The organism is Roseivirga spongicola (assembly GCF_001592965.1).
In the GTDB taxonomy this organism is placed as follows: domain Bacteria; phylum Bacteroidota; class Bacteroidia; order Cytophagales; family Cyclobacteriaceae; genus Roseivirga; species Roseivirga spongicola.
Genome location: NZ_LRPC01000001.1, coordinates 230,686 through 346,028, shown reverse-complemented (window position 1 = coordinate 346,028; position 115,343 = coordinate 230,686). Strand labels below are relative to the sequence as shown.

The 115,343-nt window shown below is 40.3% G+C and carries 102 protein-coding genes and 1 riboswitch (2 of these 103 only partly in view); of the genes, 58 read left to right on the top strand and 44 right to left on the bottom strand.

What is annotated here, in order from left to right; genetic code table 11:
• The 3 genes in view from AWW68_RS01530 to AWW68_RS01520 are tightly spaced (at most 4 nt apart) and all read right to left on the bottom strand, a layout consistent with a single transcriptional unit that may run on beyond the window.
• Positions 1-61: the start of a M48 family metalloprotease gene (locus AWW68_RS01530; protein ID WP_068215851.1), read on the bottom strand. 527 nt of this gene lie to the left of the window's left edge; the window shows 61 of its 588 coding nt (coding positions 1-61); the start codon lies at positions 59-61; the stop codon falls past the left edge of the window.
• A gap of 4 nt (positions 62-65) precedes the next feature.
• The gene (locus AWW68_RS01525) at positions 66-500 is read right to left on the bottom strand and encodes a DUF4345 domain-containing protein (protein WP_068215845.1); all 435 of its coding nucleotides are present in this window, start codon (positions 498-500) and stop codon (positions 66-68) included.
• The gene (locus AWW68_RS01520) at positions 497-1,951 is read right to left on the bottom strand and encodes an SDR family oxidoreductase (RefSeq protein ID WP_068218392.1); all 1,455 of its coding nucleotides are present in this window, start codon (positions 1,949-1,951) and stop codon (positions 497-499) included. The genes AWW68_RS01525 and AWW68_RS01520 overlap by 4 nt, the downstream gene beginning before the upstream one ends.
• Before the next feature lie 97 nt (positions 1,952-2,048).
• On the opposite strand from AWW68_RS01520, the gene AWW68_RS01515 reads away from it, so the two are divergent.
• Together AWW68_RS01515 and AWW68_RS01510 are read left to right on the top strand one after the other, a co-directional pair.
• The gene (locus tag AWW68_RS01515; protein ID WP_068215843.1) at positions 2,049-2,951 is read left to right on the top strand and encodes a mechanosensitive ion channel family protein; all 903 of its coding nucleotides are present in this window, start codon (positions 2,049-2,051) and stop codon (positions 2,949-2,951) included.
• Between the two features lie 54 nt (positions 2,952-3,005).
• Positions 3,006-3,368 (top strand): hypothetical protein, encoded by a 363-nt coding sequence (locus AWW68_RS01510; RefSeq protein WP_157717478.1) that lies wholly within the window; start codon positions 3,006-3,008, stop codon positions 3,366-3,368.
• 65 nt (positions 3,369-3,433) lie between these two features.
• Here AWW68_RS01510 and AWW68_RS19740 read toward each other — a convergent pair whose 3' ends face one another.
• Entirely contained in the window at positions 3,434-3,589 is a 156-nt protein-coding gene (locus tag AWW68_RS19740) for a DUF1328 family protein (RefSeq protein ID WP_262501391.1), read from the bottom strand.
• Positions 3,590-3,828: 239 nt separating this feature from the next.
• On the opposite strand from AWW68_RS19740, the gene AWW68_RS01500 reads away from it, so the two are divergent.
• From AWW68_RS01500 to AWW68_RS01490, 3 genes are all read left to right on the top strand, one after another.
• A complete protein-coding gene (locus tag AWW68_RS01500) occupies positions 3,829-4,692 on the top strand; it encodes a universal stress protein (protein WP_068215837.1) in 864 nt (287 codons plus the stop codon).
• A gap of 218 nt (positions 4,693-4,910) precedes the next feature.
• Positions 4,911-6,596 carry an ATP-binding protein gene (locus AWW68_RS01495; RefSeq protein WP_185101174.1) on the top strand — a complete coding sequence of 562 codons (1,686 nt, stop codon included), beginning with the start codon at positions 4,911-4,913 and terminating at the stop codon, positions 6,594-6,596.
• 6 nt (positions 6,597-6,602) lie between these two features.
• The gene (locus AWW68_RS01490; protein ID WP_185101172.1) at positions 6,603-7,022 is read left to right on the top strand and encodes a response regulator; all 420 of its coding nucleotides are present in this window, start codon (positions 6,603-6,605) and stop codon (positions 7,020-7,022) included.
• A gap of 1 nt (position 7,023) precedes the next feature.
• On the opposite strand, the gene AWW68_RS01485 is transcribed toward AWW68_RS01490, so the two are convergent.
• From AWW68_RS01485 to accD, 8 genes are all read right to left on the bottom strand, one after another.
• Positions 7,024-7,878, bottom strand: a complete 855-nt coding sequence (locus AWW68_RS01485; RefSeq protein ID WP_068215831.1) for an aldose 1-epimerase — start codon at positions 7,876-7,878, stop codon at positions 7,024-7,026.
• A gap of 50 nt (positions 7,879-7,928) precedes the next feature.
• A complete protein-coding gene (locus AWW68_RS01480) occupies positions 7,929-8,702 on the bottom strand; it encodes an HAD-IIA family hydrolase (protein ID WP_068215829.1) in 774 nt (257 codons plus the stop codon).
• Between the two features lie 5 nt (positions 8,703-8,707).
• Positions 8,708-9,658: a Gfo/Idh/MocA family protein gene (locus AWW68_RS01475; protein WP_068215826.1), complete on the bottom strand. Its 951-nt coding sequence runs from the start codon at positions 9,656-9,658 to the stop codon at positions 8,708-8,710.
• 167 nt (positions 9,659-9,825) lie between these two features.
• The gene (locus AWW68_RS01470; RefSeq protein ID WP_068215823.1) at positions 9,826-10,704 is read right to left on the bottom strand and encodes a sugar phosphate isomerase/epimerase family protein; all 879 of its coding nucleotides are present in this window, start codon (positions 10,702-10,704) and stop codon (positions 9,826-9,828) included.
• 665 nt (positions 10,705-11,369) lie between these two features.
• Positions 11,370-12,674, bottom strand: coding sequence for an NADH:ubiquinone reductase (Na(+)-transporting) subunit F (gene nqrF, locus AWW68_RS01465; RefSeq protein WP_068215821.1), 1,305 nt, complete (start codon positions 12,672-12,674; stop codon positions 11,370-11,372).
• 124 nt (positions 12,675-12,798) lie between these two features.
• Positions 12,799-14,076: a homoserine dehydrogenase gene (locus tag AWW68_RS01460; RefSeq protein WP_084375535.1), complete on the bottom strand. Its 1,278-nt coding sequence runs from the start codon at positions 14,074-14,076 to the stop codon at positions 12,799-12,801.
• Positions 14,073-15,143, bottom strand: a complete 1,071-nt coding sequence (locus AWW68_RS01455) for a homoserine O-acetyltransferase family protein (RefSeq protein WP_084375534.1) — start codon at positions 15,141-15,143, stop codon at positions 14,073-14,075. Before AWW68_RS01455 ends, AWW68_RS01460 begins: the two co-directional genes overlap by 4 nt.
• 148 nt (positions 15,144-15,291) lie before the next feature.
• Positions 15,292-15,416, bottom strand: a riboswitch (SAM riboswitch).
• Positions 15,417-15,597: 181 nt separating this feature from the next.
• The gene (gene accD, locus AWW68_RS01450) at positions 15,598-16,440 is read right to left on the bottom strand and encodes an acetyl-CoA carboxylase, carboxyltransferase subunit beta (RefSeq protein WP_068215820.1); all 843 of its coding nucleotides are present in this window, start codon (positions 16,438-16,440) and stop codon (positions 15,598-15,600) included.
• A gap of 189 nt (positions 16,441-16,629) precedes the next feature.
• Between accD and AWW68_RS01445 the strand changes: the two genes are divergently transcribed.
• The 3 genes from AWW68_RS01445 (at position 16,630) to AWW68_RS01435 (ending at position 19,546) form a co-directional block, all read left to right on the top strand.
• On the top strand, positions 16,630-17,217 hold the full coding sequence (locus tag AWW68_RS01445) for a TetR/AcrR family transcriptional regulator (RefSeq protein WP_068215818.1): 588 nt from the start codon (positions 16,630-16,632) through the stop codon (positions 17,215-17,217).
• Positions 17,218-17,220: 3 nt separating this feature from the next.
• Positions 17,221-18,294, top strand: coding sequence for a 3-oxoacyl-ACP synthase III family protein (locus AWW68_RS01440; RefSeq protein ID WP_068215816.1), 1,074 nt, complete (start codon positions 17,221-17,223; stop codon positions 18,292-18,294).
• Between the two features lie 67 nt (positions 18,295-18,361).
• Complete coding sequence (locus AWW68_RS01435) at positions 18,362-19,546, top strand: 6-bladed beta-propeller (RefSeq protein ID WP_157717477.1); 1,185 nt, start codon at positions 18,362-18,364, stop codon at positions 19,544-19,546.
• 25 nt (positions 19,547-19,571) lie between these two features.
• On the opposite strand, the gene AWW68_RS01430 is transcribed toward AWW68_RS01435, so the two are convergent.
• Positions 19,572-19,823, bottom strand: a complete 252-nt coding sequence (locus AWW68_RS01430; protein WP_084375533.1) for a DUF4834 family protein — start codon at positions 19,821-19,823, stop codon at positions 19,572-19,574.
• A gap of 7 nt (positions 19,824-19,830) precedes the next feature.
• Complete coding sequence (carB, locus tag AWW68_RS01425) at positions 19,831-22,644, bottom strand: carbamoyl-phosphate synthase large subunit (RefSeq protein WP_068215809.1); 2,814 nt, start codon at positions 22,642-22,644, stop codon at positions 19,831-19,833.
• Positions 22,645-22,838: 194 nt separating this feature from the next.
• Between carB and AWW68_RS01420 the strand changes: the two genes are divergently transcribed.
• The 9 genes from AWW68_RS01420 (at position 22,839) to AWW68_RS01380 (ending at position 36,544) form a co-directional block, all read left to right on the top strand.
• Entirely contained in the window at positions 22,839-23,258 is a 420-nt protein-coding gene (locus AWW68_RS01420) for a hypothetical protein (RefSeq protein WP_068215807.1), read from the top strand.
• Positions 23,259-23,496: 238 nt separating this feature from the next.
• Positions 23,497-23,970 carry a hypothetical protein gene (locus tag AWW68_RS01415; RefSeq protein WP_068215805.1) on the top strand — a complete coding sequence of 158 codons (474 nt, stop codon included), beginning with the start codon at positions 23,497-23,499 and terminating at the stop codon, positions 23,968-23,970.
• Positions 23,971-24,137: 167 nt separating this feature from the next.
• Positions 24,138-24,722: a hypothetical protein gene (locus tag AWW68_RS01410; protein WP_068215802.1), complete on the top strand. Its 585-nt coding sequence runs from the start codon at positions 24,138-24,140 to the stop codon at positions 24,720-24,722.
• 207 nt (positions 24,723-24,929) lie between these two features.
• Entirely contained in the window at positions 24,930-25,421 is a 492-nt protein-coding gene (locus AWW68_RS01405; RefSeq protein ID WP_068215800.1) for a hypothetical protein, read from the top strand.
• Between the two features lie 66 nt (positions 25,422-25,487).
• Entirely contained in the window at positions 25,488-30,125 is a 4,638-nt protein-coding gene (locus tag AWW68_RS01400; protein ID WP_157717476.1) for a PAS domain S-box protein, read from the top strand.
• 77 nt (positions 30,126-30,202) lie between these two features.
• Positions 30,203-34,819, top strand: a complete 4,617-nt coding sequence (locus AWW68_RS01395; protein ID WP_068215796.1) for a PAS domain S-box protein — start codon at positions 30,203-30,205, stop codon at positions 34,817-34,819.
• A gap of 2 nt (positions 34,820-34,821) precedes the next feature.
• Positions 34,822-35,481 carry a response regulator gene (locus AWW68_RS01390; protein WP_068215794.1) on the top strand — a complete coding sequence of 220 codons (660 nt, stop codon included), beginning with the start codon at positions 34,822-34,824 and terminating at the stop codon, positions 35,479-35,481.
• A 90-nt stretch (positions 35,482-35,571) separates the two neighbouring features.
• A complete protein-coding gene (locus tag AWW68_RS01385) occupies positions 35,572-35,925 on the top strand; it encodes a hypothetical protein (RefSeq protein WP_068215793.1) in 354 nt (117 codons plus the stop codon).
• 163 nt (positions 35,926-36,088) lie between these two features.
• Positions 36,089-36,544, top strand: coding sequence for a hypothetical protein (locus AWW68_RS01380; protein ID WP_157717475.1), 456 nt, complete (start codon positions 36,089-36,091; stop codon positions 36,542-36,544).
• A gap of 15 nt (positions 36,545-36,559) precedes the next feature.
• Here the strand turns inward: AWW68_RS01380 and lpdA are convergent, their stop codons facing one another.
• The 3 genes from lpdA to AWW68_RS01365 are packed head-to-tail and all read right to left on the bottom strand — an operon-like array spanning position 36,560 to position 42,304.
• Entirely contained in the window at positions 36,560-37,960 is a 1,401-nt protein-coding gene (gene lpdA / locus AWW68_RS01375) for a dihydrolipoyl dehydrogenase (protein ID WP_068215789.1), read from the bottom strand.
• A gap of 36 nt (positions 37,961-37,996) precedes the next feature.
• Positions 37,997-39,547: a 2-oxoglutarate dehydrogenase complex dihydrolipoyllysine-residue succinyltransferase gene (gene odhB / locus AWW68_RS01370; protein ID WP_068215787.1), complete on the bottom strand. Its 1,551-nt coding sequence runs from the start codon at positions 39,545-39,547 to the stop codon at positions 37,997-37,999.
• Positions 39,548-39,559: 12 nt separating this feature from the next.
• Positions 39,560-42,304 carry a 2-oxoglutarate dehydrogenase E1 component gene (locus AWW68_RS01365; protein ID WP_068215785.1) on the bottom strand — a complete coding sequence of 915 codons (2,745 nt, stop codon included), beginning with the start codon at positions 42,302-42,304 and terminating at the stop codon, positions 39,560-39,562.
• 254 nt (positions 42,305-42,558) lie between these two features.
• Between AWW68_RS01365 and AWW68_RS01360 the strand changes: the two genes are divergently transcribed.
• From AWW68_RS01360 to AWW68_RS01325, 8 genes are all read left to right on the top strand, one after another.
• The gene (locus tag AWW68_RS01360) at positions 42,559-43,119 is read left to right on the top strand and encodes a 30S ribosomal protein S16 (RefSeq protein WP_068215783.1); all 561 of its coding nucleotides are present in this window, start codon (positions 42,559-42,561) and stop codon (positions 43,117-43,119) included.
• 8 nt (positions 43,120-43,127) lie between these two features.
• A complete protein-coding gene (gene rimM, locus AWW68_RS01355) occupies positions 43,128-43,670 on the top strand; it encodes a ribosome maturation factor RimM (RefSeq protein WP_068215781.1) in 543 nt (180 codons plus the stop codon).
• Entirely contained in the window at positions 43,660-44,337 is a 678-nt protein-coding gene (gene trmD / locus AWW68_RS01350) for a tRNA (guanosine(37)-N1)-methyltransferase TrmD (protein ID WP_068215779.1), read from the top strand. The genes rimM and trmD overlap by 11 nt, the downstream gene beginning before the upstream one ends.
• A gap of 85 nt (positions 44,338-44,422) precedes the next feature.
• On the top strand, positions 44,423-44,782 hold the full coding sequence (gene rplS, locus AWW68_RS01345) for a 50S ribosomal protein L19 (protein ID WP_068218386.1): 360 nt from the start codon (positions 44,423-44,425) through the stop codon (positions 44,780-44,782).
• Positions 44,783-44,901: 119 nt separating this feature from the next.
• On the top strand, positions 44,902-45,675 hold the full coding sequence (gene dapF / locus AWW68_RS01340) for a diaminopimelate epimerase (protein WP_068215777.1): 774 nt from the start codon (positions 44,902-44,904) through the stop codon (positions 45,673-45,675).
• Positions 45,676-45,739: 64 nt separating this feature from the next.
• Positions 45,740-49,090, top strand: a complete 3,351-nt coding sequence (gene secA, locus AWW68_RS01335; protein ID WP_068215775.1) for a preprotein translocase subunit SecA — start codon at positions 45,740-45,742, stop codon at positions 49,088-49,090.
• A complete protein-coding gene (locus AWW68_RS01330; RefSeq protein ID WP_068215773.1) occupies positions 49,083-49,610 on the top strand; it encodes a hypothetical protein in 528 nt (175 codons plus the stop codon). The genes secA and AWW68_RS01330 overlap by 8 nt, the downstream gene beginning before the upstream one ends.
• Positions 49,603-50,808, top strand: coding sequence for a M20 metallopeptidase family protein (locus AWW68_RS01325; protein WP_068215771.1), 1,206 nt, complete (start codon positions 49,603-49,605; stop codon positions 50,806-50,808). The genes AWW68_RS01330 and AWW68_RS01325 overlap by 8 nt, the downstream gene beginning before the upstream one ends.
• Here AWW68_RS01325 and AWW68_RS01320 read toward each other — a convergent pair.
• The gene (locus AWW68_RS01320; RefSeq protein ID WP_068215769.1) at positions 50,782-51,792 is read right to left on the bottom strand and encodes a hypothetical protein; all 1,011 of its coding nucleotides are present in this window, start codon (positions 51,790-51,792) and stop codon (positions 50,782-50,784) included. The two genes, AWW68_RS01325 and AWW68_RS01320, sit on opposite strands and share 27 nt — an antisense overlap.
• Before the next feature lie 317 nt (positions 51,793-52,109).
• Here AWW68_RS01320 and AWW68_RS01315 point away from each other — a divergent pair, with 317 nt between their 5' ends.
• Genes AWW68_RS01315 through AWW68_RS01300 form a run of 4 tightly spaced genes read left to right on the top strand, consistent with a single transcriptional unit; the run spans position 52,110 to position 55,156 of the window.
• A complete protein-coding gene (locus tag AWW68_RS01315; RefSeq protein ID WP_089082268.1) occupies positions 52,110-53,648 on the top strand; it encodes a Na/Pi symporter in 1,539 nt (512 codons plus the stop codon).
• A 39-nt stretch (positions 53,649-53,687) separates the two neighbouring features.
• Positions 53,688-54,050, top strand: a complete 363-nt coding sequence (locus AWW68_RS01310; protein ID WP_068215767.1) for a phage holin family protein — start codon at positions 53,688-53,690, stop codon at positions 54,048-54,050.
• Positions 54,040-54,414, top strand: a complete 375-nt coding sequence (locus AWW68_RS01305; RefSeq protein WP_068215765.1) for a hypothetical protein — start codon at positions 54,040-54,042, stop codon at positions 54,412-54,414. The genes AWW68_RS01310 and AWW68_RS01305 overlap by 11 nt, the downstream gene beginning before the upstream one ends.
• Positions 54,392-55,156 (top strand): phosphoglycerol geranylgeranyltransferase, encoded by a 765-nt coding sequence (locus AWW68_RS01300; protein WP_068215764.1) that lies wholly within the window; start codon positions 54,392-54,394, stop codon positions 55,154-55,156. Before AWW68_RS01305 ends, AWW68_RS01300 begins: the two co-directional genes overlap by 23 nt.
• On the opposite strand, the gene AWW68_RS01295 is transcribed toward AWW68_RS01300, so the two are convergent.
• From AWW68_RS01295 to panC, 7 genes are all read right to left on the bottom strand, one after another.
• On the bottom strand, positions 55,142-56,065 hold the full coding sequence (locus AWW68_RS01295; RefSeq protein ID WP_068215761.1) for a helix-turn-helix domain-containing protein: 924 nt from the start codon (positions 56,063-56,065) through the stop codon (positions 55,142-55,144). The genes AWW68_RS01300 and AWW68_RS01295 overlap by 15 nt on opposite strands.
• Before the next feature lie 130 nt (positions 56,066-56,195).
• A complete protein-coding gene (locus tag AWW68_RS01290) occupies positions 56,196-57,335 on the bottom strand; it encodes an acyl-CoA dehydrogenase (protein WP_068215760.1) in 1,140 nt (379 codons plus the stop codon).
• A gap of 60 nt (positions 57,336-57,395) precedes the next feature.
• Complete coding sequence (locus AWW68_RS01285) at positions 57,396-58,082, bottom strand: zinc metallopeptidase (RefSeq protein WP_068215758.1); 687 nt, start codon at positions 58,080-58,082, stop codon at positions 57,396-57,398.
• Between the two features lies 1 nt (position 58,083).
• Positions 58,084-58,563, bottom strand: coding sequence for a D-glycero-beta-D-manno-heptose 1-phosphate adenylyltransferase (gene rfaE2 / locus AWW68_RS01280; RefSeq protein ID WP_068215756.1), 480 nt, complete (start codon positions 58,561-58,563; stop codon positions 58,084-58,086).
• A complete protein-coding gene (locus tag AWW68_RS01275) occupies positions 58,529-59,551 on the bottom strand; it encodes a lysylphosphatidylglycerol synthase transmembrane domain-containing protein (RefSeq protein WP_068215754.1) in 1,023 nt (340 codons plus the stop codon). Before AWW68_RS01275 ends, rfaE2 begins: the two co-directional genes overlap by 35 nt.
• Before the next feature lie 5 nt (positions 59,552-59,556).
• Positions 59,557-59,904, bottom strand: coding sequence for an aspartate 1-decarboxylase (gene panD / locus AWW68_RS01270; RefSeq protein WP_068215749.1), 348 nt, complete (start codon positions 59,902-59,904; stop codon positions 59,557-59,559).
• Between the two features lie 27 nt (positions 59,905-59,931).
• Entirely contained in the window at positions 59,932-60,777 is an 846-nt protein-coding gene (gene panC, locus AWW68_RS01265) for a pantoate--beta-alanine ligase (protein WP_068215748.1), read from the bottom strand.
• 136 nt (positions 60,778-60,913) lie between these two features.
• Here panC and AWW68_RS01260 point away from each other — a divergent pair, with 136 nt between their 5' ends.
• From AWW68_RS01260 to glmS, 3 genes are read left to right on the top strand one after another with little or no spacing between them, the layout of a single operon-like run.
• A complete protein-coding gene (locus tag AWW68_RS01260; RefSeq protein WP_068215747.1) occupies positions 60,914-61,729 on the top strand; it encodes a glycogen/starch synthase in 816 nt (271 codons plus the stop codon).
• A 22-nt stretch (positions 61,730-61,751) separates the two neighbouring features.
• Entirely contained in the window at positions 61,752-63,017 is a 1,266-nt protein-coding gene (locus tag AWW68_RS01255; RefSeq protein WP_185101170.1) for a DUF4270 family protein, read from the top strand.
• A gap of 39 nt (positions 63,018-63,056) precedes the next feature.
• Positions 63,057-64,892, top strand: a complete 1,836-nt coding sequence (gene glmS / locus AWW68_RS01250; protein WP_068215745.1) for a glutamine--fructose-6-phosphate transaminase (isomerizing) — start codon at positions 63,057-63,059, stop codon at positions 64,890-64,892.
• Here the strand turns inward: glmS and AWW68_RS01245 are convergent, their stop codons facing one another.
• Positions 64,893-65,549, bottom strand: coding sequence for a 3-hydroxyacyl-CoA dehydrogenase family protein (locus AWW68_RS01245; protein ID WP_068215744.1), 657 nt, complete (start codon positions 65,547-65,549; stop codon positions 64,893-64,895).
• A gap of 49 nt (positions 65,550-65,598) precedes the next feature.
• Between AWW68_RS01245 and AWW68_RS01240 the strand changes: the two genes are divergently transcribed.
• The 3 genes from AWW68_RS01240 to AWW68_RS01230 are packed head-to-tail and all read left to right on the top strand — an operon-like array spanning position 65,599 to position 67,757.
• Positions 65,599-65,982, top strand: coding sequence for a RidA family protein (locus AWW68_RS01240; RefSeq protein WP_068215743.1), 384 nt, complete (start codon positions 65,599-65,601; stop codon positions 65,980-65,982).
• Positions 65,983-66,041: 59 nt separating this feature from the next.
• Entirely contained in the window at positions 66,042-67,550 is a 1,509-nt protein-coding gene (gene gltX / locus AWW68_RS01235; protein WP_068215742.1) for a glutamate--tRNA ligase, read from the top strand.
• Positions 67,551-67,553: 3 nt separating this feature from the next.
• Entirely contained in the window at positions 67,554-67,757 is a 204-nt protein-coding gene (locus AWW68_RS01230) for a hypothetical protein (RefSeq protein ID WP_068215741.1), read from the top strand.
• Positions 67,758-67,760: 3 nt separating this feature from the next.
• On the opposite strand, the gene AWW68_RS01225 is transcribed toward AWW68_RS01230, so the two are convergent.
• A complete protein-coding gene (locus AWW68_RS01225) occupies positions 67,761-67,946 on the bottom strand; it encodes a hypothetical protein (protein WP_068215739.1) in 186 nt (61 codons plus the stop codon).
• Positions 67,943-68,524 carry a methyltransferase family protein gene (locus AWW68_RS01220; protein WP_068215737.1) on the bottom strand — a complete coding sequence of 194 codons (582 nt, stop codon included), beginning with the start codon at positions 68,522-68,524 and terminating at the stop codon, positions 67,943-67,945. The genes AWW68_RS01225 and AWW68_RS01220 overlap by 4 nt, the downstream gene beginning before the upstream one ends.
• A 374-nt stretch (positions 68,525-68,898) precedes the next feature.
• Here AWW68_RS01220 and AWW68_RS01215 point away from each other — a divergent pair, with 374 nt between their 5' ends.
• The 9 genes from AWW68_RS01215 to AWW68_RS01175 all read left to right on the top strand — a co-directional run bounded on the left by AWW68_RS01215 (position 68,899) and on the right by AWW68_RS01175 (position 77,586).
• Positions 68,899-69,843: a helix-turn-helix transcriptional regulator gene (locus tag AWW68_RS01215; protein ID WP_068215735.1), complete on the top strand. Its 945-nt coding sequence runs from the start codon at positions 68,899-68,901 to the stop codon at positions 69,841-69,843.
• Positions 69,844-70,031: 188 nt separating this feature from the next.
• Positions 70,032-70,643 (top strand): GyrI-like domain-containing protein, encoded by a 612-nt coding sequence (locus AWW68_RS01210; protein ID WP_068215733.1) that lies wholly within the window; start codon positions 70,032-70,034, stop codon positions 70,641-70,643.
• Entirely contained in the window at positions 70,640-71,176 is a 537-nt protein-coding gene (locus tag AWW68_RS01205; RefSeq protein WP_068215730.1) for a dihydrofolate reductase family protein, read from the top strand. Before AWW68_RS01210 ends, AWW68_RS01205 begins: the two co-directional genes overlap by 4 nt.
• A 241-nt stretch (positions 71,177-71,417) precedes the next feature.
• Positions 71,418-72,761 (top strand): MGH1-like glycoside hydrolase domain-containing protein, encoded by a 1,344-nt coding sequence (locus tag AWW68_RS01200; RefSeq protein ID WP_068215729.1) that lies wholly within the window; start codon positions 71,418-71,420, stop codon positions 72,759-72,761.
• A complete protein-coding gene (locus tag AWW68_RS01195; protein ID WP_068215728.1) occupies positions 72,761-74,320 on the top strand; it encodes a sodium:solute symporter in 1,560 nt (519 codons plus the stop codon). Before AWW68_RS01200 ends, AWW68_RS01195 begins: the two co-directional genes overlap by 1 nt.
• A complete protein-coding gene (locus tag AWW68_RS01190) occupies positions 74,320-75,429 on the top strand; it encodes a glycerate kinase (protein WP_068215726.1) in 1,110 nt (369 codons plus the stop codon). Before AWW68_RS01195 ends, AWW68_RS01190 begins: the two co-directional genes overlap by 1 nt.
• Positions 75,430-75,463: 34 nt before the next feature.
• Positions 75,464-76,678 (top strand): NAD(P)-dependent oxidoreductase, encoded by a 1,215-nt coding sequence (locus AWW68_RS01185; protein ID WP_068215724.1) that lies wholly within the window; start codon positions 75,464-75,466, stop codon positions 76,676-76,678.
• On the top strand, positions 76,668-77,327 hold the full coding sequence (gene deoC, locus AWW68_RS01180) for a deoxyribose-phosphate aldolase (RefSeq protein ID WP_068215723.1): 660 nt from the start codon (positions 76,668-76,670) through the stop codon (positions 77,325-77,327). Before AWW68_RS01185 ends, deoC begins: the two co-directional genes overlap by 11 nt.
• Positions 77,311-77,586, top strand: coding sequence for an acylphosphatase (locus tag AWW68_RS01175; RefSeq protein WP_068215720.1), 276 nt, complete (start codon positions 77,311-77,313; stop codon positions 77,584-77,586). The genes deoC and AWW68_RS01175 overlap by 17 nt, the downstream gene beginning before the upstream one ends.
• Here AWW68_RS01175 and AWW68_RS01170 read toward each other — a convergent pair.
• Positions 77,583-78,197 (bottom strand): hypothetical protein, encoded by a 615-nt coding sequence (locus AWW68_RS01170; protein WP_221405959.1) that lies wholly within the window; start codon positions 78,195-78,197, stop codon positions 77,583-77,585. The genes AWW68_RS01175 and AWW68_RS01170 overlap by 4 nt on opposite strands.
• On the bottom strand, positions 78,151-80,712 hold the full coding sequence (locus AWW68_RS01165) for a M14 family metallopeptidase (protein ID WP_068215716.1): 2,562 nt from the start codon (positions 80,710-80,712) through the stop codon (positions 78,151-78,153). The genes AWW68_RS01170 and AWW68_RS01165 overlap by 47 nt, the downstream gene beginning before the upstream one ends.
• Positions 80,713-81,096: 384 nt before the next feature.
• Between AWW68_RS01165 and AWW68_RS01160 the strand changes: the two genes are divergently transcribed.
• From AWW68_RS01160 to AWW68_RS01130, 7 genes are all read left to right on the top strand, one after another.
• The gene (locus AWW68_RS01160; RefSeq protein WP_068215714.1) at positions 81,097-83,643 is read left to right on the top strand and encodes a TonB-dependent receptor; all 2,547 of its coding nucleotides are present in this window, start codon (positions 81,097-81,099) and stop codon (positions 83,641-83,643) included.
• Positions 83,644-83,663: 20 nt separating this feature from the next.
• The gene (locus AWW68_RS01155; protein ID WP_157717472.1) at positions 83,664-84,827 is read left to right on the top strand and encodes a hypothetical protein; all 1,164 of its coding nucleotides are present in this window, start codon (positions 83,664-83,666) and stop codon (positions 84,825-84,827) included.
• A 131-nt stretch (positions 84,828-84,958) separates the two neighbouring features.
• Entirely contained in the window at positions 84,959-85,741 is a 783-nt protein-coding gene (locus AWW68_RS01150) for an alpha/beta fold hydrolase (protein WP_068215711.1), read from the top strand.
• A 16-nt stretch (positions 85,742-85,757) separates the two neighbouring features.
• Positions 85,758-86,840: an efflux RND transporter periplasmic adaptor subunit gene (locus tag AWW68_RS01145; protein WP_068215708.1), complete on the top strand. Its 1,083-nt coding sequence runs from the start codon at positions 85,758-85,760 to the stop codon at positions 86,838-86,840.
• A 1-nt stretch (position 86,841) separates the two neighbouring features.
• Positions 86,842-89,913 (top strand): efflux RND transporter permease subunit, encoded by a 3,072-nt coding sequence (locus tag AWW68_RS01140; protein WP_068215701.1) that lies wholly within the window; start codon positions 86,842-86,844, stop codon positions 89,911-89,913.
• A gap of 2 nt (positions 89,914-89,915) precedes the next feature.
• On the top strand, positions 89,916-91,220 hold the full coding sequence (locus AWW68_RS01135) for a TolC family protein (RefSeq protein WP_068215699.1): 1,305 nt from the start codon (positions 89,916-89,918) through the stop codon (positions 91,218-91,220).
• 90 nt (positions 91,221-91,310) lie between these two features.
• Positions 91,311-92,822 (top strand): MltF family protein, encoded by a 1,512-nt coding sequence (locus AWW68_RS01130; RefSeq protein WP_084375529.1) that lies wholly within the window; start codon positions 91,311-91,313, stop codon positions 92,820-92,822.
• Here AWW68_RS01130 and crtD read toward each other — a convergent pair.
• From crtD to AWW68_RS01105, 5 genes are all read right to left on the bottom strand, one after another.
• A complete protein-coding gene (gene crtD / locus AWW68_RS01125) occupies positions 92,811-94,274 on the bottom strand; it encodes a 1-hydroxycarotenoid 3,4-desaturase CrtD (RefSeq protein ID WP_068215697.1) in 1,464 nt (487 codons plus the stop codon). The two genes, AWW68_RS01130 and crtD, sit on opposite strands and share 12 nt — an antisense overlap.
• 276 nt (positions 94,275-94,550) lie before the next feature.
• Positions 94,551-95,804 (bottom strand): NAD(P)/FAD-dependent oxidoreductase, encoded by a 1,254-nt coding sequence (locus tag AWW68_RS01120; RefSeq protein WP_068215695.1) that lies wholly within the window; start codon positions 95,802-95,804, stop codon positions 94,551-94,553.
• The gene (locus tag AWW68_RS01115; protein ID WP_068215693.1) at positions 95,805-96,806 is read right to left on the bottom strand and encodes a 4-hydroxyproline epimerase; all 1,002 of its coding nucleotides are present in this window, start codon (positions 96,804-96,806) and stop codon (positions 95,805-95,807) included. It abuts the gene before it with no gap.
• A gap of 41 nt (positions 96,807-96,847) precedes the next feature.
• Positions 96,848-98,416, bottom strand: coding sequence for an aldehyde dehydrogenase (NADP(+)) (locus AWW68_RS01110; protein WP_068215691.1), 1,569 nt, complete (start codon positions 98,414-98,416; stop codon positions 96,848-96,850).
• A gap of 1 nt (position 98,417) precedes the next feature.
• Entirely contained in the window at positions 98,418-99,332 is a 915-nt protein-coding gene (locus AWW68_RS01105; protein ID WP_068215689.1) for a dihydrodipicolinate synthase family protein, read from the bottom strand.
• Between the two features lie 124 nt (positions 99,333-99,456).
• On the opposite strand from AWW68_RS01105, the gene AWW68_RS01100 reads away from it, so the two are divergent.
• Positions 99,457-100,317: an AraC family transcriptional regulator gene (locus tag AWW68_RS01100; RefSeq protein WP_068215687.1), complete on the top strand. Its 861-nt coding sequence runs from the start codon at positions 99,457-99,459 to the stop codon at positions 100,315-100,317.
• Here the strand turns inward: AWW68_RS01100 and AWW68_RS01095 are convergent.
• From AWW68_RS01095 to AWW68_RS01070, 6 genes are all read right to left on the bottom strand, one after another.
• Entirely contained in the window at positions 100,304-101,626 is a 1,323-nt protein-coding gene (locus tag AWW68_RS01095) for an FAD-dependent oxidoreductase (protein ID WP_068215685.1), read from the bottom strand. The genes AWW68_RS01100 and AWW68_RS01095 overlap by 14 nt on opposite strands.
• A 130-nt stretch (positions 101,627-101,756) precedes the next feature.
• Positions 101,757-103,043 carry a kynureninase gene (gene kynU, locus AWW68_RS01090; protein ID WP_068215683.1) on the bottom strand — a complete coding sequence of 429 codons (1,287 nt, stop codon included), beginning with the start codon at positions 103,041-103,043 and terminating at the stop codon, positions 101,757-101,759.
• Complete coding sequence (locus AWW68_RS01085) at positions 103,040-103,537, bottom strand: methylated-DNA--[protein]-cysteine S-methyltransferase (RefSeq protein WP_068215682.1); 498 nt, start codon at positions 103,535-103,537, stop codon at positions 103,040-103,042. Before AWW68_RS01085 ends, kynU begins: the two co-directional genes overlap by 4 nt.
• Complete coding sequence (locus tag AWW68_RS01080) at positions 103,534-104,553, bottom strand: amidohydrolase family protein (RefSeq protein ID WP_068215680.1); 1,020 nt, start codon at positions 104,551-104,553, stop codon at positions 103,534-103,536. Before AWW68_RS01080 ends, AWW68_RS01085 begins: the two co-directional genes overlap by 4 nt.
• Positions 104,554-104,578: 25 nt before the next feature.
• The gene (locus tag AWW68_RS01075; RefSeq protein WP_068215678.1) at positions 104,579-104,944 is read right to left on the bottom strand and encodes a four helix bundle protein; all 366 of its coding nucleotides are present in this window, start codon (positions 104,942-104,944) and stop codon (positions 104,579-104,581) included.
• Positions 104,945-105,023: 79 nt separating this feature from the next.
• The gene (locus AWW68_RS01070) at positions 105,024-105,554 is read right to left on the bottom strand and encodes a 3-hydroxyanthranilate 3,4-dioxygenase (RefSeq protein WP_068215676.1); all 531 of its coding nucleotides are present in this window, start codon (positions 105,552-105,554) and stop codon (positions 105,024-105,026) included.
• Between the two features lie 91 nt (positions 105,555-105,645).
• Between AWW68_RS01070 and AWW68_RS01065 the strand changes: the two genes are divergently transcribed.
• Positions 105,646-106,434, top strand: coding sequence for an SDR family oxidoreductase (locus tag AWW68_RS01065; protein WP_068215674.1), 789 nt, complete (start codon positions 105,646-105,648; stop codon positions 106,432-106,434).
• A 1-nt stretch (position 106,435) separates the two neighbouring features.
• Positions 106,436-107,878, top strand: coding sequence for an aldehyde dehydrogenase (locus AWW68_RS01060; protein ID WP_068215672.1), 1,443 nt, complete (start codon positions 106,436-106,438; stop codon positions 107,876-107,878).
• A 306-nt stretch (positions 107,879-108,184) separates the two neighbouring features.
• On the opposite strand, the gene AWW68_RS01055 is transcribed toward AWW68_RS01060, so the two are convergent.
• A complete protein-coding gene (locus AWW68_RS01055) occupies positions 108,185-108,961 on the bottom strand; it encodes a sterol desaturase family protein (protein ID WP_068215670.1) in 777 nt (258 codons plus the stop codon).
• 74 nt (positions 108,962-109,035) lie between these two features.
• Between AWW68_RS01055 and trxA the strand changes: the two genes are divergently transcribed.
• A complete protein-coding gene (gene trxA / locus AWW68_RS01050; RefSeq protein WP_068215668.1) occupies positions 109,036-109,332 on the top strand; it encodes a thioredoxin in 297 nt (98 codons plus the stop codon).
• On the opposite strand, the gene AWW68_RS01045 is transcribed toward trxA, so the two are convergent.
• Together AWW68_RS01045 and dxs are read right to left on the bottom strand one after the other, a co-directional pair.
• Positions 109,333-110,109, bottom strand: a complete 777-nt coding sequence (locus AWW68_RS01045; protein WP_068215665.1) for an alpha/beta fold hydrolase — start codon at positions 110,107-110,109, stop codon at positions 109,333-109,335.
• Positions 110,096-112,030, bottom strand: a complete 1,935-nt coding sequence (gene dxs / locus AWW68_RS01040; RefSeq protein WP_068215663.1) for a 1-deoxy-D-xylulose-5-phosphate synthase — start codon at positions 112,028-112,030, stop codon at positions 110,096-110,098. Before dxs ends, AWW68_RS01045 begins: the two co-directional genes overlap by 14 nt.
• A 146-nt stretch (positions 112,031-112,176) precedes the next feature.
• On the opposite strand from dxs, the gene AWW68_RS01035 reads away from it, so the two are divergent.
• From AWW68_RS01035 to AWW68_RS01025, 3 genes are all read left to right on the top strand, one after another.
• Positions 112,177-112,941, top strand: coding sequence for a segregation and condensation protein A (locus tag AWW68_RS01035; RefSeq protein WP_068215658.1), 765 nt, complete (start codon positions 112,177-112,179; stop codon positions 112,939-112,941).
• The gene (locus AWW68_RS01030) at positions 112,934-113,965 is read left to right on the top strand and encodes a lysylphosphatidylglycerol synthase transmembrane domain-containing protein (RefSeq protein ID WP_068215656.1); all 1,032 of its coding nucleotides are present in this window, start codon (positions 112,934-112,936) and stop codon (positions 113,963-113,965) included. The genes AWW68_RS01035 and AWW68_RS01030 overlap by 8 nt, the downstream gene beginning before the upstream one ends.
• Positions 113,966-114,374: 409 nt before the next feature.
• Positions 114,375-115,343: the start of a prolyl oligopeptidase family serine peptidase gene (locus AWW68_RS01025; RefSeq protein WP_157717471.1), read on the top strand. It continues 2,577 nt past the right edge of the window; the window shows 969 of its 3,546 coding nt (coding positions 1-969); its start codon is at positions 114,375-114,377; its stop codon lies off the right edge, out of view.

Sequence of the window (115,343 nt, the reverse complement as noted above, 5' to 3'; positions counted from 1 at the left end):
CCTGAAAATAAATTTCATCAGGAATGGTTTTCCTATACCCGTAAGTTTCAATCTGTTTCATTGAATTATGCTTGAGACTGAACTTCAATTTTGCTTGTTCCTGCTTGTTCTGGAGTTTTTAATAAGGCTCTAATCAGCAAGAAGCTAATAACGAACAAGATGGTCTCTACCACGGTCCATCTAATGACAAAAGCGGAAGCTACACCTTCAGCAAAAAAGCTGTAAACTCTACCTATTAAGAAACCAATGGTATATAAGCTAATAAAGCCTAATGCTGTTTTTTGCATTCTGAAACCGGCATAGAATAGAAAGCCAGCAAAGGCTAAGTTTAGACCACCATAATATGAACGAATGGAATTAAATGTACTGTCTGAGACAGGCTGCAGACTCAAATATTGCATTACCTCTCCGGGAGCGAAAAACGCACCCATGGCTACAGCCAAGAATATTGAGCTGACTAATAGTATAAATCCTGTGATAAGTATTCTTAAGAAATTCATTGTATTACTGTTTTAAGTTGAACATTTGTTTCTCGGGTAATGCCTCTGATCATTCCTTTAAAAACAAAGCCATGAAACGGCAATACCGCAAACCAGTACAACCTACCCCATAAACCCTTAGGCCTAAATGTGGCGGTTTGATGCAGTACTTGGTTTTTGTCAATTTTAAACTCCAACCAGGCATCTCCTGGGAGTTTCATTTCTGCAAAAAGCAGAAGTCTCTTTTTTGATTTGTCGGCAACAATTACTCTCCAAAAGTCTAATGAGTCGCCAGAGTTAATTTCTGAAGGGTGAGTTCTTCCCCTTCTTAGCCCTACACCACCGGCTACTTTATCCATGTAGCCTCTAATTTTCCACATCCAGTTGCCATAGTACCAACCACGCTCTCCACCAATAGACCATATATTATTTAATACATGTTCTTCATTTGTAATCTTGGCTTGCTTGTGGTCTTTGAAACAGCCGAAGTCTGGAACTTCTACCAAATCTTCGAAATGCTTGGTAATAGTTTCACTAGACATGGCGTCTTTCCAGCTAGAGATTAGCTGGTTTTGTTTTATTCTAGAAAAGGCTCTTTTAACGGCATCGGTGTAACTGATTAGCTCTATTTTCAGGTGCTCAATTAACCTATTGTCTCTAGCTATAACCTCCGTTTTCATACTGTCTACTAGGTTAGTAGCTAAGTTGTACGATGTTGAGGTAACAAAATATAGCCAGTAAGAACTAAGTCTAGGAGTTAATACCGGAACAGAAATAATCCACCGCTTTAGCCCACGAGCTTCTGCAAATTTCATAAGCATGTCTTTGTAAGACATGGTGTCTGGCCCTGCAATGTCGAATGTTTCATTATAGGTGAATTCATCGAATAATGACTGACTCAACACCTCAAGAATATTCTTAACCGCTATTGGTTGAGATTTAGTCTTTAGCCATTTGGGTGCTATCATTACAGGGAGCTTTTCTACCAAGTCTCTGATGATTTCGAAAGAACCGCTGCCAGAACCTACAATGATTCCTGCTCTAATGCTGGTAAAATTGTAATTGCCTTTTTTTAATTCGTTCTCTGTGTTGAGTCTACTTTTTAAGTGAGGGGAAAGCTCTTTGTCATTGGCAATGCCACCGAGGTAGATGACATGCTGCAAATTTCTTTTTTCACTTATTTTGGTGAAGTTCTGAGCCATTTGCTCTTCTTTTCTGGCAAAGTCTCCACCAGACATAGACATGGCGTGCATTAAGTAGTAGGCAGCATCTACATCTTCTGGAATTCTCTCGAGTGTTTCCTCCTTCAGAAAGTCTACCTCAATAATAGATACTCGCTCATGATCACTTAAAGCATGATTGAATCTAGAGGCATCTCTAACGCAGCATATCACCTCCAAATCTCTATCTACCAGAAGATAGAGGAGTCGCTTTCCTATGTATCCGTTTGCACCTGTTAATAAGACTTTCACCACTTTTTAAACAATGTTGAGTAGTGATAATGTTTATATAAATGTGAATTCGTTATTCCCCTTTTGTTAGAACTAAACATACTAGAAGAGAAATTCTATGGATTTTAATGTTTCAAAAGCTTTCGAAATAGTTGAAGAAAAGCTTCAGGGTTGGTTAGAAACCCTTACAGAAATGCTACCCAATTTTGTTGTAGCACTTATTGTGTTAGTCATCTTTTACTTCCTGAGTAAATTAGTAAGAGTAGGTACTAAAAAGTTGATGGGTAGGTTTATTGAGCAACCAGCCATAATTGGGCTCATTTCTACCATCATGTCCATTTTTATTATCGGCTCAGGTTTAGTAATAGCACTTAATCTGCTCCATTTAAGTAAAGCAGTAACTTCCATTTTGGCGGGTGCTGGTATAGCAGGTTTGGCTATTGGTTTTGCCTTTCAAGACATATCGGCCAATTTTATTTCAGGTATTATCATGGCGTTCAAAAAGCCGTTGAATATTGGAGATATCATTGAAACAAACGGCTACACGGGTTTTGTAAGAGATATTCAACTCAGGGCAACCGTATTAGAAACCTTTCAAGGTCTCCATATTATTATTCCAAATAGGCTGGTGTTCCAAAACCCTATCACCAACTTCACTAAAACCTATAAAAGAAGAGTAGATCTAAACGTAGGGGTTTCTTATGCCGAAGACTTAGAGGAGGTGAAGAAAATTACAGAAGATGCACTCAAGAGCTTAGATATGCTCACCGAAGATGACATAAAACTAGTTTTCGAAGAGTTTGGAGACTCATCGATAAATTATAGAATCATGTTCTGGATTAATTATTCACCAACGCAGCCTCAGTTTTTAGAGGCCAGAAGTGAAGCCATTATGGCAATAGACAAAGCGTATAAAGAACATGGTATCACTATACCTTTCCCAATCAGAACGCTAGATTTTGGTATCAAAGGAGGAGAGAGATTGGAAGGGCATATTAAGACGCTCAAAGAACAGTCTTAAAGTTTTGGTATGGCCTTTGAATTATTTGGCGCAACGAACAAAACATTTAAGATCATGAAAAAAGCAAACATAACATTAATCGCAGTTTTACTATCCATCATATTCGTTTCATGCAACAATACTAATCAGTCTGATTGGGAGCAGGAAAGAATGGAACTTACCGATAGAATCGACAATACCATCGATGACATTGATGATGAGCTTACAGAAATAAATAACGACTTAAAAGATGCATCTGAAGATGTAGCGGAGTCTTTAGAGGAAGAAAAGGAAGAGCTTTTGGATCAAAAATCGGCTTTGGAAGAGGCTAGAGATAATGTAGCTGATGCCACTGAAGAAGCTTGGGAAGACACAAAAGACTGGGCAGAAGAGACTTATAACGATGTTGAAGACTTTTTAAGCGGTAGAAATGGGTAGATAAAACCTAATGCAAACAAAAAAGCCGGAGCAAATGCCCCGGCTTTTTTTGTGCCTTGTGATTACTAGTAACCTACTAGCTGCATCACAATGGATATAATAAATAACACCACAAATATGAAGAATAGAAATCTCGCAATATTTGAAGATACGGATGCCACTCCTCTAAAGCCGAAAAGTGCGGCTATAACGGCTATAATAAAGAATATAATTGCCCACATTAACATAATTTCAAGAGTTTTAGTTGAACATAATTGTGCGCTTTGCACGCTAACTAATCTTCAAATCTGTATCCAATCTGTAGATTCTATTCAGGGTTCAAGGGAGGCCTATTTGGTTTGTTTCGACTTGTCAAATTGAGAAATTCAATGTCACAATTAGAAAAAAATGAACGGACTAAAGAGGTGTACTTGATGCATATCATAAAATATGCTGATATGTGTCACAAAAAAAGTTTGGAATGGAATTTACATTAGATACCATAAACAAGGAGGATATTATGAAAAAGCTAATTGTACCTATAGATTTCTCAGATTGCTCAAAAAATGCCCTCGCCAACGCCATAAAAATTGCCGAGAGAATGAAGCTAGATTTGGTCTTGTATCATTCGGTAATGGTTCCTGTAGGTTTTGCCGAAGGAGCACCCGTTGGTGGCGCAGACTACAGCTTTCAGGAACTGGAGAAACAGTCTAGAGCTAGTTTAAACGAGGTGGTGACCGAATTTCCATTGTTAGAAAAGATAACCTATGAAACTGCCATTCAATATGGTCCGCTACATGAAGGAATCAATGAAATGAATGAAGATGGAAGTGTAGCCATGGTAGTTATGGGCACTCACGGAGCATCTGGTTTTGCCAAAGCATTAATTGGTAGCAACGCATATTATGTAATGAAGAATGTTGCCTGCCCGGTGATTGCTCTTCCAGAAGATGCCGATATCACTAAAATGACTCATATAGGAATTGCAGGAGATTTTCTCTCTGTACCTAATCCAGATCTTATACATACCGTAACAGAGCTTGCGCGAGCTTTTTATGCTCAGCTCCATGTAATACATATAGATACTGGCGATGTTGAAGTAAAAGGACAAATAGATGTGGCCAGAAGAATGGAAAAATACCTCAAGAACAACAACCATACATTCCATTTCAGAAAGTTTGATGATGTAGAAGAAGGGCTAGAAGAAACAGCGCAAGAGCTAAATATTGATCTACTGGCTATGATTGCCAAGCATCATGGCTTTTTCGATAGGCTTAGAAACGCTAGTCATACTAAAAAGATGGTTCTAGATATTCCAATGCCGCTTATGGTATTGCACGAGTAAAGGAAATCTTAAATAGACATTCTTAAGAAAGAGCGGTAGAATTGTTTTCTGCTGCTCTTTTTTTGTAAATATTCATTATGCTAATTCTTGACTGGCCTAACTATCTGATTAACGGACAAAAGACTTTGGGTTTTGTTGACTATTTTCATGAAGTAAGACTGAAAAGTCGTGCACCTCAACTAAACAGATTTTTACTTTTTTAAGTAAACATGGCCGCCATGACAAAGAAAACATTGGATAGGGCAGCCAAGATAAACCTATTGGTTTCTCTTGTCCTTGTGCTGCTGCTCGCCATTATTCTCGAAACGCTAATTAGAGAAAGGCGAACCGATGCTGCTGTCATAAACCTTTCAGGTAGGCAAAGAATGTTGAGTCAAAAAATTGCAAAAGGCATCTACACTACCTCATTAGGCCTTACTTCTATCCAAGAAATTAAGAATGATGCTGAAACATGGACGCTCGTTCATGATGGCTTAATCTATGGAAATGATTCTCTAGGATTGCCAAGTCTAACAGATCAAGATCTATTGTCTCTTTTTAAGCAAGTAGAGCCATTTAAGAAGGGACTATTAAGAGTGGTTGCCCAGATAAATGAAACCACTCAAATTACCCCATCTATGCTAAATGAGGTAGAGAGAAACGAGCAGGCATTTCTTTCGTTGATGGACGAAATTGTTTTTCAGGCCGAAGAAAATTACAACCGCTCCATTTTTAACCTGAGACTTTGGACCTTGGTTCTGTCTATACTTGTAATCGTTTCTTTAGTAGTGCTCTACTTCAATCTGGTTAAACCCATCATAAGAGAGTTGAGCAGAGCTGAAGGTAGCCTGATGAGGAGCAGGCAATCTTTAGAGTTTTTTGTGAAACACACCCCAGCGGCTGTAGCCATGTTCGACTTGAAGATGGATTACTTGTTCGCCAGCGACCGGTGGTATGTAGACTATGGTTTAGAGGGCAGAAGTATAATCGGAAAAAATCATTACGATATTTTTCCTGAGATCAATGAAATTCCTGAGTGGAAGGAGATTCATCAGAGAATTTTGAAGGGAGAAACCTATAAAACAGATAGAGATAGGTTTGATAGAGCTGATGGAAAAGTAGATTGGCTCAAATATGAGTTGCTACCGTGGAGAGATGATAATGGTGAGATAGGCGGGATGATCATGTTCACCGAGGTAATTACCCAACAGGTAGAAATGCAGTTAGAACTTGAGCGAAAAGCACGTGAGCTTGAAAAAACAAATGAAGAGCTAAAGCACTTTATATACATTGCTTCGCACGATCTTCAAGAACCTTTGCGCACTACTTTGAGTTATTCGGACCTTTTGCTAAATGAAGAGTTTAACTCAGATGAGCAGGTAAAACAGCAGAGTCTAAGGTTTATAGGAGAGAGCGTTGGGCGGATGAGTACCCTCGTGAAGGGGTTGCTAGATTATTCCCTCATCGGTTCGGATAATAATTTTGAACAGGTAGACTGTCAGTTACTCGCTAAGGAAGTTTTTAATGCATTAGAACAAAAAGATAGAATTGATGTTTCTATTGAAGTTGAAAATTTACCAGTTGTATCGGGTTCAAAACTAGAACTGACACAACTTTTTCACAATTTAATTGTCAATTCTATTAAATTTGTAAGACCTAATGTTCCATGTCTAATACAAATATCGGCTGAGCGCACCAACGGGTACTGGATTTTTACGTTTAGCGATAATGGTATTGGTATAGAAGAACAATACTTCAAGCAAATATTTAAGGTTTTTCAGAGATTACACTCAAAGGATCGAGTGGAAGGTTCAGGGATTGGTTTGGCTCTCTCAAAGAAAATCGTTGAACATCATGGAGGTGAGATTTGGGTAGAATCTGAGTTAAACAAAGGGACAACCTTTTATTTTACATTAGTAGGCTAATTGAAAATGAGAAAGATTCTTAAGCGTGTTTTGTTGATTGATGACAACGAAGCAGATAATTTCATCCACAAGATTTTTATTCAGAAACATGGCGGTGTTGAAGAAACTGTTGCTGTAACTAGTGGTCAAAAGGCACTAGACTACCTCAGTTCTAATCAAACAGGTAGTTATCCAAGGCCTGAACTTATTTTTCTAGATATTAACATGCCTAGAATGAATGGCTGGGAGTTTTTGGAAGAATATAAGAAGCTAGATGATGAACAAAAAGGTGGCGTAGTAGTAGTAATGCTCACCACTTCTTTGAATCCCGATGACAAAAAGATGGCTGACGGAGATGGCAATGTAACGGAGTTTATGAACAAGCCTTTGAACATTGAAAAGTTTCAATCAGTACTAGAAAAGTATTTTCCAGATAGGCTTGATTAAGCTAAAATAGCTTGAGCCCCATTTTTAAAGACCAAGACTGTTCTGCGGCAATTTTTTTTATGCCTTGCTGAGTGTTGAAAGCATCTATTCCACAGCTCATAGGTTCTATTGCCATGGCCCGCTCATCGGGCTTATACACTTGAACAAAAGGAAAGTTGTGGTCTTGCCAAATCTCTAAAGTACCTAACTGAGGGTAGTTAAGGAATACACTGTTTCTATCTTCTATTTTTTCCAACCTATAGCAGCTATCTAGCTCTTTTGCGAACACCGATGTAAAGTCTTGAAAGTCTCTATTGTGACTTTCTGCTCCTGTAGGAATAAGGTTTTCGTTGACCTCAATTAGGCTTGTTTTGGGCATTTTTAGCCTACATGGCTCATTAGTTAATTCCAGATCGAAGTAGGGGTGCCAGCCAAAACCACAGGGCATTGTTTGGCTTCCTGTGTTTTGTATATCAACCTGAATTTCTAACTCATTCTTCTTGAGTATATAGTTTACCTCGAAAGTAAATGGGAAGGGGTAGGCTTCCAGTGTGCCATCATATTCGTGCCTGAAACGAATAGAATTATCGAGTTTTTCAACTAAGTCGAAGGCCACATTGTAAATGAAACCATGGAGCGCATTGGGTTTTCCAGGGTCGTTCTCATCAAAATGAAAACTCATACCTTCATAGTTGTATTTGCCTGAGGCCAACCGATTGGGAAAAGGAAACAATAAAGAACTTTCAAATAGATTGAAGTCTCTATTATTGATGAGCGTTACCTCTTCACGCGCTTTAAAGCAAGTCCATTTAGTGATAGAAGCCCCGTTTTGGGGATTTATAATAAGTTTGCTTCCTTCAAAGCTGAGTTGTTCCATGGTGTTTGTAGGTGCTTATTCTGTCAATGATTAACTGTTTCTTGGAGCTTTTACCACCAAGGTAACGGTATGGTCAAGTCTGCAATAGAATCTATGACTAAATCGGGCTTGAACGGATAATCATTGAGGTCTTCTCGCTTAGACATTCCCGAAAGGGTAAGTATAGTGTGGTAACCAACTTGAACACCGCCTTGTATATCGGTAGCCAAAGTATCTCCAATAACAGTCACTTCTTCAGTAGCCAGACCAATGTGCTTTCTAGCCTGGCGCATCATAACGGGGCTAGGTTTGCCAACAGAGAATGCCTGCTTACCTGTTGCAGCTTCAATCATAGCTACTATTCCAGCAATCCCTAAGTTGTTCCAGCCTGGCTTGCGAGGCGATGGATCTAGGTTAGTAGCAATTAATTTTGCTCCGTCTAGTATAAAGTCGATGGCTTTGCGCACCATTTCTAAGGTAAAATTGATGCCTTCACCAACCACAACGAAGTCTGGGTCGTTTTGCACTAGGGTGAACCCGTGTTCATGTAAACTAGAAATAAGGCCTCCTTCTCCCAAAACATAAGCTGTTCCTTCTGGAAATTGCTGACCCATAAAATGTGCAGTGGCCATGGCCGATGTATACACGTTTTCAGGTTCTACATAAATGCCCATTTTTGCCAGTTTTCTAACAGCATCTAGTGGAGTACGCTGGCTATTGTTGGTCATAAAAGTGAACGGTATATTCTCCTTTTGAAGCGTTTTGATAAACTTATCAGCACCCGGAATCATCTTGTTTTCAACATAAATGACACCGTCTTGATCTATTAGAAAACCTTTGGGCATGTGAACTAAAAAACGGTTGATAAAATCTTTTCAACGAGTTTAGCGCTTTGCAAACTCTCTTCTAAGGTAAAAAGGTTTGACTCTTTTTCCCCATTATTAATACATTCTCTAGCTGCGACAATTTCATGGACATAACCTGTGCTTTCAAATGGTATGGCAACCTTTTCTACCTCTTCTCCTTTTACAACCTCAAATTCCTGACACTTCCAGAAAAGAGGCATACGAATGAAGCCATCTTCGCCATAAATACAGGCTTCCTTGTTTGTGGTTACTGTAATGCTCGCAAATAATTGCGCCATCTGCCCCTCTGAATAGTTTAACTGTAGCTGTGTGCTTTGGTCTACTCCTGTTTCACTTATTTGGGCATCGGCTGTAAAAGAGCTCGGGTTCCAACCAAATAAATCTGCTGCTATGGTTAATGGATAAACACCAACATCAAAAAGGGCTCCTCCAGCTAAATCTGGATTTAAAAGCCTTCCATCTTTAGTTAATTTATCAATAGACCTAAAACCAAAACTAGCGGTCATGTATTTGATAGGACCTATTTCGCCCGACTTCGCCCTTTTAATGGCTTCTCTATAGGCAGGCAAAAAACGCATCCACATGGCTTCCATCAAAAACATTCCAGTTTCTTGAGCTACTTGAGTCATCTGCTCTATCTCTTGGCTAGAAACTCCCATCGGCTTTTCACAAACCACATGTTTGCCTGCCCTAAGTGCTGATATGGTGTTTTCGCAATGGAAGTTGTTAGTTGTGCTGATGTAGACAATGTCTATGTTTTCATCTGCCAATAGTTTATCGTAAGAGTCGAAAACTTTTACTGAGGGAAACTCTTTGGCCAGTTCATGAGCATTAGATCTAGATGCAAATGCATATGGAGTTTCTCCTTCTACCGTTTCTAAGCTTGCTAAAAATTTTCGTGCTATTCTTCCGAATCCTATAAATCCCCAGTTCATACTCTAAGTTCACCAAATATGTTGAGAAGCATAAGGGGAAAAGAGATAATTGAAGTTAAGAAGGTGTTTTTTTAATCTAGTATTAAGAGAGAATTGCTTTCTGGCTTTAGAGGGGGTATAAAATGTCACTCTTTAGAATCTATGAGTGACATGTTGTAATGCTATCTTTATACAGAAAGCTTTTTCATATACTCAGCATCGTCTTGTACACTCTTGAGAGGAGTGGTGCCGTCATATCTTTCTTGTTCAACAATAAGGTATTCCATGCCAGCCTCTTTAACAGCAGGGGCTATAGATGCATAGTCAATTATTCCAGTGCCTAGTGTACAAGTTGCTTCTCTTTCTTCCGTATTGGCCATGCGGTCTTTAACATGTCCTAATTTATATCTTCCAGGCTGTTTCTTACACCAAGCTACAGGGTCTTCACCAGCTGTAACCACCCAATACATGTCCATTTCAAAATCAACCAAGTTAGGGTCGGTTTCATTCATGAATATATCTTGAGGGTAGATGTCTTCTAGTTTGGTAAAGCTATAAGCGTGGTTGTGATAGGCGAAACGAATTCCATTGCTTTTGCAGATTTCTCCTTTGGCATTGAAGTCAGCCGCAGCTTGTCTGTAACCATCAAGGGTTTCCTGACTTCTCCATGGACAGATGAGGTATTTCATTCCAATTTCCGCTGCTTCTGCCGCTTTGCGTTCAAAATCTTTGTCAATATCGCAATGGCTGGCAACCACGTTCATGCCAAGCTCATCTATGTAAGCTTTAAACTCTTTATTAGTCATTCCCCAGAACATACCGTCAGGGCCTTCATAACTTTCAATTTGCTTATAGCCGTATGAAGCAACTTTAGCCAGTACACCTTTAGGGTCTTTTGGAAAATCGTCTCGCAAAGAGTAAAGTTGAAGACCAAATGGTTTAGTAACTACGCTGTCAGTTGAAGCTACTTCAGTTTTGTTGCCCGATGAACAGGCATAAGGAGCAATGGCTAAGCCAGCTGCAAAGCCTCCGGCCGTTTTAAGAAAATTTCTGCGTTTCAATGTCATAGTATTAAGGTTGAATGCTGAATATACAGAATCTTAGGTTTTGATCTAATGAATATATGCCTGAGTGTAGCTTCAAACTACACTCACTAATAATCTCTGCAAATTATTGGTTTGGCCGATCCCTCCGCTTCGGTCGGGATGAAAAAGAGTAAATAGCTTTTACGGGTGCATAAGATCCTTCGTACACTCAGGATGGCTAAGAGATAAAGCATTTTTCAAATGTCTCAGAATTACCTGTTCAGAAGTTCAAGCTCGGAGAAAGGTCTCTTTTATCGATTCCTGCACTGCTCATATCGGTGACCTCACGATTGATCTAAGTCAGGTTATGGTGGAGATACCATGACTGGCTAATTAATGTTTGGCGAATCACGGCATCGGACGTGAGTGTTTTCCATCCTGAGCGAAGTCGAAAGATCTACAAATTACTAGTTTGGCCGATCCCTCCGCTTCGGTCGGGATGGAAAAGAGGGGGGTTGACTTTTCTTGATATATAAGATCCTTCGCACACTCAGGATGACTAAGTGATAAAGTTGAGCCAATTAGTTTAGTAAGCCACGCTGAGGCTCCGAGAGATCAGAGAGTGCATTTTATCCACCCAGAAAATGAGTTCAACAAAAAAGCCATCCGTTTTCACAGATGGCTTTCAATATTATTGTTGAGATTGATTATCCTCCGAAGTCGTCAAAAGAGACGTTTTCGTCTGGCACACCCCAATCTTCGCACATCTTAATAACCGCTGCGTTCATCATTGGAGGTCCACAGAAATAGAATTCAATTTCTTCTGGCTCTTTATGCTTGCTTAGGTATTGATCGATCACCGCTTGGTGAACGAAGCCTAAGAAACCATCGCCTTCTTTATCGTTAATATCTTTCTTCTCCACCCAGTTGTCTTCAGGTTGTGGCTCAGAAAGCACTAGGAAGAACTGGAAGTTTGGAAACTCTCTTTCGATCTTTCTGAAATCTTCTAGATAGAACAATTCTCTTTTAGATCTACCACCGTACCAGTAAGTTACTTTTCTACCCGTTTTCAACGTGTGGAAAAGGTGGAACAGGTGAGATCTCATTGGAGCCATACCAGCACCACCACCAACATAAAGCATTTCTGCGTCAGTTGGCTTAATAAAGAATTCACCGTAAGGTCCTGAGATAGTTACTTTATCTCCTGGTTTTCTAGTAAATACGTAAGAAGAACAGATTCCTGGATTAACATCCATCCACTTGTTGTTCGCTCTATCCCATGGTGGAGTAGCAATACGAATATTCAACATGATGATGTTTCCTTCTGCAGGGTGGTTGGCCATTGAGTAAGCACGGAAGATTTCTTCCTTGTTTACCATTTTCAAATCCCAAAGGCCGAATTTATCCCAGTCACCTTTAAACTTGTCTGGACCAGCCGGATCTTCCGGATGTGGCTCAATGTTCATGTCTTTGAAATCGCAAACTACAGGTGGTACGTCTACCTGAATGTAACCTCCAGCTTCGAATTCAAGGTGCTCTCCTTCAGGGAGTTTTACCACAAATTCTTTAATGAAAGATGCCACGTTGTAGTTAGATACTACTTCGCATTCCCACTTCTTAATACCGAAGATTTCTTCAGGAATTTCGATGCGCATGTCTTGCTTCACCTTAACCTGACAAGAAAGTCTTACACCTTCTTTTTGCTCAGAGCGGCTTAAGTGGCCTACCTCGGTAGGTAACACATCTCCTCCTCCTTCTTTCACTGTACATTTACACATGGCACATGTACCTCCTCCTCCACAAGCTGATGGAAGGAAAATTTTCTGTCCTGATAGCGTGCCTAATAGGGTTGAACCTGCCGAAGTAACTACCGGGTTTTTCTCATCACCATTGATGATGATTTTAACATCGCCCGACTGAACTAGCTTTGATTGTGCATAAAGCAAAATGAAAACCAAAAGCAGTATTACAACCGAGAAAGCAACTATTGAAGTAATAATGATAGATGACATCTACTAATAGATTTTAAATCAACATTTTGTATTTGACCCTTGGGTCGTTAGGGCTACAAATATATTGACTTAAAGATTAAATCAGTAAGAGAACTCGAAAAAAGATACCAATGGTAAAATGGGGCTAAATGGTTATTCTTTCCCTGATTTTTTGGCCCTTCTTAAGTTCGGAGATTTCTTCTTTTAAGTCGCTCACACAGAGGTTGCCCAAGCCCTTTTGACAGCCTTCGGGTGTTAGAACTATGTTGATATTCTGATTGTTTCGCCATTCTGCTTTTTGCAGCTTACCTATGCAAATGTTACCTATAATATAGCAATGGTCGAAACTGAAGTACTTTTCTTGAATGCTTTCAAAATCACTTAAGTCTACTTGCTCTGGAGAGTTATAGCTCACATATACCTGAATTGGCGATTGATTGCTAAAGGGCAGTTTGCCCAGATTGTAATGTTTCTTGTATTCGTATTTGTAGTCATAACTCAGTGCAGAGATGTCAGATAAAACCGCAGCTCCCGTAGGTAAGCTCCCAGCTCCTTTGCCAATAAATAATTGTTCGTCACAGAACTCTCCGTTAATAGTTACTGCATTGAATTCATTTTGAATGTTAGCTAATGTCTGGTCTGGCTGTACGAACTGTGGAATAACAAAGCCAAAAACTTTTTCCCCAATTCTCTTAGCTTGAGCCACCAGTTTAATGGTGTGTCCGTTAGCTCTGGCGTATTCCAGGTCTGCTGTTTTTAGTCTATCTATTCCAAGGTTGGTAATGTGGCTAGGGGGAACATGTATGCCGAAGGCATGTGTTAATAAGATACTCAACTTGAATTTTGGGTCGAAGCCTTGAACGTCTAAGGTTGGGTCGGTTTCGGCAAACCCAAGTTCTTGGGCTTCTTTTAACACTTTTGGATAGTCTAGTCGCTCCTCAAAAATCTTGGTCAGAATATAGTTGGTTGAGCCATTGAAGATTCCTTTAATTTCATTGAGAGGTTCATGACCGAAATACTCTTCAAGAGTCCTGATTATTGGTATGCTTCCGCAAACCGCACCTTCATAAAGAACCGCTTTGCCAGTTTGTTGCTGAAGTTCAACTAAGTATTCAAGGTTTTCGGCAACCATCTTCTTATTTGCAGTGACAACAGACTTACCCGCTTTTAATGCAGCAACAACAATAGATAGTGCTGCATCTGCATCATCTATGAGCTCAACAACAATATCTATAGCCTCATCATTAATTATTTCTTCTTTGCTCGTTGTAAATAGTTGGCTGGGTAGCTTTCTCTTTTTATCTGCATTTTTAATACAGATTTTACTGATTTCACCTGCGAAATTCCTGGAGTTGTTAAGTGTTTCGTAAAGCCCTTGGCCTACGCAGCCGAACCCGAATAATCCGATATTGATGTTTTTCATTTTCGATCGTTTAAGAAGTTTTTAAGAATTGTTGAAATGGTGTTGGCTTCAATTAAAAAGCCATCATGTCCATAGTTAGAGTCTATAAATGTGAGCTGACTTTGTTTTATACCATGTGCTAAAACTTGTTGGTCGTTTTTGGTAAAGAGTAGATCTGAATTGATGCCTATGACCAGTGTGTTGGCTTTTACTCTTTTTAGCGCTTCTTGTAAACCGCCTCTTTTTCTGCCTACATCTTGGGTGTCCATACATTTAGAAAGGCTATAGTATGAATGTGCGTTGAAGCGTTTTTGCAACTTTAATCCTTGATAGCGCTGATAGCTATCTGCATTGAACCCATCGATTTTTTCATTGCCTTCTTTTTGGCTGAAGTTGAAAATAGCATCTGTTCTATAAGAAATCATAGCCATTGCTCTGGCGGCTTCTAGCCCTTTCCAGCCACCTTTCGGTGAGCTGGAGAAGAAGCTAGGATCTGCTTCAATAGCCATTCGCTGAGCTGTTCGAATGCCGATACCCCATGGCGAACTTTTAGCTCCTGAGGCTACTAAACAGATGTTTTTAAAGATTTCTGGTTGTTCTATGGCCCATTCCAACACTTGCTGCCCCCCCATGGAGCCCCCTATGCCCAAATGAATTTTAGAAATACCCAAGTGTGCTCTCAGTAACTCATGCGCTTTAACCATGTCGCGAACTGTGAGGAGTGGGAAACTTCTTAGGTATCTTTCTCCAGTGTTCGGATTGAAGTCTTTTGGGCCTGTGCTTCCATAGCAAGAGCCAATGATATTAGCGCATATGATGAAATGCTCTTTTGGGTTTATCAGGTCATTTTCACCTACCAAACCTGGCCACCACTCTAGTGGATTGGCATTAGCGGTAAGGGCATGACAGACCCAAACTACATTAGAAGCATTTTTATTGAGCTTTCCGAATGTGTGATAAGCAATCACGGGGTCGGTTAGGAAACTGCCGTTTTCTAGGCTGAAATCTCCCTTAATTGAATAATACTGTATAGGAGCTTGAGCTGAATCTATCGATTCATTCAAGCCAAGATGGCTTTTTGTTAACATGTGCTAGTGGTTTAAATGTGAAAAGAAGTGGGCGGAAATTATGCCCTACACATTCGGCTAGATATGTAATAAAATAGCAGTGCTAGTTGGGTTTGATTTACCCAACCCGATAAGGGTCTTGCAATTGGAATTTGAAGCATGTTTAACCAATTTATATTCTCCCGAGAGCCAACTTGACACTCATTTGGGATCAGGATTTAGCACCTTTGCCGATGTGTCGGCATGGTTGCTAGCGCTTCATAGAGCCTGTCTCTCCACGCTTCTTTATAAATCGATTCGTTCCGAAATCCCGATAACTATCGGGAGGGATTGAATGACTTGATGTTACAAACGTAGTAGCCGTTTGCGAGTTTTCAAAAGGGATATTGAAATTATTTCAAGTTGACTGAATGGATAATAAAAAAAGGGTGTCCTTTTGAGACACCCTTTTCAAATTCTTGTAAAGAGATTGATATTAGTCTTTCAACATATTGAGCAACGTAGTGAGTTGCTTTTTCAAATCTCTTCGGTCTACAATAAAATCTAAGAAACCGTGATCCAATACAAACTCAGCACTTTGGAAGCCTTTCGGTAAATCTTTTCCTACTGTATCTCTGATTACTCTTGGGCCAGCAAAACCGATTAATGAACCAGGCTCGGCAATGTTGAAATCACCTAACATGGCATAAGAGGCAGTTACTCCACCTGTAGTTGGGTCGGTTAAAAGCGAGATATATGGAACTTTTGCTTCAGACAATAAGGCCAGCTTGGCAGAAGTTTTGGCCATCTGCATAAGTGAATAACCTGCCTCCATCATTCTCGCACCTCCAGATTTGGAGATCATTAAAAACGGGGTTTTGGTCTTTAATGCATAGTCAATACCTCTAGCAATTTTTTCACCTACTACAGAGCCCATAGAGCCTCCAATAAAAGCAAAGTCCATACATGAGATAACAATATCTACACCGTTCATTTTGCCATAGGCAGTACGAACCGCGTCCTTCAATTTCGTTTTCTCTTGGGTGGCAGCTATTCTTTTTGGGTAAGGCTTGCTATCGTTGAAATTCAATGGGTCTGCTGAGCTCATGTCAGCATCTAACTCAGTGAATTTATTCTGATCAAATAGGATTTCAAAATATTCTCTAGAGCCAATTCTTACGTGAAAACCATCTTCAGGACTCACATAGGCATTATTCTTTAGCTCTCTGGTATGGATTATAGTTCCACCCGGGGTTTTGAACCACAGGCCATCAGGCGCGTCTTTCTTCTCTTCAGTAGGTGTGGTAATTCCCTTTACTTTTCTTTGAAACCAAGACATATAAACTGGTTTAAGTGAGTTTCTTTCTCAAGCGAGTTGGCAAAAATACATCAAAACTCTTCAGCCACCAAAGAGAAGTGCCCTCTAGAAGTTTTTTAACGCCAAGTACTAAAGTAAATGACCTAATCCTTTGATTTCTTCTAATTTACTCTTTTCCTTTGCTCGGAATGAACGTTCATTCCGTATAGAATGATAGAGAGTCAAGCCACAGATAAAAGAAAGCTAATATTGGAAACTACGCTGAATCTGATTACAGATTATGGTTTCCATGCTACTCCTATTTCATTAATTGCTCAGCATGCGGGGGTTGGTGCCGGCACTATTTACCGGTACTTCGATAATAAGGAGCACTTAATCAATGAGCTTTTTACCGCTATTAAAAAGCGTGTAATTAAGGCCATGTTGCAAGATTATAGAGAAGAAGGGTCTTATAAAGAGCGGTTTAAGCACTTATGGAGAAACCTCATTCAATATTGTATTGCTAACCCTAAAGAGTTTCAGTTTGTAGAACAGTATAGGTATGCTCCGTTTGTTAGCAATATGACCCGGGAAGAGACTTTTATAATTCTCGGGCCTATCATGCAGTTCTTTATTGAGTCTAAAAGGGCGAAGGCAATGAAAGACCTGCCTTTGTACACCATTATTGCACTACTCTATGGGCCAATTGTTTCTTTGGCCAAACTGCATTTAGATCATAATCAACAATTGACTGAAGAACGCATCGATCAGGCTTCTGAGGCCTGCTGGGATGCAGTTTCATATAAATCAGAAAGCTAGGATATGCCAAACGTAATTATCAATGGAGTGGGAAGTTGTATTCCCGAACAGGTAGTTAAGAATGAAGATTTTCTCAATCATGAGTTCTATCAAGAGAATGGTGAACCATTTCCATACGAGAATGATGTAATCATTAAAAAGTTTGAGAAAATCACAGGTATACGAGAGAGGCGGTACGCTAAGCCAGATCAGCTTTGCTCAGATTTAGCTTCCATAGCGGCTAAGAATGCTCTAGCCAATAGTACTGTAGATAAAGAAGACTTAGACTATATTATAGTAGCGCAAAATTTTGGTGACATCGATGATCAATCCAATAGGATAGACATAATGCCGAGCCTTGCGGCAAAAGTAAAACATCAGCTAGGAATTGAAAATCCAAAAACCTCCTGCTATGATATTGTCTTTGGGTGCCCTGGTTGGGTTCAAGGAGCTATTCAGGCCAGTCAAATGATACGTTGTGGCGATGCTAAAGCCGTTATGGTAATTGGCGCAGAAACTCTGAGTAAAATTGTAGATAAGCACGATCGAGACTCCATGATTTTTTCTGATGGCGCAGGAGCTGCCATTTTTCAGGCCACCGAAAACCCTACTGGTGGATTTCTGAGCCAAGCTTCGAGAACAGATGCTTCTGCCGAGTTGGCTTATTTAGCTATGGGACCTTCATTTAAGCCAGATCTAGCAGGCAATGGGAATAAGTTCATCAAAATGAAGGGGCGTAAAATCTATGAATATGCCTTGGTAAATGTAGCTGAAGCTATTAAAACGGCCATTGAAAAGGCTAATCTAGATTTAGACGATATTGATAAAGTGCTCATTCATCAGGCTAACGAGAAAATGGATGAAGCCATTTTGCTGAAGCTGTATAAGCTTTATGGCTACGAGCCAGATGTAAAACAGCTAATGCCTATGACTATTGGTAAACTTGGTAATAGCTCTGTAGCCACCATACCAACCATGTTGGATCTAATATTGAGAGGTGAACTTGAGGGGCATGAAATCAAATCTGGAGACCACGTTGTATTTGCTTCGGTTGGTGCTGGTATGCATATCAATGCTATGGTATACCAAGTGCCATAAAAAAAAGATTAATCGAGTGTAAAAATTTTTTAGGGTAAAAAGAAAGGGTGTATCTTCAGAAATGCACATGAAATACCACCCTCTAGCCTTACTGTTTATTTTAATTCTCTCCTGCTCTTCAGAAAAAGAGAATAGTACTTCAGATCAGTCGGCAATATTGCCCCAAGTCATTGATGTTGCTAATGCTGAAGTTTTTGATGGTTACTTTACGGATTTAATTGAGGATGTATATTTTTTGAAGTTAGACACCCAAGACGATGCCTTATTTCAAAGTGTCACCAACCTCTTCATCACTGATGAGTTGGTGATAGTGTTTGACGAGCAGGGGCAAAGTGTGATTATTTTTGATGATGAGGGTGCATTCCAGACTAAAATATATTCACCTGGAGATGGCCCTGGTCAATACCAGTATCTTTGGAAAGTGGCTTATGACGATGTTAAAGGCGAGGTAATCTTATCAGCAGCAGGGAAGATCTTATGGTTCAATACTCAGGGGCAATTTATCAAAGAAAAGAGAGTTGAATTCAGTTTTATCAAAGACATGGCTAGTCTTACAGGCGGAAGACTTGCATTTCATCTAGGAATGAATTCAAGCTATTCGTTTAAGGGGCAGTTGGTTGTAATGGATAGTACCTTCACTGATACTAAGGTTTTCTTCCCTCTGCCTGAAGAGGCCAAATCTCGTAATATAATCAACTTTTATAGCCATTTCAGTAACTCAAAGCAACCTCTATCAGTGAATGTGTTTTCGCATGACATTTCAAGAGTTGATGAAGACACTGTTTACACAGAATATAGGGTGAATTTTGGTGATGATGCATTGCCAGAAGATTTTATCGAGACTTATGTAGATGACCCAAACCTTAATGCTCAAGCTGTCAGAGATATAAAAGAACAAAAAGGGTACTTGGCAATTCAAGGAGGTGCTGTTCAAGAAAGTGGTAATCATTTACTCTTTCTTTACTCTAAAGGGAAAGAATACTTTTATGCATTGTTTGATAAGAATAATGGGAATACTTTGAGCATACCTTATCAATTGAAAGTGCGTAATCGAGAGAGTGGCTATGTGTACTTTCCTGCTACTTATAATGACTATTTTGTTGCTGGAACTGGAGCTACTTTGTTATCTCAAGTGTATTCTAATTTTAAAAACATTGACGAAGCTCCCATCTTAGAAGAGGTACAAGACGAGGTTCCTTTTATATGGTTTATTAAGTTCAAAAGTGATGTAATAAAAAAGCCGATCAATTGATCGGCTTCTATGTTTTTGATTTTAATTAATCTACTTCTTCGTAATCTACGTAGTCTCCACCCTTAAAATTGTCTGAAGACTTTTTGCCTTTCTTCTTACCTGGTGCATAGTCGATCTTAACGTTGCCATCCTTAGGTTGACGTTGCTGTTCGTAGCGCCCTTGTTGGTTGAAGCTCCGTTGTTGCTGCGCTTGACCAAAAAGGTTCACCGTAAAGAATCGAAGAACACTTCTAAGAATCCAAAAGACAAGGAATATGAAGAATAAAAACTTTAACAAACCGCTATTATCTACTTAAATACTGATTACGTTTAGAATAAATGTCTAGGAAGTAGTCGTCCATCAAATCATCTATGAAGTAAATGGCTTCTCCCGTAGATTTCATTTCAGGGCCTAACTCCTTATTTACATTCGGGAATTTGTGGAATGAGAATACAGGTTCCTTAATGGCGTAACCTTTTTTAACCGGCTTAAAGTCGAAATCCTTAAGCTTTTTCTCTCCCAACATAACCTTAGTAGCAAAGTTTACATAAGGCTCCTGATAGGCTTTACCTATGAAAGGAACGGTTCTAGAAGCTCTAGGGTTCGCCTCAATGATATAAACTTTATCGTCTTTTATGGCGAACTGAATATTTATCAGTCCAACGGTTTTTAAAGCCAGCGCAATTTTCTTGGTATGAGCTTCAATCTGTTGAATAACGAAGTCGCCTAAGCTATAAGGAGGTAATACGGCATAAGAATCGCCCGAGTGAATACCTGCAGGCTCAATGTGCTCCATAATGCCTATGATGTACACATCTTCTCCATCGCAAATAGCATCTGCTTCAGCTTCAATGGCGCCATCTAAGAAGTGATCTAACAATACTCTGTTACCAGGAATGTCTCTTAAGATATTTACCACATGCTCTTCTAGCTCTTGCTCGTTGATTACAATCTTCATGCTCTGACCACCCAATACATAGGAAGGTCTAACTAGAAGAGGGAAGCCTAGTTCTTTAGATAACTCCAATGCTTCATCAGCATCTTCAATTACTCCGAATTTCGGGTAAGGGATATTGTTTTCAGCAAGTAGTGTGGAGAATCTACCTCTATCTTCTGCAAGGTCTAGCGCCTCAAAGCTAGTACCGATGATTTTGATGCCATATTTATCTAGTTTTTCAGCTAGTTTAAGTGCTGTTTGACCACCCAACTGAACAATTACACCTTCTGGCTTTTCATGAAGGATGATGTCGTAAATATGCTCCCAGAATACTGGTTCGAAATAAAGCTTATCGGCAGTATCGAAGTCCGTAGAAACCGTTTCAGGGTTACAGTTGATCATGATGGTTTCATAACCACACTCTTTAGCAGCATACAAACCGTGTACACAACAGTAGTCGAACTCAATTCCTTGGCCAATTCGGTTAGGTCCTGATCCAAGTACAATGATTTTCTTGTTGTCAGAAGCTTCTGACTCGTTTTCTTGGTCGAAAGTTGAGTAGTAGTAAGGGGTTTGCGCTTCAAATTCTGCGGCACAAGTGTCTACTAGTTTGTAAACTCTCTTGATACCTAAATCATGGCGCTTCTTAAATACTTCGCTTTCCCAACACTTTAATAAGTGAGCAATTTGTCTATCGGCATAACCTTTCTCTTTGGCTATTCTTAAGAGTCTTTCAGGAAGGGTATCTAAGTTGTATTGTTCAATTTCAGATTCAAGCTCAATAAGCTCTTCAATTTGCTGAAGGAACCACTTATCGATTTTAGTCTTCTTCTGAATAGTTTTGAATGGAATGCCCAATTTGAAGGCATCGTAAATATGGAAGAGTCTGTTCCAGCTTGGGTTCTCGAGGCTATCTAAAATAGCCGCTTGGTCAGTAAGCTCTTTTCCATCGGCTCCTAGTCCGTTTCTTTTTATCTCAAGAGATTGGCAAGCCTTCTGTAGTGCCTCTTGGAAGTTTCTACCAATACCCATGGCCTCGCCAACAGACTTCATTTGTAAGCCTAGTTTTCTGTTAGAACCTTTGAATTTATCGAAGTTCCAACGAGGTATTTTTACAATCACATAGTCTAATGCAGGCTCAAAGAAAGCAGAAGTAGTTTTAGTGATTTGGTTTTTAAGTTCGTCTAGGTTGTAACCAATGGCCAGCTTAGCTGCAATTTTAGCAATTGGATAACCGGTTGCTTTTGATGCTAAAGCTGAAGAACGAGAAACCCTTGGGTTGATCTCAATACCAATAATGTCGTCAGTTTCAGGGTTTACAGAGAACTGAACATTACAACCACCTGCAAATTGACCGATGGCATTCATCATTGTGATGGCCATGTCTCTCATTTTCTGATAGACAGTGTCTGGTAGAGTCATGGCAGGCGCAACGGTAATAGAATCACCTGTGTGAACCCCCATAGGGTCAAAGTTCTCAATAGAACAAATAATGATTACGTTACCAATATTGTCTCTGAGTAGCTCTAGCTCATATTCTTTCCAACCCAAAATACTTTGTTCTACAAGTACTTCGTGAATTGGAGAGGCATCTAAACCTCTTTTTAGTGCTTCGTTGAATTCTTCTTGATTATCTACAAAACCACCTCCGTAGCCCCCAAGGGTGAAGGAAGGTCTAATAACCAATGGGAACCCAATTTCTTGAGCAATTTCTTTTCCTTTTAGAAATGAAGTAGCGGTTTCTCCTTTACAGACACCTACTCCAATTTCAATCATTTTGTGCCTGAATTTCTCACGATCTTCAGTGGTTTCAATGGCGTTAATGTCAACGCCAATGATTCTCACATTGTATTTATCCCAAATTCCTGCTTTGTCGCAGTCTATGGCAAGGTTCAAGGCTGTTTGACCACCCATGGTAGGAAGTACAGCATCAATCTGATGCTTTTCCAAAATCTCAATGATCGACCTTTTAGTTAATGGCTTCAGATAAACGTTATCAGCCATAACCGGGTCGGTCATGATGGTAGCAGGGTTAGAATTGATGAGGGTAACTTCAATGCCCTCTTCTCTTAATGATCTGGCTGCTTGAGAACCAGAATAATCAAACTCACAGGCTTGTCCGATAATGATTGGCCCACTTCCGATAATTAGGATGGACTTGATGCTATTGTCTTTCGGCATTTTTCAGGTAAGGAACGACTTTTTGACTTAGGTACAAATTGGCACAAAGTTAGGCCATAATGCTTACAATCAAAACCGCATTGGGATTATTGGAGAATCTTTCATTTTTTGGCAAAAGATGGGGGCTTTCTGAGCGGGTCATCAGTGAAAAAGTACTATTTTCATAGCTCTTTAATTTCAAAACTAATAATTGCATGAAGACTAGAATGACATTGAAAACTGTATTTGCCTTTTTGTTGATTTCAGCTTTTGTGGTGAGTTGTGCAGCAAGTGGTACAACAACTAACTCCTCTGCCAAGGCCGAAGCAAAGCAAAAAGTATATGACCCAGCTGGCGTTTGGGAATACTCTGTAGATACTCCTGATGGAGGCAGTAGCGGAACACTAAGAATTATGGGTAGCCCTGGAGCCTATAGCGCAACTTTAGAAACCGATCAGTTTGGTACTTTAGATGTAAATGGAGTGACGGTTCAGGGAACTAACATGACGGGTTCTATTGAAGTAATGGGAACTGTAGCTGAACTTGAGTGCCAGTTTGATGGCGATGCTATGAGCGGTGCAGTTTACCTAGGTCAAGATGCCTTCCCAATGACAGGAAAAAGAGTAAGTAAATAAGAATAGTTAAGTATTATAAACTCAAGATAGGGGCTGTAGATCTGTTAAGATCTGTGGCCTTTTTTTATTCTTTTCTGAAAGCAAGACCCATTAAGCGGAGAAGCTTAAAGGCTCCTAGGAAAAATACCTATTCAGTCTAGGAGACTTGCCGAATATGCCCAATCAGGCAATAGTCGGATATGTAGCAGTCGTGGTCATACGACATTTGTGATGTATTCATTTACAAAACAACAAAACCATGAAAAAGCTATTTATCATCGCCCTCTTTTTGGTATCGGCACAAGCAGCCTTTAGTCAATACTATTATAAAAGAAGTTATGACAACCATAGAAATAAGGCTGCAACATTTCAGGTAGTTCCAACTGTTGCCAACTATGACGGAATGAAGTTTGGCTTCGGAATAGGTATGAATTTCAAGCAGGTGCTTTCCCTGAATTATTTTCACACAAGAGATTACGGAGTGAATGAGGAGCAGCCGCATTTAGATAATAGGTTTGCTGGTCTTCATTTGAGCTTGGCTCAGCCTGTAGCCGAAAGTATTGAGCTAGCGGCAGGAGCCAGAAAAGCAACACTCAATGGAGAGCTCCAGAAAACCATTTTTACAGGTGAAGTAAGATTTAAGTTTAGCGATAGCTGGCGTTTAGCATTTGAGTACGGAGGTAACAAAGAAAGAAATATGGCCAGCGCAAGGTTGATGTTCAACCTTTATTGACCGAAGATATCCACCTCTCGGTGGAAAGTTGGTTTTGTTGTGAGGCGAGCTGTGGTGGCTTGCCTCTTCTTTTTGTAAGCAATTTACCTAGTCTTTTTATTCAGGCAATTCACCAATAAATGTGAGCTTACTTCCAATCAACTTTGCATTAACAAAACCACAAAACCATGAAAAAGCTTATTGCATTAATAGTGCTTGCTGCGAGCTTTTACAGTTGCTCCGACCTTTATGATATTAAAGAAACTGTTTATCTCATAAAAGAAGGTAAGCACGAGAGTTCAATAGAAAATAGTGCAAATCCAAAAGGCTTAAGGACACTCAAATCTGAGACATTAAATCTAACTGTTCGTTTTGATGAGTCCGTCAGGTATAATCTGGGAAACAAAAACCAACAAGACATTAATAAGCTTTTCGGTTTTGCCGATTGTAACAGTCTCCACCATGAGAATAGTGCACGTTTTGGATGGAATTATAATCCAGAAACAGATCAGGTAGACATATTCACTTATGTGTATCAGAAGAAAAAGAGATTATATCAGCAGATTGGGTCGATGGAAATTGGAACGGCTGTAGATATGAGTATTTCGCTTGAAGACCATCAGTACCGATTTTTATTCGAAGACCAAAGCGTGGTGGTAGAAAGAGGTGCTGCTTGCGATACAGGGGTTTATTATTTGTTATATCCATATTTTGGAGGTGATGAAGTGGCTCCACAAGATATTCGCCTGTATATCACAGAACATTTGAATTAGATCAGACTAATTATACACATAGCATTCGTGTTATGAATTGAAAGGACTACAGTCGTGTAGTCCTTTCATATTTTAACTCTCTGTTAATTAGGTGATTTACCCACTGCACTTCGGTAATTCTCTGGTTTTTTCGAGTCAGGTGTTTCTCCATCAAAATCACAGGGGCTAATCGTAAACTTTGTGATGTAAACAACAAAAACCAACACCATGAAAACTCTACTTATCACCTTAATTCTAGCGGTCTTCTCAGTGTTTTGTAATCAATTACAGGCACAAAGCTTTAAAGGATATTATAAGTCTAGATCTTATAAAGCTTCTAAGATCAATAATGGTCCAGCTTTAGAAATAGGAGGCCAAACCAATAGGTCTATCAGAGGGTGGAAAACAGGTTGGAATGTAGATGTTGCGTGGTCTAATAAGTTCAGAGTAGGTTACTTCAGAACAGCCGGAAGAACCCAGTCTGAGCAAGCTCAAAGCTCTGAACAAGGGGTAGAGTTTAGTTTTATGTTCAATTCTAACGGCAAAGTAGCATTTGGCCCCCAAATGAGGTTTACAGTTACCGACAAGCGCTTTGTGTCTTTAATACCTATGGTTCAATCTAGGGTATCTATCTCGTCTAAATTGGCGATTAAGGGTGGTGTAGGAATGAGCGATCGATATCCCATTTTCGATATGGGAATGGTAGTGCGACTAAAATAGCTTAGCTTTGCAAATCAATATGTTAGCTTTATTTAGTATAAAGCCGACCCCTTTTTCTTCAATACTGTGAGGTACTCTGTTAGGCTGTTATTTATTCTTTCCCTTTTTGGTAATCTACTCTTTGCTCAAAATGATCCACATCAGATGTGGAGGGAACGTCCCATCAATCAAAATGTCATCAAAAACTGGGAGTTTTCAAACCCACTCGGTAGGGCTACAGTTTGGGACATAGATCAAGATAAGTTTGGCTTTATCTGGTTAGCTACAAGTGAGGGAGTTATCAGGTTCGATGGAAGGCGTTCAACCGTTTTCAACTTAAACAATACTTCTGTTTTTGAAAGTCAAGACTTTGCGCAAGTAGAAGTGGCTCAAGATGGAAAGGTTTGGGTCTGTGGTAGGGATGGGCTCTATTATTACGATGGTGAGAAGTTCAATGAATGGGTTTCTGACGATGTAGAGATTTCATTGGCGTGGAAAATAATTACTAGACAAGACGGTAGTTTAATAGCGTTGGCCAATGGTCAGGCTTTAGAAATTGATGAGACTGGTGTAAAGAAAGCCCCGTTTGGAATTGAAAATGCATACCAATTAAAAAGAGGATTTGACGATAGGATCTGGGTAATGTTAAATACTGGTAAGGTAAAGTATGTGAAAGACAAACAGCTTTATGACTTACCAGAGGTTAATGAATATACCGGTGAAGTAGCCATTAGAATGGTGGTAGATGATGCAGAAGGTAATCTTTACATCTCTCTAGACGATGAAAGGCTACTTTACTATAATCATGAAGAGTTCATTGAAATCAATTCGGAAAAAGCATTTGATATTGGTTTGGTGCGAAATCTATTCCCAGACTCTCATGGGTTTGTATGGGCATCTTCTGTAAATGGTACCTACAGGTTCAGTAAAGACAAGGTAGAAAGTCTTACCACTCACGATGGTTTATCAGACAACGGTGTTCGAACCTTGTTTGAAGATAGAAATGGAGATATATGGATTGGTACCTATCGCGGCCTCAATTATATTCCCAAATCACCAGTAGGCTTGGTACAGCTTAATGAAGGAGGAGTAACAACACCGGTAGAAACAAAGGCTGTTATTGAGGCTTCGGATGGCAATATCTGGGTAGCAACTGGAGGTAAGGGGCTTTATTTGTATCAAAAGGGTGAACTGGTGAAGCCAAAAGCTTCATTTAGAATGCCATCCAATATTTTCACCATTAATGAACAAAGTAATGGTGATTTACTCATTGGCGGAGAAAATGGGCTAATTAAGGTTAGATACCAAAATGGAGTACTGGAGTTCCTTCAGAAGATTGTGAGCTCAAATGTTCGTTTTGCATACGCTACTGGAGACGATGTAGTATGGATAAATGAGATAGGAGGCCTTGCAAAGACCAGGACACTACTCTATAGAGATAATGAGCTGGTGGAGGTGCCTGAGTTGAATGGGAAGAATGTAAGGTGGATAAATGAGTTTCAGCCAGATAATTTTATAATAGGCACTCTAAATGGTCTTTTCAGGTATTATAGAGGTGAAGTTACTGAGGTGGGAGGTAGCTATGGCTTTTCCACAGAGGCCTTTACAAGTTACTTCAATGGAGAAGAGAATCTTTGGGCAGTTACGGAAGGGAAGGGCTTAATTAGATATGAAAAGAGTTCGGGTCAGCTAACAACCCATAACTCTAAAAATGGCTTTTCTATCAGTTCCCCAACTGCCATAATGATGGACGCTAATAGTGGCGTTTGGTTTTCTAGCCTAAGTGGACTATACAGAGTCGCTTTGTCAGAGCTAAAGAGAAATATTATTGAGCAAGACTCCCTGAAAAGTGTAGAATATTATCCAGCTAACGTTACTGTGAGTCCTGCTGGACACCCTATTAATTGGAAAGCAAAAAATGGTGTTATCTACTACAGCAGCCCTAATGGGTTGGTAGTTGTAAATGAGAACTATAGAGCGCCTAGAACTCGGAATTATCAGGTTCAATCAATTACTGTGGATGGAGAAGAATATCATCCAGAAGAAATAGTTGAGATACCTCCTTACAGTAATAAAATCAGTATAAGGTTCTCTACCATAGACTTTCAAGAAAGAGGAGATCTATCTTTTGAATATAAATTAGAGGGGTTTGATAAAGGTTGGTATAATATTAAGGGAGTCAGGGACATCTACTATACTAACCTCCCCGCAGGGAATTATAGCTTTAGATTAAGAGAGGTGAATTCAGATGGTTATTACGAAGAAGCAAACCAAGCATTTACAATTATAAAGGCTAAATATTGGTATAGAACCAACTTGGCTATTATCCTCTACATTGTTTTAATTATTTTATTGTTTGTTCTGGCCTATAGAGCCAGAACGAGGTCTATTCGAGAACACAACAGCAGACTGCAAGAGCAGGTGATTAGTAGAACTACCAGGCTAGAGGAGGTGCTTTTTAGCTTGGAAGAAAAGGTAGAAGAAAGAACGTCAAGCCTCTTGAGGGCAAATGAACAGCTCAATTTAGCTATGGATGCAGGAAAGCATGCATCTTACGTTTGGAGCTTGAATAAAAAAGGTGAGCGAGTTGCTGAATACTCAGATAGGTACTTTAAGCTGCTCGGATATGAACCACAGTCTTTTCAAACCACTTGGGATAACTTCATTGAGATCATTCATCCAGATGACAAAGAATATGTAGTAAATACTATTGAAGAAATGTTAGACAGTCAACGTTCCATAGACCCTATCACAACCTTCGAAGTAGAATACAGGGCTCGAAGAAAAGATGGAGCTTATATTTGGATGTCGTCTAATGGGAAACTCTTAGAGTCTAGAATTACGGGTTTAGTTACTGATATTTCCGATAGAAAAGAGGCAGAGTTAGAGCAGAAATCTAGCCATGAAATGTTCCAGAAGCTCTTTGAGCAAAGCACAAGTGCCCACTTACTGGTTGATTCTAATGGGGCCATTGTAATGCAGAATGCTAAAGCCGAAAGCGTATTCGGATACCAAGGAGAAGAGTGGAAAAGCGTAAGGGTTGAAGACTTAATTCCTCATAATTATCGTGGTCATCATGTTGGTTTAAGGGAGGGCTATCATAAAGCTGAGTTTTCGGCACCAATTACCATAGAGAGAGACTTGGAAGGCCTTACAAAAGCTGGAGAAGTTATTCCGCTTCAAATTGGAGTAAGTCCCATCAACTTGCAAGACAAAAAGTATACGCTGGTTTTAGTGATCGATATGTCTGAAAGAGTGAAGATGGAAAACGCGCTCAAGAGTAGTAAGCAAGAACTACAAAGACAGCGAGATAGGTATATGACCATTTTCCAGAATATAAGTGATGCGCTATTTATTCTGGATGTAGATGATAATGGAGAGTTCAAGTTTGTCGAATTCAACAAGGCTCAAGAGGCAATAATCAACCTGTCTACAGAACAGGTGGCTAATAAATCTGTTTCCGAGGTCTTTCCAGATTTTGCCGAATATTTAGAATGGAGGTATAGCACTTGTAGAGATAGTTTGCAGACAATTACCTACAGAGAACAACTCAGTCTAAAAACAGGGAAAAGAGATTTTGATACCAGTTTAGTCCCTATAATTGAAAATGGTAAGGTAGTGAGAATTATAGGGATCGCTCACGAAATAACAGGTCAGTTAGCTCAAGATAAATTGATAAAGGATAAAGAAGAGAAGTTAAGGTATGCTCTTCAGGCATCTCAAGATGCAATCTTTGATTGGAACATGACCAATGGCATTATGGAGTTTAGCGATGCGTTATTCCGAATGCTTGAGTATGATAGATCTGAGATTGATGAGAACTTAGAAAGTTTAATGAAAATTGCTCACTCAGGAGACATTGATAACATACATAAGGCTGATCTTCTGAGAATTATCAATAAGTTAGAGGTTGGAGAACAGTTTGCCAGTAGCTTTAGAATGAAAAAGAAGTCTGGCGAGTGGCTATGGGTTCTCCTTAAAGGTAAGGTAGTAGAGAGAGATGCTCAAGGTAGGGCACAGCGCTTTGTTGGGATAATTACCGACATTACCGGAGAAAGAGAGAAGACTAAGGAAAAGTTAGAGACAGTTTTACTTACCGAAGATAATGAGCGAAGTAGGATTTCAAGAGAAATCCACGATGGGTTACAACAAACCCTTACTATTACTGCGCTTAACATGGAGTTTGCAAAGAAGGAGGTAGAGAAACTTTCCGAGAAAGGGAAAGAGAAATTCAATACCGCTTGGGAGTATTTGCAAAAATCAATAGCCGAAAGTAGAACAGTGGCACACTCCCTCATGCCTAAGGCAATTGTAGATTTTGGCTTGGTTAGCGCTTGTAAAAGTCTAATCATGCAGTATGATAATAGTATTGAAGAAACGGCATTTAGGTTTGATGAAAACTTAGCCGATGAAAGAATAGCCGATAAGAATGTAGAAGTAACGCTTTACAGAATTCTTCAGGAGTCTATAAATAATATTATTAAGTATGCTAGAGCCTCTGAAGTAAATGTTCAACTGAAAATGTTCGAAGATATTATCTTAATGACTATTGAAGATAATGGTGTAGGCTTTGATGTTGAGGCTGTAAAGGCTAAAGGAAACGGTTATGGTTTAAGAAGTATGCAGAATAGAATTGATGCTATTTCAGCTCATTTAGAAATTGATAGTGCCCCTGGCAAAGGCACAGTAGTTATAGTGGAAATATTGAAAGAGGCTTTAGAATAATTAATTATTGCATCTAGCAAAAAGGCTAGACCCAAGAGCTTACATGGATTATGAGGTTTATTGTTAAATTTTGTTGTTTGTTACTATGTGCAGCAAGTTTATCTGCTCAAGATAGTCCTAAGTATGATGTTTGGCATCAACGCCCACTTGTTCAGAATGATTTAGCCTATTGGCATCAGAAAAGCCCCTTAGGCAGGTCTGAGATTACAGATATAGCGCAAGATTCTACTGGCTACATTTGGATGACATCTGCAGAAGGCGTGCTTCGATTTGACGGCTATGATGTTGAAGTTTATGACAGAAGTAAGGTTGAGGTATTTAATAGAGACGAATTTCAGCAGGCTGTTTTAAGTCCAGACGATATTTTATGGTTGTCTACCAATGAAAACCTATACTATTATAAAAATCGTAAATTTTCTGTTTGGAAAGATGCTAATAAGCAGCTCAAGAATGATATTGATAGGCTAGAATTTGACCCTGAAGGAAATCTTTGGGCCTTAGCCAGAGGCTTTCTATATAGAGTTGGCGGTGATAGTGCCGTAAAAGATCCGCTCGGGCTTGGTGAAATCAAAAGTCTAATTAAATGTCAACAAAACTTACTGTGGGTGGTAACCAAAGAAGAGGAGGTATTCACCGTAGATGGTGCGCAATCTAAGAAATCATTCCCCTTTCTGAACGAACTTTTTCCAGATGATATTCAACACGCTGTCGGAAATATAGATAGGTCTATCTATGTAGCCTTAGAAAATGGGAGTCTCTACAGAGTAAAAGATGGAGTCAAAACCAAGATAGATTGGAGCGATCAACAAGAAGCTGGGGTTAGAGGCGATATTATTCACTCACTCAAAGCTGACTCTCAAGGCTTTATTTGGGTTCTAGCGCATGAGAATTTATACAGAGTCAACGGCACAAAAGTAGAGATTGTGAATTACTCACTTGCTAGTAATGACTTTCATGTTAATGCGGTTTTCGAAGATAAGCATGGAGATTTCTGGATAGGTACATATAGTGGGGCAGCTTTTCTATATCAATCAGCTGTTGGGTTTATAGACTATTATAACGAAGGTGAAGTAGCACTTACCACATCTGTTTATGAAGATAGAGAAGGTAATGTTTGGGTTGGGTCGGTCAATAGGGGACTTTTTTCTATTAAAAATGGTGTTTTATCCCCTATACCGAGTGATGACAATCTGCCAGTGTCTATTAAGTCAATTGCTCAATTAAATAATGGGAATTTGCTTTTAGGGGGGCAGTCGGGGCTTTTTGAGGTGCGATATAATAGTGTCAATACATCCTTGGTTCGTCAGATAGATGATAGGCCTACACGTGCGCTGTTTACAGATAAAAGTGAAACGCTTTGGGTTAATCGTCAGGCCACTGATGGGCGATATGAAACTGTAGCTATCAAAAACGGTATTACGAACAAGAAAAAGGAACTAGACGACAAGAGGATTTTCTTCTTTTATGAAACAGATGAGTATGGGCTTTTAATAGGAACAGATTCAGGGCTATATCAACTTAAAGATGACAAGTTAGAAGCTGTTGGATCAGAACTTGGCCTTGAAAGAGAGAACTTCTTTTCAGCCACAGAGGTGAATGAATCAGTTTGGGTTAGTAGCAAATCTAGAGGGTTAATTCAGCTTAAAGGTGATTCAGTGTCGGTTTTAGATAGTAAGCAGAATTTTAAAGTTAAGAATAGTAGTTCCATGATTCCTGATGATAATGGAGGGTTATGGTTCGGAGTCAATTTGGGTGTCTCTTATTTGCCGCTGAAAGAATTTGAAGATTTGATAGAAAATGGGGATCCGCTAAGCAATATTGAATTCTATGCTATTAGCTCTTCAGATAATGCATTAGGGTACCCGCTACAAATCAAAACTACCTCAGGAAAAATACTCATCACCACAGATAGAGGGCTTATTGAGGTTACTCCAGATTTTAAGCCAAAGAGGAGTCCCGTATTAGATATTGAATCTTACATGGTTGAAAATGAGGTTTTTAATATAAAAGATAATCAGATTCAACTTTCAGGTAATGATAATAACCTAGTTATAAATTATTCTGGAATCGACTTTTTGAATTACGGCAGTTTAGAGTATGAGTTTACTTTAGAAGGGTTTGATAATCAGTGGCATAATGTAGGTCAAAGATCGAGCGCTATTTACACCAATTTGCCTAAAGGGAATTACACATTTAAGTTGCGCCTGGCCAACATGGGCAAAGAGAGTCCTGTAGAAACAATATCTGTTAGAAAGCTAGCTAAATGGTATGAAAGCACCCTGTTTACTATTCTTGTTGGCTTGCTTTGCTTTGCATTGCTAGTAATTCTTGTAAAATGGAGGACAAGAATTATAAGGGAGAAGAATAAAAAACTAAAAGTTGAAGTAGACTTAAGAACCACCGAATTGAAGCAAGTTCTTAATAGTCTTGAAGACACCGTAGAAGAAAGGACAGAAACGCTTACCAAGGCTTTAGAGCAGCTAAATTTAGCTATGGAGGCAGGTAAGTTAGCTTCTTACTACGAAATCTATGATAAAGAAGGGCATATAACAGACTATATGTATGCAGAGCAATTCTATAACCTTGCAGGCTACCAGGCAGGCGATTTTGAATTGACAAGAGAAGGGTGGGAGGCCCTTATTCACCCTGAAGATGCCCCTAGAGATCAGGCTCAGTTCGCTAAGATCAGCAAGCCCGGAACAGATAATCAATACATCAATAATTACTGGGTCGAATATAGAATAAAGAGCAAGTCTGGTGATTATGTCTGGATGGAGTCCATGGGGAGAGTGGTAGAGCGCTATCCTAATGGAACTATTAAGAAATTGGTGGGTGTACTGGCAGATATTAACGACAGAAAAAAGAATGAGTTGGCCAGGCTAGAAAGCGAAGCACGGTTTAGGCATGTATTCGAAGCTGGAGCTAACGGCCTTATACTTGTAAATGGCGAGGGAAGCTTAGAGCTGTTCAATAAAAAAGCTGCCCAAATATTCAATTTTGAACTAGAGGAGTTTCAGTACAAAAACATCAGTGAGCTTATACCCATATTTGAGAATATTGATGGGAAGTTTGACGAGGAATTGCTTAAAAACCAAGTTGAGCCTGGAGGGCATTATAGCGGCTGTCATAAAGATGGCACCAGATTCCCAATACGCTTAGAGTTTACAAACCTCAAGATTAAGGAAGAAGAACTTAGTTTGGTGGTGGTCATGGATATGACACATGAGATGGAAATGGAGCAGGCTTTAGAAGATAGCAGGTTGCAGATTAAACTCGACAGGGATAAGTACCACTCAGTTTTCGAGAATATCAATGATGCCATTTTTATTGTCGGGGTTGAGGGAGATAGGTTTAAGTATTTGGAAATAAACTCGGTAGATGCCAAAATAATAGGCTATTCAAATGAAAATGTGATAGACAGGTATATCGAAGATCTCTTCCCTAAGATGGCCGATTACTTGAATTGGAGGTTTGCGAGTTGTAGAGATTCTGGCGAAGTGGTTACCTATCAAGAGAAGGTTAAGTTTCAAGATAAAGAACAAGACTTCGAAACCAGTTTAATACCAATCCTTGAAGACGGTAAAGTCGTTCGAATTATAGGAATCGCTCATGATATTACAGAGCTAATTAAGTCTCAAAAGGTAATTCGAGAGCGAGAAGAGAAGCTCAGGTTTGCCTTAGAAGCCACTCAAGATGCTATTATAGATTGGGACTTTCAGTCGGGCAAAGTAGATGTTAGTCCGGTGCTTTATAGAATGCTTGGTTACAAAATAAGTTCTGTACAGGAACATATTGTAGGGATCACTAAACTTATTAATAAGTCCGATTTCGATTTTGGAACGGTAGATGAATTAAGAAAGCAAATTCAACAGCTTGGAGATAATACCTTTGTTCGAGAGTTTAGGATGAAAATGTTCGATGGCTCTTGGCTTTGGGTGTTAATGAGAGGAAAAGTAGTTAAGTCGGAGTCGGGTGATGCTTTGCGATTTGTTGGTACCATTTCAGATATTTCTAAAGAGAAAAAGAAAACCAAGGATAAGTTAGAGGCTATTCTGCAGACAGAAGACAACGAAAGACGCAGAATTTCTAGAGAAATCCATGATGGTTTACAGCAAACCCTGACCATATCGGCTTTAAATTTGGAGTTCATTCATAGAGAGATTTCTAAATTGAGTGACAGAAGTCAGAAGAAATTTGAACAAGGATGGTCATATTTGCAGCAAGCTATAGCAGAAAGTAGAGGCGTTGCCCATACTCTTATGCCCAAAGCCATTGTAGATTTCGGCTTTATAAGTGCTTGCAAGAGCCTTATTATGGAATTTAATAACTCTGTTGATGGTACTATCTTTCACTTTAACCATAACTTGGCAGATGAAAGTAACATTGACAAGAATATTGAGGTTACTCTCTATAGAATTCTGCAAGAGGCGCTGAATAACGTTATTAAGTATGCAAACGCCAATGAGGTAAATGTACAATTGAGAGATTATAACGATATTTTGATGCTCACTGTAGAAGATGATGGTAGTGGTTTTGATGTAGAAGAAGCAAAATCTTCTGATATTGGGTTCGGATTGAGGAGTATGCAAAACCGAATCGATGCTATTTCAGGAGTTTTAGAAATAGAAAGCGCTCCGGGAAAGGGAACATTTATAGTCGTACAGATTTCAAAGGATATATTAACCGAAGTTTAAAAATGGATACTGTAAGAATCATGTTAGTCGATGATCATAAAATGATCAGAGAGGGTATTAAAACTTACTTAGCAGAAGACGAGAGCTACAAAATTGTAGGTGAAGCAGAAAATGGTATAGACTGCCTAGAGCAGCTCGAGTCTTTGGAAGTAGATTTAGTACTTAGCGATTTGAACATGCCAGAGATGGATGGTTTGGAGTTGGCCAAAGAGTTAAAGTCTAAATTTCCTGATATTAAACTGATTGCACTTACTATGATGGGGGAGAGTCAGCATATTAAACAAATGTTGGCAGAAGGGGCAATGGGCTACTTGCTAAAGAATTGTGGTGAAAGTGAAGTGAAACTCGCTATTCAAAATGTAATGATGGGAGGTACTTATTATAGCCCAGAAGTTACAAGCATTATCATGAATAACATTAGAAAGGTTAAGACCAAATCTAGCAGTAATGTGGCCATGGAAATGCCCCTGACGGATAGAGAGAAGGAAGTTTTGAGGTTAATTCTGAAGGAATATTCGAACCAAGAAATAGCAGATGAGTTGTTCATTTCCGTAAGAACTGTAGACGCACACAAGAGGAATCTTCTTGATAAGACGGGAAGTAAAAATGTAGCTGGTCTCGTAATTTATGCTGTTGACAGACAGCTTTTTGATGATATATAGGAAATAGGTATTTTACCTACTCGATTGAACTAGGTAAATCACCGAGTCTTTCGAGAGGCTCAATTTTGTAATTTTGTTAAAAGCTTCGTAATGCTTATTGGTAAGCAAACGCCACTTAATGATACTCTTCTAGAGGCATTGAAAATTTTCATGCCAAATGCGAGGCTTGTTTCTCCACGTAGCTTCCTTGCGCCAGATTTTATGACTGGCCATTCTAGTGCTGTGGTCTTTGTTAACCTAACAGACCTTACAAACGAGGAGTCAGATATTTTGACCAAGCTGAGAACCCAATTCCCAGGTGTCAAAATAGTAGGAATGCACACGTTTATGGTACCGCAAATGAAAGATCAAATCTTAAATAGAGGGTTTGATGCTTATCTCTCTTTCTTCGACTTTTCTGATGATATCGAAGAAGTTTTAGAGTCTTTTGGTGTTTACTCATAGTAACTCAGTCTTCTTTTTTGGCAGCTTCAGTTCTTGATTCTAGGTTGTCCCATAATGAGAAAGAATCTCAATTATGAACAATTTGTATTTGTTAATCGTCTGATTTTAAAGGTTCTGTGAGTTTGGAGAAGTGTTTGACTTGTTAAGGCAAACAGAGACCAACATGAAAAAGCACTTTCTATTTTGGGGGGCATTAGTGTTCCTATTCAGCGCTTATGGTTGCGCAGACGATGCTTATTTATTTACTGATAAGGAAGAACAAGCTAAGTTAGCTAACCATCAGCAAGCTCTAGTAGGCCAGTGGGTTCTAGAGTCTGAAAATGATACCGAACTTGTCATGGGAATTAAGCCGACTGATTCCGCGCTGACTTTACTTACTCCAACAGGTGAGGCTATTATTGAATCTATCAAACCGCTTGGAGACCTTGGCTTAGTGCTTGAGTTGAGAAATGGTGAAAGTTCAGACAGAATAATGGCCAAGTTTAAGTCTTATCAGAAGACTACACTAGTTTTAATGACTGTTCAGGGAGTAAACTTGGGTATAGAGGCCGAAGTGCCTATGACTTTTAAGAAACTAAAAGAGGAAGCCGTTTTGACAGCTTCCTCTAATGATAAATAATATTATACTGACAGACTATATGTGAAGTGCCCGGTTGTCTGTGGCAGCCAGGCACGCTTCTTTAAACGCCTCTGTGTAAGTTGGGTGAGCGTGAGACATTCTTGCGATATCTTCAGCACTTGCCCTGTATTCCATAGCTACAACAGCTTCAGCAATCATATCTGCTGTTCTTGGGCCAATCATATGTACTCCTAAGATTTCGTCTGTATTCTTGTCAGCTAGCACTTTTACCAAGCCATCGGTATCCATAGAAGCTCTTGCACGTCCTGAAGCTTTGAACGGGAATGAACCTGCTTTGTAGGCTACTCCTTTTTCTTTCAATTGCTCTTCGGTGAATCCTACAGACGCAACTTCTGGCCAAGTATAAACTACTCCCGGTATGAGGTTGTAGTTTATGTGAGGCTTTTGTCCCATAATGGTTTCGGCAACAAATACTCCTTCTTCTTCAGCTTTATGCGCTAGCATGGCGCCTTTGATTACATCACCAATTGCGTAAATGTTATCAGCAGAAGTTTTTAAGTGTTCGTCTACTTCAATTCGGCCTCTATCGTCAGTTTTGATCCCAACGTTTTCAAGTCCTAAACCTTCAGTGTATGGCTTTCTACCAATCGAAACCAAGCAGTAATCGCCCTTAACTTCTACAGTTTCACCTTTCTTGTTTTCAGCCTTAACGGTAACGGTTTTTGCAGTACCTTTTACCTCAGTCACTTTATGGCCTAGGTAGTAGTTGAAACCAAGTTTCTTCAGAGATTTCTTCAACTCCTTGCCCATGGTTTTGTCCATAGAAGGAATTAGGTCGTCCATGAATTCTACCACAGAAACCTCAGCACCTAAACGAGCATAAACTGAACCCAGCTCCATACCGATTACACCGCCACCAATTACGATCATGTGCTTAGGTATTTCTTTAAGTTCTAGTGCTTCAGTAGAAGTGATGATCCTTTTCTTGTCGATTTCAATGAAAGGAAGCGAAGCTGGTTTTGAACCTGTGGCAATAATTACCTTATCAGTTTCAAGTTTAGTCTCCTTACCTTCAGCGTCAGTGACTTTAAGATTGTTTTTGTCGATGAACGAACCAACGCCTGTGTGAACATCGATCTTGTTCTTCTTCATCAAAAAGGCAATACCGTTTACGTTATCTGTAACTACGCCACGCTTTCTTTCAATCATTTGCTCAAGGTTCACTTTTAAATTATCAAGCTGAATACCGTGAGTTTCGAAAGTGTGAGCAGCATTATGGTAATGCTCAGAAGAATCTAATAGAGCCTTTGAAGGGATACATCCAACATTTAAGCATGTTCCTCCAAGTGTATTATATTTTTCAATGATGGCTGTTTTCATGCCTAGCTGAGCGCAACGAATTGCTGCTACATATCCGCCAGGTCCTGAACCAATCACTGTTACATCGTATTTCATTTTGTTGTATTTAGTAGTGAGTACCTAGTATTGAGATTAAATTCCGAGAAGTAGTCTAGTCGGATCTTCAAGTAATTCCTTCACTCTTACCAAGAAGCTGACAGACTCACGGCCATCAATAATTCTGTGGTCGTAAGAAAGGGCTACGTACATGATTGGAAGAATCTTTACCTCTCCATTTACTGCCATTGGTCTTTCCACAATGTTGTGCATTCCTAAAATTGCCGACTGCGGAGCGTTAATGATTGGGGTAGAAAGCATTGAACCGAAGATTCCACCATTGGTGATGGTGAAAGTTCCACCAGTCATTTCCTCGATGGAAAGCTTACCGTCTCTTGCCTTGGTAGCCAATCGGATGATTTCCTTCTCAATTTGATCGAAGCTCATGCTCTCTGCGTTTCTGATTACTGGCACCATCAACCCTTTCGGAGCAGATACAGCAATAGAAACGTCAGTGTAGTCATGGTAAACAATTTCATTACCATCGATCTGAGCGTTTACTGCAGGCCAATCTTTCAATGCCATGGTCACCGCTTTGGTGAAGAATGACATAAAGCCTAAACCAACTTCGTATTTGTCTTTGAACTTCTCTTTGTACTTAGATCTAAGCTCCATGATTGGCTTCATGTTCACTTCATTGAAAGTAGTGAGCATGGCCGTTTCATTCTTCACAGATACTAACCTTCTAGAAACTGTTTTTCTAAGAGAAGACATTTTCTCTCTTCTTTCATCTCTAGCGCCAGCAGCTACAAATGTTGGAGCTGATGCAGGAGCCTCTGACTTAGTTTCTTTCTTAGGAGCTTCTTTGCTCGGGGCTTTAGTATTTTCAGCATCTTCTTTTGTGATTCTGCCGTCTTTGCCTGTTCCTTTAATCTGCGAGGCGTCTAATCCTCTTTCAGCTATAATTTTAGCAGCAGCAGGAGAGGCATGGCCTGTAGCGTAAGTCTCATCTCCGCTTGGAGCAGATGAGCTGGTGCTGGTAGAACCAGTAGCCTCATTTTCAGAAGAGCTTGATGGCGCTCCACCTTCAGTTACTTCAATCTTGCAAATCAAAGCACCAATTTCCAAAGTGCTATCTTCTTCAGCAATAATTCTTAAGATACCATTAGCCTCAGCTGGAAGCTCAAAAGTAGCTTTGTCTGAATCTACTTCAGCAATTACTTCATCGAGTTCCACATAGTCGCCATCAGCTTTCAACCAGCTAGAAATGGTTACTTCTGTGATAGACTCACCAACAGTTGGTACAGTCATTTCCTTCACTTCACCAGTAGACTTAGGCTCGCTTGAACCTTTGTCTTCAGCTGGAGCTGCTTCTTTCTTCTCTTCTTTTAGAGAATCTGAAGAGCCTGAAGCGTCAGTATCAATCAGGCAAACAACATCGCCAATCTCCAAGGTGTCGCCTTCTTCGGCTTTGATGGTTAATTTGCCGGCTGCTTCCGCATTCAACTCGAAAGTAGCTTTGTCTGATTCCAGTTCACAGATTACTTCATCCATCTCAACGAAGTCTCCATCTTTTTTGAACCATTGGGCAATTGTTACTTCGGTAATTGATTCGCCAACGGCAGGAATTTTAATTTCCAAACTCATGATTCTTATGTTTTATGCGAAAGCTTTTTCTATGATTAATTCTTGTTCTTCGGCATGCACTTTGGCAAAACCTGTTGCTGGAGAAGCGCTAGCTTTTCGAGAAATCAGTTTGAGGCTTCTCTCTGGGTATATTCTCTGAATGTAGTTCCAGTAGCCCATGTTTTCTGGCTCTTCTTGCAACCAAACAAAGTCTTCGGCTTTGGTGTACTTGGCCAGAAGATCATTGATTTGTTTCTTAGGGAAAGGATGAAGTTGCTCCAGTCTAATAATGGCAACATCTTTGATTTTATCCTTCTCGCGCTTTTCAATCAGATCGTAATAAACTTTACCCGAGCAAAGCACTACTTTTCTTGCTGAAGCTGGTTTCACTGTATCGTCAGCAATTACCTCTTGGAATCTGCCTGAAGTGAACTCGCTTAAGTCAGAAACTGCCTTAGGGTGTCTCAGTAAAGATTTTGGAGACATTACTACCAATGGCTTTCTAAACTCCCAAGTTAACTGTCTACGCAAAGCATGGAAGAAGTTGGCTGGGGTAGTGATATTAGAAACTACCATATTGTATTCGGCACAAAGCTGAAGATATCTCTCAGGGCGAGCGTTTGAGTGCTCAGGTCCTTGGCCTTCATAGCCGTGAGGTAGCAACAATACAAGGCCGTTCATTCTTTGCCATTTGGTTTCAGAACAAGAAACGAATTGGTCGATCATTACTTGGGCACCATTGGCAAAGTCACCAAACTGCGCTTCCCATATAGTTAACGCGTTAGGGTTAGCCATAGCATAGCCAAATTCAAAGCCCATAACTCCAAATTCAGAGAGAAGAGAGTTGTAGATTTCAAATTTTTGCTCAGCTCCTTCAATATGATTTAAGCTGTTGTATGCTTCGTTAGTATTAGCATCATGTAATACGGCATGTCTATGAGAGAATGTTCCTCTTTGAACGTCTTGACCTGTCAGGCGCACAGGGTTTCCTTCCAAAAGTAAAGTTCCATAAGCAAGGAGTTCACCACCAGCCCAGTTTAGCTGTTTGTCTTTGAAGAACATGTCTTTACGTTGCTTCAATTGTTTCTCAATCTGCTTTATGGGTTTGAAGCCACTTGGAATAGTGGTAAGTGCTTCTGCCACTTTGTTAATTTCTTCCTCTTTAACTCCAGTTTCAGGAGATAGGTCGAAATCTTCTGGTTTAGATCTTCTAAGGTTTCTCCAAGCTTCTTCCAAAGGTTGATATACATACGGTAAAGGTTCTTGTTTTACCATATCTAATCTGTCCTGAAGCATGCTCCTGAACTCTTTGTCCATGTTTTTGGCTAGCTCGCCTTCAACTTCGCCCATTTCAATAAGCTTCTTGTTGTAAACCTCTCTTGGGTTCGGGTGCTTACTGATCTTATTATATAATGATGGCTGTGTGAACTTAGGTTCGTCACTTTCGTTGTGGCCATGCCTTCTATAGCAAACCATGTCAACAAAAATGTCACTACCGAATTTTTGTCTATACTCAGTAGCAAATTGAACACAGAATACCACCGCCTCTGGGTCATCACCATTGACATGAAGTACTGGCGCATCAATCATTTTGGCTACATCGGTACAGTAGACACTTGAGCGAGCATCATCGAAGTCCGTAGTAAATCCAACTTGGTTGTTAATGACAAAGTGAATTGTTCCACCAGTTCTGTAGCCCTCTAACTGGCTCATTTGAACCACTTCGTAAACTACTCCCTGACCAGCAACGGCTGCGTCACCATGAATAAGTACAGGAAGAATTTTAGACCTGTCGTTATCGTATTCGGCATCGCCTTTGGCTCTTACAAAACCTTCAACAACAGGGTTTACCGCTTCTAAGTGTGAAGGGTTCGGAGCTAGTTTAATCTCTACTTTTTCACCAGAAGGAGTATCTACTTGGCTAGAATAGCCCATGTGGTACTTTACATCACCATCACCCATGGTGAGGTCTGGCTTCGCATTGCCTTCAAACTCGTTGAAGATTTGCTCATACGTTTTGCCCATGATGTTGGCTAAAACATTCAGCCTTCCTCGGTGGGCCATGCCAACCATCACTTCTTTTACGCCAAGCTCTGCTCCTTTATTAATTATAGCATCCAAAGCTGGTATAGTAGTTTCGCCACCTTCTAAAGAGAATCTCTTTTGTCCTAAATATTTGGTGTGAAGGAAGTTTTCAAAAACTACGGCCTCATTAAGCTTATTAAGTATGCGCTTTCTTTGTTCCGTAGAAGGTTTGAAGGCTAAAGCCTCCTTTTCAATTTTTTCTCTTAACCACTTGAGCTTTTCAGGGTCTCTTACAGACATATACTCGAAGCCTACCGTGCCTTCATATATGTATTTAAGAGAGTCGATTATCTTTTTAAGTGTAGCTCTACCAATTCCGATTTCGGCACCGCAATTAAACTCAGTGTTTAAATCTGCTTCACTAAGGCCAAAATCTTCAAGTTCAAGAATTGGTTTTCTATCTCGTCTTTCTCTAACAGGGTTAGTTTTAGATCTTAAGTGTGCTCTGGTTCTGTAAGCATGTATCAGGTTTCTTACCTGAACTTCTTTATCAGATACTAGGGCTCCAGAACCACCTTTTTTTGGTTCTTTCTGGTCGCCAGGAAGCATTGGGAAAGACTCTTGTGCGAATTCAAATCCTTCAAAGAACTTTTTCCAGCCTTCTTCAACACTCGAAGGATCTTGAGAATATTGCTGATAGAGCGCCTCTATTGCTTTTGGGTCAGCATTTCCGAGGTAGGAATAATTGCTCATAGGGTGATGTTTTCAATTAATTACGACAAAGGTAAACTGAATGTTTTAAGTAATAAAACCGTGTAAACGATTATACAAATTGAATTTAAATTCAGTTACTTATCTAATCGATTGGTGGTGTAATTGTTTAAGTGTGATAGTTTTTTTATTGCTGATGTGGTTTTAAAGAAAAAGGAGCTATCTTTGCAGTCCTTTTTCGAGACGTGTTCTCAGAAAGAGCGAGGACGTGATCCTCAGAAACCATATAAAAGAAAATGGCAGTAAAAATCAGATTGGCCAGAAGAGGCCGTAAAAGAAGAGCGATGTACGATGTAGTTATCGCTGACGCTAGAGCACCACGTGATGGTCGCTTTATTGAGAAAATTGGAACATACAATCCTAACACCGACCCAGCTACTATCGATATTAATAACGATAGAGCATTCAACTGGTTGATGAATGGAGCTCAGCCTACAGATACTGTAAAGGCTATGCTCTCGTACAGAGGTTTGATGTTGAAAAAACACCTTCAAATTGGTGTTATTAAAGGAGCTTTAACTCAAGAAGAAGCGGATAAGAAATTCGAGGCTTGGGTAGCTGACAAAGAATCTAAGATTCAAGGTAAGGCTGATCAGATTGCTGCAGATAAAGCTGCTGAGAAGAAAGCTAGACTTGAGGCTGAGGCTAAAGTTAGTGCTGCAAGAGCTGAAGCTCTAGCTGCTAAGAAAGCAGAGGCAGAAGCTGCTGCTGCTCCGGCTGAGGAAGCAGAAGAAGGTGCTGAAGAAGCAACTGCTGAGGCTGAAAATACTGAAGCTGAAGGCGAGACTAAAGAATAAGTCAAGTCATGAATATTGATGATTGTTATCAATTAGGTTACATCATCAAACCACATGGTTTAAAGGGTGAGTTACAATTGTTATTAGATGTAGACTCACCTGAAGACTATCAAAATTTGGAATCAGTTTTTGTTCGACAAGGGCAACAGCTGGTTCCTTTTTTTATTGAGTATATCAATGTCAGGTCTGAAAAGGCTATTGTGGCCTTTGATGAAATTCAGGATTTTGAGCAAGCCAAAACCCTAAAAGGGGCAGAGCTTTACTTGCCGCTTTCGGCTTTGCCAGAACCTTCTGGAGATCAATTTTACTTGCATGAGATTGATAGCTTCCAAGTGATTAGCCAGTCCGGTCAGTCTGTGGGGTGTATCAAAAATGTAATAGAGAGTGGTCCTCAGCTTATTCTTGTGGTAGAGAATGTTGGGGGTATAGAAATTCTACTTCCTTACACGGAGTCACTACTAATCAAATTAGACAGAGAAGCCAAAGAGATGCATATCAATATAGCTGATGGTCTGATTGATGTATATACCAACCCAGAAAATGAGGATTGATATCATTACTTGTTTGCCAAAATTGCTTGAGAGCCCTTTCTCTCATTCGATTCTTCAGCGTGCTCAAGATAAAGGTTTGGTAGAAGTTGTGGTGCATGACTTGCGTCAATGGGCTACTAATAAGCAAAAGCAGCTCGATGATTATGCTTATGGTGGTGGTGCTGGTATGGTGATGATGATCGAGCCAATCGACCGATGTATTTCTGAACTAAAAAAAGATAGGGAATACGATGAGGTGATTTACATGACGCCTGATGGAGAGCGATTAGAGCAAGGAATTGCCAATCAGCTATCTCTTAAAAAGAACATCATTATCCTTTGTGGTCATTATAAAGGGGTAGATGAAAGGGTGCGCGAAGCTTTTGTTACTAGAGAAATAAGTATAGGAGATTATGTCTTATCTGGAGGAGAGCTTGCCGCAGCAGTTTTGTCTGATGCTATAATTCGGCTTATCCCTGGGGTGCTTTCGGATGAAACTTCAGCATTGACTGACTCTTTTCAGGATAATTTGCTTGCACCACCAGTTTACACTAGGCCTGCAGAATACAAAGGAATGAAGGTTCCAGAAGTGCTTTTATCTGGCCATCAACAAAAAATTGAAGACTGGCGAGCTCAAAAATCAATTGAGAGAACAAAAGATAGAAGGCCTGATTTACTTGAAGAATAAATTTTCACACAAAACACAGATAATCAAAAACTAATCTCTATATTTGCAGTCCGTTTTGCGGGAAGTGCTTTTAGACGAAGAAATCATGAGCGATCTTATTAAACTAGTAGAGGAAGAAAATAGCGAAAGAAGAGCAGCAATGCCAGCTTTCAATGCCGGTGATACAGTTAACGTACACGTTAAAATCACAGAGGGTAATAAAGAAAGAATTCAGCAGTTCCAAGGAACTGTAATCCAGAGAAAACATGAAGGCACCAATGGTGAGACTTTCACTGTAAGAAAAGTATCTGGTGGTGTTGGGGTTGAAAGAATCTTCCCGATCCTTTCACCAAGCATCGACAAAATTGATGTAGTAAGAAGAGGTAAAGTTAGAAGAGCTAGATTGTTCTACTTAAGAGGGCGTCAGGGTAAAGCTGCTCGTATCAAAGAGAAGCTTTCTAAATAAGCCTTACTATCGCATAAGATATAAAAGCCCCTTTTGGGGCTTTTTTTGTTTTCAGTCAGTCATTTTGTCACAATTCTAAAAAAGGCTCGTTAATTGCACCATCGAGTCAAATTCAAGAAATGGCCACTATTTCATTCTATAAATATCAAGGTACTGGTAACGATTTTGTCATGATAGATAATCGTGACCAGCGCTTCGATAAGTCTAACCTTTCATTAATCTCCCATCTTTGTGACAGACGTTTTGGTATTGGAGCCGATGGCGTAATCCTCATCGAAGAGTCCGCTTCCTCAGACTTCGAGATGATTTATTTTAATCCAGATGGTTCTCAATCTCTCTGTGGCAATGGTAGTCGTTGTGCGGTAATGTTCGCGTGCTTCCTTCAGATTATCGAAGATGAAACTGCCTTCATGGCAATAGATGGCGAGCATACTGCCCGCATAGATGGTGATTTAGTCCATCTCAAAATGCACGATGTGGAGAGTTATGAAGAGATTGGCGAAGATTACCTAATTGATACTGGTTCCCCCCATTATATTAAGTATGTGGAAAGTATAGATACAATAGACCCGATTGCTGAGGGTAGGTCGATTAGATATTCTGAGAGATTTTCAGAGAAGGGTGTTAATGTTAATTTCTTAGAGAAAGTAAACACCAATACCTTGAATATTAGAACCTATGAAAGAGGGGTGGAAGGAGAAACCCTCAGTTGTGGTACTGGATGTACCGCTGCGGCACTTTCATTAGGGCTTCAACAAGAGCTGGCTTCAGTGAATTTACAGGCACAAGGCGGTTTGTTAAGAGTAGACTTTAAAAAGGAGAATGGTAGATTTTCCAATATATATTTAATTGGGCCGGCAAAGGCAGTTTTTCAAGGTCAGATAGAAGTTTAAAGAATTGCTTTAGACCTTCAATAATTAACATCAAGAGACTAACTTTAGCACATAATTTTAAGATATGAGTGTTTTCACTAAAGGGTTGGCAAAGCTTTTCGGAAGCAAGTCAGATAGGGATATTAAAGAAGTGACCCCTTATGTTGAACAGATCAACAAGATTTTCTCCTCATTTGCCAGTTTATCGGACGATGAGTTAAGAAATAAAACAACCGAACTGAAGGAAATTATTGCTTCAGATTTAAAAGAAATTGATGACCAAATTGCTGGGCTTCAGCAGAAAATAGAAGATAATCCTGAGCTAGATATTCAGGAGAAGGAGTCTACTTTTGAAGCTATAGACAAGCTAGAAGAAGAGAGAAACGAGGCGCTTGAAAAAACCTTGATGAACATTCTTCCTCAGGCTTTTGCTGTAGTAAAGGAAACTGCAAGAAGGCTCAAGGAGAATGGTGAACTTAAAGTAACCGCTACCTTGTGGGATAAGCAATTGGCAGCTAAAGGAGATCACATCAAAATAGATGGAGATGTGGCTACTTGGAAGAATGAGTGGATGGCTGCTGGTACGTTAGTAAAGTGGGAAATGCTCCACTATGACGTACAGCTAATTGGTGGCATAGTGCTGCACCAAGGTAAAATTGCCGAGATGGCTACTGGTGAAGGTAAAACCCTAGTGGCCACCTTGCCAGCATACCTCAATGCCTTGGCAGATAGAGGAGTGCATGTGGTAACTGTGAACGACTACCTAGCCAAGCGTGACTCTGAGTGGATGGCGCCTTTATTCCAGTTCCATGGAATGAGCATTGACTGTATTGATAAGCACGCTCCGAACTCAGAAGAAAGAAGACAAGCATACGGTTGTGATATTACTTATGGTACCAACAACGAATTCGGCTTCGATTATTTAAGAGATAACATGTCTCGCGAGGCGAAGGAGTTGGTTCAAAAGAAACACCATTTTGCTATGGTCGATGAGGTGGATTCAGTACTCATTGATGAAGCTAGAACTCCATTGATTATTTCTGGCCCTGTACCAAAAGGTGACGAGCATGAATTCTATGAGCTTAAGCCGAGAATTCAGAAGTTGGTAGATGCGCAAAGAAAACTTTGTAGCCAGTATTTGAACGATGCCAAAAGACTAATCAAAGAAGGTAATGAGCAAGACGGTGGTTTAGCACTTTTTAGAGCATACAGAGGCCTGCCAAAGTATAAGCCTTTGATTAAGTTTTTAAGTGAAACCGGGGTTAAAATCACCTTGCAAAAAACTGAGAACTTTTACTTGCAGGATAATCAGAAAAACATGCCTTTGGCCGATGAGCCACTTTACTTCACTATCGATGAGAAGAGTAATGCGGTAAACTTGACTGAAAAAGGGACAGAACTGATTACTGGCGAAGGAGAAGATCCTAACTTTTTCATCTTAACAGATATTGGAGATATAGTAGCTCAGCTAGAAAAAGAAGAGGGTGTCTCTGATGAAGAAAAGCTGAAAAAGAAGGATGAAGCCATTAAGGATTATAGTGTAAAGGCTCAGCGAATTCATACTGTCAATCAGTTGTTGAAAGCTTATGCTATGTTCGAGAAAGACACTGAGTATATTGTTGTAGACAACAAAGTGAAAATTGTTGACGAACAAACAGGTCGTGTAATGGATGGCCGAAGGTATTCAGATGGTCTGCACCAAGCGATAGAAGCTAAGGAGAATGTAAAAGTGGAAGATGCCACTCAGACATACGCAACTATCACCTTGCAGAATTACTTCAGAATGTACCACAAATTAGCTGGTATGACTGGTACTGCAGAAACTGAAGCTGGTGAGTTCTGGGAGATCTATGAGTTAGATACCGTAGTTATTCCTACCAACAGAAATATTCAGAGAGACGATAGGCAAGACAAGGTTTTCAAAACAGTTAGGGAGAAATTCAATGCTGTGGTAGATGAAATTGTTGAGTTGACCGAGCAAGGAAGACCTGTGCTAGTGGGTACAACTTCTGTAGAAATATCTGAGGTTCTGAGTAGAATGCTCCACCTAAAGAAGATTAATCACCAAGTACTGAATGCCAAGCAACATGCTAGAGAAGCAGATGTTGTAGCAGAGGCAGGTAAGCCAGGAACGGTAACTATTGCTACCAATATGGCGGGTCGAGGTACAGATATTAAGCTGCACCCAGACTCAAAAGCTGCTGGTGGTTTGGCTATTATTGGTACTGAAAGACATGAATCTAGAAGGGTAGACAGGCAGCTGAGAGGTCGTGCAGGTCGTCAGGGAGATCCTGGTTCTTCGCAATTCTTTGTTTCGTTAGAAGATAACTTAATGAGACTTTTCGGTTCGGATAGAGTAGCCAAATTGATGGACAGAATGGGACTTCAAGAGGGCGAAATGATTCAACACTCTATGATCACCAAGTCCATTGAAAGAGCTCAGAAAAAAGTGGAAGAGAACAACTTCGGAATCCGTAAGAGACTTCTTGAGTATGATGATGTAATGAACCAGCAGCGTACTGTTATTTACGACAGGCGTAAAAATGCTCTCCTTGGTGAAAGGCTTCAGTTAGACATCATGAATATGATGTACGACACTTGTGAGGATATTATCAATAACTCGAAGGGTGGAGAAGATTATGACGCCTTCAAGCTAAGCTCAATTAGTGTTCTAGGCTTAGATACTAAGATCTCTGAAGATCAATTTAGAACCACGGATGCAAATACGTTGACCAACGACTTGTACGAAGAGGCTTATGCTGCATATCAGACCAAGAATAGGATGATTGCTGAGCGTACCCTTCCATTCCTTCAGCATATTCAGAAAGAAAGAGGCGCAACTGTACAGAATATTCTTTTACCATTTGCCGATGGGAAAAGACAAATTGGTGTAGCTGTTAATCTGGAGAAAGCGATTGAAACGGATAATCGTGAGACCATCGAAGCCATGGAAAAGGCAATTACGCTTGGCGTTATTGACCTGACTTGGAAAGAGCACCTTCGCGATATGGATGACTTGAAGCAGTCTGTTCAGAATGCGGTGTATGAACAGAAAGATCCGCTTTTGATCTATAAATTCGAAGCTTTCGAAATGTTCAAAGTGTTCCTGAGCAAGGTGAATGAAGACACTATTTCATTCTTGACTAAGGCCTTTATTCCTAGTGAAGATCCGAACAAGGTACAAGAAGCTCGTTCTGCTAGAAAGCAAAGCTATAACGAGTCTAAGGAAGAAAGTAGAAGTGCTTTAGCCGGAAGACAGGATACCAGAAATAGGCCGCCAGTTGAAAAAACAGCGCCTATCAAGTCTGAGAAAGTATATGGAAGAAACGATAAAGTTTCTGTCCAATACACAGATGGAAAGGTGATAAAAGACGTTAAGTTCAAGACGGTTGAAGAAGATATCAAAAACAATAAATGCATTGTATTGGATGAGTAAATCCATAGGAAATATATTATTACTTACACTGATAGTGGCTATGGCTGTATGGAGCTGTAGCCCAACTTCTGTACCCCAGAAGAAAGAAGTGATAGACTATTCTTATGAAGATGACCTGAGTAAGTACAGGCCCATCTTTGAGCAACAAGAACAATCTGATCAACAAGAGCAGAAGGTGATAGCCAATGAGCCTCTAAAGGTGTCTTACGACATCTCCTCTGAGCTTAATGCTGTCATAGATTCTATGCTTGTGAAGAATGATAGTATCCGTTTGGCTGATGGTTACACTATCCTCGTTTATTCAGGGAATGACGAGCTTCAGGCAGGAAGGGTAAGGAATAGACTCTTTGATTTGGTTCCGGAGTGGGAAGCCAGGTTTAGCTATAAACTTCCGACTTACTTTGTGAAAGTGGGTCAGTTTTATCAGCAAATAGAAGCTCAGTCGCTTTACAGAAAAATTAGGAATTACTACCCAACGGCATCTATCGTTCCAGATAAATTCCCAATTGAGAATGATTGATCAGCAGCGCGTTAAAGATTTAGCCAAACAGTTTGCCTCCAATACCATAGATATTAGGAGGCATATTCATGCAAACCCAGAATTGTCTTATGAAGAGTATAAGACCGCTAAGTTTGTTGCAGAACAATTAAGGACTATGGGAATTGAGCCACAAGAAGGCGTGGCTGGTACTGGTTTGGTGGCCATTATTGAAGGTAAGAATCCTGAAAAATACACCGTAGCTCTTCGGGCAGATATGGATGCGCTGCCAATAACAGAGCAGAATGACATACCCTATAAGTCGACTAATGAGGGTGTGATGCATGCTTGCGGGCACGATGTTCATACTTCTTGCGTACTTGGAGCCGCACGAATCCTCAGTGAGTTAAAAGACTCTTTTGAAGGGTCCATTAAATTGATTTTTCAACCTGGGGAGGAGAAGAATCCTGGTGGGGCGTCTTTGATGATTAAAGATGGAGCGTTAGAAAACCCTAAGCCTGGAGCAATGTTAGGGCAACATGTAATGCCATTTATTGAGACTGGTAAGGTTGGTTTCAGGGAAGGTATGTATATGGCCAGTGCCGATGAAATATATCTTACGGTAAAAGGTAAGGGAGGTCATGCCGCTTTGCCAGATAGGTCGGTAGACCCAATTGTAATAGCTGCTCAAATTATTACCGCACTCCAGCAGGTAATCAGTAGAAATGCAGACCCGAAGTCACCAACTGTTCTTACATTCGGTACAATACATGGAGGTCATGCACAGAATATTATTCCAGATGAAGTCAAAATTTCGGGTACCTTCCGAGCACTGGACGAGAACTGGAGGTTCAAGGCTCACGAGCTAATAACACGCGCAGCAACAGGAATAGCTGAAGGTTTAGGTGGAAGCTGTGAGGTTTTTATAGATGTTGGTTACCCTTTCCTTAGCAATGATGTAGATACTACCCGCTTAGCGAGAAAGGCTGCAGAAGACTATTTAGGTAAAGAAAATGTTCAAGACCTTGATTTATGGCTAGGGGCAGAAGACTTTGCTTATTACAGCCACGTGGTTCCTTCTTGTTTCTATAGATTAGGTACGGGTAATGAAGAAAAAGGTACTACCAATGGTGTCCATACTCCAAATTTCAACATTGATGAAGATGCTATTGAAGTAGGTATTGGACTAATGGCATGGATTGCGCTTCAGCAATTAGAAGCTCATAGGAACTCCCGTTAAGAAGCTAATTAAGAACACTAATCCGATACTAATAGCCAGCCCGAAAAACACTTTGCCTAAGTCCTTTCCAAGGTCTTTCAAAGTATTATTTGGTACGTTGCCGTAAGCAAAATATTTAACTGCAATTTCTCTACCTGCTAGTAAGCCTAAGAATACCCAGGTTGTACTCATAGGTACATTGTTCAATTCTTTGAAGAACAATAGTATAATAGCGAAACAGAAATCAATAATAGTTGCAGACCTTAAGTCCATAGTGTTTGACTTTGCCTTTACAATGCCCTGTATAGCCCCGCCTTTTGAATAAAAGATATAGCCTAGCAGAACCAAAAAGACCACTAAAGTAAAGGCCATTGTTGTTGGAGAAACTTCTCTCGGCAGATAAACATATATATTGGCAAAGTCTTGAATTAGCCATTGAGACCATAAAAAACCAGTAGAAAACCATTGCAATACTGTCCATACCCGTTTTTGCTTGGCACTCGGTGGATTTTCTATAAATCGTTTTTCAAATTTCTTCGCAATGAAAAGATAAACAACAATGGCAGCACCAAAGGCTACTAAATAGCCAGACATTGACTTTACAACCATGTCGTAAAGTCCTTTAGGATGAAAAAATGTTAGAATCAAGAAGGAGGTACTAACAGGAATTCCAAACCTAGTAATAATTAACAGTACTATAGGCGGTAGTAAGTAAGCCCAGCCGAACCCCTCTTTATCGACCGGATTGGCATATTTCGGGTTGTCTAAGCTGTGAACAGGGGGGTCGCCAATTAGACGGCCGTATGTAGGATCTCCTCCGTTTACGTACCATCCATAAAGTAGCACTATAGTCAAAAGGGAGGCAGCGAAGATCCATAGAACCCACCACTTTCTGTGCTCATTAGAAGAGAGAAAAGTTCCAAGGGTTTGGATAACATCGTTACCGATAACAGAATATGCTGATAGAATAAAACCAACATACATTACGATCTCTAGCTGGGACATTTTCGGATGAGCTACTGGACAGGTTTAGTTAATCGCTTTAATCGAAGCACAAATCTAAAATTTCTTTTCAGATATCTTATTATAACACCCTTTTGCTACTGGTTGATTGTCAAGCAATTATGACACTTATATTTCATAACACTCACAAAATCAACAAGATAGATGGTTAACAATTTTTTCAATAATACCCCAAATGTTAACATAGGCTTTACATTACTAGGTATACAGCGCAAAAGCATTGGTCTATTTTTGCACAATATTTTAGGGCAGGTGTATCTGCTCATTAAGAAATGGTAGAAGTATTAAACAAAAAGTCAATGGAAAAGCCGTTGGGCTGGCTGAGAACAACCTTGTTGTTTCTCATTGCTATCTTTTTGTTTTTACTGGCCATAGACCTTGTAGGTGAGTCGGTTACAATGCTGGGCCAAGATACGGTTCGGTCCATTCTTTTGGCTACATCTAATCCATTTATTGGGTTGTTTATTGGGTTGTTGGCTACTGCATTAGTTCAAAGTAGCTCAACCGTTACGGCTATGACTGTTGCAGTTGTGGCTTCCGGTTATCTAACCTTAGGCAATGCTATTCCCGTTGTGATGGGGGCCAATGTGGGTACTACGCTCACGAGTACATTGGTTTCATTGGGTTTTATTACGAATAGAAACCAGTTTAGGAAAGCCATATCTGCTGGTACCATTCACGACTTCTTTAATATCATTACTGTACTGATTGTATTTCCGTTGGAGTACTACTACGGAACTATGAGTTATTTTTCACAAGAGCTTACAGGGCTTGTGAACGATTCTGAAGTAGCGTCTAATATCATGCATAATTCTTATGGCATAGGTATAGATAAGATCAGTACTTGGCTAGTGAGTGTGCTGCCTCAGAATTTCATTACCGTTTTTCTGTCTCTTATATTACTCTTTGTCTCTATTAAGTTTTTGTCAAACATCATCTACAAAAGGCTTATTGGTAGCTCTAAAGAGAATCTCAAGAAATACATCTTTGCGAACCCGTTTAAGTCGTTTGGTTGGGGAATAGTGATTACTGGAGGGGTGCAGTCTAGCTCAATTACAACTTCTCTCGTAGTGCCTCTGGTTGCTTCAGGTAAGGTAATGCTACATAACGTATTTCCATTTATTATGGGAGCAAACATAGGAACAACTATTACTGCCTTGTTGGCAGCTTTTAATAAATCGGAGGCCGCATTAAGCTTAGCTTTTGTTCACCTGTTATTTAACTTAGTTGGGGTTCTAGTTTTTCTTCCATTTCCAGCCATCAGAAGGTTCCCGATATTCTTGGCAGGTAAATTTGGAGAACTGACACTGGACTCAAGATTAGTAGGTTTCTCCTATATATTATTTACTTTCTTTTTAATGCCATTCGCCCTTATATACTTTAACCAAGGGTACGTTACGGAGAGAACCTATCGGTATGAGAGCTATGCAGGCTCTGAAGTAAGTCACTCTACCATTAAAGTAAGACGGGAAGTTTCTGATCATAGGCTTGACTATTTGTTATATGAGCAGTCTAGCCCGAGAGAAAATGCTCCGCCTGATACTATGTTTATGATAAGCGATAAACAACAAAGCTTTGCTGCGCTAGAGAGGGTTTACTCGTATGAAGACAAAGGGCTCAGTTTTGAAAAGAAATATCAAATATTAAGTCATAATGATACCTCAACCTATAAGTTAGATGAGGTTAAGTTAGAGCATCTGAACTACATAGAGGTTAAGATGGATGAGTCTATCGCACATTTCTGGTTCGATGCTGATCAGAAAATTATAATCAGATCTGAGCATTATGATGGCCAAGGAAGATTGTTAAAATCTTCTAAGCTACTCTCTATTCAATAATTCGCTCCCTTATTATTATCTTGCCGGAAACATTGAGGCTTGAAAATCTTTGATTTCAATAAACTTGCGGATACAGTTTCTGCTTATGTGGAAACTAAAATAGAATTGTTAAAGCTAGACTTAAAGGAGCAGCTTGTACAAGTATTGGCTAGGTTACTCACTTGGAGTGTGCTAATATTCTCTATGCTTACGGCTTTACTGTTCCTCTCTATAGCGCTTTCGGCCTTTTTGAATGAGGTTCTAGAAAGTAGCTTTTGGGGCTATGTAATTGTGGCCGGAACATATATTTTAGTTGGTATTGGCGCCTTCTTATCTAAAGAGAGTATAGAAAGGGTTCTACATTCCCAAGTAGAAAAATCTGGAATTTTACAGGAGAAAACTGATGACGAAGATGAGCAGTAAAGAAGAGTTAGAAGCAACTAGTAAAGAGTTAAAAGACTCGATCGAAGATCAGTTTGATGAAATGAAGGAAAAGGTTCAGAAGGCTGGAAAAATTGGCCTAGCTGTTGGTGGAGGACTTTTGGCGGTGTTACTCGTTTCTCAGCTTTTCTCTAGTGATGAAAAAGAGGAAGAGCAAGCTGAAGAAACTACCAAAAAGAAGAAAAAGAAAAAGAGCAAGGTGGTTCGTCAGATAGCTCGGTCAAACTTTCTAGGCAATTCACTAAAAGAGCAAGCCATACTTTTTGCTCTTGGTTTAGCGGCAAAGCAGCTCAAGACATTTATTACCGACCTGAATAACAGCAATGACAAAGAGGGTTCTGAATAAAATCCAAGAGAATACAAAAGGTGCACGAAAGAGCTTAGCGGTATTGATAGATCCGGACGATCTAGATGAGTCGGGGCTTGTGCAGTGTCTTAACCGATGTATTGAGAATAAGGTAGACTACATTTTTGTAGGGGGAAGTCATGTTACTTCTAACTTCATTCATGAAGCGGTAAGTTTCATTAAGTCTTACACTAACATTCCTTGCGTTCTTTTCCCTGGCAATGCCATACAGATTTCGGCTGAAGCAGATGCTATTTTGTTTATTTCATTAATATCTGGCAGAAACCCTGAGTTGCTTATTGGGCAGCATGTTGTGGCGGCTCCAGTTATAAAGAAGAGTAATCTTGAAGTTATTCCTACGGGGTATATGCTAGTTAATTCTGGTAGGCCAACGAGCGCCTCTTACATGAGTAACTCTCAACCATTACCCAACGATAAGCCTAATTTGGCAGCAAGTACTGCTTTGGCTGGTGAGATGCTTGGCATGCAGTTAATTTATCTAGATGCAGGGAGTGGTGCAGAGGAGCCAATTGCTCAGCGCATAATCAGGTCTGTTAAAAGCAATACATCTGTGCCCTTAATAGTAGGTGGTGGCTTAAATACTAAAGAGAAAATTAAACGTGCCTATGAGGCTGGGGCAGATGTTGTGGTTATTGGTAATGGGGTACAAAAAAACCTCGATCTAATGACCGAGGCTTCTGATATTGTTCAAGTTTTTAATGAGACCTTAAACGTTAATTAAGCTCTCTCTTCTTCTCATTTTACCTGCAGGAATACCGAACATCATCTTAAATCTCCTACAGAAATAAGCGGTGTCTTTGTACCCAACTTCTTTACCAATGTCTCGAATGCTTTTCTTGGTAGTTCTAAGTAGGTCTACGGCTGCTTCCATTCTCTGGTACTCAATGTAGTCTTGAGGGTTTATTCCGGTAAGCATTTTGAAATATTGCCCAACGTAGTCTTCAGAAACATTAGCAACTCTTGCTAATACTTTGTTAGAAAGATCTCCACCAATATTCTCTTTGATGTAGTTAAAGATATCGATGAGTCTTGGGTCTTTAAAGTAGGTGCTGTTGGTTACCAATTGCTCTACGAATAGCCTGTTGTCTAAGATGTATCTGATTATCTCAACAACTAAGTATTCAGTGTTTAGCTTGATAATTCTGTTTTTACCAGGCTTCACAGAATTGTCTTCCTCAATAATTAATCTTATGAGGTCGGCAATGAGGCTAGATCCCTTAATGGCAAATGGAGTGATGTTCAGTGAAGAGAAGAAGTTCACTGAATCGAACACCTTAGCCTCAAACATAACTTGGCTGAATCCATCTACATCATAGTCGTTTATTTCAGACTCAGAAGCATTTTGCAAGTACTTCTTTTTGTTCGAAATGAATTCGTCATTGTTAATAGCAGGGGCTGTTGATGACCCAAATGAAATGTTAAGAGATTTACCACCAGGAATAAATAGCATATCTCCTTCAGAAACCTTCTCTTGGTCTGGCCCGAAGTAGATATCGCCATTATTTACAATAATGATGGTGTTTTCAACATCATAAAAGTTGTTGATGGTAATCGATTTGGCAATTTTAATATTACGGCTTTTGATAAACCGGACACCTAAAGATTCAATAATCTTGTTGTAGTCTTCCATGGTCTCTTTAAAAAGTTACAGTCCGATACTAAGGTAACATTGAAAATTTTTTCATCTTGGAATTTTCCAAAAAAAATGACCATTGGCATGAATCAATATACCAATGGTCATAATATTTGAACAATTCTAATTATTTCAATAACTCTCTCGAGATCACGATCTTTTGTATTTCTGAAGTTCCTTCGTAAATCTGAGTAATTTTTGCATCACGCATCAAACGCTCTACATGGTACTCTTTTACATAGCCATAGCCACCATGCACTTGTACTGCCTCTACGGTAACGTCCATGGCTACTTTAGAAGCGTATAGTTTGGCCATTGCACTTTGCTTGCCAAAGTCTTTCTTCTGATCTTTTAGGTAAGCAGCTTGAAGGCAAAGAAGTCTAGCGGCATCAATTTCAGTTGCCATATCGGCCAGCTTAAATTGAATGGCTTGGTGCTGACTAATTGGCTTACCAAATGCTTTTCTTTCTTTAGAATATGCAAGAGCCAATTCATAAGCTCCAGAAGCAATTCCTAGTGCTTGAGAAGCGATTCCAATTCTTCCTCCATTTAAAGTAGACATAGCGAATTTGAAACCGAAGCCGTCTTCACCTATTCTATTTTCTTTCGGAACTTTTACATCGGTAAACATCAAAGAGTGGGTATCAGAACCTCTAATACCAAGCTTGTCTTCTTTTTTACCTACAACAAAGCCATCCATGCCTTTTTCAACAATTAGGCAATTGATTCCTTTATGTCCTTTTTCACGGTCGGTTTGAGCAATTACTAAATAAATAGACGCTGAGTTACCGTTTGTGATCCAGTTTTTAGTTCCATTCAACAAGTAGTGGTCGCCTTTGTCTTCTGCGGTAGTTTTCTGCGAAGTGGCGTCAGAACCTGCTTCTGGCTCTGAAAGACAGAATGCACCAATTTTTTCGCCTGATGCCAATGGTTTAAGGTACTTTTCCTTTTGTTCTTCAGTACCAAATTTTTCTAATCCCCAACAAACTAAGCTGTTGTTTACAGACATACAAACGCTAGCCGATGCATCTATTTTAGAAATTTCTTCCATCGCCAAAACGTAAGAAACGGTATCCATTCCGCCCCCTCCATACTTAGGGTCTACCATCATTCCCATAAAGCCGAGCTCACCCATTTTTTTGATTTGCTCTGCTGGGAATTCCTGTTTGTCATCCCTTTCAATAACACCCGGAAGAAGCTCTGTTTGAGCAAATTCCCTCGCTGCATCTCTTACAGCTATCTGTTCTTCTGTTAATTCGAAATTCATAGAAATAAAATTGCCTAACGTTTGTTAGGCAAAGTTATAATAATGTGGATAAAATTCTAATCAATCATTACCTAAGAATGCTAAAACCCAGTAGAGTAACATGGCTAGAGAGCCAAGAGCAGCTACTAAATAGGTTCTGGCAGCGGCATTTAAAGCATCTTTTGCCATGCCATGCTCTTCACCTGTGGTAATATTTCTTTCTTCTACCCAAGCTAAAGCTCTTTTGGTGGCGTCATATTCTACCGGAAGCGTTACAAAAGCAAATATGGTGAATATGGCATAAGCTGCTATAATTCCAAGGATTGCCCAAGTTTGGGGTATCAATGACAGACCGAAAGAACCAATCAATAGTGCCATAAATAGAAAGTTCATCATTCTACCCCCCGCTTGCTGTAGTGGAACCAAGGCTGATCTCATTTCTAAAGGTCCGTATGCTCTAGCGTGCTGCACTGCGTGTCCGCATTCGTGAGCGGCAACGGCTGCTGCCATTACAGAACGCCCGCTATATACTTCAGGGCTTAGGTTTACAGTCTTGTCAGTTGGGTTATAGTGATCGGTTAACCTGCCTTGCACAGAAACTACATTCACATCATAAATACCATTGTCTTTAAGCATTAGCTCTGCTATTTCTTTTCCGCTTAAACCAATCTGTAATCCAACTTTTGAATACTTATTGAATTTGCTCTTTAATGATTGCTGAACTACTAAGCTCACAATCATTATTCCTATGACTAATACTATATACATATTACTTCTCTTTTATCTTCTCAATTATGTTTGTTGTTGAAAAGCCGTCCACCAAATTAATGGTTTTCACCTCTCCACCATGCTTTAAAACGATGTCTGCCCCCACAATAGTTTCAACGGTATAGTCGCTTCCTTTTATGAGTATATCTGGCAATAAAAACTCAATCAGTTCTTTCGGGGTGTCTTCTCCAAATACGGTTACGCCATCAACAAATGAAAAGGCGGCTAACATCCTCGAACGAGCATATTCTTTGTTGATCGGTCTTTTTGGTCCTTTCAGTTTGCAAACAGACTCATCAGAATTTAGTCCTACAACTAATTTGTCTCCGGCCGCTCTAGCTTTTTCTAGATAATCTATATGTCCAAGATGGAGTATGTCGAAGCAACCATTGGTAAAAACTACTTTTTGCCCTTCTGCCTGCCAGTCTCTGATTTGCGACTTCAGGTCACTCTTCGACTTTATTTTGTTCGGAGTTTCCAATTTTACTTTGCCTTTTATGCTTAATGTTCACCAAGATTAAACTTATGGAACCAATCACCAAAACAGTAATGAATTGTGATGTGTGCATGATGGTTGCAAAAATTATTCCCTCTTGCTGATCTATGCCATAAAGTACTAAAACACCTGCTACTAGGGTATGAAATGCGCCAACACCATTAGGAATTGGGGTGGCCATGCCAAAACTGCCCATTACTAATATGGAAAGGCCTGCCAAAATGCCAAGGTTTTCTGTTAATGGAGAACCAAAGGTGATAACGTAAAGCATAAAAAAGTAAAGAACCCAAATGCCTAGAGTAGAGATCCAAAATCCGAACTGATTCTTTACATGTTTGAGGCTGGTTATGCCAGTCCAGAGCCCGCCTACAAAGTCTCTAACTTTGCCAACCAGTTTTACTCTTTTGCCTAAGCTGGTATAAAAAAGCAGGTAAAGCCCAAAAATCCCTAGTACGAATAGCAATCCTAATATCCACCAATTGTCTATAAGCTTGGTTTTGAGGCTCAATAGGCCATTGTTGAAATAACTTTCCAGCAAATTGAACTGTAGCAAAAAAGTAACTGCAGTAACTATTAGTAGTATAAACAAGTCAATGACTCTTTCAGTAACCACCGTACCTAAGGAAATTGAAACAGGGACTTTATCCGTTTTATTCAGTATTCCGCAGCGAGTCACCTCTCCCAGTCTTGGAAATATAGAGTTGGCCAAGTAGCCAATCATTACAGCGAAATAGCTGTTGGATAAATTAGCAGAGTAATCAGAGCCCTGAAGCAATAGTTTCCACCTCCAAGCTCTGAGAAAGTGGCTGAAAATTGACAGAAATATGCTCAGGCCAATCCACCAAAAATTGAATTGACTTAAAGCAGATTTAAAATCGTCTAATTGAATTTGTCTAAAAAGATACCAAAATATGGCTCCTGTTAAGATGAGTACAAAAGCGTACTTGGCAGCTTCTTTAACGTTTAGCTTCAATCTGACTATTTAATGCTGTTGTTCTGATCTGGGAAGATAATTATTGGCTGATGGTTCTTTGCTTCTTCTCTTTCCATAATGGCATAAGAAACAATGATAATAATGTCGCCAACTTGTACTTTTCTTGCTGCAGGGCCATTAAGACAAACTGTTCCACTGTCTTTTTCACCTTTAATCACATAGGTGTCGAATCGCTCACCGTTATTTACATTTACGATTTGAACCTTTTCGTTCTCAATAATATCTGCAGCCTCCATTAAGGTCTCATCGAGAGTAATGCTACCAACGTAGTGAAGCTCTGCTTGAGTAACTTTTGCCCTGTGTATTTTCGATTTGAATATTTCTAATTGCATTTCCTTTCCCCCAAAACGGGCGCAAAGTTAAGAATTTAATAGCAAGTTATCTATTAACCTTACGCTTCCAATTTCTGCAGCTATGCACATAGCTGTTTTTCTACTGTCTTTTACTTTTAATAAAGGTTTGAAGCTAGATGTGTCTATTACCTCAAAATACTCGAGCTCCAAACGCTCAGATTGGCTGAATAGTTCTTGAACTTGAGCCTTGACTTCCTTGATGTCGCTTTGAGCTAAGAGCATGTTTTGAGATATCTTTAGGGCTTTATAGAGCATGCTTGCCTCTTTTATTTCATCGGCAGAAAGCCTCATGTTACGAGAAGACATAGCTAGGCCGTTGGCCTCCCTCTGGGTTGTTACCATGTGTAACTCTACTGGAAAATTAAGCTCAGTTACTAGTTTTTTGATTACATAGAATTGTTGGAGGTCTTTCTGGCCAAAGAATGCTAGGTCGGGTTGCACTATGTGGAAGAGCTTAGATACTACTAAACCTACACCATTAAAGTGCCCAGGTCTAAATTTACCTTCAAGCTCAGTAGTTATTGGTCCTAGGTCTATCTTAATTTCTGGTTTTCTAGGATATATTTCCGAGTCGTCTGGAACAAAAGCAATGTCGCATCCAGCTTCACTTAGTTTAGCTAAGTCTGATTCTAAAGTTTTTGGGTATTTCTTTAGATCCTCAGGGTTATTGAACTGTGTAGGGTTGACAAAGATGGAAGCTACAGTGAATTGGGATTTCTTTTTTGATTCTTCAACCAAAGAGATGTGCCCCTGATGAAGCGCTCCCATTGTTGGTACTAGACCAATTTTGGTTTGGCTCCTGAGTGGTGAGAGGTGCTCTCGCAATTGATGGATTGTTTTGAAAACTTTCATGAAGTATTAACCAATATTAACTACGAAAAAGAAAAGACTCCTGAGGCTTTTTCGTTCCTTTGGAGGAAAATTGACCAAAAATCCGTAATTTTGTGCTTCTTTTTAGCAAAGAGGTTTCATTAAATTTCCATTAAATATGTCAAAATTAAGGATTCTTTACGTAGCGAGTGAGATTAACCCCTTCCTCCAAACTTCAGCAGTTGCAGATTTTGTGCGCAAATTGCCACAAGCTATGCAAGAGAGAGGTATGGAGATTAGGATTTTGGTTCCTCGCTTCGGTCTCATTAATGAGAGAAAGAACAGGTTGCACGAAGTAGTGAGGCTATCGGGAATTAACATTGCCGTAGGAGAGGAAGAAAAGCCATTAGTTATTAAAGTGGCGTCTATTCCGAATGCTAAGCTTCAGGTGTATTTCATCGACAATGAGGATTATTTCCATAGAAAGTCTGTGTTCTTCGATAAGAACGACAACTTCTACAAGGATAACGATGAGAGAGCCATTTTCTTCTGTAAGGGCGTTCTGGAAACCGTGAAGAAATTAGGCTGGGCTCCTGATATCGTTCACTGTAATGATTGGATGACAAGTCTGATTCCATTGTATTTAAAAACTACCTACAAAAACGATCCCCTATTCCAAGAAACGAAATCAGTATTCACTATCTATAATAATTCTTTTGCACATCAGTTTGATGAAGGGTTATTGGATAAAGTGAAAATGATGGACATTTCTGATAGCATGCTCGAAAACTTAAAGTCTGCAGATTTTGCTGGTTTTATTAAAACCGGTGCAGAATATGCCGATGCGGTAATTAAAGCAGAAGAAGAAGAGGTTAGCGAAAGCTTAAACCAACTTCTAGAGGAAATCGAAAAGCAGAAAACAGTTAATACAATAGAAAAGGACGATAACTTTTTAGATTCGTACTATAACTTATATAATGAACTTGTTGGCTAAGATTAAAAATTGCGGGATTCTGATGTTGGGTCTCGCAATTTTCAATTCTTGTGAGGAGAAAGGAGAATTTGGAATCGCAACTGATGATGTGGCTCCAGTAGAGTTTTCAACTGTTGATGTTCCTGTTGGGGCTTCCATGGTTTTAATGGACTCGATAATCACCTCCGATATTTCAATCGCACTATTCGGACAATTAAATAATTCACCATTTGGTAATCCTGTTTCAGCTACTGGTTATATAGGGTTAGCAGCTAATGTTCTAAATCAGCCAGATATATCTGACGATGCTGTTTTGGACTCTGTTCAGATCAATTTCAAAATTGGGTATTTGATAGACACTGCCTTAGCAAATAGGGCTTTGAGTTTAGAGCTATACCCGATAGCCGAAGAGTTTTATGATACTACTTATATTAACACAAATAGTCTTGCTATTGGAGATGAATTGTTAGCCAGTGGTCAGTTTCAGATAGATGCGTTTGACTCTGTATATGTTATGGATGTGACAGCGGATTGGGCAACTGAATTTTTTGAAGGGGTTAGAACAGATGATAGTAAGTTTATCTCTCAAGATGAGTTTGAAGCTTTCTTCCCTGGTTTTGCTATTAAGGCTAATGCCGTAATGGATAATAATATTTACGGGATCCAGACAGGTTCTACTTTTGAATTAGCCTTCTATTACAGTGAGCCTAATGCAGATAATACAGAGACCTTAAATAAGGAGTTCTCCATGAGTGCCTCAGGGATGCCGAATTTTTATAATGTGACTGTAGATAGGTCGGGTAGTTCTTTTGAGTCTGTCGTTGAGACGAGTACAGAGTATGAGACATCCTTGTTAGGTGTCCACGCTGGTGAAGGTTTAGTGCCCAAAGTAGATTTCTCTGGCTTAGAGGAGTTTAGCAATAACTTTCCTGAAGTGATCGTTAACCTTGCCGAAATAACAATTGGCCCTATAGAAGATTTTCCTGATGGAGAATACCCTCCTTTTAGTTTGTCGTTTTATATGACTGATGAAAGAAATACCCGTATTCCTGATAGGTTGACCTTTAGATCAATTCAGGAAGATGGAGCCAATCCGCTGAGTAGTTCATCACCTGTGCGGTTATTTTATGATCCGGATAAAAAGACCTATTCAGGGTCTATTACCTCGTTTGTAAAAGCCTATCAGTCAGGCGTGATTTCTAGAAATGACTTCTTCGTTTACCCTTCTCTTATGAATTCGTCCTTAAATGGGTTTACATTTAGTAGAGATAATTTGAAGCTGAAGATTTTCTATTCTGAGGTTAACTAAGCCTCTTATTTTTATTACTTTTCCACAAATAAATTAAGCATGTGCGGGATTGTAGGATATATAGGTCATAGACAGGCCTATTCTGTAGTTGTTAAAGGACTTCAAAGATTAGAATATAGGGGTTACGACAGTGCTGGTGTGGCACTTTTAGACGGAGACCTCAATGTATATAAGAAGCAGGGTAAGGTTGCCACTCTGCATGATTTTGCTAAAGATCAAGATATAGATGCTAATGTGGGAATAGGCCATACGCGTTGGGCAACCCATGGTGTTCCTAGTGATAGAAATGCTCACCCTCACGTATCTAATAGTGGTCGTTTAGTTATGATTCATAATGGAATCATTGAGAATTATGCCGCTATAAAAACAGAGCTTTCTAAGAAAGGATACACCTTCAATAGCGATACAGATTCTGAAGTGTTTATCAACTTCATTGAGGATATATTCCAAAACACTCAAGTGGATTTAGCCGAGGCGGTGCGATTGGCTCTAACTAAGGTGGTTGGAGCTTATGCGATTGTTATTTTGGACAAAGATAATCCCGACTTAGTTATTGCTGCTCGGAAAGGTAGTCCTCTAGTAGTTGGCCTTGGTAAGGATGAGTTTTTCTTAGCGTCAGATGCAACTCCAATTATAGAGTACACCAATGAAGTAGTTTATTTAGATGATCAGGAAATTGCGATCATCGAGAATAAGAAGCTTACCATTAAGAATATTGAAGATGTTGAAATGAAGCCTTATATCCAGAAAGTGGATATGGAGCTAGAAGCTATTGAGAAAGGTGGCTATGAGCACTTCATGTTGAAAGAGATATTTGAACAGCCACGTTCTATTGGAGATTGTCTTCGAGGTAGGCTCAATGCGCAAGAAGGTCATTTACACCTAGGGGGAATTCATGATTACATCAATAAAATTAAGAATGCCGATAGGATCTTAATTATTGCGTGTGGTACATCGTGGCATGCAGGATTGGTTGCAGAATATATTTTCGAAGAATTCTGTAGAATCCCTGTAGAAGTGGAGTATGCTTCAGAATTTAGATATAGAAACCCCGTAGTAGGAGAGAAAGATGTTGTAATAGCCATTTCTCAGTCAGGAGAAACAGCCGACACGCTTGCTGCCATTGAATTGGCAAAGAGTAAGGGAGCAACTATTCTTGGTGTTTGTAATGTTGTTGGAAGCTCTATTCCTAGGGCAACGCATGCAGGTAGCTATACGCATGCTGGCCCTGAAATTGGTGTAGCCAGTACAAAGGCATTCACGGCTCAAATTTCCGTGCTTACCATGATGGCATTAATGATTGCCAATAAAAAAGGCACTCTGAAAGAGAGCGTTTACAGAAACCTATTGATTGAGCTTGAAGCTGTGCCAGATAAAGTGGCTAAATGCTTAGACCTCAATGCTCAGATTGAATTAATTGCCGAGAAGTATAAGGATGCTAGCAACTGCCTGTATCTAGGGAGAGGTTATAACTTCCCTGTAGCCCTAGAAGGCGCCTTGAAGCTAAAGGAGATCTCCTATATTCATGCTGAAGGTTACCCTGCGGCTGAGATGAAGCATGGTCCTATTGCATTGATAGATGAAAACATGCCGGTAGTGTTTATTGCTACTAAGGATGGCTCTTACGAAAAGATTGTTTCAAACATTCAAGAGGTGAAAGCTCGAAAAGGTCAAGTAATAGCAGTAGTAACCGAAGGTGATACTGAAATTGCGGCTATGGCAGATCATATTATTGAAGTGCCAGCCGCTCATGAAGCGTTGATGCCATTAATTTCAGTTATTCCGTTGCAATTGTTGTCTTATCATATTGCAGTAATGAGAGGTTGTAACGTAGACCAGCCAAGAAACTTGGCTAAGTCTGTTACGGTGGAGTAATCAGTTTAATAAAAGATATTCACGTTTGAGGAGCGGGCAGATTTTGTACCGCTCTTCTTTTGTGTCTTCATATATGGCTTCAAGGGTCTCATAAACATTATCTAAGCCAATTTTTTCAGCCCATTCAAAAGGCCCAAACGGATAGTTAGTGCCTAACTTCATTCCCTGATCAATATCTTCTCTAGTGGCCGTGCCTTCTTGAACGGTATAGTATGCCTCATTAATTATCATGAAGATAATGCGGGGTGTAACCATGCCTACCCTATCTTGTACAACCTCAAAATCTGTTTCTAGTTGCTGGCACATGGTTTCAAGTGCTCCATTATTCTTTAAAGCAGAAACTTCAAGAATTTCTCTTTCTATGAATGTTGGTAGTCCGTTAAACCCGTAAAGATTACAGTTTACTTCGGGCTGATAAAAAGCCATCTCTGCCAGACTGATTTTGGGCGCATTTAAGAATACATTTAAACCTTCTTCCGATAAATAAGCTTCAATATCTTCTGGTTGGTCCGCAATATTGAAATCAAAAACCACATCAATATCTTTAAAACCATCGATCTGGCTTGAGCTCAACAGGTGTTGAAGGGAATGACTATGGGCGAATTTTATTTCGAGGGCTTTGAATTCGGCATCGTTGCCTACCACTAGAATGTTCATAAATGACTAATTTGTGACAAAACTATAGAATCTCTAAAACTTATCTAGTATGTCTAAGAAGATCATTGTAAGCGATCAGGCTCCAGCTCCAATTGGGCCATATAGCCAAGCAGTAAAAGCTGGCAACATGTTGTTTGTTTCGGGTCAAATTCCTTTCGACCAAGTGACTGGGGAAATGATCAATGAGAATATAACAGAAGAAACGCACCAAGTAATGAAGAACTTAGAGGCAATTCTTTCTGAGGCAGGAATGACTTTTAGTAATGTAGTAAAGTGTAGCATTTTCATTAAAGATATGGGGCAGTTTTCTACTATTAATGAAGCCTATGCCCAGTATTTTAAGTCTGAGCCACCGGCAAGAGAAACCGTTGAAGTGGCTCGATTGCCTAAAGATGTTAACGTAGAGATTTCGTGCATAGCGGTCGATCTTTAGCTACTGAACTAATTCTTGATTCAAGACTTTATATATTTGCGGCCTAATTACAAAAGACCATGAGTGTAAGAGTACGTTTTGCCCCGAGTCCTACAGGGGCTTTACATATTGGAGGAGTCCGAACGGCTTTGTATAACTACCTTTTTGCAAAGAAAAACAATGGAACTTTTATTCTTCGAATAGAAGATACTGATCAGAATAGATTTGTTGAAGGTGCTGAAAGCTACATTGAGGAGGCTCTCAGCTGGGCTGGAATTGTGCCTGATGAAGGAGTAAGCTTTGGGGGTGAATTTGGACCTTATCGACAGTCAGAAAGAAAGGATATTTATAAGAAATATGCTCAGCAGCTTTTGGATGAAGGAAAGGCGTATTATGCCTTCGATACTCCTGAAGAGTTAGACGCCATGCGCGATAGACTGAAGGAGGCAAGAGTAGCTAACCCTCAGTACAATGCTGTTACGCGCATGCAGATGAGTAATTCCTTGACACTTTCTCCTGAAGAAACTCAAGCAAAACTTGATGCTGGTGAGCCATACGTGATTAGAATTAAGTTGCCTCGTAATGAAGATGTCAGATTCAAAGATGTAGTTCGTGGTTGGGTTGTAGTAAACACTGCAACCTTAGACGATAAGATTCTGATGAAATCTGACGGCATGCCAACCTATCACATGGCTAATATTGTTGATGATCACTTAATGGAGATCACTCATGTAATACGAGGTGAAGAGTGGTTGCCTTCAGCTCCGTTGCATATAATGCTCTATCAATTCCTAGGTTGGGAAGCTCCTGAGTTTGCTCATTTGCCATTGCTTTTGAAACCAGATGGTAACGGAAAACTGAGTAAGAGAGCCGCAGATCAATTGGGATTCCCTATTTTTCCGTTGAACTGGACTGACCCTCAATCTGGAGAGCTGTCTGTTGGTTTTAGAGAAACAGGCTATCTTCCCGATGCTTTCATTAACTTTTTGGCTTTACTTGGGTGGAACCCTGGAGGAGAAAAAGAATTATTCTCTATTGACGACCTCATCGATGCTTTCAGCTTAGAGAAGATTAATAAGGCAGGTGCAAAATTTGATATTGAAAAGGCCAAGTGGTTTAACCAGCAATATTTAAAGTTCATGTCAGATGATGATTTGACAGACCAATTTATAGCTTTACTAGACTTTGAAATAGATAGGGATAGGGCTCAGCGTATAGCTCTTTCTTTGAAAGAGAGAGTCACTTTTGTTCAAGAAATGCCAGCGGCTGGAAACTTCTATTTTGAGCAACCAAATGAATACGATAGCAAAATTGCTCGTAAGAAGTGGAACGAAGAGGCAGCAAGTAAGTTGATGGAATTTGCAACAGAACTTAGACAACAGAGTTCTTACAACAAGGATTCTGCTAAGCAACTACTGGTAGAGGTTCTAGAGAGAGATCAATTGCCGTTAGGAAAGGTTATGCCTGCCTTGAGATTGGCTTTGACGGGCCAAGGCGGAGGTCCTGACTTAATGGATATTGTTGAAATTCTTGGGGCAGAAGAGGTTTACAACCGAATTGATAAGGCCTCAGAAACTTTGAAATCATAATTTATGGCTAAGAAAAAAACTGATGAGAAGCCAAAGGTGGCTAAAGAACTAGATGGTCTGGAGTTGAATATAGACTCCTTTGGTGAGATCCAAAAGTCATTGCCTATCGACAAAATCAATGAGTTTCTGAATAAGAAAGTTGATGATAAGAAGCTTAGAGACAGAGACGATTTAGATGAAATAAAAGGAACTGATGAAGAGGAGTGATTTTTACTCCTTTTCGTTCATCTCCAAAACAACCTTCCATATTGTGCCTAAAAGCATTAGCGCCAATCCGATGATGTAACAGCCAGTTCTCTGGTTCACGGTAATGAAATCTGTGAATCGACTCAAGATTCCGATAAGCACTAAAGTAAGACCGAGCATAGCCGCCCATGTGGCAATTTTAATTTTCATGCTGAGCGCTTAAGTTTAATAGGTGGAAATAGTGCAGGAACATTCTTTTTGTACTCCAAATAAGCTTCTCCGTACATTTTTATAAGTTTTTGCTCTTCCCATCTTATGCCGAATGGAAGATAAATGCAGAGCGCTAAAAGTATGACAAGGCTTGAGAGTTGAGGGTTGAAAAGCACATAACCAATGACCAGCAATAAGGTACCTGTATAAAGCGGATGCCTTACGTAAGCTTGAATTCCTTCTGTTTTTAAGTCTTCATTCAGGTTCTTCTTGAAACCTAGAAAGGCACTTAAGCTGTAATTTCTGAATGCTCTTTTTATAATGAACAATCCCGCTGCAGCAAACATTAGCCCTGTGTAGGTTGAAAATGGTGATGGAGCGAAAAGCAAAACGTTATAGATCAAAGCTCCTAAAAGCATTAGGCCCAGAAAGAAAATGAAACTGATGAGGTTATAGAGAATTCTGTAAGCACGTGGTCCAATCGGTAAAGCGTTTTTAGCCTTTTCAGTCGCCAAGGCACTATGAATGCCATAAAATAAAAGCCAACCCAGAAACAAGATCAGATGATCTAACCACATGCCGCAATGATAAGGATTATTTACCAACCATCATTCGATGTTTTCATAGGAATATCATTATAAACTGAAGTCAATGATGAGGCATAGCTTACTACTAGCGCGGACTATTTCCCCCTTTTTCGAAAAGGGGGCTTGGGGGATTAGGTCTTTCAATTATCATAACTGATATAATCTGTTGCCTGATGGATTTCTGTAATTATCACAAGACTGATGAAAAAGTTGAAACCGATGCTGGCAGTAGGTCAAGTCTTCCCCCATGGGAAATCTAAAAGTATCGGGATAGATGGAAGCTCAAAAATGATCTGGACAAGGAATTCTATAATTTCAAGGTTTTATATTCGCTTCCCCGACTAACTTTTTAACTTCCCCATTCAATGAACCGAATAGACCGCCTAACCGCCATGCTTATTCAGCTGCAGACCAAGAAGCTGATTACCGCTCAGGAAATTGCCGACCGATTTGAGATCAGCTTGCGGACAGTCTATCGCGATGTGCGAGCTTTGGAAGAAGCTGGTGTACCCATTGGTGCAGAAGCTGGCAAAGGCTACTTCATCATGGATGGCTATCATTTGCCTCCGGTAATGTTTAGCGAAGAAGAAGCCAATGCACTGGTTTTAGGTGCTAAGCTGATTGAAGGTCAGACGGATGCCTCTATCAAAGAGCATTTTTCTGAGGCTATGTTTAAGATTAAGTCAGTTCTGAAGACAGCCCAAAAAGAGGGGCTTGAAAAACTAGAAGAGCAGATTAAGGTGAGTCATCCTCCAATACCTGTAGATGATGAGTTTCCGAACAACTTTATGGCCACCATTCAGAAGGCCTTGATAGAGCAGAAGGTGTTGCGGTTCAAATATTATTCTAATTACAATGGCAATATGACCGAGCGACAAGTAGAACCTATGGGCTTGGTATATTATGGTAATAGCTGGCATTTATTGGCTTACTGTCTTTTGCGACAAGAGCCACGAGATTTCCGAGTAGACAGACTTGTGAAGCTGGAAATTAGGGATGAGCAATTTGAGCCTAGAGAACCCTACGAAGAATTTATCAAGCGCCTGACTTATGGAGGTGAATTAGAAGAAGTGATTGTTCAGATTAAAGGAGAGGCGGCTCGATACATCGTAAACCAGAAGTACTACCAAGGTTTTGTTAGCGAAGAGAAAAAGGGAGATGCCTTGATAATGAAATTTCTGACCCCTCATTTGGGCTACTTTTCACGCTGGCTGGCCATGCTAGGGGACTCAGTAAAAATCGTCTCACCAGACAAGCTCTTTACCATTATGCAGAAGAGAGCTGAAGAGTTGAGGAGGAATTATGAGTGATCACTGCTCTGCGCACTTTGCGTTATCTGCGGTTAAATATGAAACCGCTAAGTTCGCTGAGAGCGCAAAGAGAGAATCATCACGTGCCTATATTTTCATTTTGATCTTGCTAAAAATTCGTTCTCCCAAAACCTACTGACATAGGGTTGTCACTAGTGGCTGTTTACTTGCTCATAAATTCAACAGCTATGATTATAACCTTTCAGAAACTCGATCTACAAAAAGCCTATCCAGAATATTATACCGCAGCAGAAAGACCCAAAGTCGTCAATCTAGAACCTTATTACTACCTCACTATTTCAGGCAAATGTGCTCCTGAGAATCCCATTTTTGAAGATGCTATCGGTCGCCTGTATGCCTTGGCTTATAAAATTAAGTTCACTAGCAAAGCCAATGAAATGGACTTTGTTGTGCCCAAACTAGAAGCCTTTTGGTGGGTAGAAGGAGAAACTCCATTTGAGAAAAGCCCGAGAGAAGAATGGTGCTGGCAACTCATGATCCGCATGCCCGATTTTATTGGGAGACAGGAAGTAGCAACGGCCATTCTAGAGTTGAAAGCCAAGAACAAGCTGCCCGATAACCACGGATTGAATTTCGAGGAAATTCATGAGGGCTTAAGCGTCCAGTTGCTGCATATTGGTTCTTACGAAGAAGAATGGCCAAGTATCCAGAAAATGCTTCAGTTTGCCCAAAGAGAAGGTTTTGAGGTAGTTGGTAAGCATCATGAAATCTATCTCAACGACCCAATGAGAACGGAAAAGAGTAAATTGAAGACTATACTAAGATATTCAATCAGATGAGGAAACTAGTTGCTTACATTGCCATTAGCCTTGATGGTAAAATTGCCGATGCTGAAGGTGGAGTGGGTTGGTTGGACACCATCAACCACCCTAAAGATGAAGATTATGGTTATTCAGCCTTTATTGAAACCATTGATACTACAGTGATGGGGAATGCCACTTATCAGCAGGTGTTGGGTTTCGATATGCCTTTCCCATACAAGGAACAGAAGAACTATGTTTTAACCAGAAATCGAAACTTGAAGGAAGATGAGTATGCCACTTTTATTACTTCAGATCATGCTAAACGGTTGAAGGAAATCAAACAAGAGCAAGGGAAAGATATTTGGTTGATTGGTGGTGGAGAAGTAAACACGCTCTGTCTTAAAGCCAGCCTTCTCGATGAAATGATTGTTCATTTCATGCCCTTTATTGTAGGCAAAGGCATTCCCATTTTCTCAGATGCTCAGCTGATGCAGAACCTTGAGCTTACCAGCTCAAAAGTCTATAGCTCTGGTGTAATGGAGCTGAGGTATAAGGTTAACTACCGGTAACCGTCATTGCCAGGAGCAAACTTCGCGATAGCGGAAGGTTGTGACGAAGCAATCTCCCAAAGGTTGTTGTTGCCCTACGACAAGGAGATTGCTTCGTCATAAAACCTGTGTCCCGCCCCGAAGTATCGGGGTCTCGGGACACAGGTTTCATTCCTCGCAATTGCGTTATGCATCATATAACCTCTCGAACCTGATTTTTGATTTTCGAGCCTATGGGTTAATTTATGAGCGAAAATAGTTTATGAATAACCTCAAGAAGATCACCAGTCAGTTCTCACGACTGAGAAAAGAAGCAGTTCAAATTTTAAACGACAACACCTGGGAAGGCCGATATTCCGTCCCTAGTATCAATTTGTATCCTTATCAATGGAACTGGGATTCAGGTTTTGTGGCTTTGGGGTTTGCTCATTTCGACTTAAAAAGAGCCTTTTTAGAATTTGAGTCCCTCTTTGAAGGTCAGTGGGAAAACGGAATGCTGCCACATATTGTCTTCCATTCCAAAAAAAGAGAAGGATATTTCCCCGGTCCGAAATATTGGGAGTCTAGTACTATTGAAAGAGCTAACAAGAAGGTGGAGACTTCGGGAATTACCCAGCCTCCGGTGCACGCTTTTATGCTGGAGCGCATCTATCAGATGAACCCGAATAATCAGGAGGTGAAGGATTTCATTAAGTCCTTTTTCCCAAAGTTGATGAAACTCCATAAATACTATTACGAACATAGAGATCCTGAAAATGAAGGACTGATCTACATTTATCACCCTTGGGCTTCTGGCAGGGATAATTCTCCGTTGTGGGATGATCTGGTAAAGACTATTCCAATCACCAAAGATGATATTCCTCCTTACAAACGATATGACAACCTGAAGGCAGACCCTTCGGAACGTCCATCAGATCGTGATTATGATATTTATGTTTACCTGATGGAGCTTGGTAAAAAGCACAAATACAAGGGAATAGAAATTGCCAAAGAGTCGCCATTTGTGGTTCAGGATACACTCTATAACGCAGTACTTATCAAGTCGAATGAGGCACTAATTAACCTCGGAAGGGAGTTTGGCTTCGATGTTACGGAGATTGAAGCGTTCAATGCATTGAGTAAGAAATCATTCGATGAGAAACTCTGGTTGGATGAACTCGGGATGTATGCTCCTTATGACCTTCGAAATAAAAAGCATATTAAAATGAAGGAAATAGGGAGTTTTGTTTCCCTATATGCCGGAATTCCTAATCAGGAAAGAGCCGATCAGCTGATTGACTACATCGATTTTCTGGGGGAGAGAGAAGATGGTTATAGAATTATGCCAAGCTTCGATCCCGATCATTGGATTTTCAACCCTAAAAAGTACTGGAAAGGTCCGATTTGGCCACAGATGAATTGGTTGTTGTATCAGGGCTGTAAGAATTACGGTCATCATGGAACGGCCAATATCTTGAAATGGGATTTCTTAGAATTAGTTAATAATTTAGGTTTTCACGAATATTTTGACCCGCGTAGGGCTGTGGCAGATACACTAGAGAAGGGGTATGGTGGCGATAGGTTCTCTTGGACAGCCGCGGTGGTTTTAGACCTAATGGCTGACTAATGAATGTACTCGACTATGCGATTGTAATTCTTTACATTGGCGGATTTCTTTATCTGGGATACCGCTTCAAAAATCAAGCAGACAAAAACGATTATTACTTAGGAGGAAGAAGCTTTGGCTGGTTTCCACTAGCTATGAGCACGGCCGCCACACAGCTTTCCGCTGTGAGTTTTATTTCGGCCCCTGCCTTTGTTGGACTGAAGGAAGGTGGCGGAATGATTTGGCTCACTTACGAGTTTGCTGTTCCGTTAGCCATGATTTTTCTGATGGTAGTCTTAGTGCCCACCTTCTACAAGTCGGGCATTGTTAGTGTTTACGAGTTTCTGGAAAAGCGTTTTGGACCGAGTACCAGAGTCCTGCTCAGCATAGTCTTTCAAATTAGCCGAGCCTTCGGGACAGGTGTGATGATTTACACCGTGGCCATTATTCTTGAAAGTGTCATGGAAATTCCCATGTGGCAAAGTATCGTGCTGATAGGAATTGTAACCATGATTTACTCTTATCAAGGTGGAATGAAGGCCGTGGTTTATGGGGATATGATTCAAATGATCATTCTATTTATAGGAATCATTATCTGTTTCAGTTTTGGTTTGAAGGAATTAGGGGGCTGGGGTGAATTCCTAGATAAAGTAGATTCTGAAAGAATTACAGCCGTAGATTTTTCTTCGCTAGGCTTTAATGGAGATGAGTTTGGTTTTTGGCCAATGCTCATTGGAGGGTTCTTTCTGTATGTGTCTTATTATGGTACAGATCAAAGTCAGGTACAGCGATTGCTTTCTGCGAGTAGCATGAAAACCATGCGGCAGACATTGCTTTGTAATGGGTTGATGCGCTTTCCAATCACCTTTGCCTATTGTATTATGGGGCTAGTGCTGGGCACTCTCGCCTTATCGCGAACTGATTTCATCAGCCAGATTCCGGCAGACCAGCCCGACAGAATGATCCCTATTTTCATTCGTGATTTTCTCCCAAATGGAGTTGTAGGTCTGTTGATTGTAGCTATTTTCTCAGCAGCGATGTCAAGCCTTAGTTCAGCTATTAATTCACTTTCGGCAGCCTCTGTTGAAGACCTTTTTGCACGAGGAAAGAAAGTGGAGGAAAAAGCTTACATGAGACTTTCGCATTTAACTGCGCTGTTTTGGGGAGTGGTTTGTGTGGTCATAGCGTTCTTTGTAGGAGACATTGCCGATACGGTGATAGAAGCCATAAACAAAGTGGGCTCTGTATCATTCGGGCCAATTCTGGCCACTTTTGTAATGGCCATTTTGATGAAAAGGATCAGCACTAAAGGAGCGAATATCGGCCTCTTGGTTGGTGTGGGTGTGAATGTTTACCTATGGCTCTTTGTACCGGAAATATTCTGGTTCTGGTGGAATGCCATTGGAGCAGTAGTCACTTTTGTAATAGCTTATTTGGTTAGCATGGTTGCTCCAGTAGTGAGCGGTCATCCTATGGTCAAGGTGGAACCTATTCGTTTCAATCAAAAACCAGTTTATTATCTGGTGGCCTTTTTCGTCTTGATTGTAGTTGTTTCGGTAATTTTGCCAAGCTTATTCTGATGCGCATCCTAATCTCCCCCGACAAATTTAAAAATTCGCTTACCGCCTATGAGGTTTGTGATGCTATAGAAAGAGGGATAAAAAAGGTTAAGCCAAAGGCTGAAGTCATAAAACTCCCTTTGGCAGATGGTGGTGAAGGCACTTTGGATATTCTTGAGCAGCAGTTAGGAGCGATTAGAGTAGAGAAGGAAGTTTCTAATCCTCTTTTCAAGCCGGTTAATGCTTATTACTTGCTGAAAGAGGAGAAGGCCTATATAGAAATGGCCAAAGCTTCGGGGCTACCCTTGTTGAGTGCTGTTGAGAAGTCAGCTACAAAGACTTCAACTTATGGTACGGGTGAGTTGATTCTTGATGCCATAGATCGGGGAGCCAATGATATTTATGTGATGATAGGGGGCAGCGCCACTAATGATGGTGGTTGCGGTATGGCTGAAGCTTTAGGAGCTAAATTTTACTCCAAGTCAGGTACAGAATTGAGTGCAATTAGGGGAGGAGATTTGTCTAAAGTTCACTCCATTGATCTCTCTCTTTTAGAGAGGTTTTCGGAAGTCAAATTCACTGTTCTTTCAGATGTTCAAAACCCATTGACAGGAAAAAATGGAGCTTCTCACGTTTTTGGAAGTCAAAAGGGAGCTACACAAGCTGATATCGAGTTTCTTGATGACGGACTAAAAAACTTGGCAAAAATTCTTGATAACGGTAATGAAGATAAGCCTGGAGCCGGTTCTGCTGGAGGTCTAGGGTATGGCTTAATGAGTTTTTTAAATGCTGAGCTTAAGTCTGGTATTGGGCAAGTTTTTGAATTTTTGGAGTATGACCGAAAACTTCTAAATGTAGATTTGATCATTACTGGAGAAGGTAAATTGGATGGTCAAACACTTGGAGGAAAGGTAATTTTCGGAGTGGCTAACAAGGCAAAAGAAAATAAAATACCAATTGGTATAATATGCGGAATAGCCGAAGAAATTGATAAGGTCAAAGCCAATTTAGATATACAGCTGGTCTATCAAGTCTTCGAGAAAGCCAAGGGTTTTCGTGACTCAATGCAGCATGCGAGTATTTATGTAGAGGAGCTTGCAAAAGAACTTATACAAAGCTTGAATAAGTAGTTGGTAGACATGGACAGAATCCTAATTTTGTACTATGTCGAATATTACCATTGGTATCATCAAAGAGGGCAAAATTCCTGTAGATAGGAGAGTGCCTTTAACTCCAGATCAAGTCAAATCGATTTTAGATTTAAATCCGTCTTTAGAGATTAAATGTCAACGAAGCGATATTCGTTGCTTTAAGGATGAAGAATATGAGCAAGCAGGAGCCACATTGGTAGATGATGTTTCCGATTGTGAAATTATTCTAGGTGTTAAAGAAGTGCCAATGAATATGTTGGCCGATGGTAAAACGCATTTCTTCTTTTCACACACCATTAAAAAGCAAGAGTATAACAGAGAGCTTCTTCAGACAATCATGAAGAAGAAAATCAGACTGATCGATTGGGAGTGCCTGACTAATAAAAAGGGAAAGCGCCTCATTGCGTTCGGAAGGTATGCCGGCATTGTTGGTGCTTATAACGGCATATTGACTTATGGCAAACGCTATAACCTTTTCCACCTTAGGCCAGCTCATACTTGCTTCGATCTAGACGATTTGAAGACTGAATATAGCAAAGTTGCCCTTCCAAAAATTAAGATAATTCTTACTGGTGGAGGAAGAGTTTCTAAAGGTGCTATGGAAGTGCTCGATGGAATGGGAATTAGAAAGGTAAGTCCTGCGGAGTTTCTAAATGAATACTTCAACGAGCCTGTATATACTCAACTTAATACAAGAGATTATAATAGCAGAATTGCAGGTGGAATCTTTAATAGAGATGAGTTTTATGCTGACCCTACTAAGTATGAATCTAGCTTCTTAGAGTATGCGAAAAAGGCTGATCTGCTAATTGCTGGTGCTTTCTGGGATCCTAGGGCTCCTGTGTTATTCAATAAAGAAGACATCTCTCGCAATGATTTTAAGATTCACGTGGTGGCAGATATTACTTGCGATATTGAAGGCTCTATTCCTTCCACCAAGCAGCCAAGTACTATTGAAGATCCTGTTTATGACTACAACCCAAGCAATGATAGGGTCGAAGAAGCCTACACCGATGAAGGTAATATTACAGTAATGGCTGTAGATAATTTGCCTTGTGAGTTGCCAAGAAATGCATCTGAAGATTTTGGGAAGGAGTTTGTTTCACATATTCTGCCTAACCTTTTGGGAGAAGATAAAGACGCTATTATTGAAAGAGCCACTATTACTCAAAATGGTGAGCTAACCGATAAATTTTCCTACCTACAAGATTACGTAGATGGACATTAATCAATACATAGAACATACTGCCCTCAAACCTACTTTGGTCGGTAAAGATGTAGACCTACTCATAGCGGAGGCAAAAGAACATAGATTCTTGGGGGTTTGTGTTCCTCCCTTTTGGGTGAAGAAAACTGCACGAGAATTAGCCGATACGGATATTCAATTGGTTACGGTGATTGGTTTTCCCTTGGGCTACAATCAGACTGAGGTAAAAGAGTTAGAAATTAAGCAAGCCATTGAGCAAGGAGCGAATGAGCTAGATATTGTCATGAATATCTCAGCTTTTAAAGATGGAATGCCTTGGGTGAAGATTGAGTTAGCCAAATGTGCTCATATCATTCATGAGGCTGGTTGCTTAATGAAAGTGATTATTGAAACGGCCTATCTGACCGATGAAGAAATAATAAAAGCAACCAAGTTGTGCTCTGAGGCCGGAACTGATTTTGTAAAAACTTCTACAGGGTTTGCAGGTGCCGGAGCGAAAGTAGAGCACATCAAACTAATGAGAGAAAATGCTCCATCTAATGTGGGAATAAAGGCTTCTGGTGGAATAAAAACTTTAGCAGACGCTCAAGCTATGATTAATGCAGGGGCCGATAGACTCGGAACTTCATCTGGAGTAGAAATTATGCAGCAATATGCCGATAGCATTTGAAATAACTATTAAGGGGAAAGTTCAGGGCGTTTTCTATAGAGCGTCTACACGAGATAAGGCCACTGAATTGGGGATTTCAGGTTGGTGTATGAACCTAGATAATGGAGATGTGTTAATTCACGCAGAAGGAGAGCGGGTAGACCTAAATGCTCTATTACTATGGTGTAAAGTTGGACCGCCAAAGGCTAAAGTAGACCAAGTTTTGCATCGAGAAACTGAATTGAAAAACTATTCTGGCTTTAGAATAAGGAGGGCCTAAGCGCTTTTAGTTTTGAAGGTCTGAATACCACGGTGTTTGTACACCTTGAGTTCAAAATGATCAAATATGGCAACCTTCATTCTGTTTTGAGCCAATTCAATTCGCTTTTCAGCAGAGTGAAATACAGTAAGTTCCAAAACGGCTAGAATAAAGTTCTTTCTCAGGCACATGTCTTTAATATATCCTTCAAAAGCATATTTCCAGTCAGCTACATATTTTTCGTAGTGACTAGTGCCGTCAAAAAGCAGTTCTAACTGGTTGTCTCCAATCTGATATCTATAGATTCCTGCAAGTATATCGTAGAGCTCATCAAAAAATGATAAGTTTTCGGCCTCATACTTTTCCACTTGCACACTGATATCATCCTTCAGTCTCAATGGATTGAAGTAATTGAAGTAGCCGAGCTTAACGATGTCAACTAATTGAGCCTGAAGCTCTAGTCTCAGATCGTTCTGGGCCTGCTTGAGAATGTAGTTCTTATCTAATAGAAAAAGTCGGTTCTCCACCGTGAAGTAATTTTGACAAAAATAGCTAAAAATATCAGGTCTCGGAACGTAAATCCAATTATCTGGCAGAGTATCCATTAATGATTCTTCCGAAGAAAATGGCATTCATCATTAGTTTGTTAGTGCCATACCAGAATGCTCTAAAGTTTGGATTGTCTACTAAAGAAACTACTCTGCCTCTGCCAATACTACTAACTCTTACGGATGATGCTCCTTTCATTGCTTCCAAGTTGGCATCGCTAATCCATCCAGAAATTAGGGGTTCTTCAGCATAAACAGCTGCATTAGCAAACTTACTTTCAGAAGGTTCAATTAATATAGTGCCTCTTTTGAATACAGGTAGTTCCTCTCTATAATAACCAAAGGCCATAGGGTGAGAAAGCTGTAATTCAGACATGTAAACTCCTCCAGGTATGTATTGCGATCTCGCATAATTGTTAATCTGGTCGTAAGTTATGTCTTCGGTTCCTGGATATTCTACTTCAACCGCCTTAAGGTCAGAAAGCTTGTTTCTAGCCATCCATTCTACGGCAGAGCCTATACCCACAAGTGTGCCTCCATTACTTATCCACCTTTTAAGATTATCTGTTTCTCTTTCGGATAGATCTAAGCCACCAGTAATAATTATGGTGTTGTACCTGTCTATTGCATTAGAACCGACCCTGCTTTCTGGAAGTTTAGTGACAAGCATATTCATTCTAGTGTCTAGTAGATGCCATACTTCTCCTGCATCATATGAGTTATCGGCTTCAACAATAAGAGCTACCTCTGGTTTTTCAAGGTTTATGAAAGTGTTGCTACCTAAGCTTACTCCGCCTGTAAGGCCAGTGTTCATTGCGTGGATTTGAAGGGCATCGTTTTCAGCAATTTGCTGTAGTTCATAAAAGAGCTCAGTTTCGGATAATGCCTGATTTGCTACAGGAACAAGAATGGAACCTCTATCGAATTCTTTTTCATCTGAGCCAATAAACTTACTAGTAGCTACCTTGATTCTAATCCCTTTTTCTAACAGTCGGTTCGCTGCTCTTGGGGCATAGTACCCATGCCACTCGAACACGTAAGCGTAATTGCTTTGGCCACCAACAACTTGCCCTTTCGGGAACTGTAAATTGTCTACTTTTCCGCCCAACTGGTTGCGACTATAATCCCTACTGCTCATTTCGGCATACTCAAGGTTGAATGCTGCTGGGTAGGTCCAACCCGAGATGTCGTAGAAAAGACTGTCTTGAAACTCAGTTCTCTTTTCGAACATAGCTTTGATTAGCTTGTAGTTTCGCTGTTTCAAGGGCACTATGTAAGCATTGTCTTGATTGTAAGACTCATCATTGAGTTTTATTTCTCTTGAAGGTCTGTAGAAGTCAATTTCTTGGGCATCGAGTATCTCTGCCAAATGAAATGCCCTGGCAGGGTCTTTTTCAGCCTTAAATATGTATGCCTTTACATTGTCGTTGTCTGCTTCGCGAAGCACTCTTTTGTAAAAATCGCGTTGGTAGTCTAGCAATTCTACTCTCATTTCCACGGCAGCCTTCCAGGTAGAAAGAGCAGTATTAAACTGGTTTTTTATGGTGAAAGGAAATTCCAAAATACCGTTGTCACTTTCTTGTGCATGACCACGAGAGCTGGCTTGTTCAAATAAGATACCTATTCCTCCATTTATATCTGGGAAGGTAGAGCCCTTGCCATAGTAAAAGTCGTCATACCCTTCTTCTGTGAAGTACAAAGAACCTATACTGTCTAGAGCAGCGGCATGGTAATTTCCAATTTTTTGAGTGAGTTCTTGGTTTAATTCTGGGGTTAATGGGTGAGTTCTTTGAGGAACACCTGGTTGAAAGAAAAAGGTGGAGTTTGTACCCATTTCGTGATGGTCGGTGAGTATGTTGGGCTTCCACTGATGGTACTTAGCTACTCTATTTCTAGATTCTGGTTGTTGTAATGGAAGCCAATCTCTGTTCAGGTCGAACCAATAGTGATTGGTTCTTCCACCTGGCCATGCTTCGCTATACTCTCTATCCATAGGGTCTGGGTTAACGCGCTTGCTTTTATGCATGTTTGCCCATGTTGCAAAACGATTTAATCCATCAGGATTAAATGAAGGGTCTAGTAGTATAACGGAATTTCTGAGCATATTTTCTACTTCAGAACCTTGGGCTGCAGCCATGTAATAAGCAACCAATAAAGAGGCGTTTGAGCCACTCGGCTCATTGCCGTGTATGCTAAAACCCATATAGGTGACTACAGGCATTTTTTTAATGTCGAACTTATCGGCCTCATTTGGGTAAGTGAGCCAAGCATGGTCACTTCTGATCTTATCAATGCCTAATTGGTTGGTAGGGTGCGTAATAGTGAGTAACACCTGCGGTCTACCTTCATGAGTTCTTCCAATTTCTTCTAGGGTGATTCTGTCAGAAATTTTGGCCAATTCCCTCATGTAAAGTACCAGCTTGTCATGCGTTATGTGCCACTCTCCAACCTTATGTCCAATAACAGACTCTGGAGTTGGAATGGCAGGGTTAAATGATATGTTTTGAGGGAGATAATAGTCTAGGTTTTTCTGGCCAAATGCCTGAAATCCTGTGCATATATAGAATACACATAGTAGTCCTGCCAACTTAGTTTTCATAGTAATCAAGTTCTCAAAAGGCAATATACTGATAACCTTCACTTAATGAAATAAAGGTCTTCTTAGTTAAGTAAAGTTGAATTGACAAGTTGTAAGTATGGGCACTTTGCCAGAAAGTGGCTAAATTGAGCGATAAGCTCGATTAGGGAGCAGAATAGGCGGGGTTGGAGGTCCTAGAGTACAATTATTTTGCATCCTATTTTGGTAGATGCGGAAAAAGCAAGTGGCGGTTGGTTAAGTTATGTTAAGGATAGGTTAATGTAAGGTCCGATTCGTAGCGAAATCATAACATTTGTCAAACAGTCATGACCTCGTAAGCCTGTAGATTTGTTCCCAAATTCTTAACGACACTAAAAGAAGAATCTTTATTAACTAATTATAACTATGAGGAAACAATTACTAGTCTTAATGACATTTGTGTTGTCCTTTGCTACGGCATTTGCTCAGGGCGGTGTTGTACAAGGGAGATTGCTCGATGCAGAAACCGGAGAAGGTGTTTTCGGTGCTTCTGTATTGGTGGTTGGAACTACCAAAGGTGCGGTATCTGATGTTGATGGTCGATTTAGAATCGCCAATGTATCAGGAAACGTTACATTCAGAATTTCTTACATCGGTTACGATCAGATTACTATCGAAAGAAGTGTTTCTGGCGATGTAGATTTAGGAGATATTCAAATGCAACCAAATGTGATTGCTCTCGATCAGATCGAAGTAATTGCTTCCGTTGCAGAAGAAAGAAAAACTCCAGTTGCTATTTCTACAATTAAGTCTGTACAAATTGTAGAGAGAGCGAGTAATCAGGAATTCCCAGAATTGTTGAAGTCTACTCCTGGTGTTTATGCTACTAAAGCTGGTGGTGGATACGGTGACTCTAGAATTAACCTTAGAGGTTTTAATTCAGAGAACGTAGCTGTATTGATCAACGGTGTGCCTGTAAATGATATGGAGAATGGTAGAGTTTACTGGTCTAACTGGGCAGGTTTAACTGATGTTACTCAGTCTATGCAGGTTCAGAGAGGTCTTGGTGCTTCTAAAGTAGCCGTTCCATCAATTGGTGGTACAATCAACATTTTGACAAAAACTACTGATGCTGAAAAAGGTGGTAACGTTGCGGTTTATACTGGTAACAATGGTTACTCTAAAGCTTCTTTTGCTCTTTCAACTGGTCTTTCAGAAGACGGATGGGCTGTTAGCCTTTCAGGTGCTAAAATCACTGGTGATGGTTATGTAGATGGAACTTGGTTCGAAGGTTATAACTACTTCTTCAACGTAACTAAGCAAATCAACGATAATCACATCTTGTCATTAACTGGTTTCGGTGCTCCTCAAAAGCACGGTCAGAGACAGTCAAGAGCTTCTATTCAGTATTGGAGAGATGCTCCAGAGCCAAAAAGATTCAACCCTGATTACGGTATCTTAAATGGCGAAATTCTTTCTGTAGAAGATAACTTCTATCACAAGCCTCAGTTCTCATTGAACCACTACTGGACTATCAATGACAAGTCTGAGCTTTCTACTGCAGTTTATGCTTCTACTGGTACTGGTGGAGGTGGAGGAAACTTAGGTTTCTCTAACGCTACTGCTCCTAGAATTGCAGGAACTTATAGCCCAATTGACTTTGAAGCACTAATTGCTGAAAATGAGATGAATGCTGACGGTAGTGCTTCTGTAGCATTAAGAGCTTCTAGAAACGATCATGAGTGGTTTGGTGCTTTGAGTACTTACTCAAACGAATTGAATAACAACCTAACGCTATTAGTTGGTCTTGACCTTAGATCTTACAAAGGTTTCCACTTCAGAGAAATCACTAACCTACTTGGTGCAGAGTATTACTTAGATGATTCTGATGTTAACCAGCCGGTTAAAGCTGTTAGAGTAGGTGATAAGTATGACTACTACAACATTGGTTATGTAAACTGGATTGGTGGTTTCGGTCAGTTAGAGTATACTAAAGATAAGCTTTCTGCTTTTGCTTCTGCTGCAATCTCAAATACTGGTTACAAGAGAGAAGACTTATTTAACTACTTAGATTCAGATCCTAACCAAATTACTGACTGGCAAAACTTCTTGGGTTACCAGATTAAGGGTGGTGTAAACTACAACTTAACTGCTAATCACAATGTGTTTGCTAACATCGGTTACTTCGAGAAAGCTCCAATCTTCGATAACGTTTTCTTGAACTTCGTAAACGACATCAACCCAGATGCTGAGAACGAAAAAATTGGTTCAATTGAGCTAGGTTATGGTTACAGAAGCAGAACTTTCAATGCTAACGTAAACATTTACAGAACTCAGTGGAAAGACAGAGCTTTCATCAGAACTATTCCTAACAACACTGGTGACGATATAGTAGCTAACTTGAAAGGTGTTAACGCACTGCACCAAGGTATAGAAGTAGACTTCGTTTATAAGCCAAATACTAAATTGAACATTCAAGGTATGGCTTCTCTAGGTGACTGGGAATGGCAAAATGACTTGACTAACGTTCAAATCTTCAATGGTCAAGTTGCTGTAGGAAATCCATTCGACCTTAGAATTGCTGGTTTGAAAGTTGGTGACGCTGCTCAAACTACTGCAGCTATCACTGTTGAGTACTTCATTGTTCCTGACGTGAAAATCTCAGTAGATGCTAACTACTTCGCTGACCTTTACGCGAACTTTGATCCACTTTCTAGATCTACTACTGACTTAGGTGGGGCAACTGGTCCTCAACCTTGGAAAGTTCCAGATTACTCTACTGTAGATTTAAGAATGAAGTACGACTTCAAATTCGGAAACTTTGACGCAACTCTTTTCGGTAACGTAAACAACGTATTTGATACTGAGTACATTGCCGATGCTAATGACGGTTCTGGTAGCAATGCTGCTTCTGCTTCTGTTTGGTATGCACTAGGTAGAACTTGGACTGGCGGTGTAAGAATTAACTTCTAATTGATAAGACTTACTAGAAAATGAAATACTTAAATAAACTTAATCTTGTCGCTTTATTGATGGCTGTTGCTATCGTGTCTTGCGACCCGTTAGAAGAAACTTTCGAAGAATTAGATAACTCAACTGATTCATCGATTTCTGCAGACCTTGAGTTTACAATGTCTGATGATGATTACGAATTGTTAGAAGATGTTCCTGGTGGTGCGGGTATTGCTCAGTACAAGAACTTTGATAATCCTAACGAGCCTAAGGAGTTCCTTCCAATTGTTCTTTCAATGAAGTACCCTCACTTGGGTAATGGTTCTTCTGCATTAGTTACTTACAATTTCTACAACGGAAGTTCTCCAGACTTAAGAGGTGATTACTGGGAGTACACAGTAACTTCAGATGAGTACGATCAATTGGGTTTCCGTTTTGGTAACTTTAGCAATCTTTCTGCTGATATTCCTAAGTATGCTGAATTTAAGCAACCAGATGCTTGGGATGGTGACTACATGGATATTGAGCACAAGTTCTATAATGGTTCTGGTGTAGAAACTATCACGTCTAGAGCAGTGTACACTGTTTCTGACGGATGGCAGTACACTTTCATTCTTCCTGCAGATTCTTATGGAGATTTCTTCGGTGAGAGTGGAACGGACTTTTCTAACAGTGGTGAGGGTCTAGATAAAGTGCCAGTTTACTTGAATAACTTTAGAGTAAACTTTGTTGAGGCTGGTACTCGTTTGGTAGTTCAGTATAACTACGATGACGGTGAAGATGGTGATGTTCCTGCTGTAGGTCTTTACATCTTTAATGGTACTGAGTGGTTACTTTATAACGATCATTACCAAGTTACTCCTGATGTTCTTCAATTAGGTTATGAAGCTGGTGAGTGGGTGCCCGATAATACTATCAAGTATACTTTATCTAATGCTGATTACGCAACTATCGGAGCTGAGTATACTGGTACTCCAAGAGGAGATAATTTGGTTAGCTTCGGTAACTTCAACAGAACTGGTGGAAGTACATCATGGAGCTCTGAACAAGTTATTGATGCTTTAGCTTTCTTGTTAGATAGCGGTGGGTTTGTGACTGAAGAAGGTCAGAAATACCAGATCACAATCGTAATCTACAATGGTTCTACTACTACTGAAGTTTGGAACCTTATTAGAGAGAATGGCGAGTGGGTAGAGAAACAATAACCCATTAGAAATATATATAATGAAAGTCCTGAGGCAACTCAGGACTTTTTTTGTGTCTGCTTAACACTAAGAGTTCTATAAACGGTCGAACTAATTAGGCTGAGGGACGTTACTTTTGAATTAGGATTCAAATGCTGTATTACAAAACATATCAACATGCCGAGTCTACTGAATGGGTAACTTTTGTTCATGGAGCTGGAGGTAGCTCATCCATTTGGTTTAAGCAGATTAAATCGTTCAAAGAGCGATATAATGTGTTATTGATTGACCTTAGAGGTCACGGTAAGTCTCAAGAAATGTTTCAGCGGTACTTTACCAATGAATATAATTTTGAGAACATCTCTAAAGATATTATTGAGGTGCTAGATCATCTCAAAATCCAGAAATCGCACTTTGTAGGTATTTCACTGGGTACTATTCTCATAAGAACCATCTGTGAAATTGCTCCAGAAAGAGTCAACTCTCTTATTCTAGGGGGGGCAGTAACCCGACTTAATGTAAGGTCTAAATTTTTGGTGGCAGTGGGCAATGCAACTAAGAGGTTCCTCCCTTTTATGTGGCTTTACAAATTATTTGCTTGGATTATTATGCCACGCAAGCGGAACCAAGAGTCTAGGATACTTTTTGCTAGTCAGGCAAAAAAACTATGTCAGCACGAGTTCATCAGATGGTTTAACCTCACCTATAAGTTGAATCCGCTGTTGAAGTATTTCAACGAGAAAGAAATAAAGATGCCAACCTTATACCTTATGGGAGACGAAGATTACATGTTTTTACCACAGGTAATGGATTTGGCAAAGAAACATAAGAATTCATTTTTAAATATAATACCCGATTGTGGGCATGTGTGTAATGTAGAGCAACCTGATGCTTTCAACCGCTTGGCCATGAATTTTATAGACTCAAATTCTTAATCTACTAATTGTTCAAATGAGTAAATTTTCTCGAATTGCCGTTATCCTTGTGATAATCATTATAGTCGTTGCTTGGGCCGTTTACCCAAGATTAGACGATTTCACAGGTTCTGGTAGCAATGACGCGATTGCTGCAACGGCTTCTAGAGGTCCTTCTGCACTGCCAGTAAATGTAAGTGTGGTTCAACCTAAATACATAGAAAACAAGATTAAAGTAACTGGTTCAATTCTCCCAAATGAATCTATAGAGCTAAAAAGTGAGGTTTCTGGCTTAGTGACTAAGGTTCATTTTAAGGAAGGTCAGCAGGTGAAGAAAGGAGAACTCCTTATTTCGCTGAAAGATGATGAACTGAAAGCACAACTAGAAAAGCTTAAGTATAGCAATCAGTTGGCTAAAGAAACTGAAGGTAGGCAGAAGCAGCTGTTAGATAGAGGTGCTATCAGTCAAGAAGAGTATGATATCTCTCTGACCAACCTTAATACCACCAGTGCCGATATAAGATTGCTGGAAGCTCAGCTAGATAAGATGTCAATCAAAGCACCTTTTAATGGAACGCTTGGCTTGAGACAAATTAGTGAAGGTGCCTACATTACTAACGGTACTGTAATTACTAGCCTTTATAGCTTGAACCCTATGAAAGTAGACTTTGCTATTCCAGGTAAATATGCTGGTAATGTAAAGGTAGGTAACAGAATTAGCTTCGGAACAGACGCTTCTTTAGATACTTTCGAAGGCGAAGTTTACGCTATTGAGCCAAAGATTGATGAAACTACCAGAACGCTTAGACTAAGAGCACTAGCTGACAATAAGTCGAACCAGTTAATGCCAGGTCAGTTCGCCAAAATCGAATTGGTGATGGAGAGCATAGAAGACGCGCTTATGGTGCCAGCCGTTTCGGTTATCCCTGAATTAAACGGGCACAAGGTTTATATATCTAAAGGAGGAAAGGCTGCTTCGGTTCCTGTAGAGATAGGAATTAGAACGGATGAAGAAGTGCAGATACTTAAAGGAGTGGAACCACAAGATTCTGTGATTATTTCGGGCCTTCTGCAAATAAGACCGGGTTCTGCAGTTCAGATAAACTCAGTAAGAGACTAGTATGGCCAGTTTATCAACCATTAGTATTAAAAGACCAGTGCTTGCACTGGTAATGAATATTGTCATAGTCATATTCGGAATCATTGGCTTCTTGTATCTGGGAGTTAGGGAATTTCCGAGTGTAGACCCACCTGTAATCTCTGTTTCAACCTCTTACACTGGAGCTAATGCAGAGATTATTGAATCTCAGATTACCGAACCTTTAGAAGAGGCCCTTAACAGTATTGCAGGTATTAAAACCCTGACTTCTACTAGTAGAGATGGTGGTAGCTCAATTAGTGCAGAGTTCGATTTAGGTGTAGACCTTGAGGCCGCTGCCAATGATGTTAGAGACAAAGTAGCCGGAGTAGTTAGAAGACTGCCTCCTGACGTAGAGCCACCAAACGTATCTAAAGCCGATGCAGATTCGAGCCCTATTATTTTCCTCAATATTTCGAGTAGTGAGAGAGACCTTCTGGAGCTAACGCTTATAGCTGAAAACATCTTCAAGGAAAGAGTTCAGACTATCCAAGGAGTGAGTTCGGTACAGGTCTGGGGCTCTAAAAGGTATTCCATGAGGCTTAAAATGGATCCAGAGAAATTGGCTGCCTATGAGCTTACCCCAATAGATGTATTGAATGCGGTTAATAGTGATAATGTTGAACTGCCTTCAGGAAGAGTGGAAGGTGCTGAAACCGAACTTACTGTAAGAACAGTTGGCCGAATCAACACTCCTCAAGAATATAACGACCTGATTGTAAAAGAAGAGGGCGATATTATTGTTCGCTTTAGAGATATTGGAGAGGCAGTTCTGGCACCGGAAAATGAAAGAACTATTCTGAAGAGAGACGGAGTGCCTATGGTGGGTATTGCTGTTATCACTCAGCCAGGATCTAACAATATTGAAATTGCCGATGCCTTTTATGAAAGAATTGAGCAAGTAAAGAAAGACTTACCTGCAGATATTAATGTTGCTATAGGCTTCGATAATACAGATTATATCAGAGAGTCTATCACAGAAGTGCAACAGACCATTATAGTTGCCTTTGCGCTCGTAGTAGTAATCATTTTCTTGTTTCTAAGAGACTGGAGAACCACTGTAATTCCTATTGCTACTATTCCAATTTCACTAATTGGAGCATTTTTTATTATGTACGTTTCTGGCTTTTCCATAAACGTACTTACCCTGCTCGGAATAGTGTTAGCCATTGGTCTTGTAGTAGACGATACCATTGTAGTGCTAGAAAATATCTACTCTAAAATTGAGGGTGGTTTACACCCAGAAGAGGCTGGCGTTAAAGGAGCAAATGAAATTTTCTTTGCGGTAATATCTACTACGGTAGCCTTGGTGGCAGTATTTATGCCAGTTATTTTCCTTCAAGGTTTAACGGGAAGGCTATTCCGTGAATTTGGTATTGTAGTGGCTGGGGCGGTTGTAATATCGTCTTTTGTAGCGCTTACCCTTACTCCTATGATGAGTACACGGATATTAAAGAAGCGCGAAAAGCACAACGCATTTTATAATTTTACAGAGCCCTTCTTTGTTTGGTTGAATAATGTGTATGCCAAGTCTTTAGACTCATTTATGAAAGTGAGGTGGATGGCTTTTGTGGTTATTCTATTGGCAGGAGGAATGATTGCGTTTTTCTTAACGGGTAACCGAATTCCTGAAGAAATTGCTCCATTAGAAGATAGATCCAGTGTTCGTGGTTTTGCAACAGGGCCAGAAGGAGCCACTTTTGAGTACATGGACAGATATGTGGATAGCCTTATCACTGCTGTAGATAAAGAAGTGCCAGAGACACAGGCCATTATTACGGTTACTTCTCCTGGTTTTGGTAATAGTGCAGTCAATTCTGCTAGATTTTTCCTGATTCTTAAAGACCCAGACCAAAGAAAGAGAACTCAACAACAAATTGTAGATGACTTTACACCGGCAGTGAATCGATACACCGAGGCGAGAGCATTCTTGTCTCAGCCCGCAACTATTGGAGGAAGAAGAAGTTCTGGCTTCCCCGTACAGTATGTAATTCAGGCGCCTAACATTGAAAAGCTGAAGGAAGTTTTACCTGAGTTTATGCTCAGAGCACAGGACTCTCCTGAATTTACATTTGTTAATCTAGATCTTAAGTTCAATAAGCCAGAGATTAAGATTGAAATTGATAGGGAGAAGGCTAGGTCTTTAGGACTATCGGTTAGAGACATTGCCCAAACCTTACAGCTAGGCTTGTCGGGTCAACGTTTTGGCTTTTTCATTTTAGATGGAAAGCAATACCAAATTATCGGTCAGGTAGATAGAGAGAATAGAAACGATCCATTAGATCTGAAAACGCTTTATGTAAGAAACAATCAGGGCGAACTAATTCAGCTAGATAATTTGGTAACCCTTACTGAAAGCAGCTCTCCACCGCAACTCTACCGATTCAATAGATTTGCTTCAGCTACGGTTTCGGCCAACTTGGCTCCAAAAGTTACTACTGGTCAAGGAATTGAAGCAATGGATAGAATTGCTGATGAAGTACTAGACGAAACCTTTCAGACAGACTTAGCGGGCGAATCTAGAGAATTTAAAGAAAGTACTAACAGTCTTTACTTTGCGTTCGGTTTTGCTTTGGTGCTTATCTACTTAGTACTATCGGCTCAGTTCGAAAGCTTTGTAGATCCGCTTATCATTCTGTTTACCGTACCGTTGGCACTTGCAGGTGCATTATTGGTGCTTTGGAGATATGAAGAAACTTTGAACGTATTCAGCCAGATCGGAATCATTATGCTAGTAGGTTTGGTGTCTAAAAACGGTATCCTCATTGTAGAGTTTGCCAATCAAAGAAAGGCACAAGGGCTTAGTGTAATGGAAGCTATTGTAGATTCATCTAGGTCTAGATTCAGGCCAATTCTGATGACTTCTTTTTCAACTATTCTGGGAATTTTACCTATTGCCTTAGCACTTGGAGCAGGTGCCGAAAGCCGAGTATCAATGGGGGTAGCCATTATCGGTGGTCTAGTATTCTCAACTATTTTAACTCTTTATGTCATTCCGGCCATGTACTCTTACTTTACAAGTAAGAAGAGCCGTTTGGCCAGAACATCAGCTTAAGCATGAAAAGAATTGTTTCAAGTTTATTTTTTATTCTCCTTTCTGGAGGCGTAATGGCCCAACAAAGTCTTACGCTTCAGGAGGCCGTTGCTACTGGTCTAGAAAAGAATCTGAATATTCAAATAGTTTCAAAAACGGTAGATCAGACAACTAACGACTATGATAAAAGTATTGGTGAATTTTTGCCTAACGTGAGTGTTACGGCCAGTAAAAGCTTCTCTAATACTAATGTTACTCAGCAGTTTGTGAATGACGATGCGCCAAGAGAAATAAATGGTGCAAAGTCTAATACTTTAGATGTGAGCCCTACGCTCCGATGGACCATCTTCGATGGGCTTGGTATGTTCTATACTAGAGACAGGTTGGCAGAGCAAATGGGATTGGCAGAGGACGATTTGAAGGTTCAGATTGAAAATACTATTGCTCAAATTTCTACTGCCTACTACATTATTGTTTTGGAGCAAGAAAGGCTAAGGGTATTGGAAGACGCGCTAGAACTGTCGGCTACAAGAGTTGAATTAGCCAAGACTCGCTATGAAGTTGGTAAAACATCTAAGTTAGATTATTTACAAGCTCAAGTAGATTACAATACAGATCAATCGAATATTCTTCAACAAAGGGAGGTAGTATACAATGCTTTTGTTGACCTGAACAGACTAATGGGGGCCGACTTAGAGAATAGATACTCCGTTCAGTCGACATTCGAAGTAGAGAGGAGCCTTGAATTGAACGGTCTTCTTGAGAGTGTGAACCTCAACAATCCGAGTTTGTTGAGAGCGCGGAGGAATCGTGAAATCGCATATCTTCAAACCAAAGAGGTAAAAGCCGAGCTACTTCCAGAGATATCTCTAAACTTCGGTTATAACTTCAACGATCGGAACTCAGATGCTGGCTTTCTTATAAGCAACACCTCAAAAGGTATTAATTATGGTGTCTCAGCTTCATGGACAATCCTCAATGGATTCGATGTGAAAAGAAGGCAGCAAAATGCTCGTATAGCAGTAGAAACCCGCGAATTAGAAGTGCAAGACCTGAAGCAGCAATTAGAAGCAGATATTAGAAAGGCCTTCATCAATTATGAAAATAGCCTTGCTTTGAGTGAGCTGGAAGAACGCAATTTTGAAATTGCCGAAGAAAACTACGAGATAGCTCAAGACCGATACAATATTGGCAATGCCACTGCTCTAGAAATTCGCGAAGCTCAAGTCAATTTCGTTCAGGCCGAACTAAGAAAGTTGCAAGCTGCATTCAACGTTCAAGTGCAAGAAGTAGAGCTCAAAAGGTTGGCAGGAGAGAACCTCCGTTAGTCTAAGTGCTTGAATTTTAAGACCTAGTTTACTATCTTCTCAAAACCTCCAATTGAACTTTCGTGGCTCAATTGGGTTTTGTAGAAAGATATGAAATCTACTAAACGTAAATTCATTTCGTTGACAGCCAGTGTTTTGCTGGTTGCACTCTTTTGGTCATGTAACAACTCTTCAGATCAAAGCACCGCCCAGAACACTCCCAAAAAGGAGAGCAAGGCTATTAAATTCGATCTGGATAAAATCAAAGAACGAGGAAGCCTCATTGCAGTTGTAGATAATAGCACCACGGGCTATTTCATTTACAGAGGTAGGCCAATGGGCTATGAATACGAATTACTTTCTCGCTTAACCAAGAGTCTTGGTGTAGACCTCAAAGTGGTACTTACCGCCAATATAGAGCAAGCCTTTGAAATGCTCAATTCTGGGGAAGCCGATATTATGGCTTACCACCTCACTATTACTAAAGAGCGTAGCAAGCGAGTAGCCTTTTCAGAACCTCATAATACGGTTAGGCAAGTGTTGGTGCAGCGAAAGCCAGACAATTGGAGACAGCTTAAAATTCACCAAATAGATGCCTCTCTTATCAGGAACCCTATAGACTTAGGGGGCGAAAAGGTGTATACAAGAAAGGGCTCTTCTTTCGCATCGAGGTTGAAGAATTTATCTGATGAGATTGGAGAGGATATTGATGTGGTAGAATTGGAAGGCGATGTAGATACTGAGAATCTAATTAGGCAGGTAGTAAATGGTGAGATAGACTATACCATTGCCGATGAAGATGTAGCCATGATTAATGCTACCTATTCTCCAATATTAGATGTTGCCACAGACATTAGTTTCCCTCAACAAATTGCTTGGGGTATGAGAAAAAATGCTCCCAACCTGAAGAAGGCAGTAGACAATTGGATTACTCAAATGAAGCGGAAGCCAGATTTTTATGTGATCTATAATAAGTATTTTAAGAGTAGTAAAACTCAGAGAATTAGAGCTAAGAGTGATTACTCTTCAATAAGCCAGGGTAGAATTTCACCTTATGATGATTTAATAATGGAAGGAGCCGAAGAACTAGGAATTGACTGGTTGTTGTTGGCCTCAATTATTTTTCAAGAATCTAAGTTCGATCCGAAGGTAGAGTCTTGGGCAGGGGCGAAAGGTCTCATGCAGTTAACCAATAATGTTATAGACGAGTACTCAGTTGACGATGTCTACAATCCAGAACAGAATATTTGGGCGGGCGTTAAGCATTTGCAATGGCTTCTCAATTATTGGGAAGATGATCTTGAGAATATTGAAGACAGGATGAAGTTTACGCTTGGAGCATACAATGTTGGTCAAGGCCATGTAAGAGATGCCATGCGTTTGGCAGAGAAATATAACAAAGATGCAAAAGACTGGAGTGTTGTGGCTGAGTACCTACTTCTAAAATCAAAGCCTGAATATTACAATGACCCCGTTGTAGAATTTGGCTATTGTCGCGGTTCAGAACCTGTTAATTACGTGAAACAAATTATGAACCGATACGAGCAATATAAGCTCTTCTTTTCTAATGATGAGGTGGAAGCCGACTCAACCAAGATTGTGGAAGCGAGCCTAATTCATTAATTCATCTACTAGTTTTGCTGAAGACAGGCAAAGAGGAATTCCGCCTCCTGGGTGAACACTCCCCCCACAGAAGTACAAATCTTTGATACGCTTTGAGAAGTTTGGGTGGCGCAAGAATGCAGAGAATTTGTTATTCGAGCTATTGCCATAAAGTGCACCCGCCACACTACTAGTTTTGGCCTCAATAAGCCTCGGATCCAGAATGTCTTCTACCTCAATCAGTGGCTCAATATCTTCTCCAAGCTCTTTTGATAGCTTTTTGATGATCGCTTTTTTAGCATATTGAATCAGGTAGTCCCAGTCTTGCCCCTGATTATTGGGTACATTAATCATAGTAAACCAGTTCTGGCAGCCCTCAGGAGCATCCGAAGCATTATGAACCGAAGTAATATTTACATAGACAGTCGGGTCTTTATAAATACTGCCTTTCTTAAATATGTGCTGAAACTCTGTCTTATAGTCTTCCGAAAAGAAGATGTTATGAAGCCCTAGTTGCTTAAACTCTTTCTTGATTCCCCAATAAAAAATAAGTGCAGAACTAGATTTAGGCTGATTTAGCAGCCTTTTAGGTTGATGCTGATCTTTTAATAGGCTTTTGTAAGCTGCAACCATATCCATATTGCACACCACCTTATCGGCTTTGTGAAAACCCATATTAGTGTCGATGCCTTTAGCTGCTCCTTTGTGAACCACTATTTTTTGAACCTTGGTGTCGAAGTAGAAATTTACACCTAAGTCTAGCGCCAAGCTATATAAGGAGTTGGTTATGGCGTGCATTCCGCCTTTTGGGAAGTACGCCCCTATGCCAAATTCTAAATGAGGGATGATATTCAATGTGGCCGGAGTCTGATAAGGATCTGATCCGTTGTAGGTAGCATACCTGTTGAAAAGCTGAGCGGTTTTTGGGTTGTCGAATCGCTTTTGATTGGCTTGGTTCATTGTTCTATTGAAATCAAAGCGATTTAGTTTTCCGTAGGCTGAAAGAGCATCTGGGCTTAGCCAAGTTGAAACCTTGTTCAAACTCTTTTCTAAGAATAACGGTGCCAAATGTTTATAAAGCAGAGTACTATTATCTAAAGCCGCTAAGATGTTTTTGCGAGGTTCTCCAAGCTGTTCTTCAAACTCGGAGGCTAGCTTTTCCTTATCATACCAAGCTGTAAGCCGACTACCATCGGCATAGAAATATCGGCAAGTTTCATCTAGCTGAACGTATTCAAAATAATCCTTAGGATTTAATCCAGAGAGCTCAAAAAGTTCATCTACTAAATGTGGAAGGGTAAATAGAGAAGGGCCAGCATCGAATCGATACTCCCCTAAAGAAATTTCTGAAAGTTTACCTCCTGGGTAGCTATTTGCTTCAAATACGGAAACGGTGTACCCTCTGTTGACCAACCGAATGGCAGAAGCTATTCCTGCTATGCCGGAGCCAATCACAATTGCTGATTTAGCCATTTATCAGTAGTTATTGTAAGTCTTTGGTTGAGGAAACCGTTAAACTCAATGTCAACTGATTATGTTGGAAGATAGTAATTGCAAATGAAATGAGCTACTTGTATTTCCTTATTCGGCTTTTTAATACTTCAACCTGCCTATAAACTGATACCATTTGGCCTTTGTCGAATTAATGACTTCCAACTTTTCTAAGCTTATTGTATACCTATGGTTCTGCTTCTAGACTTAATCGCTTGGTATAACAATTGTCTATTGCGTTTTATGTATTAACTAAGCTTAGTTATACCTTTCTACTTTGAGTAATTCAGATTTCACAGAAGCCTTTTCTCCAAGAACTTCTTCCGCGAGCATTTTGCCTGTAATAGGTCCTAAAGTCCAGCCTAACATGGCGTGGCCAGTTCCTACCTGCAGGTTTGAAAGTGATGAAACTCTGCCAATATAAGGCAGGCCGTCTGGCGTACACGGCCTCAGGCCTGCCCATGGTCTGATTGATGAAAAGTCATAATCTGCCAAGCTTGGCATAGCTACTTTTAAAGACTTGATAATTCCATCTATACGAGGCTGGTTAATGGTGTGATTAATACCGGCCAGCTCCATGGTGCCAGCAACTCTAAGACCGTGCAACATTGGTGTAGTTGCAATTCGTGCTTCAACCAAAATTGATGGTAGCTTCGGGTTGCTCGGTAGATTTTCCATCATAAAGCTGTACCCTTTGCCTCCTTGCAGTGGCATAAATATGCCAAGCCGCTTCATGAGAAGTGGAGACCAAGCACCCGCAGTGATAATAAACTCGTCTGCTATTAATTCGGCCACTTTAGTTTTAGCTGCTTTGACTTTGCCATTTTCAATTTTAAAATCAGTTAGTGTGCTGTGGTATTGAATATCCACACCTCTTTCAATAAGTAGCTCTCTGAATTTTGCCATGAATACGTTTGGAGTCATCCATGAGTCGCAACCAAAAAATACTGAACCCGCCATGTTGTACTGCACATTTGGGTCTAGTTTTTCTGTCTCCTCTCGAGTTAATGTGGAGGCTTCTAATCCATAAGACTCAGCAATTTTCACCATTTCTTCTTCATGGTGTAGGGCTTGGGCTGTTTGGCAAACCATTAGTAGTCCAGACTTATTATACCCGGCTTCTATTCGCTCAGTTTCTAATATTTCTTCATAGAGTTTTTGACTCTTCACGGTTAGATCATACAGAACTGGTATTGCTTCTTTTACCCGTTTGTCTGTAGAGGCTTTGTGAAAAAGTCTTACCCAGCGAATAAGGTCCAAGTCTAGCTTTGGCTTAATGTAGAAAGGACTTCTTTTGTTTAGCATCCATTTGAGCCCTTGGCTGATGATTCCAGGAGAGGCCAATGGAACCAGATGACTGGGAGAGACATAGCCGGCATTACCATAAGAGCAGTTATTGTTGCCATCGGTTTGTTCTAGAATAGTAACCTCACAGCCCGATTTATTCAGGAAGTAGGCAGTGCTATACCCAACAATGCCAGCCCCAATAATGATTACTTTTTTCGCTTTCATTTAGATTACCTGAAATCCATATGCATATGGGTCGTCTTCATCATCTATTAATATGGTATTGTAGCCTGTTATTTTGGCCCATCCCTCAATGCTAGGCACAATCGCATCAATTGCTCCTAACTTTACTTGTTGTTCTATTCTTCCTATAAACTGGCTGCCAATAATGCTCTCATGAACAAATTGGTCTCCAGGCTGTAGTTTGCCTTTAGCAGCCCATTGAGCCATTCTAGCTGAGGTGCCGGTACCGCATGGAGACCTGTCTATTGCTTTGTCTCCATAGAAAACTGCATTTCTAGCAGTAGAATTGTCTCTTGTGGGATTACCTGTCCATAAAATGTGAGAAAGCCCGCGAATGGTTTCGTTTTCTGGGTGTTGGAAAGTGTGAGATGCATTTATTCTTTCCCTCAGCACCCTACTCCAATTAACTAGGTCGTTGGCCGAGTAATTGGCCATGTCTTGGTAATTCTCTTGTGGATCTACAATTGCATAAAAATTACCACCATAGGCTACATCGACAGTAAGTTGTCCTAAATCTGGACAATCTACTTTTATTTCTTCTGCAGCCAAGTAGGCAGGTACGTTGGTTAGCCTTACACTACTTACTTTTTTCCCCTTCTGCTCAAAGTCTATGAGTACTAGTCCAGCTGGTGTTTCCAGTCTCAGCTTTCCAGGTGTTTTAGGCTTAACGAGCCCTTCTTCAATCATGATAGTTACAGTACCAATAGTACCATGCCCACACATAGGTAAACAGCCGCTGGTTTCGATGAATAGCACTCCTATATCATTGATGGGGTCACTGGGAGGATAAAGTATGCTGCCGGACATCATATCATGTCCTCGCGGCTCGAACATTAGCCCCTTCCTTATCCAGTCGTATTCCTCTAAAAAGTGCTGTCTCTTTTCGCTCATGTTAGCCCCCATAAGTAAGGGGCCTCCACCAGTCACTAGCCTAACAGGGTTTCCACAGGTATGGGCGTCTATACAAAAGAATCTCTTATTCATCTTCTAGTTCATTGAGGAGTAGCTAGCAGCCAATGTTTTCATCATTCTATCGCTTTATTGGTGAGCTCACCGTTTATCAACCTGCTGATTCCTTTTGGATTAGAGTCCTTAAGTTCTTCAGGTAGAACGCTGTTTGGCCACGATTGAAAGGCCACTGGTCTGGTAAACCGAGTTATGGCATCGTAGCCCACTGATGTGTATCGGCCATTACTGCTAGACGGGTACGGTCCACCATGGTGCATAGCTGGGCAAACTTCAACCCCAGTCGGCATGCCGTTGTAAATAATTCTGCCCACCTTTTCTCTTAGACTATTAATTACTTCCTCATAATTCACGAGGTCTGAATCAGTAGCAAGAATGGACCCTGTAAGTTGTCCGTCTAGGGCATCTACAACTTGAGGTAACTCGGATTGGTCAGCGCATTCTACAACAATAATGAATGGGCCGAATACTTCGTGATGCAATTCTGGGTTTGCCATAAAATCAGCTCCAGAAACGCTTACCGTAGCAGCTGCACCAGCTTCTATTTTTTCAGAAGAAGAAGTTACTGTTTGATGATTTCTTACTTCATTACCTGTTCTTTCATAAGATTTTCCAATGCTTTCGTTTAACATCACTCCTTTTGGAGTGGAAGAAAGCGCTGTGGCTAGTTCGGCTTTGAAAGCATCTAATGCGTCTGATTTAATGGCTAGTAAAAGACCAGGACTAGTACAGAATTGCCCAACGCCTAAAGTTACCGAGCTGGCCAAGGTTTGCGCTAAAACGGCTGCCTCTTGCGTGAGTTTTTCTGGGAATGCAATGACAGGGTTAGTGCTGCCCATTTCCGCATAGACAGGAATTGGGTTTTTACGTGCGGCCGCGCTATCCATGAGGGCTCTACCTCCCCTAAACGATCCTGTAAAACCAACCGCTTTAATTCTTTCATCTTTCACCAATTGTTGGCCAACAGAGATTCCCCCATTCACCATAGAGAAAACACCATCTGGCATACCAGTTTCTTCGGCAGCCTTTAATATTGCCCGGCTTACCAATTCATTAGTACCCAAATGAGATTCGTGTCCTTTTACAATCACAGGGTTGCCTGCGGCTAGAGCAGAAGCGGTGTCGCCTCCTGCGGTAGAAAATGCCAATGGGAAATTACTAGCACCAAAAACAGCGATCGGGCCAATTGGCATTTCCATCTTTCTTAGGTCAGGTTTAGGAATGGGTTGCCTATCGGGAATGGCGGTGTCAATTCTGGCGTTTACCCACGAACCCTCCTCAATAATGTCGGCAAAGGCATTTAGCTGATTGCATGTTCTGCCTCGTTCACCTTGAATTCTGCCTTCTGGAAGAGCAGTTTCGGCCATTGCACGCTCTACTAGCACATGGTCTAAATCCATTATGTTCTTGGCAATTGCTCTTAAGAAATTAGCTCTTTCGGTAGAGCTTTTCTTTCGATAAGCTTTGAACGCTTTCACAGCTAAGTCTACGGCCTCATTAACTTCTTTTTCCGTAGCTTCTACAAATACCTCTTTAAATGCTTCTCCAGAGGCAGGGTTATACGATGTTAAGTTTTTGCTGCCAGTAGAGGCTGGGCTTTTTCCTATAAAGTTTTGTCCTGTAATCATCTTATAAATTCAAGTAGACTGGAAGGGATGGTCTATTTTCAACACCTTCTTTTATAATACTTAAAACGCTGTCTCTTTCCACTCCTTGTAGAGGAAGCCTTGGAGGGCGCACAGTTTCAGTTCCAATGCCTGTAGCCACTTCGGCTAGTTTGATATTCTGAACCAATTTAGGATTAATGTCTAGCTCTAGAAGCGGTAAAAACCATCTGTAGATTTCTATTGCCTCGGCAATTCTTCCAGCCTTTTGTAATCTGTAGATCGCTACGGTTTCTGTAGGGAAAGCGCAAACAAGTCCTGCAACCCAGCCATCAGCTCCCATTAAAAGGCTTTCTAAGGCCAAGGTGTCTACACCAGAAAGTATTTTAAATCGATTCCCAAAACGGGTTTTCATTCTGGTGACATTAGAAATATCTCTGGTAGATTCCTTTACTGCCTGAATGTTTTCACATTCAGATAGAGATTCGAACATGTCTAACGTGACTTCAATTTTATAGTCTACAGGGTTATTGTAGATCATAATTGGAAGGTCTGTTGAGTTGGCTACCGCTTTAAAATAAGTTACGGTTTCAAGGTCATCGGCTTTATAGCGCATAGGAGGGAGCATCATTAAGCCATCGGCACCATTGGCTTTGGCCTTTTCTGCTGCCTTAATAGCTCCTTTGGTAGTTTGCTCAGCAATATTCATCACCACTGGCACTTTGCCTTTAGCTAGCTCTGCTGTGTATTTCACTAACTCATCTTTCTCATCTTCCATCAATGAGCTGGCTTCTCCTAATGTTCCTCCCAGAATTATCCCATCAACTCCAGCATTGAGCTGAGCTTCTATGTTTTTGGCAAACATTTCATTATCCAGTCGGTCATCTGTGGTAAACTTGGTGGTAACTGCAGGGTAAACTCCTTCCCAATTCACTTTCATGGCTTAAAATTTTCTCAAAACTACGCCAGTTCTCAAAGGCTTGCTTCGTAGAAATTGATCATTAATAGTGAAATATTTGCATTTTTGTCAGTTCAGTTGAATATAAAGTGTTTAGATTTCATTGATGAAGGCGCTACCTTTTAAAATACCTAAGGTTGAAGACAGCTCATTCCATCTACAGATTGATGATGAGCCTTACTTTTACGATAAACTGCATCAGCACCCAGAGTTGCAATTAACATGGATTGTAAAGGGGGAAGGAACTCTGATTTACGGAGATTATCTCGGAGAGTTTAAGCCTAATGAAGTCTTTTTGATGGGGAGTAATGTGCCTCATGTTTTTAGGAGCAGAGCTGAGTATTATGAGAAAGATAGTTTGAGGATTTTGGCTAAGTCTATCTTCTTCAAGCCTGATTTAATTAGAAAAGGACAGGCTATTTTGCCTGAATTGAGTCAGTTAGAAGGTCTACTTTTGGCTGCTTACCGTGGACTCAAGATAAACCCTGAAGAAAGTCAAAAACTGATTCATCAAATAGATGAAGTCTTTCGAGCAAATCCACTTTCTAGACTTGGGCAAACTCTTTGTTTGATTGATGAATTGGGGAAAACGGAGCTTCAGCCACTAAGCCAATTACCACAAAAGTCTATTACAGAAAACCAAGGGAGAAGGCTGGACGATGTTTTCAAGTTCACCCTAGAAAACTATCATCGACCGATTCAATTAGAAGAAGTGGCTGATGTGGTTCACATGAACAAGGCAGCTTTTTGCCGTTACTTTAAGCAGCACACCCGAAAAACCTACCTGAATTTCCTTAATGAAATCAGGCTGCAAAAGGCTACTGAACTACTTCGGACTACTGAACTTTCCGTTGCTCAAATTGCCTATGAAGTGGGCTTTAATAACCTATCTAATTTTAATAGGACTTTTAAATTGGTGAAGGGCAGTACTCCTTTAATTGAAAGAAGAAAGATTACAACTGATTAACAATCGACTCAAAATCCAGATTCTCCCAAGCCACTTCTATGCCTGGGTACTCCATTACTTTGTTCATAATTTGCTGTTGCTTTCGCCCTATTTCTAGTGCTTCGGAATAGCGCAAATCACTGAACGTTACCATTGGGTAGAGTGGAAGCCATTGCTCAGGAAAGAGTTCATTCAGTCTTTTTTCAATCTTCTTTTGAAGTATGAATTTAGGGTCGGCCACCTTATCACGCATCTCTATAAAATTGTACAATGCTAAATCTGCAATAGCTTCTGCATCGGGTTTGCGTAATTCTTGATACTTTTTTAGAAGCTCCGTACTAAGCTCGCCATGTTCTCCCAAAAGCTGGTCGAGCACATGGCAGTCTTCAAAACCAGCATTCATGCCTTGGCCATAAAACGGCACAATAGCATGGGCTGCATCACCAATTAAAGTGCAGTTTCCTCGAGTCCAAGGGTAACAACGGACAGTCACTAATCCCGAAGTTGGGTTGTTGTTGAAGTCATGTAGCAATTCTGGCATTAATGGCACCGCATCGGCAAATTCTTTATTGAAGAATGCCAGTACTGCTTCATCGTTCGGAAGCGACTCAAAAGACGTTTCTCCTTCAAATGGAAGAAAAAGTGTCACTGTAAAACTCTTATCCAGATTAGGTAATGCAATCAGCATAAACTTTCCTCTGGGCCAAATGTGAAGCGCGTTGGGGTCTATGGCAAACTCACCGTTTTCGGTAGGGGGGATATGAAGTTCTTTATAGCCAGCAGTTATGTAATGCTGCTCATAGTTGAACCTTTCGCCGCGCATAAATGAGTTGCGCAAAGCACTAAACGCACCATCGGCACCAAAAATAAAGTCAGATGAAACCGCTTTTTCCCCTTCTGGCGAGTGGAAATGCGCTTCCGTAGTTCTATAGTTTACATCGTTACATTTGTGGTTGAAGTGAATGGTTACACCAGCTTTTTCAGCTTCATCGAGCAAAAGTTCATTCAGGCCACCTCTGGAAACTGAGTTGATAAACTGACCTTCTTTCCCATAAGGATGAAAATCCAAGCTGCCCTCTAGGTCATGGATCATACGGCCAGGCATAGGAATACAGCGTTCCTTAACCTCTTCATTAAGCCCAAGAGCGTTTAATGCCTTAATACCTCTGTGACTCAAAGCTAAGTTGATAGATCTGCCAGCCGAGATGTCAGACTTTCTTAAGTCCGGACGGCCTTCAAATGCTTCTACTTTATAGCCTCTTTTAGCTAAAAAAATAGATAGTAATGAACCAACAAGTCCGGCTCCGAGTACAGTTACTTTTCTACTCATAGGTCAAAAAATCATAGTTGAATCCTTCCTTTCTCCCTTTAGGGTTGAGGTAGAAAAGGAAGGTTCTCAATAGCTTCATCTCTTCTAATCGAGTGTAAATGAAACATTAAAATCATATGCTATTTCTCTATTAGGCATCAGCATATTTCTCTATCGCTTCTTTCAATAGTCTGCCAAAATGGTAAACATCTTCAAAAGAGTTATACAAAGGAGCGGGGGCAATACGAATTACATTTGGTTCACGCCAGTCGCCAATTACTCCTTGTTCCACCAAATAGTCGAACATCAACTTCCCATTCCTGTGAAAGAAAATACAGAGTTGGGCACCTCTTTCTTCTGGATTTCTCGGGGTAATTATCTCAAATAGTTTGTCTTCACCACTCAATTGGTCTATGATGAACTCCAAATAACCCGTCAGTTTTAAACTCTTCTCGCGCAAAGCTTCCATTCCTACTTCATCGAAAATTTGAAGCGAAGCCAAGTGAGCGGCCGTACCAATAACATTTACGTTACTCAACTGCCAACCATCGGCTCCAGGCATCGGCTTAAAGCCCTTTTTCATTTGGAAGCGTTCACCTTCATCGTGTCCCCACCAACCTGCAAAACGCGGTAAATCGGTGTCATGGGCGAACCTTTCATGTACAAAGATGCCACTTACGTTGCCTGGACCAGAGTTCAGGTATTTGTAAGAACACCAAGTAGCGAAGTCTACATTCCAATCGTGGAGTTGGAGTGGAACGTTCCCTGCAGCATGAGCTAAGTCATAGCCAACAAATGCTCCAGCTTTGTGACCCGCTTCTGTGATCGTTTTCATGTCGAAAAGCTGACCGGTATAATATTGCAGTCCTCCAAAAAGCACTAATGCCAACTCATTGCTGTGCTCATCTATAGCAGAAAGAATGTCTTCAATATGTAGTTTGTTTTCTCCTTCTCTTGGTTTTAGCTCAATAAGCGCTTCATCGGGGTTAAGTCCGTGAAAGTGTAATTGACTTTCGAACATATATTGATCTGAAGGGAAAGCTCCTGCCTCACAGATGATTTTGAAACGCTCCTTGGTTGGTCTGTAAAATGAGACCATGAGCAAATGCAGATTCACCGAAAGGTTATTCATAGAAACCACTTCAATAGGCTTGGCACCTACAATTTTTGCGAGCGATTCTTTACTTGCTTCGTGAAACTTTAACCAAGGTCTTTCTTTAGGAACAAAATGGCCTTCTACACCATAGGTTTCCCATTTCTTCATTTCTTCTTCAACAAAGCTTCTAGTTCTTTTAGGTTGAAGCCCAAGTGAGTTACCAGTGAAATAATAGGCGTCTTGCCCGTTGATTTGAGGGAAGTGAAATTCCGATCTCCATTTTCTTAATGGATCTTCCTGATCTGCTTTTTGTGCAAAGGTGAGTGAGTTCTCGTATGTCATCCGAATAGTTTCAGTTGATTAAAACCGGGAAGTGAGTGCTCATGTTTTAGCAACCACTCTTTTCTTTCAAGGCCTCCCGCATAGCCTGTTAAACTGCCATCTGACCCAATAATTCTATGGCAGGGAATAATGATAGCAATTGGGTTTTTGCCATTGGCTGTTCCTACAGCTCTGTTCTTTTTCAAATCGCCTAACTTTATCGCTTGCTTGGCATAGGTAGAGGTTCTTCCAAAAGGAATTTGCAACAACTCTTGCCATACCTCTTTTTGGAACTCCGTACCGTTGGGATCGAGCGGTAGGTCAAATTCTTTTCTTTTTCCTTCGAAATACTCCTTCAGTTGAAACTTACAATTCCGAACCACCACCGGTACTTTACCATCTGTAGAACGTTCCTCTTCATCAGTAAACGCTACCAATTTGATGGCCAGTTCATCGCCCACAATCTTGAGCTTTCCAATGGGAGTATCTAAGAAAGAAATGGCAGTGTGCTTCATTGCTCAAATTGCTTTTTGTCTAAGTTGAGCCATTCTAAAGCGGCATTGCAGAAAATGTCTTCAACTACTTCTTCCGAAAGATTCATTTCTTCAATGTAAGCGCCTATTTCCAAGTCACCTAACGGAAAGGGATAGTCGGAACCCAGAGTGATCCGTTTAGAGCCCTGCACTTTTAAAACGTATTCTAGTAAGTCCGCATCGTGCGTAATAGAGTCTACCCAAAACTTGCCCAAGTACTCTCTCGGGTTAACGGGGTTGTCAATAGCCACCAAGTCTGGTCGGCAATTGAAGCCATGTTCAATTCTACCTAAGGTTGGTAAAAACGAACCTCCGGCATGCGAAAAATTGATGCGTAAATCGGGGAGTCTTTCTAATACTCCTCCAAAGATTAGCGAGCAAGCAGCCCTCGATGTTTCTGCTGGCATACCTACCAGCCATGGCAGCCAATAGCGCTCAATACTATGGAAGCCCATCATGTTCCACGGGTGAATCATCACACTCATGCCCAATTCTTGGCAGGCCTGAAAAATAGGGAAGAAACGTGGCGAGCTTAAATTTTTATCATTTATGTTAGAGCCAATCTGAATGCCTGGTAGACCGAGTTCTTCCTTGCATCTCTTCAATTCTTGGATGGCCAAATCTTCATCTTGCATAGGAATGGTGGCCAGTCCGATATAGTTTTTGGAGTACTTATGGCAAATTTCCGCCATGTGGTCATTCAGGAAGCGAGAGATTTCTAGCCCATCGTCTGGTTTGGCGTCATAAGAAAATAGTACTGGGATAGTCGAGATCACCTGAACCTGTGTACCATGCTGGGCGTATTCCTCCATCCTGATTTCCGGGTCCCAACAATTCGCCTGAATTTCCCTGAAGAACTTTGCCCCCTTCATCATCATAGCTGCGCCCTCCTTATGGTGATGCAGATGAATGAAATCACCATATCCGAACTTATCCGCCCATTTAGGCAAATGCTCTGGAATGATGTGGGTATGCATGTCTATCTTGAGTCTTGTCATTGGTCAAAAGTCATTGGTTGTTTTGCTAACTGTGATTCGGTGATTTTCCAATCGTTTTAATATAGGCATTCAGTGAAATGTGAACTTCCTCAAGTTCTTTGATCAATTGCTCAAAATTTTCAGGTGAAATGATATTTCTTCTACGGCATTTGTTAATCCAACTTTTTGTTTCCAGCAACGAACCTCTTGAATAGAAACAGAATTGTCGATTTTCTTTGTAGAAGTACCGCCCAAAGCCTTCCGCAATGTTTGCACTAATGGAGTCAGCACTTCTGGCTAGTTGTTTACCTAATGTGTCTTTCTCAAAATGATTCATGTCTAATACTAGATTCCAGATTTTGTCAGACAACTCATCCGCTCGTTTATAAACTCGTAATTCTTCCAATTTCATAATGTGTGGTTTTATTTGTTGAAATACAATTTCCTTATTCTTTTCGATTGACCAATGACCAATGACTAATGCCTTTTGACTATTCCACAAACCTAGGATCCGTCTCCATTACATGGCCGCAGTTTTTGCAGGTGCGGAGTTCTTCAGAGCCATAGAATTCTTTGAATCTTGGAAGGAAATCTTTTTCAATATTTGTTAGCGGAAAGTAAGTGTCGTGAAGCTTGGTGTTGCAGTTGTCGCAGAACCACATCAGTCCATCGGTGTGCTCAGGTTTTCTGACTCTTTCAATAACTAAGCCTAAGGAGCCTTCTGAGCGAATAGGAGAGTGTGGCACTTTAGGCGGATGTAAGTACATGTCGCCAGGGCCAAGAGGAATGTCAACGGCTTTACCATCTTCCTGAATACGAACTGTTATGTTACCTTCAAGCTGGTAGAAAAGCTCTTCGGTTTCGTTGTAATGGTAATCCTTGCGAGCGTTTGGGCCGGCAACAATCATCACAATGTAGTCGGTGCCTTCAGGATATAGGTTTTTGTTACCGACAGGTGGTTTCAGTTTGTCGCGATTCTCTTCAATCCATTGGGTCAGGTTAAATGGTCTTCTGATTGACATTGTTTCTCTCCATTTGATGTGCCCGAATTTACCCAAAAATCGGCTCATGCCTAAATTCGATTTTCATAACTTTGAATGAACCCCAATGTCTATGGATTTAAATTTAAAAGGAAAGTCGGCCTTAGTTTGCGGAAGTACGCAAGGGATAGGAAAGGCCATTGCAGAAGAGTTAGCCAATCTTGGCTGTAGTGTAACCCTTTGTGCCAGAAACGAGCAAAAGCTGGAGGAAGTTAAACAAGGTTTGTTCAAAGCCTCAGGGCAGAACCATCAAATCCTTGTTGCTGATTTTGCCAAGCCCACCGAGCTGAAATCTACAATCGATGCTCATTTAGCTGATGGTAATCAGTATCACATACTAATCAATAATACTGGTGGTCCGCCTGCGGGACAGGCGATTGATGCTGACGTAGAGGCGTTCAGAATTGCTTTCAATCAGCATTTGGTGTGTAACCAGATTTTGGCTCAAGCATGTGTGCCTGCTATGAAAGAAGCTAGCTATGGAAGAATCGTTAACGTGATTTCTACCTCAGTGAAAATGCCAATCCCAGGTTTGGGGGTTTCAAACACCATTCGTGGGGCTGTGGCTAATTGGTCGAAAACTTTAGCCAATGAGCTTGGCCAATTCGGTATAACGGTGAATAATGTATTACCAGGTGCTACTTCGACCCAGCGCTTAGCTTCAATTATTGAGAACAAGGCAAAGAAAAGTGAAAGAACGGTTGAGGAGGTTGAGGATGAAATGAAATCTGAGATTCCTGCCAGACGTTTTGCTGATGCGTCTGAGGTAGCAGCAGCGGCTGCCTTCTTGGCTTCTCCAGCAGCAGGCTATATTAATGGAATCAATGTTCCTGTAGATGGTGGAAGAACGGGGTGCTTGTAATATGGAAAGAATACTCAACTACATAGCTGGTGAATTAATTGAACCTCAGTCGGGTGAATACTTAGAAAATATTGAGCCAGCTACCGGAAAGGTATATGGCGAGATTCCGGACTCTGCTCAAAAGGATGTTGAAGCTGCTGTTCAGTCAGCTGATAAGGCCTTTCCAGCCTGGTCAAATACCTCTAGGGAAGAGCGTTCACGGATCATGCTGAAAATTGCTGATTTGATCGATGAGAATCTTGACATGCTGGCCATGGCTGAGGCCAAAGACAATGGAAAGCCGGTAAAGCTGGCTAAGTCGGTAGATATTCCTCGTGCTTCAGCTAACATGCGGTTTTTTGCTACTGCTATTCTTCATGAATCTACTGAGGCTCACCAAACCGATGGTGATGCCATCAATATGACTTTAAGGTCACCAATAGGAGTTATAGGATGTATTTCACCTTGGAACCTTCCTTTGTACCTGTTCACTTGGAAGATTGCGCCTGCTCTTGCTGTGGGAAATACGGTGGTAGCCAAACCTTCTGAAATCACTCCAATGACAGCCTTTCTGTTTTCGAAACTCTGTATTGAAGCGGGTTTGCCAAAAGGGGTTTTGAATATTGTTCACGGCTTGGGGCCTAAAGTGGGCCAAGCGATTGTTGAGCATAAAGAAACCAAGGCAATCTCCTTTACGGGAGGCACACAAACGGGTAAGCGAATTGCTGCAACTGCGGCTCCAATGTTCAAGAAAATATCTTTGGAGCTAGGCGGAAAAAATCCGAACATTATTTTTGCCGATTGTGATTTTGAAAAAGCTTTGAAGACTTCATTGCACTCAAGCTTCGCCAACCAGGGTCAGATTTGTCTCTGTGGATCAAGGATCTTTATTGAAAGGCCAATTTATGAGAAGTTTAGAGACGCCTTCGTAGCAAAGGCTTCAAAACTGAAAGTGGGTTCTCCTTATGAGCCTGAAAGTCAGGTAGGAGCGCTTGTTTCTGAGTCTCATTTTGGGAAGGTTAGATCTTACATTGATTTAGCAAAAAAAGAAGGAGGAAAATTACTTTGTGGAGGCGATGTGGTAGAGCTAGAAGGCGACTATTCAGGAGGTTATTATTTACAGCCTGCGGTATTTGAAAATTTGCCCTTCAATTGTCGAACTAATCAGGAAGAAATCTTTGGTCCTGTAGTTACGCTTACACCATTTGATACTGAAGAAGAGGTGCTAAATATGGCTAATTCTACTCCCTATGGGCTTTCTGCCTCTGTGTGGACCAACAATCTCAATAGAGCTTACGGCTTTTCTTCGAAAATTAAGAGTGGGATTGTTTGGGTGAATTGTTGGCTCTTTAGAGACCTCAGGACTCCGTTTGGAGGTGTGAAAAATAGCGGTGTCGGAAGAGAAGGTGGATGGGATGCGTTAAATTTTTTCGCGGAAAAGCAAAATATCTGTATCAGGCTATAGTAGTGTTATGAAATGCATAAAAATGTATTCGAAACACTTAATGAATTATTGATGGTATAGGAATTAAGTTTTTCGAATTATTGATATATTAAATTTTATTTAACAGAAAATACTACTAACTTTGATTTCACAAGAGGTTAATCCTCTGATAGATAAGACAAATCGCGAAAGCAATAAAGATAAGTCTGGGTGTAGGAACCGAAAGGTTCACTATGAGTAGTTAGTTACCCAGGTGTTTAGGTGAAAGGGAGTCGCTCCAACGGGAGTGACTCTTTTATTTTACGCCCCTCTTAGTTGATCCATTCTTTAGTTTGTGTGCTTCTCAAAATTCCCTTCATATTTAGCACTTTCTGTTTTCATCCATTTATCCCAAAAAGTAAAGTATAGGCCAAAGTTATATCTGTATTGAGTATGGTGCAGGCTATGATGCGTGGCGCCAATAAGCCATTTCCCTAGCCAATGTTTATAAAAGCCCTTTGGGTATATTTCTACATTAGAATGGTTGATAGCACTCGTCAGTGTCATAAAGGTGAGCAGGGTGACAATAGTCCAATAGTGCATCGGTAAGAATAAAACGATTACTGGTATGATCAGAGACTGTAAAACCCCTTCTCCAGGGTGGAAAGAAAAGCTTGTCCATGGAGAGGTTATGTGGCTGTCGTGATGTGTTTTATGAATTAGTCGGTAAACTTTTGGTTTGTGCATCCATCTATGCAGCCAATAATAGTAAGTCTCATGAATAAATGTGGCTATAAGAAAGCTTATTGGTATCCACCACCAACCATATTGGTCTATGTATTCATAAATTGCTGTATGGCCTAGTTGCCAGAGAACGACCATTCCCGCACCTGCTAAAGCGAACAAGATTGAGGTAAAAGTAGACCAGAATATTTCCTTTTTCAATTGCTCTTTGGAGGCGCTGGTTTGAAAGATCTTTCTGCTTCGGGTAGATTTCGGATCAATTATATAGAAAACCAAATAGAAAATACCGGCAACAAAGGTGTACCTAAATACGACTATGAGAAACATCAATCCTGTGAGGATCAGGAAGTTTTCTGGTTCAGTAAAGTCATATTGATACATACGAGGTGTTCAAATTTGAAAATAGGAACAAATAAAATCTGTCTGCTGTTTTTAGGTGGATTAAATTTGTCGCTATGAAAGGAAAATTTGATGCTTTAGTAAGCCAAGATCAGCCAGTGTTAGTAGACTTTTATGCTGACTGGTGTGGGCCATGTCAAATGATGGCTCCGGTTCTTAAAGAGGTAGCTCAAGAGCTTGGAGACAAAGTGAAGGTAATTAAGATTGATGTTGATAAGAATCAGCCGATAGCTCAGCGGTTTGGTGTTAGAAGTATTCCGACCCTTATTTTATTCCAAGGAGGAGAGATAAAATGGAAAAAGGCTGGAGTGGTGACGAAAAGAGAGTTGACACAGGCACTCAGTCAAGCTTAATTAATGTGATGCTTTGTGTAAGTAAGTGCTTACAATTTCGATGAAGTTAGGTTGGTCTTCAAACATACCCATGTGTCCTATGCCAGGTAAAATATGTCCGTCTACTTTTTCGCGTGCGTAAATATGCTCTTCTGATATTTCTGGGCTTATTCTAGAGTCTTCAGTGCCTCCAATAAAAAGGCAATGGCCTTCAATGTTTCTCCAAACTTCAAATCGGTCTTTCCTGTCCTTCATGGCTAAGGTGTAGGCAATAATAGTTTCGGCCTGAGTGTTTACTCCCATTTCCGTAACCATTTTAATGGCTGCTTGGCAATGGTCAACATTCTCTTTAGCAAAGAGACTAGGAGCAAAGGTTTCTATCCACTTTTCGTGCCCATGTCGCTCTATAAACTTCACTACCTTATCTCTATTGATCTTGCCCTCTTCTGGGTCAGCGTACGCATTAGAGTGGGCGAGTCCTATTCCGTTGATGAGGTCGGGGTATAATTCAGCCAGTGCAAGAGCCACATATCCACCTAAGGAATGTCCAATAAATGCCGCCCTGTCAATGCCTTGTTCTTTAGCCCAGTCGGCAACGGATTTAGCGATAAGCTCAATGCTGACTTGTTCTTTAGGCAGGGGAGAGCCACCAAAACCGGGTAAATCTATTGAAAAGACCCTATAATCTTTGGCTAACTCGGACACTATGTTGTTCCACATCTCTAGCGTCTCACAGAAGCCGTGAATTAGGACAATGGCTGTACCTTTTCCTTGAACTTTGAAATTAATTGCTGGCATACGGGGTGGTAGCTTTAACCCCTAACATTTGTTTTACTGTTTCAGCAATACCTGATGGATCGAATCCGCACTCGGCATGAAGCTCGAGCTGAGTTCCATGCTCAACTATTCTATCTGGAATACCTAGTATTTTCACTTGGGCCGAATAGTTGTTAGCTGCCATAAACTCTAGTACGGCACTACCAAATCCACCCACAATGCAGCCATCCTCAACAGTGATTACCTTCTTATAATTTCTGAAAATATCGTGAAGTAGTTCTTCGTCCAAAGGTTTTACAAAGCGCATATCGTAATGAGCTGGGTTGGCACCAGTGCCCTTCAGCATTTCCTTCGCTTCAATGGCATAATTACCAATATGGCCTAAGGTAAGAATGGCTAAATCTTCACCTTCAGAAATCTTTCTTCCAGTTCCGATAGTCATTTTCTCCATCTCAGTTTTCCACTCTGGCATAACACCTGTTCCTCTTGGGTAACGAATGGTGAATGCTTGTCCTTCTCTAGGAAGTTGAGCAGTATACATCATGTTTCTAAGCTCTGCTTCATTCATTGGAGCAGCAAGAATCATGTTAGGAATACAACGCATGTAGGCGATGTCATAAGCTCCGTGGTGAGTAGGCCCATCGGCTCCTGCAAAACCGGCCCTGTCTAGACAGAAATTCACTGGTAAATCCTGAATACACACATCGTGGATCACTTGATCGTACGCCCTTTGCATAAAGGTGCTGTATATGTTGCAGAAAGGCATCAAGCCTTGTGTAGCTAAACCTGCCGAAAAAGTAACTGCGTGTTGCTCTGCAATACCCACATCGAAAGCTCTTTCTGGCATGGCTTTCATCATAATGTTCATTGAAGAACCTGATGGCATGGCAGGAGTAACTCCCATGATTTTGTCATTCTTTTCGGCTAATTCAACCAAGGTATGACCGAAGACATCTTGGTATTTTGGTGGCTGAGGCTTGTCATGAACTTTCTTGAAAACCTCTCCAGTTACTTTGTCGAACTTGCCTGGAGCATGCCATTTAGTGGCATTCCCTTCTTCGGCTGGTTTGTAGCCCTTGCCCTTTACTGTTACACAGTGAAGGATTTTTGGGCCAGGAATGTTCTTAAGGTCGTTCAGAACATGGGTTAGGTGATGAACATCGTGACCATCTACCGGACCGAAATATCTTAGATTGAGTGATTCGAATAGATTGCTTTGCTTCAAGAGCATTGCTTTCATTGAATGCTCTACTTTTGAAATAATCTCTTGAGCACTCTTACCAAATTTTGAGAATTTACTGAGAAGCTTCCATACATCGTCTTTTACCTTATTGTAGGTTCCAGAAGTAGTTACATCTGTCAGATAATCTTTCAGTGCACCTACATTTGGGTCGATAGACATGCAGTTGTCATTCAGTATAATGAGCAGGTTGGCATTTGTAGAGCCAGCGTGGTTCATTCCTTCAAAGGCCAGACCGCCCGTCATGGCACCATCACCAATAACGGCAATGTGTTGGCGATCGTCCTTCTTATATTGGTTGGCAATTGCCATTCCTAACGCACCAGAAATAGAAGTTGAAGAGTGGCCTACGCCAAAGGTGTCATACTCACTTTCCTTTCTTTTCGGGAAGCCAGAAAGTCCTTTGTACAATCTATTAGTGTGGAAGTTATCCCTTCTGCCAGTTAAAATTTTATGTCCATAAGCCTGGTGCCCTACATCCCACACCAACTGATCTGTTGGGGTGTTGAAGATGTAGTGAATGGCTACAGTCATTTCTACTACGCCAAGACTAGCCCCAAAGTGGCCGCCATAAACGGAGACATTATCTACAATATACTGTCTCAGTTCATCGCAAATTTGAACTAACTGAGTTTGATCTAGCTTCTTTAAATCGGCAGGAGAATCAATTTTTGAAAGGAGTGGTCCCGGCTTAATCAACATTCTTTAATTTGGATGTCTAATGAACAAACATGCGCGTTAAATGTTTGCCATAGATTTTCAATAAGGCGTAAAATTAAAAATAATTTTGGCACTAAAGGCGCAGTTCTTTCAATCTCTATATATTTGATTCAAAAGATTTTGTATCCGTGAGTTTCGAAATTAAGCTCCCTCTTTTTGAAGGCCCCTTCGATCTGCTGTTGTTCTTCATACAGCGAGACGAGCTAGATATTCACGATATACCTATTCATACCATCACCAAAGACTTTTTAGATTACCTGCATCATTTAGAACAAATGAATGTGGAGGTAGCCAGCGAGTTTATTCTTGTGGCAGCAACGCTAATGAGAATTAAGGCGAAAATGTTGTTGCCACGCCCCGTTTTGGACGAAGAAGGAAATGAGGTTGACCCTAGGGAAGAGTTGGTGAAACATCTTTTGGAGTACAAAAAATATAAATCGGTTGTTGATGAGTTGAGCAATATGGAGTTGGCTCGATCTCAAAAGGAATCTAGAGGTAATATTGTTCGCGAGCTTAAGAAGTTGGCAGAAGGGAATGATGTGGAATCTGAACTTCAAGATGTCGATTTGTATAAGCTGCTGAAGGTATATCAACGATTAATGTCTCGTTATGAATACGAGCAGAATAAGCCAAAGCATGAAGTAGTCCAGTATCCTTATACTATATCAGGGCAGCGAGACTATATTATTGAGAAGCTTCAGGAAGCACCAAGGCTTTCTTTTGAAGAATTGATTGCCATGGAGCCAAACAAAATTGCTGTAATATTCAACTTCCTCTCTATTTTGGATCTACTGCAAATGAGACAAATTACCATGCACCTTGGGGAAGGCTTCAATAATTTCTGGATAGAAAAAATCGAAGAAGACCTGGTGACGCAAGATCAAAATGGATAACGGCAAGGCGCAAAAAGTTCTCAACCCCAAAAGCGTTTGGCTGCCTGTTTTACTCGGTTTCGTAATTATTTCTTTTCTCGCATATCGCGATGATCAATTTTCAAAAGAATCCCTGCTTCTCTTTTCAGATTTTCGTTTAGTTAATATTCTAATAGTTCTGCTATTTATAGTTTTTAAGGATGGATTGAATGCTCTTAGGGTACGACTACTATCTCATTCTGAAATTGATTTTTATCCAGCTATTCGGGTTGTCTTGTTGTGGGAGTTTGCTATCGGAGTAACACCGCCAGTGATTGGTGCTGCAGCTGTTTTGATTTTCATAATATTCAAAGAAGGTCAGTCATTTGGAAAGGCACTTGCCTATTCGTTATTGCTTGCCATTTTGGATAATCTGTTTTTTCTAACTGCCTCTCCGCTAGTTATTTTGGGAGCCTCTGAAAGTGTTTTTCCATTGGTCGACACCACCAATGAATGGTTAGAGGATGGTGTGAGCAAGGTCTTTTGGCTTAGCTATTCTTCGGTGGTTGCTTATACTGCCTTTATGCTTTCTGCTCTACTGTTTTTTCCTAAGACAGTACGGAAAATTCTTTCCAGTATTATGAATCTGAGGTGGTTTCAAAAATGGAGAGCTCCTGTGATGAAACAAAGTGATGAAATGATTTTGGCTTCTCAGGTGCTAAAGGGGCAGTCTCTCCTTTATTGGTTGAAACTACTTGGTCTTACTTATCTCATCTGGATATTCAAGTTTGCCTTGGTTAATGCGTGGGTTGGAGGCTTTGCCGATCTAACCTTGGATAACCAGCTGCTCATGTTGAGTAGGCATTTAGTAATGTGGGTGGTAATGCTGGTTTCTCCATCGCCAGGTAATGCAGGTACAGCGGAATTGATGTTTAGTGTCTTTTATCAAGACTTTGCAGGTAAATACACCTTCGTTTCAAGTGTACTTTGGAGGCTATCCACCTATTATCCTTATTTAATAGCTGGTGTTATTTTGATGCCGAGGTGGTGGAAGTCCGATAAATAAGAATGTACTGAACTTTCCTTTGTTGAGAGGCTATTCTGTTTGGTAACTGTTGCTCTATCAGTTTTTTTGGTTGAAGCTAGGCGTGGGAAGGTAACTTAGCCTTGTTGGGTGCCACGTTCTTCACTGTAATAGCCTAATCGAAAGAGTATTTCTTCCAGTTTGCATTTAGTATAAACATTCTTTCGAAGTAAATCCCCTTGGCCTTTTAGAAGGTCATTTTTCTAGAGTAAAATATCTAGAGAGTTTTTCAATATGGTTAGTTATAACAGACGGAAATAACTGATTAGCCTTATCTCTTCTCAAAAAAAGGAAATGATTATGATGCAATAACAACGGAGTTCTTAGTGTTTATAATTAAGTTTAATAATAGAAAAAGTCTATTATTTTTTTCACACATAATAAAAACGTTTTGAGGTTCTTCGCATCTCTATTTCTATACCTTTTGGTTTCCTATTCTGTTTTTGCTCAGACTGACAAGCGCTTTAAAGGGCAGGTCTATATGCATGGTAGTGATGAGCTAATTCCATTTGCCACACTGAGAATAAAGCATACCTATTTGGGGAGCATCTCTGAAGAAGATGGAAGCTTTGCCATAAAAATACCTTATGCTTATCGGAATGATACACTCGTTTTTTCCTGTATTGGCTATGAACCAAAAGAGGTTCCAATATCTAGCCTGCGAGAGCAAGAAGAGAATAGAGTGTTTTTGAAAATCCATATTCAAGAATTGGCAGATGTTGTGGTTTCTCGTGGAAGGCAGAAGAACCCAAAAAGGGTTCTAAAGAAAGCATTGAACAGAATTAAGGTTAACTATCCGAAAGGCCAGTTTATTTATGATGCTTATTACAGAGAAAGGATAGAAGAAAACGGGGCGACTATCAAGTTTTCTGATGCATCTGTTACTTATTCCCAAACGGGATATACAGGCAAGCGCTTTAGGCAGTCTATCTATGGGGGTGTTTTGCTAAGTAATAGTAGGGTGGGGACTATAGGTGGCATTCCTTCATTTAGGTCACTCTACTCTCATTGGGGAGAGCGGTTACACGATCATTTTGGGCATAGAACGGCTAGAGAAGATAAAGTTAAAATTCATGATTCAAGATCGAGTCTAAATCTAACAAAAGAAGGGTTAGAGGCTAATATAGAAGGAGGTCCTTTAGGGATAGTGAGTAAGGACCTAGTAAAGTACATTCATTATTTTTTAGATAAGAAGTCTTTCAAAAGCTATCAATACGAACTATTTGAAGAGTATTTGGAGAATAAGGGTTGGACCTACCTAATTAGGTTCGAGCCTAAGAAAGAGCCAGCTTCTTTGAAAACAATTCAGGACAAAAAAGCTAAGGGGAAAAGAACCAGTCGGTCCGATATTCTCTCAGGC

What these genes read in the sequence shown, in the direction of transcription:
- AWW68_RS01205 (WP_068215730.1), top strand. Translation starts at nt 70,640, where the DNA reads ATGAGGAAACTAGTTGCTTACATTGCCATTAGCCTTGATGGTAAAATT.
- carB (WP_068215809.1), bottom strand. Translation starts at nt 22,644, where the DNA reads ATGCCGAAAGACAATAGCATCAAGTCCATCCTAATTATCGGAAGTGGG.
- AWW68_RS01055 (WP_068215670.1), bottom strand. Translation starts at nt 108,961, where the DNA reads ATGTATCAATATGACTTTACTGAACCAGAAAACTTCCTGATCCTCACA.
- AWW68_RS01220 (WP_068215737.1), bottom strand. Translation starts at nt 68,524, where the DNA reads ATGTGGTTAGATCATCTGATCTTGTTTCTGGGTTGGCTTTTATTTTAT.
- nqrF (WP_068215821.1), bottom strand. Translation starts at nt 12,674, where the DNA reads ATGTCATCTATCATTATTACTTCAATAGTTGCTTTCTCGGTTGTAATA.
- AWW68_RS01285 (WP_068215758.1), bottom strand. Translation starts at nt 58,082, where the DNA reads ATGTATATAGTATTAGTCATAGGAATAATGATTGTGAGCTTAGTAGTT.
- AWW68_RS01440 (WP_068215816.1), top strand. Translation starts at nt 17,221, where the DNA reads ATGCCAAACGTAATTATCAATGGAGTGGGAAGTTGTATTCCCGAACAG.
- AWW68_RS01475 (WP_068215826.1), bottom strand. Translation starts at nt 9,658, where the DNA reads ATGAACTGGGGATTTATAGGATTCGGAAGAATAGCACGAAAATTTTTA.
- AWW68_RS01435 (WP_157717477.1), top strand. Translation starts at nt 18,362, where the DNA reads ATGAAATACCACCCTCTAGCCTTACTGTTTATTTTAATTCTCTCCTGC.
- dxs (WP_068215663.1), bottom strand. Translation starts at nt 112,030, where the DNA reads ATGTTGATTAAGCCGGGACCACTCCTTTCAAAAATTGATTCTCCTGCC.
- AWW68_RS01470 (WP_068215823.1), bottom strand. Translation starts at nt 10,704, where the DNA reads ATGACATTGAAACGCAGAAATTTTCTTAAAACGGCCGGAGGCTTTGCA.
- AWW68_RS01300 (WP_068215764.1), top strand. Translation starts at nt 54,392, where the DNA reads ATGACAAAGAGGGTTCTGAATAAAATCCAAGAGAATACAAAAGGTGCA.
- AWW68_RS01385 (WP_068215793.1), top strand. Translation starts at nt 35,572, where the DNA reads ATGCTTATTGGTAAGCAAACGCCACTTAATGATACTCTTCTAGAGGCA.
- AWW68_RS01185 (WP_068215724.1), top strand. Translation starts at nt 75,464, where the DNA reads ATGTCGAATATTACCATTGGTATCATCAAAGAGGGCAAAATTCCTGTA.
- AWW68_RS01490 (WP_185101172.1), top strand. Translation starts at nt 6,603, where the DNA reads ATGAGAAAGATTCTTAAGCGTGTTTTGTTGATTGATGACAACGAAGCA.
- AWW68_RS01200 (WP_068215729.1), top strand. Translation starts at nt 71,418, where the DNA reads ATGAATAACCTCAAGAAGATCACCAGTCAGTTCTCACGACTGAGAAAA.
- AWW68_RS01480 (WP_068215829.1), bottom strand. Translation starts at nt 8,702, where the DNA reads ATGCCCAAAGGTTTTCTAATAGATCAAGACGGTGTCATTTATGTTGAA.
- rplS (WP_068218386.1), top strand. Translation starts at nt 44,423, where the DNA reads ATGAGCGATCTTATTAAACTAGTAGAGGAAGAAAATAGCGAAAGAAGA.
- gltX (WP_068215742.1), top strand. Translation starts at nt 66,042, where the DNA reads ATGAGTGTAAGAGTACGTTTTGCCCCGAGTCCTACAGGGGCTTTACAT.
- secA (WP_068215775.1), top strand. Translation starts at nt 45,740, where the DNA reads ATGAGTGTTTTCACTAAAGGGTTGGCAAAGCTTTTCGGAAGCAAGTCA.
- AWW68_RS19740 (WP_262501391.1), bottom strand. Translation starts at nt 3,589, where the DNA reads ATGTGGGCAATTATATTCTTTATTATAGCCGTTATAGCCGCACTTTTC.
- AWW68_RS01420 (WP_068215807.1), top strand. Translation starts at nt 22,839, where the DNA reads ATGAAGACTAGAATGACATTGAAAACTGTATTTGCCTTTTTGTTGATT.
- deoC (WP_068215723.1), top strand. Translation starts at nt 76,668, where the DNA reads ATGGACATTAATCAATACATAGAACATACTGCCCTCAAACCTACTTTG.
- glmS (WP_068215745.1), top strand. Translation starts at nt 63,057, where the DNA reads ATGTGCGGGATTGTAGGATATATAGGTCATAGACAGGCCTATTCTGTA.
- AWW68_RS01105 (WP_068215689.1), bottom strand. Translation starts at nt 99,332, where the DNA reads ATGAAAGTGAATTGGGAAGGAGTTTACCCTGCAGTTACCACCAAGTTT.
- AWW68_RS01365 (WP_068215785.1), bottom strand. Translation starts at nt 42,304, where the DNA reads ATGAGCAATTATTCCTACCTCGGAAATGCTGACCCAAAAGCAATAGAG.
- AWW68_RS01195 (WP_068215728.1), top strand. Translation starts at nt 72,761, where the DNA reads ATGAATGTACTCGACTATGCGATTGTAATTCTTTACATTGGCGGATTT.
- trmD (WP_068215779.1), top strand. Translation starts at nt 43,660, where the DNA reads ATGAGGATTGATATCATTACTTGTTTGCCAAAATTGCTTGAGAGCCCT.
- AWW68_RS01240 (WP_068215743.1), top strand. Translation starts at nt 65,599, where the DNA reads ATGTCTAAGAAGATCATTGTAAGCGATCAGGCTCCAGCTCCAATTGGG.
- AWW68_RS01290 (WP_068215760.1), bottom strand. Translation starts at nt 57,335, where the DNA reads ATGAATTTCGAATTAACAGAAGAACAGATAGCTGTAAGAGATGCAGCG.
- AWW68_RS01045 (WP_068215665.1), bottom strand. Translation starts at nt 110,109, where the DNA reads ATGCCAGCAATTAATTTCAAAGTTCAAGGAAAAGGTACAGCCATTGTC.
- AWW68_RS01515 (WP_068215843.1), top strand. Translation starts at nt 2,049, where the DNA reads ATGGATTTTAATGTTTCAAAAGCTTTCGAAATAGTTGAAGAAAAGCTT.
- AWW68_RS01070 (WP_068215676.1), bottom strand. Translation starts at nt 105,554, where the DNA reads ATGTCAATCAGAAGACCATTTAACCTGACCCAATGGATTGAAGAGAAT.
- accD (WP_068215820.1), bottom strand. Translation starts at nt 16,440, where the DNA reads ATGTCTTGGTTTCAAAGAAAAGTAAAGGGAATTACCACACCTACTGAA.
- AWW68_RS01095 (WP_068215685.1), bottom strand. Translation starts at nt 101,626, where the DNA reads ATGAGTAGAAAAGTAACTGTACTCGGAGCCGGACTTGTTGGTTCATTA.
- AWW68_RS01260 (WP_068215747.1), top strand. Translation starts at nt 60,914, where the DNA reads ATGTCAAAATTAAGGATTCTTTACGTAGCGAGTGAGATTAACCCCTTC.
- AWW68_RS01210 (WP_068215733.1), top strand. Translation starts at nt 70,032, where the DNA reads ATGATTATAACCTTTCAGAAACTCGATCTACAAAAAGCCTATCCAGAA.
- AWW68_RS01085 (WP_068215682.1), bottom strand. Translation starts at nt 103,537, where the DNA reads ATGAAGCACACTGCCATTTCTTTCTTAGATACTCCCATTGGAAAGCTC.
- AWW68_RS01230 (WP_068215741.1), top strand. Translation starts at nt 67,554, where the DNA reads ATGGCTAAGAAAAAAACTGATGAGAAGCCAAAGGTGGCTAAAGAACTA.
- rimM (WP_068215781.1), top strand. Translation starts at nt 43,128, where the DNA reads ATGAATATTGATGATTGTTATCAATTAGGTTACATCATCAAACCACAT.
- AWW68_RS01145 (WP_068215708.1), top strand. Translation starts at nt 85,758, where the DNA reads ATGAGTAAATTTTCTCGAATTGCCGTTATCCTTGTGATAATCATTATA.
- AWW68_RS01160 (WP_068215714.1), top strand. Translation starts at nt 81,097, where the DNA reads ATGAGGAAACAATTACTAGTCTTAATGACATTTGTGTTGTCCTTTGCT.
- AWW68_RS01315 (WP_089082268.1), top strand. Translation starts at nt 52,110, where the DNA reads ATGGAAAAGCCGTTGGGCTGGCTGAGAACAACCTTGTTGTTTCTCATT.
- AWW68_RS01075 (WP_068215678.1), bottom strand. Translation starts at nt 104,944, where the DNA reads ATGAAATTGGAAGAATTACGAGTTTATAAACGAGCGGATGAGTTGTCT.
- AWW68_RS01135 (WP_068215699.1), top strand. Translation starts at nt 89,916, where the DNA reads ATGAAAAGAATTGTTTCAAGTTTATTTTTTATTCTCCTTTCTGGAGGC.
- AWW68_RS01305 (WP_068215765.1), top strand. Translation starts at nt 54,040, where the DNA reads ATGAGCAGTAAAGAAGAGTTAGAAGCAACTAGTAAAGAGTTAAAAGAC.
- AWW68_RS01330 (WP_068215773.1), top strand. Translation starts at nt 49,083, where the DNA reads ATGAGTAAATCCATAGGAAATATATTATTACTTACACTGATAGTGGCT.
- AWW68_RS01030 (WP_068215656.1), top strand. Translation starts at nt 112,934, where the DNA reads ATGGATAACGGCAAGGCGCAAAAAGTTCTCAACCCCAAAAGCGTTTGG.
- AWW68_RS01080 (WP_068215680.1), bottom strand. Translation starts at nt 104,553, where the DNA reads ATGACAAGACTCAAGATAGACATGCATACCCACATCATTCCAGAGCAT.
- crtD (WP_068215697.1), bottom strand. Translation starts at nt 94,274, where the DNA reads ATGGCTAAATCAGCAATTGTGATTGGCTCCGGCATAGCAGGAATAGCT.
- AWW68_RS01140 (WP_068215701.1), top strand. Translation starts at nt 86,842, where the DNA reads ATGGCCAGTTTATCAACCATTAGTATTAAAAGACCAGTGCTTGCACTG.
- AWW68_RS01255 (WP_185101170.1), top strand. Translation starts at nt 61,752, where the DNA reads ATGTTGGGTCTCGCAATTTTCAATTCTTGTGAGGAGAAAGGAGAATTT.
- AWW68_RS01525 (WP_068215845.1), bottom strand. Translation starts at nt 500, where the DNA reads ATGAATTTCTTAAGAATACTTATCACAGGATTTATACTATTAGTCAGC.
- AWW68_RS01445 (WP_068215818.1), top strand. Translation starts at nt 16,630, where the DNA reads ATGATAGAGAGTCAAGCCACAGATAAAAGAAAGCTAATATTGGAAACT.
- AWW68_RS01380 (WP_157717475.1), top strand. Translation starts at nt 36,089, where the DNA reads ATGAAAAAGCACTTTCTATTTTGGGGGGCATTAGTGTTCCTATTCAGC.
- AWW68_RS01485 (WP_068215831.1), bottom strand. Translation starts at nt 7,878, where the DNA reads ATGGAACAACTCAGCTTTGAAGGAAGCAAACTTATTATAAATCCCCAA.
- AWW68_RS01325 (WP_068215771.1), top strand. Translation starts at nt 49,603, where the DNA reads ATGATTGATCAGCAGCGCGTTAAAGATTTAGCCAAACAGTTTGCCTCC.
- AWW68_RS01115 (WP_068215693.1), bottom strand. Translation starts at nt 96,806, where the DNA reads ATGAATAAGAGATTCTTTTGTATAGACGCCCATACCTGTGGAAACCCT.
- AWW68_RS01410 (WP_068215802.1), top strand. Translation starts at nt 24,138, where the DNA reads ATGAAAAAGCTTATTGCATTAATAGTGCTTGCTGCGAGCTTTTACAGT.
- dapF (WP_068215777.1), top strand. Translation starts at nt 44,902, where the DNA reads ATGGCCACTATTTCATTCTATAAATATCAAGGTACTGGTAACGATTTT.
- AWW68_RS01360 (WP_068215783.1), top strand. Translation starts at nt 42,559, where the DNA reads ATGGCAGTAAAAATCAGATTGGCCAGAAGAGGCCGTAAAAGAAGAGCG.
- trxA (WP_068215668.1), top strand. Translation starts at nt 109,036, where the DNA reads ATGAAAGGAAAATTTGATGCTTTAGTAAGCCAAGATCAGCCAGTGTTA.
- lpdA (WP_068215789.1), bottom strand. Translation starts at nt 37,960, where the DNA reads ATGAAATACGATGTAACAGTGATTGGTTCAGGACCTGGCGGATATGTA.
- AWW68_RS01065 (WP_068215674.1), top strand. Translation starts at nt 105,646, where the DNA reads ATGGATTTAAATTTAAAAGGAAAGTCGGCCTTAGTTTGCGGAAGTACG.
- odhB (WP_068215787.1), bottom strand. Translation starts at nt 39,547, where the DNA reads ATGAGTTTGGAAATTAAAATTCCTGCCGTTGGCGAATCAATTACCGAA.
- AWW68_RS01510 (WP_157717478.1), top strand. Translation starts at nt 3,006, where the DNA reads ATGAAAAAAGCAAACATAACATTAATCGCAGTTTTACTATCCATCATA.
- AWW68_RS01215 (WP_068215735.1), top strand. Translation starts at nt 68,899, where the DNA reads ATGAACCGAATAGACCGCCTAACCGCCATGCTTATTCAGCTGCAGACC.
- AWW68_RS01295 (WP_068215761.1), bottom strand. Translation starts at nt 56,065, where the DNA reads ATGGAAGACTACAACAAGATTATTGAATCTTTAGGTGTCCGGTTTATC.
- AWW68_RS01320 (WP_068215769.1), bottom strand. Translation starts at nt 51,792, where the DNA reads ATGTCCCAGCTAGAGATCGTAATGTATGTTGGTTTTATTCTATCAGCA.
- AWW68_RS01500 (WP_068215837.1), top strand. Translation starts at nt 3,829, where the DNA reads ATGGAATTTACATTAGATACCATAAACAAGGAGGATATTATGAAAAAG.
- AWW68_RS01495 (WP_185101174.1), top strand. Translation starts at nt 4,911, where the DNA reads ATGACAAAGAAAACATTGGATAGGGCAGCCAAGATAAACCTATTGGTT.
- AWW68_RS01390 (WP_068215794.1), top strand. Translation starts at nt 34,822, where the DNA reads ATGGATACTGTAAGAATCATGTTAGTCGATGATCATAAAATGATCAGA.
- AWW68_RS01415 (WP_068215805.1), top strand. Translation starts at nt 23,497, where the DNA reads ATGAAAAAGCTATTTATCATCGCCCTCTTTTTGGTATCGGCACAAGCA.
- AWW68_RS01175 (WP_068215720.1), top strand. Translation starts at nt 77,311, where the DNA reads ATGCCGATAGCATTTGAAATAACTATTAAGGGGAAAGTTCAGGGCGTT.
- AWW68_RS01165 (WP_068215716.1), bottom strand. Translation starts at nt 80,712, where the DNA reads ATGAAAACTAAGTTGGCAGGACTACTATGTGTATTCTATATATGCACA.
- AWW68_RS01190 (WP_068215726.1), top strand. Translation starts at nt 74,320, where the DNA reads ATGCGCATCCTAATCTCCCCCGACAAATTTAAAAATTCGCTTACCGCC.
- AWW68_RS01155 (WP_157717472.1), top strand. Translation starts at nt 83,664, where the DNA reads ATGAAATACTTAAATAAACTTAATCTTGTCGCTTTATTGATGGCTGTT.
- AWW68_RS01100 (WP_068215687.1), top strand. Translation starts at nt 99,457, where the DNA reads ATGAAGGCGCTACCTTTTAAAATACCTAAGGTTGAAGACAGCTCATTC.
- AWW68_RS01060 (WP_068215672.1), top strand. Translation starts at nt 106,436, where the DNA reads ATGGAAAGAATACTCAACTACATAGCTGGTGAATTAATTGAACCTCAG.
- AWW68_RS01110 (WP_068215691.1), bottom strand. Translation starts at nt 98,416, where the DNA reads ATGATTACAGGACAAAACTTTATAGGAAAAAGCCCAGCCTCTACTGGC.
- AWW68_RS01455 (WP_084375534.1), bottom strand. Translation starts at nt 15,143, where the DNA reads ATGTTAACAAAAAGCCATCTTGGCTTGAATGAATCGATAGATTCAGCT.
- AWW68_RS01130 (WP_084375529.1), top strand. Translation starts at nt 91,311, where the DNA reads ATGAAATCTACTAAACGTAAATTCATTTCGTTGACAGCCAGTGTTTTG.
- AWW68_RS01405 (WP_068215800.1), top strand. Translation starts at nt 24,930, where the DNA reads ATGAAAACTCTACTTATCACCTTAATTCTAGCGGTCTTCTCAGTGTTT.
- panC (WP_068215748.1), bottom strand. Translation starts at nt 60,777, where the DNA reads ATGAAAGTTTTCAAAACAATCCATCAATTGCGAGAGCACCTCTCACCA.
- AWW68_RS01150 (WP_068215711.1), top strand. Translation starts at nt 84,959, where the DNA reads ATGCTGTATTACAAAACATATCAACATGCCGAGTCTACTGAATGGGTA.
- AWW68_RS01245 (WP_068215744.1), bottom strand. Translation starts at nt 65,549, where the DNA reads ATGAACATTCTAGTGGTAGGCAACGATGCCGAATTCAAAGCCCTCGAA.
- panD (WP_068215749.1), bottom strand. Translation starts at nt 59,904, where the DNA reads ATGCAATTAGAAATATTCAAATCGAAAATACACAGGGCAAAAGTTACT.
- AWW68_RS01225 (WP_068215739.1), bottom strand. Translation starts at nt 67,946, where the DNA reads ATGAAAATTAAAATTGCCACATGGGCGGCTATGCTCGGTCTTACTTTA.
- AWW68_RS01460 (WP_084375535.1), bottom strand. Translation starts at nt 14,076, where the DNA reads ATGAAAAACATCAATATCGGATTATTCGGGTTCGGCTGCGTAGGCCAA.
- kynU (WP_068215683.1), bottom strand. Translation starts at nt 103,043, where the DNA reads ATGACATACGAGAACTCACTCACCTTTGCACAAAAAGCAGATCAGGAA.
- AWW68_RS01120 (WP_068215695.1), bottom strand. Translation starts at nt 95,804, where the DNA reads ATGAAAGCGAAAAAAGTAATCATTATTGGGGCTGGCATTGTTGGGTAT.
- AWW68_RS01170 (WP_221405959.1), bottom strand. Translation starts at nt 78,197, where the DNA reads ATGCCATTTTCTTCGGAAGAATCATTAATGGATACTCTGCCAGATAAT.